The sequence below is a fragment of the Spirosoma fluviale genome (genome assembly GCF_900230225.1).
Lineage (GTDB): Bacteria > Bacteroidota > Bacteroidia > Cytophagales > Spirosomataceae > Spirosoma > Spirosoma fluviale.
Map to the genome: position 1 here is coordinate 461,370 of NZ_OCNH01000003.1, position 115,343 is coordinate 576,712.

92 protein-coding genes and 1 riboswitch (2 of these 93 cut by a window edge) are annotated in these 115,343 nt (G+C 52.6%); of the genes, 50 read left to right on the forward strand and 42 right to left on the reverse strand.

What is annotated here, in order from left to right; all coding sequences use genetic code 11:
- The 7 genes from CRO74_RS18155 to CRO74_RS18185 form a co-directional block, all read left to right on the forward strand.
- On the forward strand, positions 1-1,632 hold the 3' portion of the coding sequence (locus CRO74_RS18155; RefSeq protein ID WP_097127652.1) for a SusC/RagA family TonB-linked outer membrane protein. 1,401 nt of this gene lie to the left of the window's left edge; only the last 1,632 of its 3,033 coding nucleotides appear in the window; its start codon lies beyond the left edge, outside the window; the stop codon is at positions 1,630-1,632.
- Positions 1,633-1,643: 11 nt separating this feature from the next.
- A complete protein-coding gene (locus CRO74_RS18160; RefSeq protein ID WP_097127653.1) occupies positions 1,644-3,017 on the forward strand; it encodes a RagB/SusD family nutrient uptake outer membrane protein in 1,374 nt (457 codons plus the stop codon).
- Between the two features lie 88 nt (positions 3,018-3,105).
- The gene (locus tag CRO74_RS18165; RefSeq protein WP_245877900.1) at positions 3,106-3,954 is read left to right on the forward strand and encodes a hypothetical protein; all 849 of its coding nucleotides are present in this window, start codon (positions 3,106-3,108) and stop codon (positions 3,952-3,954) included.
- A 46-nt stretch (positions 3,955-4,000) separates the two neighbouring features.
- Positions 4,001-4,495, forward strand: coding sequence for a hypothetical protein (locus tag CRO74_RS18170; RefSeq protein WP_097127655.1), 495 nt, complete (start codon positions 4,001-4,003; stop codon positions 4,493-4,495).
- Positions 4,496-4,499: 4 nt separating this feature from the next.
- A complete protein-coding gene (locus CRO74_RS18175) occupies positions 4,500-6,863 on the forward strand; it encodes a M43 family zinc metalloprotease (RefSeq protein ID WP_097127656.1) in 2,364 nt (787 codons plus the stop codon).
- A 260-nt stretch (positions 6,864-7,123) separates the two neighbouring features.
- The gene (locus tag CRO74_RS18180) at positions 7,124-10,207 is read left to right on the forward strand and encodes a SusC/RagA family TonB-linked outer membrane protein (RefSeq protein ID WP_179830239.1); all 3,084 of its coding nucleotides are present in this window, start codon (positions 7,124-7,126) and stop codon (positions 10,205-10,207) included.
- A 17-nt stretch (positions 10,208-10,224) separates the two neighbouring features.
- On the forward strand, positions 10,225-11,595 hold the full coding sequence (locus CRO74_RS18185) for a RagB/SusD family nutrient uptake outer membrane protein (protein WP_097127658.1): 1,371 nt from the start codon (positions 10,225-10,227) through the stop codon (positions 11,593-11,595).
- Positions 11,596-11,700: 105 nt separating this feature from the next.
- On the opposite strand, the gene CRO74_RS18190 is transcribed toward CRO74_RS18185, so the two are convergent.
- Complete coding sequence (locus CRO74_RS18190) at positions 11,701-12,609, reverse strand: manganese catalase family protein (protein WP_097127659.1); 909 nt, start codon at positions 12,607-12,609, stop codon at positions 11,701-11,703.
- 264 nt (positions 12,610-12,873) lie between these two features.
- Between CRO74_RS18190 and CRO74_RS18195 the strand changes: the two genes are divergently transcribed.
- Entirely contained in the window at positions 12,874-13,806 is a 933-nt protein-coding gene (locus CRO74_RS18195; protein ID WP_179830240.1) for a cyanophycinase, read from the forward strand.
- A gap of 52 nt (positions 13,807-13,858) precedes the next feature.
- Positions 13,859-14,773: a TolB family protein gene (locus CRO74_RS18200; RefSeq protein WP_097127662.1), complete on the forward strand. Its 915-nt coding sequence runs from the start codon at positions 13,859-13,861 to the stop codon at positions 14,771-14,773.
- A gap of 108 nt (positions 14,774-14,881) precedes the next feature.
- On the opposite strand, the gene CRO74_RS18205 is transcribed toward CRO74_RS18200, so the two are convergent.
- Together CRO74_RS18205 and CRO74_RS18210 are read right to left on the reverse strand one after the other, a co-directional pair.
- Positions 14,882-16,237: a RagB/SusD family nutrient uptake outer membrane protein gene (locus CRO74_RS18205; RefSeq protein WP_097127664.1), complete on the reverse strand. Its 1,356-nt coding sequence runs from the start codon at positions 16,235-16,237 to the stop codon at positions 14,882-14,884.
- Positions 16,238-16,289: 52 nt separating this feature from the next.
- Positions 16,290-19,361, reverse strand: coding sequence for a SusC/RagA family TonB-linked outer membrane protein (locus tag CRO74_RS18210; protein ID WP_097127665.1), 3,072 nt, complete (start codon positions 19,359-19,361; stop codon positions 16,290-16,292).
- A 540-nt stretch (positions 19,362-19,901) separates the two neighbouring features.
- Here CRO74_RS18210 and CRO74_RS18215 point away from each other — a divergent pair.
- Both CRO74_RS18215 and CRO74_RS18220 read left to right on the forward strand, forming a co-directional pair.
- Positions 19,902-21,185, forward strand: a complete 1,284-nt coding sequence (locus tag CRO74_RS18215) for an OmpA family protein (protein ID WP_097127667.1) — start codon at positions 19,902-19,904, stop codon at positions 21,183-21,185.
- Between the two features lie 98 nt (positions 21,186-21,283).
- Entirely contained in the window at positions 21,284-21,946 is a 663-nt protein-coding gene (locus tag CRO74_RS18220; RefSeq protein WP_097127669.1) for an endonuclease III domain-containing protein, read from the forward strand.
- Between the two features lie 3 nt (positions 21,947-21,949).
- On the opposite strand, the gene CRO74_RS18225 is transcribed toward CRO74_RS18220, so the two are convergent.
- The 4 genes from CRO74_RS18225 to CRO74_RS18240 all read right to left on the reverse strand — a co-directional run bounded on the left by CRO74_RS18225 (position 21,950) and on the right by CRO74_RS18240 (position 25,340).
- Positions 21,950-22,480 (reverse strand): DUF4468 domain-containing protein, encoded by a 531-nt coding sequence (locus CRO74_RS18225; RefSeq protein WP_097127670.1) that lies wholly within the window; start codon positions 22,478-22,480, stop codon positions 21,950-21,952.
- A 137-nt stretch (positions 22,481-22,617) separates the two neighbouring features.
- Positions 22,618-23,652, reverse strand: coding sequence for an SDR family NAD(P)-dependent oxidoreductase (locus CRO74_RS18230; protein ID WP_097127672.1), 1,035 nt, complete (start codon positions 23,650-23,652; stop codon positions 22,618-22,620).
- A 130-nt stretch (positions 23,653-23,782) separates the two neighbouring features.
- Complete coding sequence (locus tag CRO74_RS18235; RefSeq protein ID WP_097127674.1) at positions 23,783-24,139, reverse strand: SPW repeat domain-containing protein; 357 nt, start codon at positions 24,137-24,139, stop codon at positions 23,783-23,785.
- Between the two features lie 43 nt (positions 24,140-24,182).
- Positions 24,183-25,340, reverse strand: coding sequence for a zinc-dependent alcohol dehydrogenase (locus CRO74_RS18240; protein ID WP_097127676.1), 1,158 nt, complete (start codon positions 25,338-25,340; stop codon positions 24,183-24,185).
- 164 nt (positions 25,341-25,504) lie between these two features.
- Here CRO74_RS18240 and CRO74_RS18245 point away from each other — a divergent pair, with 164 nt between their 5' ends.
- The 3 genes from CRO74_RS18245 to CRO74_RS18260 all read left to right on the forward strand — a co-directional run bounded on the left by CRO74_RS18245 (position 25,505) and on the right by CRO74_RS18260 (position 27,972).
- A complete protein-coding gene (locus CRO74_RS18245) occupies positions 25,505-26,182 on the forward strand; it encodes a hypothetical protein (protein WP_097127677.1) in 678 nt (225 codons plus the stop codon).
- 133 nt (positions 26,183-26,315) lie between these two features.
- Positions 26,316-27,077, forward strand: a complete 762-nt coding sequence (gene map, locus CRO74_RS18250) for a type I methionyl aminopeptidase (protein WP_097127679.1) — start codon at positions 26,316-26,318, stop codon at positions 27,075-27,077.
- A 391-nt stretch (positions 27,078-27,468) separates the two neighbouring features.
- A complete protein-coding gene (locus CRO74_RS18260) occupies positions 27,469-27,972 on the forward strand; it encodes a hypothetical protein (protein ID WP_097127682.1) in 504 nt (167 codons plus the stop codon).
- Between the two features lie 59 nt (positions 27,973-28,031).
- On the opposite strand, the gene CRO74_RS18265 is transcribed toward CRO74_RS18260, so the two are convergent.
- Entirely contained in the window at positions 28,032-28,961 is a 930-nt protein-coding gene (locus tag CRO74_RS18265; protein ID WP_097127683.1) for a DUF6607 family protein, read from the reverse strand.
- Positions 28,962-29,134: 173 nt separating this feature from the next.
- Between CRO74_RS18265 and CRO74_RS18270 the strand changes: the two genes are divergently transcribed.
- The 4 genes from CRO74_RS18270 to CRO74_RS18285 are packed head-to-tail and all read left to right on the forward strand — an operon-like array spanning position 29,135 to position 32,531.
- Positions 29,135-31,219 (forward strand): TonB-dependent receptor plug domain-containing protein, encoded by a 2,085-nt coding sequence (locus tag CRO74_RS18270; RefSeq protein ID WP_097127685.1) that lies wholly within the window; start codon positions 29,135-29,137, stop codon positions 31,217-31,219.
- Positions 31,220-31,276: 57 nt separating this feature from the next.
- Positions 31,277-31,651, forward strand: coding sequence for a hypothetical protein (locus CRO74_RS18275; RefSeq protein WP_097127687.1), 375 nt, complete (start codon positions 31,277-31,279; stop codon positions 31,649-31,651).
- A 12-nt stretch (positions 31,652-31,663) separates the two neighbouring features.
- A complete protein-coding gene (locus CRO74_RS18280; RefSeq protein ID WP_097127689.1) occupies positions 31,664-31,870 on the forward strand; it encodes a hypothetical protein in 207 nt (68 codons plus the stop codon).
- A 28-nt stretch (positions 31,871-31,898) separates the two neighbouring features.
- The gene (locus CRO74_RS18285; RefSeq protein ID WP_097127691.1) at positions 31,899-32,531 is read left to right on the forward strand and encodes an HmuY family protein; all 633 of its coding nucleotides are present in this window, start codon (positions 31,899-31,901) and stop codon (positions 32,529-32,531) included.
- A 78-nt stretch (positions 32,532-32,609) separates the two neighbouring features.
- Here CRO74_RS18285 and CRO74_RS18290 read toward each other — a convergent pair whose 3' ends face one another.
- The 10 genes from CRO74_RS18290 to CRO74_RS18330 all read right to left on the reverse strand — a co-directional run bounded on the left by CRO74_RS18290 (position 32,610) and on the right by CRO74_RS18330 (position 39,846).
- Positions 32,610-33,140: a ferritin gene (locus CRO74_RS18290; protein ID WP_097127693.1), complete on the reverse strand. Its 531-nt coding sequence runs from the start codon at positions 33,138-33,140 to the stop codon at positions 32,610-32,612.
- 113 nt (positions 33,141-33,253) lie between these two features.
- Entirely contained in the window at positions 33,254-33,610 is a 357-nt protein-coding gene (locus CRO74_RS18295) for a hypothetical protein (protein ID WP_097128665.1), read from the reverse strand.
- Between the two features lie 89 nt (positions 33,611-33,699).
- The gene (locus CRO74_RS18300; RefSeq protein ID WP_097127695.1) at positions 33,700-34,566 is read right to left on the reverse strand and encodes an aldo/keto reductase; all 867 of its coding nucleotides are present in this window, start codon (positions 34,564-34,566) and stop codon (positions 33,700-33,702) included.
- A gap of 141 nt (positions 34,567-34,707) precedes the next feature.
- Positions 34,708-35,010: a type II toxin-antitoxin system RelE/ParE family toxin gene (locus tag CRO74_RS32415; protein WP_097127696.1), complete on the reverse strand. Its 303-nt coding sequence runs from the start codon at positions 35,008-35,010 to the stop codon at positions 34,708-34,710.
- Complete coding sequence (locus CRO74_RS31660; RefSeq protein ID WP_179830242.1) at positions 35,007-35,177, reverse strand: hypothetical protein; 171 nt, start codon at positions 35,175-35,177, stop codon at positions 35,007-35,009. The genes CRO74_RS32415 and CRO74_RS31660 overlap by 4 nt, the downstream gene beginning before the upstream one ends.
- A 30-nt stretch (positions 35,178-35,207) precedes the next feature.
- Positions 35,208-36,065, reverse strand: coding sequence for a prephenate dehydrogenase (locus CRO74_RS18310; RefSeq protein ID WP_097127698.1), 858 nt, complete (start codon positions 36,063-36,065; stop codon positions 35,208-35,210).
- Between the two features lie 76 nt (positions 36,066-36,141).
- Positions 36,142-36,543, reverse strand: a complete 402-nt coding sequence (locus tag CRO74_RS18315) for a GxxExxY protein (protein ID WP_097127699.1) — start codon at positions 36,541-36,543, stop codon at positions 36,142-36,144.
- Positions 36,544-36,660: 117 nt separating this feature from the next.
- On the reverse strand, positions 36,661-37,833 hold the full coding sequence (locus tag CRO74_RS18320; protein WP_097127701.1) for a pyridoxal phosphate-dependent aminotransferase: 1,173 nt from the start codon (positions 37,831-37,833) through the stop codon (positions 36,661-36,663).
- Between the two features lie 134 nt (positions 37,834-37,967).
- Positions 37,968-38,561, reverse strand: a complete 594-nt coding sequence (locus tag CRO74_RS18325; RefSeq protein WP_097127702.1) for an NUDIX hydrolase — start codon at positions 38,559-38,561, stop codon at positions 37,968-37,970.
- A gap of 19 nt (positions 38,562-38,580) precedes the next feature.
- Complete coding sequence (locus CRO74_RS18330; protein WP_097127704.1) at positions 38,581-39,846, reverse strand: glucuronyl esterase domain-containing protein; 1,266 nt, start codon at positions 39,844-39,846, stop codon at positions 38,581-38,583.
- A gap of 206 nt (positions 39,847-40,052) precedes the next feature.
- On the opposite strand from CRO74_RS18330, the gene CRO74_RS18335 reads away from it, so the two are divergent.
- On the forward strand, positions 40,053-40,712 hold the full coding sequence (locus CRO74_RS18335; protein ID WP_097128668.1) for a hypothetical protein: 660 nt from the start codon (positions 40,053-40,055) through the stop codon (positions 40,710-40,712).
- Between the two features lie 5 nt (positions 40,713-40,717).
- Here CRO74_RS18335 and CRO74_RS18340 read toward each other — a convergent pair whose 3' ends face one another.
- Positions 40,718-41,656 (reverse strand): nucleoside hydrolase, encoded by a 939-nt coding sequence (locus tag CRO74_RS18340; protein ID WP_097127705.1) that lies wholly within the window; start codon positions 41,654-41,656, stop codon positions 40,718-40,720.
- A 191-nt stretch (positions 41,657-41,847) separates the two neighbouring features.
- Here CRO74_RS18340 and CRO74_RS18345 point away from each other — a divergent pair, with 191 nt between their 5' ends.
- From CRO74_RS18345 to CRO74_RS18360, 4 genes are all read left to right on the forward strand, one after another.
- Positions 41,848-43,503 (forward strand): M28 family metallopeptidase, encoded by a 1,656-nt coding sequence (locus CRO74_RS18345; protein WP_097127707.1) that lies wholly within the window; start codon positions 41,848-41,850, stop codon positions 43,501-43,503.
- Between the two features lie 156 nt (positions 43,504-43,659).
- Positions 43,660-44,961, forward strand: a complete 1,302-nt coding sequence (locus CRO74_RS18350; RefSeq protein WP_097127708.1) for a TolC family protein — start codon at positions 43,660-43,662, stop codon at positions 44,959-44,961.
- Between the two features lie 2 nt (positions 44,962-44,963).
- On the forward strand, positions 44,964-45,926 hold the full coding sequence (locus tag CRO74_RS18355) for an efflux RND transporter periplasmic adaptor subunit (RefSeq protein ID WP_097127709.1): 963 nt from the start codon (positions 44,964-44,966) through the stop codon (positions 45,924-45,926).
- Between the two features lie 106 nt (positions 45,927-46,032).
- Complete coding sequence (locus CRO74_RS18360) at positions 46,033-49,215, forward strand: efflux RND transporter permease subunit (RefSeq protein WP_097128669.1); 3,183 nt, start codon at positions 46,033-46,035, stop codon at positions 49,213-49,215.
- A 286-nt stretch (positions 49,216-49,501) separates the two neighbouring features.
- Here CRO74_RS18360 and CRO74_RS18365 read toward each other — a convergent pair whose 3' ends face one another.
- The 4 genes from CRO74_RS18365 to CRO74_RS31665 all read right to left on the reverse strand — a co-directional run bounded on the left by CRO74_RS18365 (position 49,502) and on the right by CRO74_RS31665 (position 52,146).
- Positions 49,502-50,497, reverse strand: a complete 996-nt coding sequence (locus CRO74_RS18365; protein WP_097127711.1) for an NAD(P)H-quinone oxidoreductase — start codon at positions 50,495-50,497, stop codon at positions 49,502-49,504.
- 236 nt (positions 50,498-50,733) lie between these two features.
- On the reverse strand, positions 50,734-51,456 hold the full coding sequence (locus CRO74_RS18370) for an RluA family pseudouridine synthase (protein ID WP_097127713.1): 723 nt from the start codon (positions 51,454-51,456) through the stop codon (positions 50,734-50,736).
- A 219-nt stretch (positions 51,457-51,675) separates the two neighbouring features.
- Entirely contained in the window at positions 51,676-51,915 is a 240-nt protein-coding gene (rpmB, locus tag CRO74_RS18375) for a 50S ribosomal protein L28 (RefSeq protein ID WP_046375705.1), read from the reverse strand.
- A gap of 60 nt (positions 51,916-51,975) precedes the next feature.
- Positions 51,976-52,146 (reverse strand): C1orf53 family protein, encoded by a 171-nt coding sequence (locus CRO74_RS31665; RefSeq protein WP_179830244.1) that lies wholly within the window; start codon positions 52,144-52,146, stop codon positions 51,976-51,978.
- A gap of 116 nt (positions 52,147-52,262) precedes the next feature.
- Between CRO74_RS31665 and rocD the strand changes: the two genes are divergently transcribed.
- Both rocD and CRO74_RS18385 read left to right on the forward strand, forming a co-directional pair.
- Positions 52,263-53,516, forward strand: a complete 1,254-nt coding sequence (gene rocD / locus CRO74_RS18380; RefSeq protein WP_097127715.1) for an ornithine--oxo-acid transaminase — start codon at positions 52,263-52,265, stop codon at positions 53,514-53,516.
- 300 nt (positions 53,517-53,816) lie between these two features.
- Entirely contained in the window at positions 53,817-54,464 is a 648-nt protein-coding gene (locus CRO74_RS18385; RefSeq protein WP_097128671.1) for an NADPH-dependent F420 reductase, read from the forward strand.
- 36 nt (positions 54,465-54,500) lie between these two features.
- On the opposite strand, the gene CRO74_RS18390 is transcribed toward CRO74_RS18385, so the two are convergent.
- Entirely contained in the window at positions 54,501-55,976 is a 1,476-nt protein-coding gene (locus CRO74_RS18390; RefSeq protein WP_097127716.1) for an arabinose isomerase, read from the reverse strand.
- A gap of 312 nt (positions 55,977-56,288) precedes the next feature.
- Between CRO74_RS18390 and CRO74_RS18395 the strand changes: the two genes are divergently transcribed.
- The gene (locus CRO74_RS18395) at positions 56,289-58,883 is read left to right on the forward strand and encodes a response regulator (protein WP_097127718.1); all 2,595 of its coding nucleotides are present in this window, start codon (positions 56,289-56,291) and stop codon (positions 58,881-58,883) included.
- A 31-nt stretch (positions 58,884-58,914) separates the two neighbouring features.
- On the opposite strand, the gene CRO74_RS18400 is transcribed toward CRO74_RS18395, so the two are convergent.
- The 3 genes from CRO74_RS18400 to CRO74_RS18410 all read right to left on the reverse strand — a co-directional run bounded on the left by CRO74_RS18400 (position 58,915) and on the right by CRO74_RS18410 (position 62,522).
- Positions 58,915-59,958 (reverse strand): YihY/virulence factor BrkB family protein, encoded by a 1,044-nt coding sequence (locus CRO74_RS18400; protein ID WP_245877902.1) that lies wholly within the window; start codon positions 59,956-59,958, stop codon positions 58,915-58,917.
- Positions 59,959-60,117: 159 nt separating this feature from the next.
- Positions 60,118-61,827, reverse strand: a complete 1,710-nt coding sequence (locus CRO74_RS18405) for a GMC oxidoreductase (protein ID WP_097127720.1) — start codon at positions 61,825-61,827, stop codon at positions 60,118-60,120.
- 134 nt (positions 61,828-61,961) lie between these two features.
- Positions 61,962-62,522 carry a gluconate 2-dehydrogenase subunit 3 family protein gene (locus CRO74_RS18410; RefSeq protein ID WP_097127722.1) on the reverse strand — a complete coding sequence of 187 codons (561 nt, stop codon included), beginning with the start codon at positions 62,520-62,522 and terminating at the stop codon, positions 61,962-61,964.
- Between the two features lie 373 nt (positions 62,523-62,895).
- Here CRO74_RS18410 and CRO74_RS18415 point away from each other — a divergent pair, with 373 nt between their 5' ends.
- From CRO74_RS18415 to moeB, 12 genes are all read left to right on the forward strand, one after another.
- Positions 62,896-63,486, forward strand: a complete 591-nt coding sequence (locus CRO74_RS18415) for an RNA polymerase sigma factor (RefSeq protein ID WP_097127724.1) — start codon at positions 62,896-62,898, stop codon at positions 63,484-63,486.
- 12 nt (positions 63,487-63,498) lie between these two features.
- The gene (locus CRO74_RS18420) at positions 63,499-64,587 is read left to right on the forward strand and encodes a FecR family protein (protein WP_097127725.1); all 1,089 of its coding nucleotides are present in this window, start codon (positions 63,499-63,501) and stop codon (positions 64,585-64,587) included.
- A 61-nt stretch (positions 64,588-64,648) separates the two neighbouring features.
- On the forward strand, positions 64,649-68,116 hold the full coding sequence (locus CRO74_RS18425; protein ID WP_097128674.1) for a SusC/RagA family TonB-linked outer membrane protein: 3,468 nt from the start codon (positions 64,649-64,651) through the stop codon (positions 68,114-68,116).
- A 25-nt stretch (positions 68,117-68,141) separates the two neighbouring features.
- The gene (locus CRO74_RS18430) at positions 68,142-69,665 is read left to right on the forward strand and encodes a RagB/SusD family nutrient uptake outer membrane protein (protein ID WP_097127727.1); all 1,524 of its coding nucleotides are present in this window, start codon (positions 68,142-68,144) and stop codon (positions 69,663-69,665) included.
- 216 nt (positions 69,666-69,881) lie between these two features.
- Positions 69,882-70,598 carry a 3-keto-disaccharide hydrolase gene (locus CRO74_RS18435; protein ID WP_097127729.1) on the forward strand — a complete coding sequence of 239 codons (717 nt, stop codon included), beginning with the start codon at positions 69,882-69,884 and terminating at the stop codon, positions 70,596-70,598.
- A gap of 5 nt (positions 70,599-70,603) precedes the next feature.
- Positions 70,604-71,950 (forward strand): Gfo/Idh/MocA family protein, encoded by a 1,347-nt coding sequence (locus tag CRO74_RS18440; RefSeq protein ID WP_097127731.1) that lies wholly within the window; start codon positions 70,604-70,606, stop codon positions 71,948-71,950.
- A gap of 386 nt (positions 71,951-72,336) precedes the next feature.
- Positions 72,337-76,365 carry a putative Ig domain-containing protein gene (locus CRO74_RS18445; protein WP_097127733.1) on the forward strand — a complete coding sequence of 1,343 codons (4,029 nt, stop codon included), beginning with the start codon at positions 72,337-72,339 and terminating at the stop codon, positions 76,363-76,365.
- 161 nt (positions 76,366-76,526) lie between these two features.
- A riboswitch (TPP riboswitch) is annotated at positions 76,527-76,619 on the forward strand.
- 126 nt (positions 76,620-76,745) lie between these two features.
- Complete coding sequence (thiS, locus tag CRO74_RS18450) at positions 76,746-76,949, forward strand: sulfur carrier protein ThiS (protein WP_097127735.1); 204 nt, start codon at positions 76,746-76,748, stop codon at positions 76,947-76,949.
- A gap of 2 nt (positions 76,950-76,951) precedes the next feature.
- Positions 76,952-77,590, forward strand: coding sequence for a thiamine phosphate synthase (locus tag CRO74_RS18455; RefSeq protein WP_097127737.1), 639 nt, complete (start codon positions 76,952-76,954; stop codon positions 77,588-77,590).
- On the forward strand, positions 77,587-78,366 hold the full coding sequence (locus CRO74_RS18460; RefSeq protein WP_097127739.1) for a thiazole synthase: 780 nt from the start codon (positions 77,587-77,589) through the stop codon (positions 78,364-78,366). The genes CRO74_RS18455 and CRO74_RS18460 overlap by 4 nt, the downstream gene beginning before the upstream one ends.
- A complete protein-coding gene (gene thiH, locus CRO74_RS18465; RefSeq protein ID WP_097127740.1) occupies positions 78,363-79,499 on the forward strand; it encodes a 2-iminoacetate synthase ThiH in 1,137 nt (378 codons plus the stop codon). The genes CRO74_RS18460 and thiH overlap by 4 nt, the downstream gene beginning before the upstream one ends.
- On the forward strand, positions 79,496-80,542 hold the full coding sequence (gene moeB, locus CRO74_RS18470) for a molybdopterin-synthase adenylyltransferase MoeB (RefSeq protein WP_097127742.1): 1,047 nt from the start codon (positions 79,496-79,498) through the stop codon (positions 80,540-80,542). Before thiH ends, moeB begins: the two co-directional genes overlap by 4 nt.
- Here the strand turns inward: moeB and CRO74_RS18475 are convergent.
- Positions 80,539-81,135, reverse strand: a complete 597-nt coding sequence (locus CRO74_RS18475; RefSeq protein ID WP_097128676.1) for a thiamine phosphate synthase — start codon at positions 81,133-81,135, stop codon at positions 80,539-80,541. The two genes, moeB and CRO74_RS18475, sit on opposite strands and share 4 nt — an antisense overlap.
- 211 nt (positions 81,136-81,346) lie before the next feature.
- On the opposite strand from CRO74_RS18475, the gene CRO74_RS18480 reads away from it, so the two are divergent.
- The 4 genes from CRO74_RS18480 to CRO74_RS18495 all read left to right on the forward strand — a co-directional run bounded on the left by CRO74_RS18480 (position 81,347) and on the right by CRO74_RS18495 (position 87,331).
- Positions 81,347-82,567 (forward strand): DegT/DnrJ/EryC1/StrS family aminotransferase, encoded by a 1,221-nt coding sequence (locus CRO74_RS18480; RefSeq protein WP_097127743.1) that lies wholly within the window; start codon positions 81,347-81,349, stop codon positions 82,565-82,567.
- 25 nt (positions 82,568-82,592) lie between these two features.
- Positions 82,593-84,959, forward strand: a complete 2,367-nt coding sequence (locus CRO74_RS18485; protein WP_097127745.1) for a hypothetical protein — start codon at positions 82,593-82,595, stop codon at positions 84,957-84,959.
- A gap of 360 nt (positions 84,960-85,319) precedes the next feature.
- Positions 85,320-86,564, forward strand: a complete 1,245-nt coding sequence (locus tag CRO74_RS18490) for a hypothetical protein (protein WP_097127747.1) — start codon at positions 85,320-85,322, stop codon at positions 86,562-86,564.
- A gap of 32 nt (positions 86,565-86,596) precedes the next feature.
- Complete coding sequence (locus tag CRO74_RS18495) at positions 86,597-87,331, forward strand: hypothetical protein (RefSeq protein WP_097127748.1); 735 nt, start codon at positions 86,597-86,599, stop codon at positions 87,329-87,331.
- Between the two features lie 18 nt (positions 87,332-87,349).
- On the opposite strand, the gene CRO74_RS18500 is transcribed toward CRO74_RS18495, so the two are convergent.
- The 6 genes from CRO74_RS18500 to CRO74_RS18525 form a co-directional block, all read right to left on the reverse strand.
- Complete coding sequence (locus CRO74_RS18500; RefSeq protein ID WP_097127750.1) at positions 87,350-88,096, reverse strand: hypothetical protein; 747 nt, start codon at positions 88,094-88,096, stop codon at positions 87,350-87,352.
- Between the two features lie 63 nt (positions 88,097-88,159).
- Complete coding sequence (locus CRO74_RS18505; RefSeq protein WP_097127751.1) at positions 88,160-89,209, reverse strand: patatin-like phospholipase family protein; 1,050 nt, start codon at positions 89,207-89,209, stop codon at positions 88,160-88,162.
- Positions 89,210-89,422: 213 nt separating this feature from the next.
- Positions 89,423-90,586 (reverse strand): AraC family transcriptional regulator, encoded by a 1,164-nt coding sequence (locus tag CRO74_RS18510; protein WP_097127753.1) that lies wholly within the window; start codon positions 90,584-90,586, stop codon positions 89,423-89,425.
- Positions 90,587-90,767: 181 nt separating this feature from the next.
- Positions 90,768-92,030, reverse strand: a complete 1,263-nt coding sequence (locus CRO74_RS18515) for an MFS transporter (RefSeq protein WP_097127755.1) — start codon at positions 92,028-92,030, stop codon at positions 90,768-90,770.
- Between the two features lie 27 nt (positions 92,031-92,057).
- Complete coding sequence (locus CRO74_RS18520) at positions 92,058-92,894, reverse strand: ROK family protein (protein WP_097127757.1); 837 nt, start codon at positions 92,892-92,894, stop codon at positions 92,058-92,060.
- 42 nt (positions 92,895-92,936) lie between these two features.
- Positions 92,937-95,528: a family 20 glycosylhydrolase gene (locus tag CRO74_RS18525; protein WP_097127758.1), complete on the reverse strand. Its 2,592-nt coding sequence runs from the start codon at positions 95,526-95,528 to the stop codon at positions 92,937-92,939.
- Positions 95,529-95,612: 84 nt separating this feature from the next.
- Here CRO74_RS18525 and CRO74_RS18530 point away from each other — a divergent pair, with 84 nt between their 5' ends.
- From CRO74_RS18530 to CRO74_RS18540, 3 genes are all read left to right on the forward strand, one after another.
- Positions 95,613-96,710, forward strand: a complete 1,098-nt coding sequence (locus CRO74_RS18530) for an acyltransferase family protein (RefSeq protein ID WP_097127760.1) — start codon at positions 95,613-95,615, stop codon at positions 96,708-96,710.
- 90 nt (positions 96,711-96,800) lie between these two features.
- Positions 96,801-98,390 (forward strand): sodium:solute symporter family protein, encoded by a 1,590-nt coding sequence (locus tag CRO74_RS18535; protein WP_097127761.1) that lies wholly within the window; start codon positions 96,801-96,803, stop codon positions 98,388-98,390.
- Positions 98,387-99,313, forward strand: coding sequence for a dihydrodipicolinate synthase family protein (locus CRO74_RS18540; protein WP_097127764.1), 927 nt, complete (start codon positions 98,387-98,389; stop codon positions 99,311-99,313). The genes CRO74_RS18535 and CRO74_RS18540 overlap by 4 nt, the downstream gene beginning before the upstream one ends.
- Positions 99,314-99,319: 6 nt before the next feature.
- Here CRO74_RS18540 and CRO74_RS18545 read toward each other — a convergent pair whose 3' ends face one another.
- From CRO74_RS18545 to CRO74_RS18555, 3 genes are read right to left on the reverse strand one after another with little or no spacing between them, the layout of a single operon-like run.
- On the reverse strand, positions 99,320-100,774 hold the full coding sequence (locus CRO74_RS18545; RefSeq protein WP_097127765.1) for a TolC family protein: 1,455 nt from the start codon (positions 100,772-100,774) through the stop codon (positions 99,320-99,322).
- Positions 100,752-103,970, reverse strand: coding sequence for an efflux RND transporter permease subunit (locus tag CRO74_RS18550; RefSeq protein ID WP_097127767.1), 3,219 nt, complete (start codon positions 103,968-103,970; stop codon positions 100,752-100,754). The genes CRO74_RS18545 and CRO74_RS18550 overlap by 23 nt, the downstream gene beginning before the upstream one ends.
- Before the next feature lie 54 nt (positions 103,971-104,024).
- A complete protein-coding gene (locus CRO74_RS18555; protein ID WP_097127769.1) occupies positions 104,025-105,161 on the reverse strand; it encodes an efflux RND transporter periplasmic adaptor subunit in 1,137 nt (378 codons plus the stop codon).
- 360 nt (positions 105,162-105,521) lie between these two features.
- Here CRO74_RS18555 and CRO74_RS32420 point away from each other — a divergent pair, with 360 nt between their 5' ends.
- Together CRO74_RS32420 and CRO74_RS18565 are read left to right on the forward strand one after the other, a co-directional pair.
- The gene (locus CRO74_RS32420) at positions 105,522-105,674 is read left to right on the forward strand and encodes a DUF6804 family protein (protein ID WP_394341903.1); all 153 of its coding nucleotides are present in this window, start codon (positions 105,522-105,524) and stop codon (positions 105,672-105,674) included.
- Positions 105,675-105,956: 282 nt separating this feature from the next.
- Positions 105,957-106,343 carry a hypothetical protein gene (locus CRO74_RS18565; RefSeq protein ID WP_144035945.1) on the forward strand — a complete coding sequence of 129 codons (387 nt, stop codon included), beginning with the start codon at positions 105,957-105,959 and terminating at the stop codon, positions 106,341-106,343.
- An 80-nt stretch (positions 106,344-106,423) separates the two neighbouring features.
- Here the strand turns inward: CRO74_RS18565 and CRO74_RS18570 are convergent, their stop codons facing one another.
- Positions 106,424-108,907, reverse strand: a complete 2,484-nt coding sequence (locus CRO74_RS18570) for a PAS domain-containing sensor histidine kinase (RefSeq protein ID WP_317042400.1) — start codon at positions 108,905-108,907, stop codon at positions 106,424-106,426.
- 462 nt (positions 108,908-109,369) lie between these two features.
- On the opposite strand from CRO74_RS18570, the gene CRO74_RS18575 reads away from it, so the two are divergent.
- From CRO74_RS18575 to CRO74_RS31670, 3 genes are all read left to right on the forward strand, one after another.
- Positions 109,370-109,945 carry a helix-turn-helix domain-containing protein gene (locus CRO74_RS18575; RefSeq protein ID WP_097127774.1) on the forward strand — a complete coding sequence of 192 codons (576 nt, stop codon included), beginning with the start codon at positions 109,370-109,372 and terminating at the stop codon, positions 109,943-109,945.
- Between the two features lie 111 nt (positions 109,946-110,056).
- Entirely contained in the window at positions 110,057-111,283 is a 1,227-nt protein-coding gene (locus tag CRO74_RS18580) for an ice-binding family protein (protein ID WP_245877903.1), read from the forward strand.
- A 51-nt stretch (positions 111,284-111,334) separates the two neighbouring features.
- Complete coding sequence (locus tag CRO74_RS31670; RefSeq protein WP_179830246.1) at positions 111,335-111,475, forward strand: hypothetical protein; 141 nt, start codon at positions 111,335-111,337, stop codon at positions 111,473-111,475.
- Between the two features lie 95 nt (positions 111,476-111,570).
- On the opposite strand, the gene CRO74_RS18585 is transcribed toward CRO74_RS31670, so the two are convergent.
- From CRO74_RS18585 to CRO74_RS18600, 4 genes are all read right to left on the reverse strand, one after another.
- Positions 111,571-112,716: an acyltransferase family protein gene (locus tag CRO74_RS18585; RefSeq protein WP_097127776.1), complete on the reverse strand. Its 1,146-nt coding sequence runs from the start codon at positions 112,714-112,716 to the stop codon at positions 111,571-111,573.
- 62 nt (positions 112,717-112,778) lie between these two features.
- Positions 112,779-114,161 (reverse strand): purple acid phosphatase family protein, encoded by a 1,383-nt coding sequence (locus tag CRO74_RS18590; RefSeq protein WP_097127778.1) that lies wholly within the window; start codon positions 114,159-114,161, stop codon positions 112,779-112,781.
- Positions 114,162-114,181: 20 nt separating this feature from the next.
- Entirely contained in the window at positions 114,182-115,081 is a 900-nt protein-coding gene (locus CRO74_RS18595; RefSeq protein WP_097127780.1) for a glycerophosphodiester phosphodiesterase family protein, read from the reverse strand.
- Positions 115,078-115,343, reverse strand: the 3' end of a protein-coding gene (locus CRO74_RS18600) for a hypothetical protein (RefSeq protein WP_097127782.1). It continues 1,840 nt past the right edge of the window; the window shows 266 of its 2,106 coding nt (coding positions 1,841-2,106); the start codon falls outside the window, past its right edge — the gene reads right to left on this strand; the stop codon is at positions 115,078-115,080. The genes CRO74_RS18595 and CRO74_RS18600 overlap by 4 nt, the downstream gene beginning before the upstream one ends.

Genomic DNA, 115,343 nt, shown 5'->3' on the forward strand with positions numbered 1-115,343 from the left:
AATATCGACTACAACAACGTAACCGAAGATCAATTTGAACCCTCTACGACGGCTATTGGTGGGTTTCTGTCCAGTGTAGGCGGACAGGGCTATGGCGTATTCATCAATCAGTCCATATCTACTTTTGTCAATACGAATACGCTGACCTACAATTTCCAGATCGCCGAAAAGCATCAGTTCAATGCGCTGGCGGGGGTGGAAATCCTGCAGGCTACTGCCCGGGACGGGAACGTTCAGGGTCGGTTGTTCCCCAGCGATGACTTTACCTACATAAACTCAGCCGGTGTTGTCGATCAGGGTGGCTCCTCCGTAACGAACAACGGTCTGTTGTCGACCTTCGGCGAAGCCCGCTATAGTTACGATGAAAAATACCTGGCCACTATAACGGCCCGATACGATGGCTCGTCCCGCTTTGGGCAGAGTCGGCGGTTTGGCGTGTTTCCATCGGCTTCATTTGCCTGGCGTATTTCGAGCGAGAAATTCATGGAACGCTTCCGGTTCCTGAGCGATCTGAAATTACGGACGAGTTACGGGTTTACGGGAAATGAGCGCATCGGCGATTTTCAGTTTCTGGGAACCTGGGCATCGGTTACCTACAGTGGAGCAACGGGCGTGGGTCCGGCCGCTCTGGCCAATGCGAACCTGCAATGGGAACGCACCCGGGAAGCGAACATCGGTCTGGATGCTTCGTTCTTCAACGGGCGGCTTAATTTCATCATTGATGCCTACGACAACCTGACGGACAAGCTCCTGTTTGCGCAGCCTATTCCACAAACAACGGGCTTCAGTAGCGTACAGGGGAACATCGGAAAGGTATCGAACAAAGGAATTGAACTGACCATTTCGACGGTGAACATCAACCGGGCTGTCCGCTGGAATACCGACCTGAACCTGTCGCATAACCAAAACAAAGTGGTGGAACTGGCCAGTACAGAGCCTGTATTTCGGGGGTATCAGGGTAGTGGCGTGTCCAACACGAACGTTGTACTGCCGGGCGAGCCGTTGGGAACGTTTTGGGGCTTGAAATTCCTGGGTGTTGACCCCGCTACCGGCGATGCAATTTACGATGACAAAAACGGCGATGGCCGCATTACTCCTGCCGATGGACAGGTTATTGGCAACGCCCAACCCAAATTATATGGTGGATTGACCAATAAGATTTCCTGGAAAGGTATTGATCTGAGTGCGCTGCTCCAGTTTTCGTACGGCAATAGCATCCTGAACTTCTCAAACGAAACGCTGCTTAATTCGGGAGCTGACATTCAGAATAATCAGACGCGGCAGGCACTCAAACGCTGGCGTAAAGAGGGCGATATTACGAGTGTGCCCCGGTACGAATACCAGAATACCTATAATAACTACACCAGCAGCCGATTTGTGGAAGATGGGTCTTACCTGCGCCTGAAAAACGTATCGCTGGGGTACAACATTCCCAAGACCTGGATCAATAAATACAAGGTGGCCAACGCCCGTTTGTACGTTTCGGCTACAAACCTCCTGACCTGGACGCGTTATTCGGGAGCTGATCCGGAGGTGAGCACGCTCGATGGGTCTACCACGGCGCAGGGCATTGACTTTTTTACCTTCCCACAGATCAAAACGGTATTGGTAGGGGCAACCCTTAGCTTTTAATTCGCTTTACGATGATTCGCTTTCTACGATATAGCCTATTGATTACACTGGTCAGCCTGGGAGCCTGTCAGGAAGTGCTGGAACCCAAACCGGTTACCCTGCTCGTCGACGAACTGGTGCTGAACGAACCCAATGACGTGCAGCCGGTACGTATTGGTTTGTACAGCGCATTTCGGGGAATGGCTTCTCCGAACATCATCGCCGGGGACTTTACCGCCGATTACATTCAGACAAACGGTACATTTACCGACAACATTGAGTTTGGCACCAAGCGAATTACGGCCACGAACGGTGCTGTCGATGCGCTTTGGGGTGGTATCTACAACACCGTTTATGTCGCTAATTTTATTCTGGAACGGTTGCCCACCGTACCGAATGTGAGCGAAGCCACCCGGAAGCAGGTTACGGCCGAAGCCCGTTTTCTGCGGGGCTGGGCCAATTTTATCGGTGCGTATACCTTTGGCGATATTCCTAAAGTGACGACCACCAATCAGGTGGCTAACACGACCATTACCCGCTCATCAAAAGCCGATATTCTGGCCTCGGTTCTGGCCGATTACCAGGCTGCCCTGACCGATTTGCCCAATGTGACCTCAGCGTCGACCAACGCAACGACCAATGCCGCTTACCTCAACAAAATAAATTGCCAGGCAGCGATGGCCCGCTTTTACCTGTATCAGAAAAACTGGACCCAGGCCGAGCAGTTAGCTACCGTCGTGATTGGTTCGGGCGTGTATACACTGCAAACCAATTACTCGGACCTTGTCACGAAAGATTATACCAGCGAGTCCATTATTGAGGTTGGCTATAACTTATCCGATGACCCCGGAACCGGTTCCTACAGCCTGAATAACCTGCTGGTTGGTCGGCGGGAAGTTATCCCTTCCAACCAGCTCGTTAGTGCGCTCCTCTCGGTCGAATCCGGTACGCGGAGTGAAACCATTACCTTTAATGCTCAGCAGCAACGGGGAAATGATAATGGCTGGACGGTACGGAAATACGGTACAGCAACAGAAGACAACAACAACATTGTGCTCATGCGATTGGCCGAAATGTACCTTATACGCGCCGAAGCCAGGGCGCAACAGGGTAAACTGACGGGTACATCGGGTGCCATTGCCGACATCAACGTAATTCGTACCCGGGCAAAAGCCCCTGCCATTACTGCAACTGCCCAGGGCGATGTGTTGCTGGCCATTGAGCGGGAGCGGGTATACGAATTCGCGTTTGAAGGCCAGCGCTGGTATGACCTGGTCCGGACGGGTCGGGCACAGGCCGTCATGTCGGCATTCTCGCCAAACTGGAACAGCCGCTTTGAACTCTGGCCGATACCGCAGCGGGAAATTCAGCAAAACACAGCCTTGACGCAAAATCCGGGCTATTGATTGGTTATTCAGGTATTCGTTGTTGCTACCACGCTGACAGACAGTAGATGCGCGTGGGGCAATTATAAAAAATGTCTTGTTCTGGATTATGGAAAAGAAAAAGAAATATTCAATGACCAGTGGCCGCTGGTTGCTTGGTCTGTTGGCCGTTACCCTGATTGGCTGGGCGGTGAGCGCCTGCGAACCGCAGGATCTGGACCGGACGTTTGAAGGGCCGTACTTCGTGCGGTTTACAGATACCACCCTAACGTATAAAGAAAGCTACAGTAAGCCGATATCCCTCAGCGTACACAACGCCGGCCCTATACTCGACCAGCCGATCACGGTCACTTATAGCATCAGTGGTACGGCTCGCGAAGGCAAGGATTATACAATTGCGGGTACGAAGGGAAGCATAATTATTCCGGCTAAGGCCAGCTCAGGGAGTATCAAGCTCCAGTTGATCAACAACGCCAACAACATCCTTGAATCGCAGTCGCTGGTCTTTACCCTGACGGGCGTTCAGCCGAGTACTTTACAGGTCGGCTTTGGTAAAGAAGGCGCTTTAGGCAAGCAGTTGAAATTTACCATTCAGGACGACTGCCTGTTTGGTGGTTCCTATTCCGGTACCGGACGGGTGGGCTCACAAACGTATTCGGTATCGGATGTGGAGATTACCAGCACCGATTGCAAACAGTATATCCTGAAGAACTGGAACATCGGCCTTCTTGACTTCAACGCCACAAAGCCAACCCTTACGTTTGTCGACAATGGTGATAACTCCCTGACGATACCGCCCCAGAGTAACCCCGAACTCAGTTCGACCGACCAGATTTCGGGTAGGGGGGCCTGGAACCCCGTCGATCGGAAGATTTCACTAACATTACAGTTCAGGCTTAGAATGAGTAACGGCAGAGATACCACCGTGTCCTACGCCCAAACCTATACACCGCTGTAGTCTGGTTAAAGGTTAGTAGTTATTAAGTTATTGACAAATTTCGACCATGCGACATCTTATACGTTTAGTACTCATTCCGGTTCTGACAGGGTGGCTCTTTGGAGGCTGCTCCGAGAAGCTGGAGCCCAAACCGGCTACCTATTCGCAAATCCTGACCGGTACCGAAAAAAAATCCTGGCGGATGGTATCCCTTCAGATAATTGATGACGGTACGCCGTCGGGCGTGATACCAGTTTCGCAGTCGGGTATCAACCCCTGTATTTCTGATGATCTGCTAACCTTCTACGCTAACCCCGAACATAAGTTCGAAGCCAGTGAAGGAGCCACCAAGTGTAATTCGTCGGACCCGGATATTTATGTGACGGATACCTGGACACTGGTTAACGCTAATGCAACTCTGGAGTTTTACATTCCCGTACTCGATGGTATATATCCCTGGACGATTAAGAACCTGACGGCCAACTCGCTGACGGTCCAGTACTATTTCCCGGATATTAATGCCAGCTATCAATTTACATTTAACTCGGTTACTACTAAATAGGCGTATGTTCCGACTACTACTCAGCTTATTACTATTTGTCCTGTTGACGTCCGGGGTACGCGCTCAGACTCTCCAACAGTGTGCGACGATGGAGATGGATAGTCTGCTTCGCGCCCGCCATCCTGAACTGGGCACTCTCAACGACTTTGAGCGGGCGTTACAGCTTAAAATGGTTGAGCTTAAAAAGCAGATGGCCAGCGGCCGGGTAGGACTAGCTACGGTCATTACCATTCCGGTGGTGGTTCACGTAATCCATAACGGTGAATCGGCGGGTTCCGGGCGTAACATCAGCCGGGCGCAGGTGCAGGCGCAATTGGCTACACTCAATGAAGACTTCCGGCGGAAAGCAGGTACGCGCGGGTTCAATGAAAATCCAGTAGGTGCCGATATTGAAATCGAGTTCTGTCCCGCTATCGTCAATCCGCAGGGACAGTCGATGGCTGAGCCGGGGATCGACCGCTACAACGGTAACCGGGCCAACTGGAACCGGAATGATATTGAAGGTATCCTGAAACCCAGCACTTACTGGAACCCCGACAAATATTACAACATCTGGGTTGTTGAAATCAATGATCCAACAATAGGAGGTCAATTGCTAGGCTACGCACAGTTTCCGAGCCGGTCCAATCTGCCCGGTATTCCTTCCGATGGCCCGGCCAGTACGGATGGTGTCGTGGTCGACTATCGGTCCTTTGGCAATGCCGAAAAAGGAAATTTCCCTACTATGCGCGCTACGTACAACCTCGGGCGTACGCTATCGCACGAAACAGGCCACTGGCTCGGTCTTCGCCACATCTGGGGAGATGCTAACTGCGGTGACGACTTCTGCGCCGATACGCCCCCGCAGGCGTCGGAGAGTAGTGGCTGCCCGGTGGGTCGGGTGAGTTGTGGGTCGACCAATATGGTGCAGAACTACATGGATTATTCCAATGATGCCTGCATGAATATTTTTACCATCAACCAAAAGGACCGTATACGGGCGGTTATGGCGCTTAGCCCAAGGCGGGTGAGTCTCTTATCGTCCAACGTATGCGGTACACTGGTGGCCATTCGGCCGGTGTCGAACTTCCGGGCCGACAACCTACAGGTGTTGTTAGGTGGTCAGATCAAGTTCAACGACCTCTCGGATGGTTTCCCAACGAGCTGGTCCTGGACATTCGAAGGGGGGACGCCATCTACCTCAACGGAGCAGAATCCTGTCGTTACCTACACCCAGCCGGGTAAGTTTAAAGTAACGCTGGTGACGTCCAATGCCATTGGGCAGTCGGACCCGGTTACGCGTACCGAATACATCGAAGTGCTCAATCAGGGCCTTTGCAACACGGTTACCAACTTTAGCGGAACACAAACGCTGCTGAGGGAAGTAGGCGGAACCGGTTACGTAGCCGGGCAGAACAGCCGCAAAAGTAAAGCTGTGTCGGAGTTCTTTGCCAATAAGCTGGGCTATACAAATCTGGCCGGGGCATCGCTCAAGTTTGGCGTGGCCAAAGCCGCCCGGGGAGCCTCCACCGAATCGGTCGTGACGGTAACCGTTTGGAACGGACGCGGGTTTCAGGGTGGACCCGGTGCGGTGCTGGGCGAGAAAGATGTACCTCTGCGGGTTATTCTGGACGATGTGGCCAACAACCGCCCAACCATCGTTACCTTCGATCGGAACGTACCCGTAAGCGGTCTGGCCTTCCATGTAGGCGTCACGTTCCCGTATGCCACTGGTGATACCGTGGCCGTTTTCACGACGGAAAATGGTAAATCGCTGGATGCCACCTCCTGGAGGCAGAACCAACAGGGCAACTGGCTTCGGTATGCCGATAGCCTGGGCCTGAACGTAGCACACAACATTGTAGCTAATGTGGGCCAGAAACCTTCGGTACAGATTGCGGCCTCGTCGCTTTTCATCAATCCCGGCGAAACCGTTACGCTGAACGCCCGTGGAGCCGGTATTTACAACTGGGTTGGTACGGGTCTGAACACCACCTTAGGACCGCAGGTAGTGGCGCAACCCACGCAGACTACTTCGTACACCGTTACCGGTTCGGGGCTGGATTTATGCAGCACCACGGCGGTGGTTACGGTCAACGTCCGGGCGGGTACCGTTACCGCCAACACGCCATTAGCGGAGCAGGCACTTCAGGTAACGCCTAACCCCAGCGATGGGCAGATGATGGTACTCTTCACCGGGCCACAACGAGGGACCTTGACGCTGGGCGTGCGAAACGTGACGGGTATAGAGCTCTCCCGACAGAATCATCAAAAAACAGCCGATCTCTTCCAGCAAACGCTCGATATAAAAACGGCCCCGCCCGGTGTGTACTTCGTGGAGGTCAGGATAGGGGAGCAGGTATTTAGAAGGCGGGTGGTGAAGCAGTAATCGTCAGGGGGCGGAGTTTCAACTCCGCCCCTTCTTGTTTTAATAGGTTATATCTAAATGAAAAGCAACCGGACATAAGACGGTTTGTATTTTAATAAGATAGGCGTAAGCGTCTGGTTATCCCTTAACCACAAATAAGTAGCTACCTTCCAATCGTTATTATACTATATACATAGATTTTGTGATTTTTATCGTTGTGCTTGATATTGCAATATATTGATTTGTACTTTTGTTGGTTTATAGACCTAATAGATCAACAAATGAAAAACTTTCTACTACTTCTGTTGATAACCTGGTGTAGTCTGCTAGCGACTAACGCCAGTGCTCAACAGGAACGGCAGGTGACCGGTAAGGTCACATCAGCCGAAGATGGTAACCCACTACCGGGGGTATCTATCGTTGCAAAAGGAACAACCCGAGGTACGCAGACCGATGCCGACGGGAACTACACACTTTCGGTGCCCGTCAATATTGGTACGCTGGTATACAGCTTCGTGGGTGTCGTTACGCAGGAGGTGTCGATTGGAAACCGGGCGGCAATTGATGTTGCACTGAGTAACGATACCCGTTCCCTCGATGAGGTAATCGTGACTGGATACGGTGCGCAGTCGAAGCGTAACCTGACGGGTAATATTGCCAAAGTAGGTGCCCGCGATATTGAAAACATCCCCGTTCCGAGCGTTGAGCAGGCCTTGCAGGGTCGGGTAGCTGGGGTGCAGATTACTTCTCTTAACGGGAAAGTAGGGCAGGGGCTACAGATTCGGGTGCGGGGCACATCGTCGCTAACGGCCAGCAGCCAACCCTTGTATGTTATCGACGGGATTCCCCTGACCTCGTCGGATCAGTCGTCGACAACGGCCCCAACCAACCCCATCGCCGATTTGAACCCCAACGACATCGAATCGCTGGAAATCCTGAAGGATGCCTCATCGGCGGCTATTTACGGATCACGGGCGTCAAACGGTGTTGTGCTGATCACCACCAAGAAAGGCCGTGCCGCCAAGACCTCGTTCGAAGCGTCGGCACAAATGGGAGCCAGCAACCCAACGCACCTGCGCGAGTGGCTAAATACCCAGCAGTATGTGGAGCTGTTGCAGGAAGCGCGGGCCAATACGGGGGCTACCTCGGCTACTTCGCTGGCCAACCGCCTTACGCGTTATGCCGCTGGTGATCCCGCAGGCTGGCAGGGTGAGAATCCGAAATACAATACCGATTGGCAGCAGGAAGCCTTTCAAAAAGCCCCGTCGCAGCAGTATGACCTGAGTGCGCGCGGGGGCGATGCCAAAACCCGTTTCTTTATTTCGGGTCAGTATTTCGACCAGACCGGGATTATCATCAAAAACCGCTTCCGTCGCCTGAGTGGCCGGGTCAACCTGGACCATACTGCCACGGATAAGCTGACGCTGGGGGTGAACTTCAACCTGTCGCACTCCATCAACGACCGGGTTTCGAACGATAACGCTTTCTCGACACCGATGCAGATTGTGGCCCTATCACCCATGACGCCCGTTATCGATCCGCGAACCGGTCGGGTGAGTGGTGCTGATCCTGATCTTTTTCCGAGCTACCCACTGTATTATAACCCGCTGATCAACCGGGATTACGCCAACCTACAGGCGCGGGTGTACCGCATGATCGGTAATGTGTATGCCGATTATAAATTGCTGCCCGGTCTGTCGTTCCGCACCGAATTCGGCACCGATCTTTTAAGCCAGCAGGAAGAAGAATACTACGGTCGCGAAACACGGGGCAACACGGGCGCACCTAATGGCTTGGGGTCGAACACCTTCCGGCAGGTGGCCAACTACACGACTAACAATTACTTTTCGTTTGGCCGGACATTTGCCGAGAAACATGACGTAGACGCTACGCTGGGTATGTCGTACCAGGAGTCGCGTAACAACTACAGTTCGGTAACGGGGCAGCAGTTTCCCAGCAGCGCCTACAAACAAATCACATCGGCGGCCCGAATCACGGCGGGCGATGGCCAGGAAACCAGCTTCAGCTTTCTTTCCTACTTTGCCCGGGTCAACTACCGCTTCAACAACCGCTATCTGGTGGGTATATCGGGCCGGATCGATGGGTCGTCCCGTTTCGGAACGAATAACCGGTATGGTTTCTTCCCGGCGGCATCGGCAGGCTGGATTCTTACCGAAGAGTCATTCCTGAAAAATGTCAAAGCCCTGAGTCTGCTCAAACTACGAGCCAGTTATGGTCTGACCGGAAATGCCGAAATCGGTAATTTCAGCTCGCTTGCCCTGTATGCGGCCACGAATAATGCCGGTACATCGGCTGGCTATGCGGGCGTACCGGGACAAGCACCGTCGCAGATACCAAACCCGGACCTGACCTGGGAAAAAACCTTACAGACCGATATTGGCCTGGAATTTGGTTTCCTGAACAACCGTTTCTCCGGCGAAATCGACTACTACCAGAAGAACACGAGCGGCTTGTTACTCAATGTAAACGTGCCGGGCTCGTCGGGCTTCCGGACGCAGCTACGCAACGTGGGTAAACTGGAAAACAAGGGCGTCGAATTCGTCTTCAACTCCAACAACTTCAACGGTCCGTTCAAGTGGACTACCTCGCTGAATCTGTCCTACAACAAAAATGTAATTACCGATTTGGGCGGTACGACCATCACAGGCAGCTTCCTGAACCGGGCGCAGGAAGGACAACCCCTGGGTGTGTTTGTCGGGCCTGAATATGCCGGGGTTGATCCTGCCAATGGTGACGCACTCTATTACCGGAACTCAACCAATGCCGATGGGTCCATCGACCGGTCGACTACGAATAGTTATAACGATGCGGCTTATGTACCGCTGGGCAACCCGGCGCCTAAGTTTATCGGTGGTATTACCAACACCTTCAGCTACGCAGGCTTCGACCTGAGCGTGTTGTTCAACGGGCAGTTTGGTAACTACATCTACAATGGTGGCGGTAAATTTCAGTCGGCTAACGGCGATTTCTTCGATAACCAGTCAACCGATCAGCTAAACCGCTGGCGTAATCCGGGTGATATTACCAATGTACCCCAGGCTCGTCTGCTCGGTGGCAACGGAACCGGCGAATCGTCACGTTACCTGCAAAAAGGGGATTACGTTCGTCTGCGTACCATCACGCTGGGATACACACTTCCGAAAGAGCTGCTGACGCGCATCCACCTGAGCCGGGTTCGGATTTTTGCCACGGGGCAAAACCTGCTCACGTTCACGAAGTACACCGGCTGGGACCCGGAAGTTAACTCGGATGCCTATACCGGCAACCCCGTTAACCTCGGCATTGACTTCTACTCGGCTCCGCAGCCCCGCACAATCATCGGTGGTTTACAAATTGGCTTCTAAGCGACGATACACAACTTATGAAAACGACTAAATCAATTATACTGGCGTCGGCGCTGTCGGTTGGCTTGTGGCTAACCTCCTGCAACAGCCAATTGGATATAAAGCCGGTTAACTCGGTCGCTACCAGTCAGGCACTGACAACGGCCGACGACCTGAAAGCCCTTCTGGTGGGGGCCTACGATGGGCTGGGTGGCGTTAACCTGTATGGCGGCAGTCTGCTCCGGGATGCCGAACTGCTGGGCACTGTACCCGGTACCGGCGATGTACTCTGGACGGGCACTTTCGTAGGTCCACAGCAGATCTATACCAAGAACTTACTGGTCAATAATGATCAGGCCGACGTGACCTGGACCAACGGGTATCGTACGATCAACATCTGCAATACCGTTCTGGCAAATCTGCAACTAGCCTCCACGGCCGATCAGCCCCGGATTGAGGGGGAAGCGAAGTTTATTCGGGGTTCCGTGTACTTTGAACTGGTGCGGCTTTATGGTCGTGACTGGAGCGATGGCGACCCGAATGCCAACCTCGGCGTCCCCATTGTAACGACTCCGACGGTCGATCTGGATGCGAATTCAAATGTGCCGCGCAGTACCGTAGCCGCCGTGTATACGCAGGCACTCGCCGATCTGACCGATGCCGAAGCTAAACTGCCGCTTGCCAATGGCTTCTTCGCCACGAAGGGAGCCGCTGGAGCGCAGCTATCACGTGTCTACCTCCAAAAAGCTGATTATCCGAATGCGGCTAATGCGGCCAGCCGGGTAATTACCAGCGGACGTTATCAGTTGGTCGATAGTGAAAGCGTTTTCGACACGCGGCAGTCCCAGAGCGGCATAAACACCGCTGAAACCATTTTCGCAGTTCAACTGACCGACCAGGACGGTATCAATGACCTGAACACGTTCTATGGCTCCAGCGATGTAGGTGGCCGGGGCGATATTGAGGTCAGCGAAACGTTCATTGACCAGTATGAGCCAAATGACCTTCGGTCGCAGTTGTTTTACGACGATGGGGGGCCAATCCGCACGGTTAAGTACGTGAATCAGTACGGTAATATTCAGGTATTTCGGCTGGCAGAAATGTACCTGACCCGCGCCGAGGCTAATTTCCGGATGGGAACAACGGTAGGAGACACGCCATTGAACGATGTCAATGCAATTCGTAACCGCGCGGGCGCTACGCCGTTAACGGCCGCGCAGCTGACGCTGGCAAACATCCTCCGGGAACGTCGGCTCGAACTGGCCTTCGAAGGGACGTACATCCACGATCTCAGACGGACAAAAACCAATGTTGGTACATTACCGTTTAATTCCCCCAAGCTAATCTTCCCGATTCCATTGCGGGAGATTACAACCAATCCGGCCCTGGTGCAGAATGCCGGTTACTAAGAGGTAGGTATAGGTAATTCAAATGAGCAGTTAACGTAAAAAGGCTCGGTTTAGAACCGAGCCTTTTTACGTTAACTGCTAATCTACGGGGCCATCAAATGCTGCTTAATAATCATACTTGATGCCCATTTTCTTGGCCATATCGGAGAACACCTGCGGATCGAAATCATCGGCTCCGGGCGAGTTGAGCTGTGGTTCTTCCTCCAGATCCGGAACCGGGAAACCCGGGATCGCACCTTCAACTACGACACATTCCTGTCCGTCGTCGGGGTGAGGACCGTTCCAGATCAATCCAGCCTGCTTGTAATCGTCCTGGCTGAAGGTATATAACTGTAAATGAAGCTTTTGCTCCATGAACTTTTTGGCTTCCGGAAATGCATTGTTGCTTAGATCGGGAATGGGCAGCAGCTTGGTTACTTCAACACCCGTAAGTTTTTCGAGCGCTTTGGCATAGGCCACAATGTGCAAACCACCCCGCACCAGGAGATAGCCAACCATAGTGCGGGCCGTAGGGTCCGACACCATTTCGTAGGCACGCATCTTGTTGCCCCGTGCTCCGCATTCCAGAAAGAAATTATGGAGCAGGTCGAGTTTAAGGTTACCGCTGCTAAACACATTCTGGCCGGTCCAGAAGTTACCCATGGAATCGACCGGCAGGCTCCCCTGTCCGCTGGCAATGTAGTGGTATGTATTACGGGCATTCACCGCATCGGCCAGTGGAGCCGGAACCGGATCATGTCCGCGTTTGGTTACACCCGTCAATAACAAATTGATTGCGTACGAAACCACCTCGATATGACCGTATTCTTCGCCGGCAATACTGGCAATGACGTCGTAAAAAGGCCGTATTTTCTTGCGTCCCCGAAAGTTGAACGACTGAAAGGTATAGTTCATCAGCGTAGACATTTCGCCGAACTTTCCTCCTAATAATTCCTGAATGGCCGCAGCATCATTGGCGGAAGGATTTTTGGGAATTGGCAGCTCAATGGGGAGCCGATCCATCTTTAAGATCATAGTGTAAGGATTTAGCTGATTGTCAGGCAAATGAGTATATACCTTTCTATCAACTAACTTACTCCATAGGTATTGGTTATCATCGACAGTGGAAAGTTAGGCAGTGGTCTTCCTGGTATAAGCTAATATTGCTGCTTCGTTTAATTTTTGGTTTCTTCCGCAGGCAGAATAAGAGAAAAATGCTCATATTGATTGGCTATGATCAAACGGATATCCTTTCTTTCCTTATCTCTTTTTCTACTCTGCACGTTAGTCCATCCTACGTTGGCACAGTCGTATACATCCTGGATTGTCGGCGACAGTGCCGATGTGAAACCCCTGCCCTTGGGGGGCGTTGTGCTGGCGGGTGGTAGTACGGACGATGATGCCGCTATGCGCTGGTTTTTGCGCCAGTCGGGTGGGGGCGATGTGCTCATTCTCCGGTCGTCGGGTAAGGATGGGTACAACGACTACCTGTACCAAAAGTTAGGGGTAGTCGTCAACTCGGTCGAGACGATTATGCTCGATAAGCGGGAACTGTCTATCCATCCGGATATTATCAGGAAAGTACGGAATGCGGAGGCTATCTTCTTCGCCGGGGGCGATCAGGGTAATTATGTGAATTTCTGGCAGGGGACCCCCATTGCCGATGCTCTGAACGAGCGTATTCGGGCGGGTGCTGTACTGGGAGGTACCAGCGCGGGATGCGGTATTCTGGGACAGGTCTATTTTACCGCCAGAGAAGGCACCGTGACCTCCGCCGAAGCGCTGGAAAATCCTTACGACAAACGAGTTGATCTGCGCCGGGACGATTTCCTGAAACAACCCCTGCTCGCCAATACCATCACCGATATGCACTATGCCGCTCGTGATCGGCAGGGGCGACACCTGGTATTTATGGCCCGTGCCGTTAGGGATTGGGGCTTGAAAACGCGTGGTATCGGGGTCGATGAGAAGACGGCCGTTTGTATTGCACCCGATGGAAAGGTTATCGTTTTTGGGAAAGGTAATGCCTATTTCCTGAAAGCGGGTAAACGAAAACCCGAAGTCTGTGAGAAAAATCAACCGCTGACCTGGAGCCGAAAAGGAAAAGCCGTGTCTGTGACAACGGTTGCGGGTTCTGGAGAGGGAACGTTCGGGTTTAATTTGACGACCTTTCGATCAGATAATAACGCTGCAACGGCCTACTGGTTTGTTGAGGCTGGAGTGAGGAAATAAACAGCTTAAACAGTCTGAGAAATACGTTCAATTCAAAATGATACAGCCCCCTATGCCATCACTTTCCCTGCCGAACCTGATCCGTCTGCCTGTGTTTGGCGGACTTGCCCTGCTCCTCTTATTGATCCGCCCTTCGCCCGTGCGGGCGCAATCGCCCCCGGAAGCTGATATTTTTCTGGTTGATCTGACTCTGAAAAGCCAGCCCGTTCAGGTAGGGAAGCCGGTGAATATAACGCAGCGCAAAGGGTACGACAACCAACCGTCGTTCACGCCCGACAGTAAGGGCATCCTGTACACATCCATGCGCCAGGACGGCCAGACCGACATTTATCGCTACGATCTGTCTCAAAAATCGACTACGCCATTGACCCGTACGGTCGAAAGTGAATACTCGCCCATCGTTACGCCCGATAAGGAATATTTTTCGGTGATTCGGGTCGAGAAAGATAAAACCCAGCGCCTGTGGAAGTTCCCGATCTCGGGCACGGGTGAGCCAACGCTGGTGCTTCCAACGGTGAAGCCCGTCGGGTATCATTGCTGGCTTACTCCCGACCGGTTGGCCTTATTCATTTTGGGAACACCGAATTCGCTTCAACTTGCGCAGGTAAGCACTGGCGATACCACGCGGATTGAGGGCAATGTTGGACGGTGTATTCTGAAAATCCCTGGTAAAAACGCGATCAGCTTTGTGCATAAGCGCACCGCAACGGAATGGGATATAAAGCAGCTTGATCTGCAAACCCGCCAGATAACAGCCCTTGGCCAGACTCTGCCGGGCAGTGAAGATTACGTCTGGACACCCGATGGCACCCTGCTCATGTGTCAGGGCGCGCTCCTGTATCAACTCAAACCCGCAACGGCTCAAAACTGGACCCAACTTGCCGACTTCAGTGCTACGGGAATTAAGCAGTTGACCCGGATGGCCATTGATACTGACGGCAAAAAACTGGCGCTGGTAGGCCAGTAATACCGACCGTCGAAGCGTCGAACCGTCCCGGTCGGGCGAGAAGCAGCAGTTGCCTCTCGCCCGACCGGGACGGTTCGACGCTTCGACGGTCGGTACTACAGATTATAATCAATACCCCGGGTTCTGAACCAGACTTTTATTCGTATCAATTTCCCGTTGTGGGATGGGCAGCACCAGGTTGTTCGAGTTGAACGGTGCGGTGCCAACGGTACTGGCTGTACGCTTGATGTCGGGAAGTTGCTGCCCTTCAAACGCCAGCTCCAGCCGACGTTCCAGTAAGATAGCGGCCAGATCGACGGTGGTGAGCGGAGCGGCTTTTGCCCGGTTACGAATCCGGTTTACGTCGTTCAGGGGTGTGTCGCCAGTGCTCGTGCCTAACCGGAAGTTGGCTTCGGCACGAATCAGGTACATTTCGGCTAGACGAACCACCGGTACATCGCCATAGCGGTCGTTGAACTTGCTGGTAAAGGTGTTCTGTCCGGCGGTATTGAAAAACGTACCCCGTACATCACCAGCCGCGTACAACTGCCGGAATTTGGTCTGTACCCGCACATCACCACGCCCCTGATTCAGGGCCGATGCGTAAAATGTGTTCATGTCGTTAGACCCATCCTGATCGGTAACAATAACCTTAAAAATAACTTCCGGGCCTTTGGTGGCATCATTGAACGCATCGGCAAAGTTTGGAAGCAGGCTGAACGTGCCGGATGTAATGACCCGGTTGGCGGCATCGCGGGCGGCAGCAAAATTCTGCTGTTGCAGGTAAACACGAGCTAGTGTAGCCGCTGCGGCTCCTTTTGTGGCAGCACCAAAACCAAGAACACCGGTTTGCGTTGCGGGTAGCAGACTTTCGGCTTTCGTCAGGTCATCAATCGCCTGGGCGTATACTTCGGCAACCGTATTGCGGGCTTTATAGTCCGCATCGGTAACGCTGCTTGTCGGGGTCAGAACCAGCGGAACGCCGGGGTTTGCAGTGGGTGTGCCATCGCTCCAGCTTTTACCAAAAGCTTTGACCAGCTCGAAGTAAAGAGCGCCCCGTATGAACCGCGCCTGTCCTTCGAAATTAGGCCGATTGCCCGTGCCTACCTTGTCTAACGCGGCCAGTATGTTGTTGGTCCGGTTGATGGTGTTATACCCATCCAGCCAGAAATCGCGTGTTACGGTGTTAGAAGCCGTAACGGTTTTTCGCCAGATCTCGTCGATGGTGGCAAACGTACCACCAAAAACAACATCGCGGTTATCGCCCATCAAATCGCCGATGTACTGAATAGCACCACCGTATAGATTGACGTCACCAAGACCATCATAAGCACCCGTCAGAGTAATTCTAACATCCTGCTCTGTGCTCAATGCCTGACTAGCTTCGATACTTTGCGTAGGGGTAACGTTTAGTTTGTTATCACAGGCCATAATCGAAAGACTAAGGGTGCCTGCGTATAACCACTGTTTTATAGATGAATTCATAAGAGAAAATGCGTTTAAAATGTCTGTTCACTCACGTTGGCGTACGTATGTATTAGAAACCAATGTTAATGCCGCCCGTAATGGTACGGGCCTGGGGAGCCGTGTAGAAATCGTATCCCTGGGCAATGTTCGACACGATATAGTCGGCGTTGACTTCGGGGTCCCAGCCAGCATACTTCGTAAACGTCAGCAGGTTTTGCCCCGTCACGAACAGACGGACGCTATTCATCTTCACGCGGCTGATGAGCGTTTTGGGCAGCGAGTACGACAGGGTAGCTGTACGTAACCGGACGAATGAACCATCGAGAATGAAGCGGCTGGACGACTGGGCACCGTTGTTGTAGAACAGACGGGCTTCCGGAACGTCGGTATTGGGGTTTTCTTTAGTCCAGGCAACCAACTGGTTGACCGTCTGGTTATCTTCAAAACGACCGTTGGCCGATGAATAGCGACCCACGCCGTAGAAGTTTATCTTGTTGCCAAATACCCCGTTGAAGAGCACATTCAACGTAAACCCTTTGTAGCTGAAGGTATTGGTGATACCACCCGTCCACTTTGGCAACGGGCTGCCCGAAACTACCCGCTGTGCCTGGTTGTAGGTGCTGGTCGTTGTACGGTCGATGCTACCGTCGGTATTGGTTGTATTTTTGTACCAGAGTGCATTGCCATTGGCCGGATCGACACCGGCATATTCCTGCGTAAAGTAAACGCCCAGTGGCTGGCCTTCTACCGCCCGGCTCATGGCGTTGATACCGCCTTCAATGATCTGGCCCTGTAGATTAGTGACCTTGTTCTCATTCATGGCCGCATTGAAGCTCGTTGTCCAGCGGAAAGCACCCGTCAGGTTTTCGGTATTTATAACGATCTCAATCCCTTTGTTTTCCAGGCTGCCCACGTTTCTGAACTGAGTGGCAAAGCCCGTTGTGCCCGGCACGTTGACGTTCAGTAGCAGTCCCGACGTTTGTTTATTATAATAGTCGATTTCGCCGTTGATGCGGTTGTTGAGAATACCGAAGTCAAGACCAATGTCGAACTGGTTGGTGGTTTCCCACTTCAGGTCGGGGTTGGCCAGCTGCGACGGGCGCTGACCGGGCAGAGTGCCGTAGCTGGCATCGCCGATGAAGAGACCCAACTGCGGGAAGTTCTCGATTTCGGCATTACCCGTCTGTCCGTAACTTGCCCGGAGCTTCAGGAAGCTGATCGCTGTTGTGTTTTTCATAAACTCTTCTTCACTCAGCACCCAGCCGGCCGAAACCGATGGGAAAAAGCCGTAGCGGCTATTTTTGCCAAACCGCGATGAGCCATCTATCCGCGCACTCACACCCACCAGATACCGGTCGGCAAACTTGTAATTAGCCCTGGCGAAGTACGACAGAAAGCGGTAATCTGTTTGCGATGAACTTCCGTCTGTTTTACGCGCTGCACTGGCAATCATCCGGTAGGCATCAGACGGGAAATCCTGCCCTTCGATAAAGTTCGTTTTCCGCTGTGATTGCTGATACGACATGCCCACCGTAGCGTCGAGGTTGCTCCGGCCGAAGGCGGTGCCGTAGTTGAAGAAGTTATTCGTCGTGTAATTCTCTACCCGGGCAAAACGGTTTCGGCCCAGGCCCAGCGGAGAACCGAAGTTCCGCTGCGTTTTGCTGTTGTAATAAAGCTCTTCCTGCTGATTCAGTACGTCGAGTCCAAACTCCGTCCGGAACGTAAGGCCTTTCATCACCTGCAACTGCCCGAACACATTGCTGATATTCCGGTAAACGGTGGTGTTGAAATAGGCATTTCCAGCGTTAATGAGCGGGTTGTAGTAAACCGGGATGCTGATGTCGCCGGGAGGAGTACCCACGGGTAGACCCGTCGTGGCATCCGTTGCGGGCGTCATGGGTGGCAGAGCAACCATCTGCATGGGGTTGTCGAACTGATTGTCGCCCGAAAGTCGCTGGTTTAAGGTACGGGTGAGTCCCATGTTGAAGCCCACCTTGACCCGGCTCGATACCTGGTGTTCGATGTTCAGACGACCGGCATAGCGCTGTAAAGCGTTGCCAATCAGTATACCTTTCTGGTCCAGCAATTGTCCCGATAGGTAAAAAGTTGTTTTTTCATTGCCACCGTTCAGGTTCAGATCGTACTGTTGATACGGTGCATCCTGATACGCCAGATCGCCCCAGTTGGTGCTGGCCTGATTGGCAGTGCCGTACGTACCTAATCCCTGCGTTTCATAGAAGCCTTTCATGTAGGACGTGTACGAGTCAGGATCGCTTTGGTCCAGGCCTTCAATGCGGTCGGAGTTAGCGGCTGCCTGATTATAGAACTTTACGTACTGTTCCGTATTCAGAAACTCCAGCTTACGGGTTGGCTTGCTCGACCCGTACTGAGCGCCGAAGTTGACGTTCGTGCGTCCGGCTTTACCGCGTTTGGTGGTGATCAGAACCACGCCATTGGCGGCTCTGGCCCCGTAAATAGCCCCGGCCGATGCATCTTTCAGAATATCGACCGATTCAATATCCTGCGGATTAATGTCGGCCAGTGGGTTGGTTGACGCGCTGCTGATGCTGAGGTTATCTGTCGTTACGGGAATACCGTCAATGATATAAAGCGGCTGGTTGGATGCCGATACCGACGATTGACCCCGCACCCGCACCTGTATTCCCTGACCCAGTTTGCCGGAGCCGGAGTTGATCTGAACACCGGCCGCTTTTCCCTGCAAAGCCTGATCGAAGGTCGTTACGGGCTGATCCTGAATATCGGCGGCTCTAACTTTCGCGATGTTGCCGGTTAAATCCCGCTTGATTTGCTGACCATAACCCGTCACAACGACCTCGCTCAGATTGCGTACATCGGTTTTTAGCTGGATATTGATCTCTGACCGATTAGCCACCTTTTCTTCCTGAGTCGTGAAGCCAATGAAGCTGAAAACGATTACCGAGTTGCTGCTGGCATTGATGCGATAATTACCGGTGGCATCGGTTAATGTTCCCTGGGTTGTTCCTTTGACACTCACCGATACGCCGGGTAAGGGGCTGCCGTCGTCTGATGATGTCACCTTGCCTGAAATAGCCTGACCCTGTGCGTAGGTCGCCCATACGGTTATCAAAATCAGGAAACTAGTTTGTAGCAATTTCCTCATAGTAGTATGTTGAGAATGGTTTATGATGAATGGCAAAATTACAATTAATCACCCAGTATTAAAAAGAAGTTAATTAAGTTGAATTTTGGAGCAACGTTTTGGATCAATATAATAATCTAAATATTGGTATATAATTGACACAATATTCTGATAAAAACGAAGATGTTATATTATAATCAATTAGTATATATATAGGATGATATTATTATTTTTACATTTAGTCTATAAGTTAACTAGATTGTGATTTGGTATTTTTTGAGGAAAGGGCGCCGTTGTTAGTATCGGAATGATCTATGTCTATTGTCGTAACTCGCACGCAATCCTGCCTATTGGTTGAGGGAGCTCATTGCCTTGAATTTTATAAAAGAGCCATTAAACTCTGGAACAGCTGCCATTGTCTAAGTGTTAAGTACTACACGCTTACTGGGACGTTATAGCTATGATAAGCGATTACCAAACTGTGTTTTGCCTTTTGTTGACCAGGTTATTTCCTAACTAGCCACGGATGAATAATGAAGTAGGTCCGTAAACACAAACTCAATGAAATCCAGCCTTTTCACGATCTTTTTTCTACTGTTTGCCTCTGCCTTGCAGGCACAGGTCCAGTTTACAACTGAAGCCCCCCGCGTCGATGATATTAACGATAGGGACGTTAGTATTCAGCGGGTTGAGTTAACGGCGCAGTACACCATCGTTTACATGAAATTTCAGGCCCGAAAAACGGGCTTCAATGGCCGGTCGTTCCCGTTTGATATACCCATGCCAAATAGCCGGGGCGGAGGACAGCTGGAGTCAACTAGTAATATTGGCTTTCAGCCAAGTTCCCGGTTGTACGTGAATCAGGGCGAACGGTCTTACAAACTTATTCGGGCTGAAAATATACCCGCCGAAACTCGTCGGCAGGTTCGACCAGGGGAGCGGGTTGACTTCGTGGCTTATTTTGAACGGATTGATCCGGGTTACACCACGTTTGATCTCTTCGAGTGCAGAGACAGCAAAAACTACGTTTGCTTCAATTTCTGGGGTGTTCACATTATAAACCCACCCAAGAATAGCTATTCCCAGCGTAAGCCGCCCGTTCGGCCCCGGCCGCAACCACCCCGAACCGTTCCCCGTCCACAACCGGAGCCGCCAACCGAACAGCTTCCATCCGATAATACGCCCGTTCCCGTTCAGCCAAAAGAACTACCTGCCCCTGCCGCAGTGGCTATCAATGGCATTACACGCGATGCGAAAACGAAGCAGCCCATTGGCGCAATGGTTACGTACCGCCTTATTTCAGGAGCGGAAGCATCGGGCGACGAACCGGCCGATTCGCTGCAGAGTGGTGGTCTGACGGGCAAATACCGGATAGACATTGACCGACGGGGCGTTTATGCTGTTACAGCTTCGGCAAAAGGCTATTTCAGTCAGAGTGATACGCTGGTAACGAACCGGATCGATATAGCCCGCGATTTCGACCTGGTGCCTATTGAAGCCGGGGCCAAAATCACGCTGAAAAACATCTATTTCAATGTCTCCAAGTATGACCTCAAACCCGAGTCGTATCCGGAACTCGACCGTCTGGTAACGATGATGCGGTCGAACCCGACGATGCAGATTCGGCTTGAAGGGCATACGGATACCGTTGGCGAGTTTGACGCCAATGTGGAGCTATCCCGCAACCGGGTCAACGAAGTAAAACGCTATCTGGTCAATAAAGGAATCAGCACCAGCCGCATTGAAACCGTTGGTTATGGGCCATCAAGGCCAATAAACACCAACAAAAGCCTGAAAGAACGTCCCGAAAACCGGCGTGTCGAACTGGTAATTGTGAAAGTATAAAGTAGCTTAACCGAAAAGGCGCAAAGGTGCCGTGAAGAACGCAACGAAAAAAGTTTGCGTAGTTCACGACATCTTTGCGCCTTTTCGGTTAAGCATAGATGAAACCTGACTTCGATCTCAACGTTGTTTTAGCACATATTGAAACCGCCATTCGGCCCTACCCGAAAGCGGCTATGTTCGATCTGTTCGAGCGGGGGTACAACACCTTGTTCGAGCAACTGATTTCGTGCATCGTATCCATCCGAACGCTCGATGAAACAACCATTCCCGTCTCTCTGCGCCTGTTTGAACGCGCCCGCACCCCCGAACAACTGCTCACCCTCGACGTACCGACGCTGACGGAACTGCTCTACGGGACCACTTACCCCGACCAGAAAGCGTACACGATGCTGGGCATTGCCGAGCGTATTGTCAATGAGTTTAACGGCGAGTTGCCAGCCGATTACACTACCCTAACGTCGCTAAAAGGCGTCGGTCCGAAGTGCGCCAATCTGGCACTGGGCGTCGCCACGGGGCAGGCCGCCATCAGCGTGGATGTGCATGTGCATCGGGTGGTGAACCGCTGGGGGTATGTACACACCAAACAACCCGAACAAACGCTGAAAGTACTGGAAGCGCAGGTGCCGAATGAACAATGGGTAAACATCAACCGGCTGCTGATGCCCTTTGGGAAGCACATTTGCACGGGCACATTGCCGCATTGCTCCACCTGCCCCGTTTTGCCCTGGTGCGAGCAGGTAGGTGTGGACCGGCATCGGTGATAACTATTCCTCCGTCATGGCTTGTTTCAGGCTGGCCAGCGTACTGCGGCAGGACTTATCGATTTGCCGATACAAATCGGTCTGATCGGCAACGATCTGTTCGAGCAGGTCGCGGTTTTTAAGCGATTTGTCAGCTGCTGCGGTCATCTCCTCAACCGTAGAACTGGCCGCCCGAACGGGTTGCGTACGGCCATTATCGTCAATAATCAGATCGGTTAATGTAGCCCGGTAGCGGCCAAATTTTGTTTCTATCGTCAGCGTATAACGCACAGACTGCCTGCCAATGTCATAAAGAGTTCTGACAAATAGAATATTGTGTTCCTGATCGAACTGCTGCTCTGCTTCGCTGGCTTGCGGATAATATTGATCGGCCCACTCCCGAACTTGTTCCATGAGCTGGCGAGCGGGTCGTTTGCTGTCCGGCACCCGTACAAGGTCCTGGTACTGAACCTGACCCAACTCATTGGTTGGTAGCCGGACCTGCGCAATTGAAGAGAAAGATAGGATTAGAAAGAAGAACAGGGTGTATTTCATGCTGAGCTAACGTTGTATTCACGGCACCGAACCAACAGCACCGTTTGTAAGTCAACACGAAGATAAAGTAAAAGCGGTGAAGTAGTAAGTTGACACCTTACTACTTCACCGCTTTTACCACTTTACCAGTCTATCACTTAAGCCAGTACATCTTCCAGTGTTTCCTGGGCTTTGCGAGCTGACTCCTTTATCGAATTGCCAACGTACTTCGATGAGTTTTTAGCCGAATTAAGGGCCTTCCCTGCTTTGTAGCGGTATACGGCCTGTTCAACGGGCGTGCTCCGGCGGTAAGCCAGGTATAGCCCTGCTATAACACCGGCGGCTACCCCAATGCCCAGAGCCAGGCTGGTCAGCTGACTTTTCTCGTCGTCCGACTCATCTTTGGGCATCATGTCTTTGCGGGCATTGGCGGCTACGAATGGGTCTGGTAGCACATGAGCCATCGCTACTTTGGCTTTATTCTTCCAGCCTGCCACCACATGATCTTTACCCTTCATGAGTGCATCGTAGCCTTCTTTAGCTACATCGGCGGGGTTGGCAGTTTTAGATGGGTCGGCCCCTCTGACGTGGGCAGCACCGGCTTTATTGAAAAAGTCGGTGTTGGTCGCGCCCGGCATCAATACCGTAACGGTGATGTTCGTGTCGATCAGTTCGTTGCGAATGGCTTCCGAAAAAGACTTGATAAACGCCTTTGTAGCTCCGTAAACCGCCATCATCGGATTTGGACTGACGGATACTTCCGAGCCAAGCATCAGGATTTTGCCCTCGTTGCGGCCTACCATATCTTTAAGATACAACTTGGTCAGGTGCATCAGCGAGACGGCATTGATCTGTACAATGTCCAGTTCTTTTTGCAGGTTCGTTTCGGTAGCGAATTTGCCGTATTCGCCCATACCTGCATCGTTGACGAGGATGTCGACCGTGATGCCCTGCTGCTGGGTTTGCTCATAAATAGCGTCGGCGGCTTTGGGGTCGGCCAAATCCTGGGTGATGGTTGTGGCCTTAATGCCGAACTGCTGTTCGTATTCATCCGCAATCAGGCGGAGGCTATCGCCCGAACGGGCTACCAGAACCAGGTTGTAGCCGTCTTTGGCGAAAAGATTGGTGAGTTCGCGGCCAATGCCGCTGGTGGCTCCTGTGATCAGGACTGTTTTTCCGGTTGTATTTTCCATCGTTGAGTTATTGGGGTTTGTTGGTTCGTCAGGTAACGCGGCTGGAAAGCCGTGTAGCCGATAGGCTAAGTCGTAACTTAAAATTCAGCCTGTCGGCTACACGGCTTTCCAGCCGTGCTACGTAAAGTCACTACATTTCCTCCGGTTTTGAGAGTAAGCCTACTACCGTACCAAATACACCGATAGCGAGGAAGGTATTGCGGGCGCGTTTGTTCTTCGAAAAACCGAGGAGCCAGGGAGCCGCCAGTGAAAAAGCACTCACGGCGGCATCGGCCGCTAGGTGGGCTTTGAAAGGTATTACCTTCCACAATCCCCATTCGTAGCGGGTTAACAGACTACTGGCTAAGACGCCACCGCTGATGATTCGGGCTAGCCGGGTAGCCGTTGGTTCGTTTTCAAAACCAACTAGTGAAGGTGCCGCAGCGACCAGCGGGATATATCCATAGTCGGCAATACCGTGTTGTTTACGCGAAATTGGCTGTTCCATTGTTTTGTTGAGTTAGGTGATGCATCAATACGAAACGTACCTGTCAAGGCTTCAACACAACTTTGGTGCAATCGTCCTGTTTCTTCTTAAACATATCGTAGGCTTTTGAGGCATCGGCCAGCGGGAGCGTATGCGAGATGATGTCGTCAAGGACGACTTTGCCCTGCACAACCAGATCCAGCAGGTGGCTCATGTTCTTGTGAACGAACGACTGCCCGAAGCGAACTGTAATACCTTTGTCGAACATGCGGCCAATGGAAATATTGTCGAAAGGCGTGCCATACACCCCAACTACCGATACGATACCACCCCGCCGAACGGCCTGAAAACACAGTTCCAGTACTTTGGGCGTTCCTTTCTCGAAGTTGATAACGGCTTTGGCTTTTTCCAGCAGCGACCGGTCGGCTTCCATCCCGACGGCATCCACACAAAGGTCGGCACCGCGCCCGTTGGTCATCTGGCGAATGGCTTCAATAACGTCGACCTCATCGGGGTTGAGCGTTTCTACGTTATTGACGCGCCGGGCTTTTTCCAGCCGATAATTTACCGGGTCGATGGCAATGACGCGGGCGGCACCCTGTATCCATGCCGACTTTTGGGCCATGAGCCCCACCGGCCCCGATCCGAAAATAGCGACCGTTTCACCACCCTTCAGCTCACCCCACTCAATGGAACTCCAGCCGGTCGGGAAAATGTCGGTCAGGAACAGAACCTGCTCATCTTTGAGCGATTCGGGGACCGTGTGCAGACCATAGTCGGCATAAGGCACCCGGACGTATTCGGCCTGACCGCCGTTGTAGCCGCCATAGAGATCGGTGTACCCGAATAATCCGCCCCCTTTTTCGGTAAGGAGCCCCCCATCGGGACCGTAATGCTCGGGGTTTGAGTTTTCGCAGTGCATTTGCAGGTTCTTCTGACAGAAATAGCATTTGCCACAGGCAACCGTAAACGGCACCACGACCCGGTCGCCTTTTTTGAGGTTCGTTACCTCCGAGCCCACGTCTTCCACGATGCCCATGAATTCGTGGCCGAGGACTTCATTTTTGAGTTGGGGAATAAACCCGTCGTATATGTGCAGGTCGGACCCGCAGATGGCCGTCGACGTAACCCGGATGATGGCATCCCGCGACTGTTCAATGCGCGGATCATCGACGGTGTCGACCTGAATGTCGCCAATTTTGTGAAATACGGCTGCTTTCATTCGTATCTGTTGAGTAAGTAGTAGATGCCGGTAAACCGGTTTCGATAAAGAACTAAAGTGTATAGATTTAGTTTTGTTAATTTGTTCAGGAAGAGGTAACCAGAGTGTCGATGGAATCTGTCCGACTAATTTGCAAATCGTTCCGCTCAGGATGGTTTCTGTTTATGCTTTTAGTAAGTGCCACGGCTTACGCTCAAAAAGGTATTTCTGTACAGTTGACTCTGATTAACCAACGAGCGTCGGCCACAGCGGGTCAGGACGTGGGGCTTTTGCTGGATGTTAAAAACCAGACGAATCAGGATGTGGCTCTGTTTACTCCGCTGGGCGACTTAATGAATTATGTGAAGTACTACAAACTGAATAGGCTGACTAACCAATATACAGAGATTTTACACCCTTTTTACGAAGAAATAAAGAGAGAGAATGCATTGAAAGACAGCGTATTCAGTGCAAGTGGCGTAATCATTGATTTCTTTGGCCAGGAGGATTATAACTCAAAATCGGGGATTTACCGGCAGTTCATTCGTGATGATTCATTGTGGTACAATCACCAGTATAATACGGAGCAGTATGCAAAGCGCATCAGCGAGACGGATGTTCAGCACTTCCGGCAAGTGACCGGTTTAAACAAAGAAACCGTCTTGTTTACTATGGTTAAAGCACAGGAGCACTATCAGGATTTTTACAATGCCAGCTTCCTCTATGCGCAGCCGGGAGATTATAAGATTCTTCTGGAGTTATCTCCGCTGACTTTACAGGGGGGCAGTTGTCTGGTTGGGGGCTTTCGGGTAAAGGAGTCGGGCACAGTGAGTAGCAACGAACTGCATCTGCATGTGCCCTGACAGATGACTCGGCGCCAGGTAAGTCTGTTTGTAAAGCACAGGTTACCGTGGTTACTTTACCGGGCTTCGAACCCGATCGTAAGTGGGTTGCAGACTAGAAAAATTACTTACAAAAAGCCAGAATTACAACGTTATGTCATTGAAATCGGAGGAGGACTTGATTGGTATGCAACAGATTAGCCAGGTTGTTGGCTTAACCCTGAAGCGCATGCAGGAATATGCCCGTCCGGGTATGTCGACGCTTGAACTGGACCATTACGGGCGACAACTGCTGGAACTACACGGTGCCCGTTCGGCCCCTAAGCTTACGTACGGCTTTCCGGGCTGGACCTGTATCAGTTTAAATGAAGAAGTCTGTCATGGCATCCCTTCGGCGAAACGGCTGCTCAGGGAAGGAGATCTAATTAACATTGATGTGTCGGCCGAACTGAATGGCTACTGGTCAGACAATGGTGGGTCGTTCATTTTAGGGCAGGACATTCATCAGCACAGTCACCTGGTGGAAACCTCGAAGCGAATTCTGGCCAAAGCCATTAGCCACATCCGCGGAGGGGTTCAACTCGCTGAGATTGGCCGCCTGATTGAAACGGAAGCCCGGCGAAGCGGCTACCGCGTTATCAAGAATCTGGCTGGGCACGGCATCGGCCGGAGCCTGCACGAAGAGCCGCACGAGATTCTGTGTTATTATGACCGATCCAACAAGACGCGTTTCCGAAAGCATTCTGTAGTGGCGATCGAAACGTTTTTATCCACCAAAGCCACGTATGCGCAGGAGAAAGGGGATGGCTGGACGTTGATCGCCAGGGACAGTTTTGCGGTGCAGCATGAACAAACGATCGTCGTTACCGATGGGCAACCGATCATCCTGACTGCGGCCAACCAATTGTGGGGTTAACGTATCAAAGCGCTGACCCTCATTTGAGGTGAATCAAAATCGTTTTTTCCTCGATCACTTCACTCACACAACACCAAAACAACGTGGCAAACTGGTATTTTGTCATTCTTATTCAGATCGTCCTGAATTTACTGTGTAATGGCTATTTAAAGAGGGAAAAGCAACGTCGACAGTGGATGCTTTTCGCCTTGTTTGCTTTTCCTCTCTTACTTCTTTTATGGACCTTTATGCCCTTAATCGGGGAAATTCTTCGAGCCCAAAATATCTCAATAGGCATAGTGTGGAGTAACCTAATGGGCCTGAAGTTTTTGGTCCCTATTGGTATTCAACTAGTTTTTAATCGCTTGTTATTCAGAACGCCTGCTTAATAATTGTTCAGTTATAGTTCGGCATGCAAACAGTAGATACGGAAGAAACACCAGTTCAGACAGGTATCAAGATGGTTGTGAGCTTGCTCCTGGCCGTAGCCATGTTTGTTGGCTTAGCGCTGCTCCTCTTTGGTGCTTACCTGCTCTTTAACCGTGTCCCTGATGCCGATGTGAACTTAAGTAACGTGGCCAGAGACACTACCTTTTATGTAGGAACGGCAGAGAGCACTGGTGGTGGAAGTGACCGGATTTCCATCTTAGCAACGGGGGCTTTGGATGACTCGACTGCTTCGATTCGGATTGAGTATACCAAACCGGCGGGCGTAGCCGGTGAATTTCAGTTGCATAACGGAAACAACGGGCAAGTCTTTAGCAGTGACTTTTACGACAGCAAAGCTAAAGTAACGTATCGTCATCGAGGGGTTAAACAAGGTCATTTACGCTTGCAGATAAAGCTTACTGACCCACCAAAAGAATGGGGGTATAAATGGCACACTGCCAGCGCTACCTGGGTTAAGGTCAGGTAGCTTCCCTATTTGGCCTGACTACAACAACCAGAACGGTTCGACGCATCGACGCATTGATGTTACTTCAAATATTTCTCAATCGTCTGCCGGATAAGCTGCCGACTGGCGGCTGAGTTATAGGTTGCTTTTTGGGTTGTCGCGGCCAGTTCGTCCAGTTCGCGGCCCAATACCTGGCCTTTAACCTGCCCTCTCAAGGCTACAGTATTTCGGTTAGCCAGTACCTCGCCCCAAACGTTTCGGACATCGGCCCAGTAGGCCCGGTTTTTCGCCCACCATACTTTTGCGGCCTGACATTTGGCGGCATCGGTGCGCTGGTAGGTATTCAATCCTTTCTCGGAAGCCAGCAACTGATCACCCGCTTCGGAACGGATAATTTTGTCGTTATCCTGCTCGTGGATGTACCCGTCCGGACGAATTTCGTGGTGATTGGTTCGGCGCATCACGTTGTAATCCGTCCGTTTGGTGTATTCACGGCGGGGGAGGGGCGCATCGACCGTACTTTCCCAATAGGTGCGACCATCGACATGAACCCAGGTGGCCGATCCTTCATAACGCGGACTATCATCGACTTCAAAGACCTTCTGTGTCCATTGGCCTTTAGCCTGTTCGGGCGTAAGCTTCGCCCGTTTCCAGGTGGCACTCTGGTCAAACTTGAGGAGACTGGTGTTTTGAAACTCCCAGTCTTCCCGCCAGTGCTTAATGACCATTGAATCGCCTACCACCAGCAAATGCTGAATAACCAGCTTGGTTGGTCGATTGGCGGGGCCAGCTTCTTCATCGACGAAAACCAGCTCGGTGCCTTTTGCCGTGTACCGGTCCTTAAATGCATAGCCTTTGTCTGAGGCAAAGGTCTCAGCGTATAAAAAGCTGACGTCATGACAACCACACTGGCCCTTGATAGCCGCAATGTCTTCCGCTTTTGGAGCAGTCTGGGCCTGTATGGAGTGAGCTACTATAAAGAATAGGGATATTATAAACGAAGAGCGCATAAGAAGGAAGGTTAACAAGTGTAATGATGGGGCAAAGGTATTCTTATTTAGAATCTTTACAAATTATTTTCAATTTTGTTTGGACAGATTCTAAATAGACTCTACGTTTGTGGCGTAGACTAACACAAAAGGAGCTGTTAGCCTTTGCACCTATCTGGATTTACAACCTTGCTATGTCTTTAAGTTTACTTATATCGCTGTCGCTTATACAGCCAGTGCCTACCGATACGCTGAAAGCGCGGTCTATAGACGAGGTCGTGGTAACCGCAACGCGTACAGAAAGGCCAATGGGGGCTTTGCCGTTACCCGTCTCGGTGATTAGTAGGAAGCAAATTCAGCAGATGGGAAGCCTGCGGCTCAACGATGTGCTGCGTGAGCAGACGGGTTTGGCCGTTGTGACGGACCACGGACAGGGGATTCAGGTGCAGGGCTTCGGACCCGATTATACTCTGATTCTGGTCGATGGTGAACCAATCGTGGGTCGGACAGCGGGTACGCTCGACCTGACCCGGTTGGCAGTGGGTAATATCAAACAGATCGAAGTAGTCAAAGGCCCATCGTCAAGTTTGTATGGCTCCGAAGCGCTGGCGGGTGTGGTGAATATCATCACCCAAACGCCCGGCGAAACAACTACGCAGGCAAAAGGCAGTTTGTCGGCCCGCTACGGAGCAAACAAAACCAGCGATTTCTCCGGCGACATCAATAAACAATGGGCGGTTGGTCAATCCGGTAAGCTGGGCGTGTATGTGTTTGGCAATCGGTACCAGTCGGCGGGGTACTCGCTTACGGAAGGAAGTCAGACAGTAGCCCCGTTTACCAATTATACTGGTAGTGGACGACTGACCTACACGCTATCGCCGAGGGTAAAGCTGTCGGTTTCGGGGCGTTTTTTCAGCGAGAGCCAGTCTAACGAGTTCATCATTAATCCGGCCAGTCAGGTATCCGGCCCTGGAACGGTACGGGATTATTCCCTGAATCCGGTGCTCACCCATCAGCTTTCACCGGGCTGGAAAATGACCTACCGCTATTACCGAACCGGTTATTTTACCGAGACGAATCTGCGCTATACGACCACGCAGGAAGCTTACGATGCCAGCTTTTTTCGGCAGACGTTCAACCGTCCGGAAATTGTAGTCGAACGGATCATCAACCCGAAAAATATATTGACGGCTGGCACTGGCTTCATCGCCGAAACGGTTGAAGCCACCCGTTACACCGAACGCAAGCAGTTCAATACCACCTATGGCTTTGCCCAGTACGAATGGATGCCAACGCTACGCTGGACGGTTATTGCCGGTGGACGTTACGACGCGCACAGCCAGTATGCGAGCCAGTTCAGCCCCAAGTTGTCTGCACGGTATGCCCTGAGTCCGGCTGTAGCGCTGCGCGGCAGTGTAGGCGTTGGCTTCAAGGCACCCGATTTCCGGCAGTTGTACCTCAACTTCGACAATGCCGTAGCTGGATACAGTGTCTTCGGAACGCAAGAGGCCGCAGCGGGTATTGCCCGTCTGACCCAACAGGGCCAGATTGCCGAAGTCGTACTTGACCCGGCCCGCTTATCGGCCATCCGCGCCGAACGGTCGGTGGCGTATAATCTGGGTGCGCAGCTTAAGTCGCCCGTGTTGCCGCTAATGGTGAGTGTGAATCTGTTTCGCAACGACGTTCGGGACCTGATCGAAACACAAGTGATTGCCCGCAAAACGAATGGGCAGAATATATTCAGCTACAACAACCTGAACCGGGTATTTACGCAGGGTGCCGAGCTGGAGAGCAGCTGGCGGTGGAGTCTGGGAACTGGCTACCTGACTATCAGTGGTGGTTATCAATACCTGGTTGCCAAAGACAAAGCGGTTGTAGACGGCATCGATGCCGGAACCGTTTACCGGCGTAACCCCGAAACGCTGGGAAGTGAACGGGTAAAGCCCGCCGACTATGGTGGCCTGTTCAACCGCTCCCGGCACATGGCGAACGGCAAACTTTTTTACGAACACCCTAAAAAGGGACTTTCGGCTTCACTTCGCGGTATCTATCGGGGTCGATATGGATTCGCCGACCGCGATGGCAATCTGATTCTCGATTCCGATCCCGAGTACGTTCGGGGATACATACTCTATAATTTGTCGGCGGCCAAAACCTGGAAGACGATCACGCTGCAAGCCGGTATCGACAACCTGACGGGGTATTCCGATCCTGCCTACATACCAAATCTGGCCGGGCGGCTTTGGTACACAACCCTGCGGTGGGCCTGGAAAGCGTGATTCAGGTATTAAGTGAAGCAGCCAAAAACTAATGTAAACCTTAAACGCTCATTGTGTATGAACTGTCGATGCCATCTTTTATCCGATTCCGCCCACGGGCGCATTACTCTGTATGATCGGCTGATGTCCGGCCATACCGACCCCATTTCTTTACCAGGTCAGGACGAGTACAACATAACGCTGGAGTTTAACAACATCACGCAATGGCTGTGCTATGAGGATTTTCTGGCCCTGGAGTGGAACGTGCGCAGCATTGATACTTCGGCCTATTTTGAAGCCCATCCCTACGAAGAGCGAATCCACTTAAGCACACCATCTCGCTTCCTGACGTTCAGTTTCCGGGTTCACGAACTGCTTGAATTGCGGAAGATGCTGAGCCGGGCGGTGGCACGGCTGCACTGGTTTGAGGTACTGCGTAACGCCCGGAATTAACGCAGGAAGGATATGAACGTCCTCGTTTTTCAAACCAACATAAACACCGACGAACGGGTGCATAGGGCGGCCTGCCGCTTGTGTAAGCTCCGGGCCATCTGTCGCTGGAGTATCGACCTGGAAGACTGCGTGCTCCGGGTCGAATCCGAATCACTCACCGAAACGGATGTCATTCGCCTGCTAACGAAGGCCGGATTGCACTGTGATGTACTGACTTAACACCTGCTTACAATCAACTCAATCAATTATGCGTATTTACCATGTACTACTGGCGGTTTGCCTGAGCACCGCTTTCATTTCCTGCAATAGTGAAGATAACCCGGTCGTTGTGCAACCCCTCACGGCCACAACCGTTCGGGATTTAGCCGCCGATCCAACCAGCATGACATCGACCAGTGGACAGCAGCCCGTTGCGGCAACGGGCAAGTTCACCCTGTTTAGTTTTATAGACAACAAGCAGATTGCAAACACCGATTCTGCAACGAATAAATGGGATGTTGGCTTTCGGGGAACAATGATTATCGTAAACGGTGGCGCGATCCGTAGCGGACAGGGTGGCGCTTATATACATACGGGGACATTTGACGAAACAGCCACGGTGCCCACATCGGCTACGTTTGCTCAGGACCAGAGTGCTACGCAACTGGCTATTACGGCAAGTTCGGGGAAAGGCTGGTACAACTACGAGCCAACGACCAACATCATCTCGTCCATACCCGGGAAAGTACTGATTATCCGTACAGGCGATGGTAAGTACGCCAAGATGGAGATACTCAGTTACTACCAAGGAGCACCGGCAACACCGACATCGGCCAATGTAGCCCGGTATTACACATTCCGATATCTGTATCAGCCGGATGGTAGCCAGACGTTGAAGTAAACGCGTTGGGGTCTGATGAACGCCACATCTTGAAGATATGGCGTTCATCAGACCCCAACGCGTTTACTTTACTCTTATTTACTCGAAGGGGTTGCCATCGTAGGTAACGCTGGCGAGTTTTTTGTCGAGGTAGTAGATCTGATCTGATGGGATCTGGTCGATGAGTTCGAGGCAGCGACGGGCAATGTATTCTTCTTCCATCTGCTCTTTCACGTACCATTTCAGCAACTCTTCGGTTGCATAATCGCCTTCCCGGCGGCAAATGCCAATGATTCGGTTGATCGAATCCGTTACGGCGATTTCCTGATCCAGAGCGCCCTCAAAAACCGAACGAAGGGTGTCGAACTCCTGACTAACGGCCGGTATTTCGGGCGAAAAAGCCGTGCCACCCTGGTCGCAGAGGTAATGAAAGAGCTTCATGCCGTGCTTCCGCTCTTCTTCCGACTGATTGTAGAAGAAGCCCGCGCAATGGTCGAGGCCATTGCGGTCGCACCAGCCTGCCATGGCCAGGTATTTCGACGATGAAATCATCTCCATCTGTATCTGCTGGTTCAGTGCCAGCTCAACGCTTTCCTTTACGGAACTGCGTAATCGTGCCAAGTCTTTCATGACGAGTGACTGTTTGCGGTGAGAAGTTTATGTAACAAAACAACGAAAAAAAACCGACTGTTGTTAGACAGCCGGTTCAATTATAGAAAACCTACGATAAAGTCTATAGAGCATTATGCACCCATTGAACAGCCGCATTCGCGCAACATGGTATTCAAGTCCAGCATTATTCGGGCACCCGCGAGCAGTTCCCGCAGATGAACCACCTCGCAGAGGGTTAGCACGTAACAACGTTCAGAACGGGGAGGTGCCAGAATCTCAACATCATCGGCGGCAGCTGTGCTTAACGCCATTTGCCGAATATCGACCGTTTCGACCATGCGCCGAAACTGCGCAAAATCGCGGGCCGATAGATAGGTATGGGTATCCCAAAACTCCAGTATGAGCCGATTGCTGGCATCACACTGATAAACAGCTCCTTTGTCGGTTCGGAATACTTCCTGTAAGGTTGTCGTTACGTCGTTACTCACCGGTTGTTGTAAATGAATGAACAAAGATACAACGCACGATTTAGTTTAGATAGTTTCTAAACAATATTTTTTAACGAACGGCAACGACCTTATTCAGGCAAGGGCATATCTTGCAAATCTTCGTCCGTCAGCTTGATGGTAGCTGCTTTCACGTTTTCCTCCAGGTGTTTTACCGACGACGTTCCGGCGATGGGCAACATAACCGGCGACGCGGCCAGCAGCCAAGCCAGCGCAATTTGATAATCGGTAGCCTCGTGGCGTTTTGCTACTTTCTTAATTGCGTTTTCAGCTGCTACATTACCCGCGTTTAAGGGATACCAGGGAATAAACGCAATGTTGTTTTTCTCGCAGTATTTCAGCACGTCATTCCAGCGCTGCTGCCCGAAATTGTACATGTTCTGGACCGATACAACCTCGAAGTATTGTTTGGCTTCTTCAATCTGCTCGATACCAACTTCCGACAGGCCGATGTGCCGAATTTTGCCCTGTTGCTGTGCTTCCTTCAAAAAGCCGAGGAATTCTTCCGATGGCACTTTATCGTCGAACCGGTGTAACTGATACAGGTCGATCCGGTCCAGTTTCAGACGTTTGAGGCTGCCGTTCAGCGCTTCTTCGAGGTGTTTGCGGCTCCCATCAACCGGCCACTGGTTCGGTCCGGTGCGGAGTAAAGCGCCTTTTGTGCCGATGACCAGCCCATCGGGGTAGGGGTGAAGGGCTTCGGCAATGAGTTCTTCCGACACATAAGGGCCATAACTGTCGGCGGTGTCAATAAAATTAATACCCAGTTCGAGAGTACGTTTCAGGACCCGAATGGCTTCATCATGGTCTTTGGGGGGTCCCCAAATGCCATCGCCCGTGATACGCATGGCCCCATAGGCCATTCTGTTGACGGTCAGATCTCCGCCGATGGTAATCGTACCGGCCTGTAGGGCAGGTTGTTGGTCTGTTGCTTGCATGAGTGTTTCGTGTTGTTGATCAGGATAGCAGGTCCTGTGTATTGTATACATAAACTAACAGAAACACCTTTTGGATAAGTTGCAGTGTAATGTTTTTATGTCTTACCGTTTCTCAACCCCATCCAGCAGCCTCACAAGGAGTCAACTATCAAAAAAGCGCTCAGACATATTTCGCGAGCTGTGCTGTATTGTAATGACATCGATTTGCCCATCATTTACAATCTTACAAACAATGCGATACTCACTATGAATCAATTCCCGGAGGTAAGAGAGATCAAATTCCGGGACTTTACGACCCATTTCCGGAAACGTTTTTAATTGCTCAACTTTGGCGATAAGTGTATCGATCAGATGATCGGCGTAGGCAGGCGAATAGGTGGAACGGTACTCGTTTATGGCGTCTAAGTCCTCTATGGCTCGGTTTGTAAAGTTTATCCGAATCATTTACGCAGCCGTTGTTTTACGTCTTCCAACGGTACTGTTTCTCCCCTTTCGGATTGTAATAATCCCTCCTGAACATTTTGAATGAACAACAAGCGTTCGATGAAAGCTTCGATAGGAAATTCATCCGGCATTTTCTCCAGCGATTCCTGTATGGCTGCCTTTGTCATAATGATATTAGTTTACCAAATATACAAACTTTACCGTTTCTCAATCCCATCCAGCACCCGCCGTATCACGTTGGCCCGCTGCATAAAATCGAGGGAGTTTTTTACGTCCTGATCGTCGATGATCTGCTTGAACTGCTGCAAAAACTCGATGTAGTCGGCCAGTGCCTGCGACACATTCTGCCGGTTCTGGTCGAAGATGGGTGCCCACATGGCGGGGGAGCTTTTGGCAAGCCGCACCGTGGAACTGAAGCCCGTACTGGCCATGTCGAAAATAGCCTGTTCGTCTTTTTCTTTCTCCAGTACCGTCAGGCCAAGGGCAAACGCGCTGACGTGGCTCAGGTGCGACACGTAGGCCAGATGCAGGTCGTGCTCCTGCGGACTCATATAGAACAGCTTCATGCCTATATCCCGAAACAGGCTTTCGGCCAGGGTGAGGCTGTCGGGGTGGCTCTTCTCACGGTCGCAAATGATGAGGTTTTTGCCGACAAGCAGTTCTTTGAATGCGGCCCCCGGCCCGGAGTTTTCGGTACCGGCCATCGGGTGAGCGGCTACGAACTGCGCCCGTTTGGGGTGCGCATCGGCTACCTCGCAGATGAGTCCTTTGGTGGAGCCTAAATCCAGAACGGTGGCTCCCGATGGCAGGTGATCGAGGACGGTGGGCAGCATGTCGATGATCACATTGACGGGTGTCGCCAGCACGACTAATGTGCTTTGGGCAATGGCTTCTGATAGGGGCAGAACGTCATCCACAATACCTTTCGCTAGGGCCAGTTGCCCATTTACGGGCGATGTATCGACACCAATGAACCGCATTTTGGGGTATTTTTCACGCACGGCCAGGGCAAAAGAACCCCCGAGTAAGCCTATTCCAATTATACTGACAACCATCTGAACCGGGATTTAACAGATTTTGGGATGAAACAGATTTTGCCGTTTCTGTTTAGTCATCCCTAATGCATTATTACTATTTGCGGTGGAAGCGACGAAAATGAGGGTTTAAAACACGCTTAAACTCCAGACTAGATGCCCCAAAATTAATCAGTAAACCAATTTCGAGATTATAGGCTTCCAGATAGTTGATAGCTTGTGCCAGATGCACTTCTTCTAATTTAATGATGGCTTTTAACTCAACCATTACCTTTTCTTCTATCAGGAAATCTGCACGACGTGTGCCCATCAGCATACTTTTGTAAAAAATGGGCATGTCTACTTCTCGTGCAAACCCAATAGTCTGTTGCTCTAGTTCATACGCTAAGGCTCGCTGGTAAATAACCTCTTGAAAACCATTTCCTAACACGCGGTGAACTTCCATTGAGCAACCAATTATACGGTGAGTCAGGTCGCCATACTTATAATCTTGTTGCATAATTACGGTAGTTAAGCAAAACGCATAATTACCAATAATCTATTTAAAAACAACCTGCTGAAATAGAGACTGTATCCAACCTGAAAGGCATCCTGAACGGATAGTTCAAAATCTGTTTTATCCAATAATCCGTTCAATCGCGGTTCGGATACGCTCCTTCGGCATACACAATGACACCCGCACGTACCGGTTTCCTTTGGGCCCGAAGATGAAGCCGGGGGCAATGAACACGTGTTTCGATATAAGCAAATCGTTTACCAGATCTTCGGCCGATGCTACCGAGTCGGGGAGTTTGGCCCAGATGAACAGTCCCTCCTGATCGGTCGAATACGTACAGCCCAGCGCATCCAGAAAGGCATGAATAGCATCCAGCCGACCCTGATACACGGCGTTGCGTTCCCGATGCCATTCGTCGGAGTTGGTGAGCGCTTCGGCAGCCGCGTCCATCAGGGGCTTGAACTGCCCTGAATCGACATTGCTTTTTATGGCCAGCACAGCATCCACGTAAGCTTTAGCACCCGCCATCCAGCCAATGCGCCAGCCCGCCATGTTATGCGACTTACTCAAGGAGTTCAACTCAATGGCTACCTCTTTGGCACCATCAATAGAGAGCAGGCTGATGGGTGCTTTCTTGTTGAGGATCAGGCTATATGGGTTGTCGTGGCCGAGCAGGATTTTATGGTCGTGGGCAAAGCGGACCGCCCGCTCAAACAGAGAACGGGTGGCTGGTGCGCCAGTTGGCATGTGCGGGTAGTTCATCCAAAGGATTTTCGTTGGATTGGCGGATGTGTTGTCCGCTACCAGCTCGGTCAGCACATCCCAGTCGGGTTGCCAGCCGCCATGTTCGAGCAGCGGGTATTCGCGGACGTTGGCGCCCACCATGGCGCTCACCGCCCGATAGGCCGGGTAGCCCAGTTCGGGGACCAGTACGCCGTCGCCTTCATTCAGAAAGGTTAATGAAATGTGGGTAATACCTTCTTTGGAGCCGATCAGCGGCAGAATTTCGGTATCTGCATCAAGGGTAACGCCGTAGGTATGCTGGTAGAAATTGGCGATGCCCTGGCGTAAACCCGGCGTGCCTTTATACGGTTGATAGCCGTGCGAGGTCGGCTGCTGCACCGACTTGATGAGGGCTTCAATTGTGTTTTCTGACGGCATCAGGTCGGGGTTGCCGATGCCTAAATTGATCACATCATGACCAGCCGCCTGTAGACGACGTACTTCGGCCAGCTTAACGGAAAAATAATACTCCTGCGTTTGGTCAGCGCGTTGGGCTAGGGGGATAATCACTTCTGAACCGGGATTTGTGGGATTTTTTTGATTTCCCTGATTTTGTACAAAATGAATGAGTGAGCGGTATAACAGCGTGCAAAGATACTAGCCGCTACAATGCTATGAATCATCACCTACTCACATTATAAAAATCAAGCCTGTTCAGATAAATCAGAAAAACCCGCGGGGCCGCCCATGCGGTTAAGGAGGTATTTCAACAACGGAGCCAGGTGCAGCGATTGCATCATTTCGCCCGTATTGATGATTTCCCGCGCCCGCTCATGGGAAACGATGTGCACCGTGATCTCTTCCGTCGATTCGAGGTGTTGCGCCTGTTTCAGCTCGACACCCGTGGCCAGATAAGCGTAGGTTACGTTAGAATGTGTGCCCGGATTGGCCGAAAGTGTCATGAGCAACTCCCACTGACCGCCCCCAAAACCCGTTTCTTCCAGTAATTCGCGCTGGGCGGCTACCAGCGGTTCTTCATTCGGGTCGACCACGCCCGCGCAGAGTTCGTAGTGAATCCCCGCAATCGCATGACGGTACTGCCGAATCAGCACTAGTTGATTATCAGTTGTTACCGCAACGACATTAATCCAGCTGGGGTATTCAAAGACAAAATAGTTAGGGATCGTGCCACCATTTTCCATGCGGATGGCGTCTTTCCGAACGGTGAACCATGGTAGGTTGTGGATGTATTCCGATTGCTCGACCTGCCAGGGTCGTGGGTCATTTTCATGAATCATGCCGCAAAGGTAGGCACAGCTAGCGGACTAATTCATCGGCAAAGCGCAGGTATTGCTCCCAATCATAATCCGTTACGTCATGTATGCCGGTTCGGTTGTGGTAGCGAACGGTTTTACCAATGGGCTGATCAACGGCCGGGAACGTCGTTGTACCCAGACCCGTTTTGCCGTAAAGCCGGTAAATGGGTTCGGTGTGGAGCGCACCCAGAAACTCCCCTTTCGGGTCTGACCACTGGTCACCGTCGGCACTGGCCACGTACAGCGGGCGCGGGGCGATGAGGGCCATCAACTCGTGCTGATCGACGGGTAAATCGGCTACGCGTTTGTTGAACGTCTTGTATCGGTCAGCAAACCAATGTGGAAAACTGGTATTTATTCGCTCAACGGTTTCGCCGTACCAGCGCCGGGCGAGGGCCGCCCCGCCTTCGCCGGATTCGTTGGCAATAACGGCGGCAAATCGTTCGTCCTGTGCCCCGGCCCATATAGCGGCTTTGCCGATCCGCGAGTGGCCGATGGAAATAACGCGTTTGGCATCAATGGCCGGGTCGGTTTGCAGGTAGTCAAGAATTCGGCTCATGCCCCAGGCCCAGGCACCTACCGCCCCCCAGTTCGTCGCTTTCGTCGTGTCGCCCAGCACCGACCGGATTCCGGACTGCCATCCCTGCGGAAAATCGGGTTCGATATCGCCGTAGTAGGCGGTAGCCAGCGCGTAGCCGCGTTTTACAATCATCTCGATGGGCCAGCGTCGGGCTTGCATCCCGCGTGCTTTTTCCGTTGCCTTGTTTTTATTCACAGCGTCATTATTTCCGCCCATCATCCAGCGGGCCGACAGCGGAATGTCCGCTTCGGTCGTGACGCAGTGGTTGCCGCAAAAATTCAGGCCCAGAAATACCGGAGCGGGCTTTGAACTGGCTTTGGGTAGGTAAATCAGGATGTCGATGGGCGGTAACTGCGGGTAGTCGACAAAGAAAATAGACACCTGTTTGCGAATAGCCAGCCCATTTAGGGCCGATTTGTCGACAGACGTTGTCTGGAAACGAAGCTTAACGGAGTTGGCGGGTGTTTCACCATATACGTTTTCGGCAAATAGCTTCAGCAGTTCGGCTCGTCGGTTGCGCCAGTCGACTTTGGTCTTAACCGCTTTGCCCTTTGTATTCACTAGCAGATCGGGCAAGGTATAGATGCCTACTTTAGCTTCGTCATAATTGTAGCCTTCGGGGCCTTGTCCGTTGGCAAATTGCCCGGAGAACAGGATAAGCGTTGCCCAAAACAGAAATCGAGTCATAAGCGGGTGTGTAAAAAGGTCTTGTTTGCAAAGGCAAATGAGCTGTGTTTCATACTTATAGTGCCGTTTTGTGTAGTTCCGGTCGCCGGGCCGACGCTCGGTACTACATGAAAGATTTCGGGCAAATCATATTAACCGTCTAGTCCAGTTCGTTGTAGAGAGAACTTTTGTGTTTTGCCGATTTCGTTCGTACAACCTTTAACCTGATGAGGAACACCATTGCCCTGTTTGCTGCTGCATCCTGTCTTTTCTTTTCGTCCTGCCAGCGTCCCGTGGCGTATTTTCAACCAACAGCGCACCCGGCAGCTACCCGACTTCCAGTTAAAAAAGTTGCTGAGCAGGAACGTGCCCCAACGGATGTTGCCCCAACGGATGTTGCCCCAACGGACGTTGCCGCACTGGACATTGAAAGCGAAAATGAACAGGCTATTATCGAAGTACTGACTCCCGAATCCGGGCAAACGGCGAGCCAGTCTGTTGCCAGTTCATCCGTACTTGCCAGCCGGACGGCGCAGTCTCACCAGACGACAGCCAGCCGGATCGAACACCACATGCAGCGGGTCAATACACTCCTGTCAACGCCGGAAACTCAACCGACCGACCAGCAGCCGGGGCCGAAGCCCAAGAAGAAATTGAAGCTGGGTAATCAGATCCGGCAGGGTCTGGGCATGAAACTACGCCCGGAGTTGAACTGGTGGCAGCGCATCAGCTGGAAGTTGAAAGCATCGGTATTTGTGATTTTGGTGGCCGTTGTCTTTGCTATTTTAGGCATTACAATACTGGCCATCATCTTCGGCGTTTTAGGCGCGTTCCTTATGATCAGCGGCCTGAAAAAGTCGTTTAAAGTGCGTAGGCCCTGGTTTTGATTCCCTCAGGGCAATACCTTCACGGCATCGTAAATCATCTGGATATACTTCTCCCGGTCGATGTCGTACACAAAATCGACGTTTGGCGTTTGCTTCAGCACATCGAAAAAATCAACAATCGTCGTACCCGCTGTCAACGTACCGGCTACTTCCACATCGACATAACAGGGTTTTGAGGTAAACATCGACGGGTCGATCAGCCAGGCGATGGCACAGGGGTCGTGCAGGGCAGCACCACCTTCCAGTTCGGGGCGTTCCCGCCGGTAATAAATGGAGAAGAAATCCATTAGTTCGGCTACCACCTTGCCCGATCTATTGCCGATGGCCCTGAACCGCTCAATATCCTCCTGAAAGACCAAGGCTTTGTGCGTCACATCCAGCCCACACATCGTGATCGGAACCCCCGACTTGAACACGATGGCTGCCGCTTCGGGGTCGACATAGATATTGAACTCAGCCGTAGGCGTAATATTTCCCCGAAAAGCCCCGCCACCCATCAGCGAAATGCGTTCAATCTTCGGTTTTAAGTGCGGGTAAGCCAGCAGAAACGTGGCGACATTCGTCAATGGGCCGGTTGGTACAATCGTGATTTTCTCGTCGCTTTCGGCCAGGATCTGCGCCATCGCTTCCAGCGCCGACAGCGGATGGTGCTGTAAGGTGGGTTCGGGCAATACCGGGCCATCCATACCCATTTCGCCATGAACGTTATCCGCGATGATCAGCTTGCGAAACAGGGGTTTGTCGCTGCCTCTGTAAACGGGCACATCGGCACCAATCAACTCCATGATGCGCATCGTATTCTTGAGCGTCTTTTCCTGTGTCTGGTTACCTGCCGAACTGGTAATTGCTTTGATATCGAACAAGCCACTACCGAAGGCCAGTAATAACATGACGGCATCATCGTGGCCGGGGTCGCAGTCGATAAGTACGGGTATTTTCTTCATGATCTGGTGGTCAAGATACAGAATTGACGTTACGCTGACAGGTGGTACGTCGTTTCTACCCGCGAAGGTACAATTTGCTGACGCCCTGAGATAGAAAACCCGGAAATGAGGCAGAAGTTGAGTTTAAATTTGATCTGGAGAAACCGTAACTTATTTTTAGCTAATCGTTTTGTTCTCTTCACCTCGTCTACATGCGTTTTTCTCTTTCTGTCTTGTTCGGCCTATTCGCTACTAATCTGGCATTGGCTCAATCAAATAATATACCAGCCGATGCTCAGCGCGTGGTTCAAACTGTACGGCCCGACGCCATTCGGAACCACATGCGCATTCTGGCAAATGATTCGCTGAAAGGCCGCAAGCCCGGCACACCTGGCTTTGCGATGGCGGCAGAGTACGTCATGGCGCAATTCAAAGCCCTTGGCCTGAAACCCGCCGGAGAGAACAATACCTATAAGCAGAATGTGCCGCTTCGACGGTGGGCAGTGCAGGAAGACAATAGCGCATTGGCGCTGATTCTAAACGGAAAGGAGCAACCGCTTGCTTATGGGAAACAATTCATTTACAGCCCGACGCCCGATCATGCCATTAGTGATATTACGGCCCCCGTCGTTTTTGTTGGCTTCGGCGTTACCGCACCCGAGCTGGGCTACGACGATTATACCGGCATTGACGTAAAAGGAAAAATCGTAGCCTTCCTGAACGGGGCACCGTCTACTTTCCCATCCAACCAGCGGGCGTATTACTCATCGGCGAAAGCTGAGAATGCCGTAGCGCACGGAGCCATCGGTACGCTGGCGTTCAACTTGCCCACCGATCTGCGTAATCGAATCGAAACGGCGGCACCTCGTGCCCGCCAGGGTGTGTATCGCTGGGTAGACAAACAGGGGCATCCGCAACGAACCTATCCGGGTATACAGGCCGCTGCCTCGCTAAGTGATTCGACCGCCCGGCTGCTCTTTACCAACGCGGGTACACCCATTAGGGAGATGTTTACCAAAGCGCAGAAGAACATTCCGCAAGCCTTCCCGCTGAACGTATCGGTACACATAAAAGCGCAAACCGATGTAGTAGAAGATGTGGCCGGACTGAATCTGGTGGCCATACTGCCCGGCTCTGACCCGGTACTGAAAAATGAATACGTCGTGTTTGTCGCTCACCTCGACCATTTGGGTATTGGCCGGGTAGTGAAGGGCGATTCGATCAACAATGGGGCGCACGACAACGCATCGGGTGTCGCGATCAACCTCGAAACCGCCCGTTTATTCGCGTCCCTGCCGAAAGCACCCCGTCGCTCGATCCTCTTTGTGGGTGTTACCGGGGAAGAAATGGGGTTGCTCGGTTCAGATTATTTCGCCAGTAACCCAACGGTGCCGAAGGCCAATATCGTCGCCAATTCGACGCTGGATATGCCGTTTTTCTTCCATCCGTTGCTCGATATTGTGCCCTATGGCGCGGAGCATTCGAGTCTGAATGCCCCGGTTAAACAAGCCGCTGGGTTCCTGGGCGTTGGCATTAGTCCCGACCCAATTCCCGAACAGACCGTATTCATGCGGAGTGACCATTTCAGTTTTGTTCGGCAGGGTATTCCGGCGCTGTTCATCAAAAGTGGCTCGCAGACGGGTAATCCCGACCTCAACGGAACCAAGCTAAACCTCGACTGGCGGGCCACTATTTACCATACCCCACAGGATGATATGAACCAGCCGTTTGACTTTAATGCGGCTGGTAAACACGCGCAACTGCAATTTCTGGTGGGTTATTTAACCGCTCAGGCCGACCAGCGACCTGTCTGGAACAAAGGTGATTTCTTCGGGACAAAGTTCGGGAAAGACAGTGCCGCGAAATGAAATAGTATATAAAAACATATTAATGTGTTAATTTACCTCATAGGCGACTGAGTATATTTAACTATCTTTTAATTATCGTCAATACCCTTTAAACGCAACTTTACGGTTAACAAACTAAGAGGTAATCAAGTGTTGAGACCCTACTTAGGCTAACCAATGATTTTGCGAAAACTGATCGAATACCTTCTGTGCATGAGCGTCGTTTTCACGGCCTCTGCACAGACAACGCTAACCCTGCGGCAGACGCTCCAGCAGGTACGCGAAAACAGTCCGGCCCTGCGTGTTGAACGGTTAAATATCAACGCAACTCAGGCCGACCAGATAACGGCCAACCTCCGGCCGAACCCGGTGCTTAATAATCAGACTCTTTTTCAACTGGCACAACCGACGGGTGCTTCGGCACCACTGCCCGGTGCCGAAGGAGTGGGTGTGCTGAACCGCCAGCGACGACAGTTCTGGCTTCAGGCAACCAAAGAGTTCGACATTCATAATAAACGTACGTATCGAAACCGTTTTGCCGAAGCCAACACAAATTTGGCGGTGCAGAGCGTAGCCGAAACCGAACGGGGAATCCTGTTCGATGCGGCCAACCGCTACCTCGATGCGTGGTATGCCCGTGTGCAACTGGCTCTTCTCCAGCGAGCCAAAGCCAACGTCGATACGCTGGTGCAGTTAAACAAAGTACGGCTTAAGAATCTGGTCATCACAGAGACCGACCTCACCCGGACGCAGCTAATATCTGACCAGTACGACATCCAGACTCGCACGGCCCAGCAGGATGTGCGTAACCGCCTGAACGAACTGCGGTTGGTTGTGGGAGTTGCCGACAGCATCAATGTGGCGCTGAACGACTCGATCATTAATCCTGCTTTTACCAACCCATTAAGCTTGTACCCGACGGTAAGTGCCAGTGCTGACAGCTTGTTACAACTGGCAATTACGTCCCGTACCGACGTGCGCGTAGCCGAAGCCAATCTGGAAACCGCCCGCCGTAATGTCGACCTCCAGCAGGTGCTTGCCAAACCCCGCAACGAAGCCGGGTTGATCTGGAATCCACAAAATTCCGTCCCTTACGCAGGTGTTTTCCTAACCCTCGAACTACCGGTTTACAGCCGCAATCAGGGTGAAATTCAGAAATCGCGGGTATTGCAGGAACAGGCGGGCCAGGCCGCTGCGCTGGTACAGACACGGATACGGTCGGAGGTGGAAACGGCCTATCAGTCGTTTGCCACCAGTCGGCAGAACATCGACCGCTATGTGGATATACGGCGCGATGCCGACCGCGTGCTGGCATCTGTTCGCTATGCCTATTTGCGCGGGGCCACCACCTTAATTGATTTGCTCCAGGCCCAAACGTCGTGGTTCGATACCCAGACCGCCTATTATCAGGCCCTCTATACACACCGCCAAAACTACGTCCGACTGCTGTACGCAACCGGGCAAATCAACACGTACTGAGCATGAAATTTCATCCTATAATCTTGCTGGCTCTCCTGACGGTTGCGGCCTGCAAAGACAAGCCAAAGCCGGTTGTTACGTCTCCGCCCCGCCCAACCACCAGTACCGATGGGAGCCGCATCAGTTTTCCGGATTCGGTGATGATGCGGGCATTTACGACGCAGCCTGCCCGTTCGGGAGCTATCCATACCGATTTTTCGGCACCCGGCCACGTGGCGGCTATGGTCGTGCGTTCCAGCGAAAACCCGGCCGAGCGACTCGTTCTGTTCGATGATCCTGGTTTGTCAGACAACTATACGGCCATTTTGCAGCACCGGATCAACATTCAGACGGAGCGCGGCAACCTGGAACGGGTAAAGGATTTACAGGCGCATGGCGCGGCTTCGGGCAAAGAAGTGATCGAAGCACAAACCCAGCTAGCCAACGAAGAAGCTGCAATAATTTCGGATGAAGCGACGCTCAAGCTGGCCGGTTTCGACCCCGAAGCCCTACGCACAGCCCGACCCAATACCATTCTGGTCGTTTGTGAAATTCCGGAAAATCAGTTTGGTAGTATTCGGCGGGGGCTAAACTGTACGCTAAACTTTACGGCTTTCCCGAACGAGCGGTTTGCCGGTCGGATCGACAATGTGAATGATTACGTGGATAACACCACTCGCCAGATAAAACTGCGCATTTCGGTGGCCAACCCCGACGGGCGGCTCAAAGCGGGCATGTTTGCCACGGCTGAGTTTGGCATCAAAGAGGCTGGGCAGTTTATAACCGTCTCGCGCGATGCCATTGTAACGGTGCAGGGACGCGATTACGTCTTTGTCCGAACCGCCCCGCAAGTCATTGAACGACGACCTGTCGAACTTGGCCAGCAGCGGGAAGATCGGGTGGTGGTGCAAAACGGCTTGAAAGAAAGCGACCAGGTCGTTACGGCCAATGTTTTGCAATTGAAAGGATTGAGTTTTGGGTACTAGGTAGGGTACAGCATCCTGCTGTACCAGCCGTGGTAACGGCTAATATGTATGTAGATAGTAAAGTTAGCCTGGCGGCTGGTACAGCAGGATGCTGTACCCTACAATTATGATTCAGAAACTAATAGTATTCTCCCTCAAAAACCGCTGGGTCGTTGTTGGCCTTGCGGTGGCGATTATGGGGCTGGGGTTGTGGTGCTTCAAACTGCTGAAGATTGAGGCCTACCCCGATATTGCCGATACCAACGTTATCGTAATTGCTAAATACGATGGGCGGGCGGCTGAGGAAGTCGAACAACAGGTCACAATTCCCATCGAGCGGGTGCTGAACAGCGTACCCCACGTAACGGACCGCCGGTCGCGGACGATCTTTGGGTTGTCTGTCGTGCAGTTGAACTTTGACGAGACGGTTACCGATTACTTTGCCCGTCAGCAGGTCATGGAACGGCTCGCGGGCGCGCAGTTGCCGGATGGTGTCTCGCCCGAACTGGCCCCGTTGACGACGGCGGTCGGTGAAATTTACCGCTATGTCATTGAGGCTCCGGCCAGCATGACGCCCATGCAACTGCGCGATTTGCAGGACTGGGTGATCATTCCGCAATTACTTCAGGTGCCCGGTCTGGCTGATGTGACGACTTTTGGCGGGCCTATCAAACAGTATCAGGTGATACCGGACCCGGCCAAGCTCCGTAAGTTCGACCTGACGTTACAGGATGTGATCGAAGCGGTTCAAAAGAACAACCAGAACACGGGCGGTAATGTCATTTCGCGCGGTGGACAGGGCTTTGCCGTGCGGGGGTTGGGTGCGCTCAAATCGCCCGACGATGTGCAGAATATCGTGCTGAAAGCCAACGAAGGCGTGCCCGTTCTGGTACGCGACGTTGCCAGTGTCGAAATTAATCCACCCTCGCCATCGGGTATTCTGGGCTACCGTATTCCAGACGAAAAGCTGGACGTCGTTGGGGCTACCGAAGGTATCGTCCTGCTGCGCCGGGGCGAGAACCCGAGCGAGGTGCTGGAATTACTCAAAGAGAAAATTGCCGACCTCGAAGCACGCGAACTGCCCAAAGGGGTTCATTTGCGGATATTATACGATCGGGGTTTCCTGATCGACCACTCGCTGGAAACGGTGGCGCATACGCTTATCGAAGGGATTTCAATTGTGGCTATTCTGCTCGTGCTGTTTCTGGGAAGCCTGCGGGCGGCTCTGGTCGTTACAGTCACCATTCCGTTTTCACTGCTGTTCGCGTTCATCCTGATGAAACTGGTGGGTATTCCGGCCAACTTGCTGTCGTTGGGCGCTATCGACTTCGGGATCATTGTGGACGGCGCCAGCGTCATGGCCGAACATCTTATCAGGCGATACCGATCGTCCGGTCCCGCTGACCGCAATCAGGGCATCGTGAACGTAACGGCTCGTTCGGCGGGGGAAGTGGCGCGGGAGATTTTTTTCTCCGTAACCATCATCATTCTGGCCTACCTGCCCATTTTGCTGATGCAGCGGGTGGAAGGGAAACTGTTCAGTCCGATGGCCCTGACGCTGTCGTTTGCGGTGATTGGGTCGCTGATCTGTGCGCTTACGGTCATTCCGGTGTTGATCTCGTTTGCCTTCCGCAAAGTGCTCGCGCCTAATGGCAAGCCGCTGAAAGAACATAAAAACTTCCTGCTGTCGCCACTGGAGCGGGGGTACCAATGGCTGCTCAAATCGACCTTGTTCAAAGCGCCGGGCGTGGTGGTGGGTGTCGGCATGACCCTTGTGCTGGTTATGATCGGCTTTGGGCTCAAATTGGGTACGGAGTTTCTGCCCGAACTGGACGAAGGGTCTATTTTCATGCGGGCCTTCATGCCGTCGGGCATTACGATTCAGGAAAATGCCAAGATCGCGCCCAAAATCCGGGAGATCATCAGCAGTTATAAACCGGTCAGTTTTGTGATCACCCAAACGGGCCGCAACGACGACGGTACCGACCCGTTCCCCACCGACCGAACCGAAATTCTGGTGGGTCTGAAAGATTACAGCACCTGGTCGGATACGATTTCGAAGAAGGAAATTGTCCGCTCCATGCAGACCAAGTTGCAGGAAACCTTTCCGGGCGCTTTCTTCTCGTCGGGTCAGCCCATCATCGACCAGGTTATGGAAATCGTGACGGGCAGTGCCGCCGACCTGGCCATCTCCGTCGTCGGGAATGACCTGACCCTGATGCGGGCTAAAGCGGATAGCATTGCCGCCCTGGTGAAGGGCATGAACGGAGCCGTATCGGTGAATATCGAGCAGGAGGGGCCGCAAGACCAATTGGCGATTAATATTAACCGTCCGGCGGCTGCCCGCTATGGGATCAACGTGGCCGAAATCGAAAACATGATCGAAGCGGCCATTGGCGGTAAAGCCATCGGAACGATTTACGACGAAGCCAAGCGGTATGATATTGTGGTGCGCTTCACGCCCGAAAGCCGGGGCAGTATCGACGCCATCCGGTTGTTGCAGGTGCCGTCGGCGACGGGGGCGCTGATTCCGATGAGCGAACTCGCCGACATTCATTATGTGCAGGGCCAGACGAACATTTACCGGATCAACGGCAAACGGATGGTGACGGTGCGCACCAACATTCGGGGTCGCGATCAGGGCGGGTTTGTGAAAGAGATTAGTGAGAAGGTACGCCAGCACGTGAAAATTCCGGAAGGCTACAGCGTCATCTACGGCGGGCAATACGAAAACCTGGAGCGGGCGGGCGGGCAACTGTCCATTTCGATTCCGCTAACGATTGTGGTGGTGTTCCTGTTTCTGTTCATGCTCTACGGCAATGTCCGCGACACCTTGCTGACGCTCACCTGTTTGCTGTTTGCGCTGGCGGGTGGTATCGGTGCCCTGTTATTGCGGGGGTATAACTTCAACGTTTCGGCGGGCGTGGGCTTCGTGTCGATCTTCGGTATTTCGGTGATGGCGGGCGTATTACTCGTGTCGGCCCTCAACCGAAACCTGATGAGCAGTACAAAATCCTTAAAGGAAGTTACCATCGAAACGGCGCAGGAGCAGTTCCGGGCCATCATGGCGATCATGGTCGTGGCGATCATCGGTCTGGTGCCAGCCGCTATCTCAAGCGGCATCGGCTCCGACGTGCAGCGCCCTCTGGCTACGGTCATCATCGGTGGCCTGACGACGACGCTGTTTTTCGCCCCGCTCATCATCCCGCCCCTGTTCTACCTCGTTAACCGCAAACGTCCCCGTCCAACCCCGCTGGATTCATCAGGTCACCATGTGCCAGAAGCGATAGAAGAAGGGACGGAGATGTAGTGGTATTTACCGACAACCCTGAAAGGGTTGACTATGGATAACCCCGGGCGTTAGTCCGGGGTTATTCGCTATCGGGACAGCACGCAACCCCGACGGGGTTGACTGTGTAGGGCGTCGTATATAATCAAGATACTACCTACTACCTACTACCTACTACCTACTACCTGTGCCTGCTATCTGTCACCTGCTACCCGAGCTACCTGCCCCTGCCCCCTGCCCCCTGTCTCTGCCTCCTGCTACCTGTCTCTGCCCCCTGCCACCGGATTGCATCCGGGGTTATCCAGAGTCAACCCCTTCGGGGTTGGGGGGTTGTTTTGGTTGGTACTTCCAGGATAATCTTGCCGATGTGCTCACTACTCGCCATCAGGTCCTGGGCTTTTCCGGCTTCGGCTAGCGGGAGGCTGCGGTATACGATGGGTTTTATCTGACCGGTCGTGAGGAGGGGCCAGACCTGCTTTTCAATGTCGGCGGTGAGGGCGGCTTTAAAATTGGCGTCTCTTGGTTTTAACATGCTGCCGCTGATGGTAATGCGCTTTTGCATCAGCGTTGGGATGTGAATCTGGCTGTCGGCTCCCTGCATGGCGTTGATGAACATCAGTCGGCCGTCGGTGGCGAGCAGACGCAGGTTTTTGGGCGTGTAGTCGCCCCCAACCATGTCCAGAATGACGTTTATTTCGACTCCATCGAGGGCTTTCTCAAAGTCTTCGTTCCGGTAGTTAATGCAGTTTATGGCCCCCAATTGTTCGCAGAAAGCACATTTGTCGTCGGTCCCCGCCGTGGCGTAGGCGTTGGCTCCGAACGCTTTAGCCAGTTGAATGGCGGTTACCCCAATACCGCTACTGCCGCCGTGTACCAAAAAATTTTCACCTTTCGCCAGATGCCCCCACCGGAAAACCGTTGACCAGACCGTCAGTATTGTTTCGGGCAACGAGGCCGCTTCAATAAAGCTTAGATTGGCCGGTACGGGCAGGCAATGGCGTTCGTCGACGGCTACGTATTCGGCATAACCACCCCCGCTGATGAGGGCGCAAACGGCATCGCCAACCTGCCAGCGATTTGCATCGGGGCCACAGGCCTCCACAATGCCAGCAACTTCCAGACCCGGAATCTGGCCGGATGGGTCGGCACCGTACCCGCCCGTCCGCTGGTGAATATCGCTTCGGTTGACACCCACAGCCCGTACCCGGATAAGAACCTGTCCTGATGCTGGTTTTGGCGTGGCTTGCTCCTGTAAAGTAAGTACCGAGCTATCGCCGGGATGGGTGATGGTGATTGCTTTCATAAAGTCGAGTTAGTCTAAATATGTTGAGCACAGTACCAACCCTGAAAGGGTTGACGCTGGATAACCCCGGATGCAATCCGGGGGGTAGGGCAGTGGTAGGGTGTGGCACATCCTATAGGTATCGACCTCTACTGCTACCACCGTGTCTGTGTGGCTACACCTGCCTCTCTATGCTCTCTCCCTGCCCCGGATTGCATCCGGGGTTATCCGTAGTCAACCCCGAAGGGGTTGTGAGCTTATGCAAATTTCTCCAACTGCTTTACGAGCACGTTGAAATCCTTGGGGTAGGGGGCCACGAAAGTTTGTTCTTCCCCGTCCAGCATCGCGAAGCTGAGCGAGTGAGCGTGCAGGGCAACGCGGTGAATGAGGGGTAACTCTTCCGTACCTTCTTTTAAATTGAATTTGCGCTTCACGTCAGACAGGAAAACGGGTTTCCCGCCATAGGTCGGGTCGTTGACAATCGGGGCTTTAAGACACATCAAATGCACGCGAATCTGGTGCATCCGGCCCGTAACGGGCATACACTCGACCAGCGTTGTAGTTCGATAAGCCTGTAGCGTGTTGAAAATTGTTTCGGCCACTTTTCCTTTCTCGCGGTCGATTCGAACGGCCGTACCGTCCTTAATGGGCGAGATGGGTAAGTAGACCGAAATACCTTCAAAATTGTGCACCCCGTTCGTTACGGCATGGTAGCGTTTCGTTACCTCGCGGTGTTCGAACTGCATAGCCAGGTGCCGGTAAGCCTCCGGATTTTTGGCAATCGCCAGAATACCCGACGTTTCCTTATCCAGCCGATGCCCCAGTTGTGCATCCGCATGGTAGGCTTTTGCCAGCCGCAGAATGCTCTGACCACCCCGGTCCGTTGTGCGTTCGTCGAGCGAGGCCACGTGAGGGGGTTTGTTGATTAGTATATAATCCTCATTCTCAAAAACAATGAGGTCTTCAAAATTCAGCTTCATAGATGAATTGTTAGATCAAAAAGTTGGAACACAGACCGGGCCACCGGAGCGGACGCACGAAGAATAGCAGAGATACACGGAGAAAAGAACTAAAAAAACTCTGTTTATCTCTGTTATCCCCTGTGCATCCGCTCCGGCGGCCCGGTCTGTGTTCCAAGATATAACACAAAAAGCCTCCTCCCAGTCGGAAGAGGCTCAGAGGAATATTATTTTGAAAGACTATACCGTCAGCGTACCGCGCTCGTAAGCTTTCTGTAGCGTCGCTTCCAAACCATTTTTGTTGATGGTTTTGATAGCTGACGTAGCTACTCGTAGTGTTATCCATTCGCCGGTTGATTCGACGAAGAACCGCTTCTTCTGCAGGTTCGGGAAAAATTTACGCTTGGTTTTATTGTTAGCGTGAGAAACGTTGTTTCCCGTGCGTGTGCGCTTTCCTGTGATTTGACAAACTCTGGCCATTACCGTACTCGTTATCCGTTTGAGGGCGCAAAATTGGCTAAATAATTCATAATCTGCAAGTCATTCTTCCTTTTTTTTGAATCCATAGGGGCAATGAAGGCACCCGCTCTTGCAGCAATACCCTCGTCTGAGGTGGTAAGCGGCCGTAAAAACCACAAATCCCTCGGGCGTATAGTAATAGTCGTCGTTGGCCAAACCGGGTATTTTTTTCTTTGGGGGGCGAAGTGGCATCGTTTTGGGCGTCTGTCGAAGAAGCCGTATTTTTGAAAGCCAACGGACTGTTACATCAGTTAGTTGCAAAAAAGTAAAATGGCTCTGCCAATCACTCAATCTAATCGTTTTTCGCTATGATACTCGAACCAACAACGCCCATCTCATCTGCCGATAAGGCCATGCAACTGGAATGGAAGTACGGCGCGCACAATTATCACCCCATACCGGCGGTGTTGACTCGGGGTGAAGGCATCTTCGTGTGGGATGTCGACGATAAACGGTATTTTGATTTTTTGTCGGCTTATAGCGCCGTGAGCCAGGGGCATTGCCATCCGCGCATCATCAACGCCATGATGCAGCAAGCCCAGCGCCTGACGTTAACGTCGCGGGCTTTTTACAATGATAAAACGGGTCTTTGCGAGAAATATCTCTGCGAATACTTCGGCTTCGATAAGGCGCTGATTATGAACTCAGGGGCCGAAGGGGGCGAAACGGCCCTCAAACTAACCCGAAAATGGGCCTATAAAATCAAAGGGATTCCGCAGAACGAAGCAAAAGTGGTCTTTGCTGCCGGAAACTTCTGGGGGCGTACGCTGGCCGCGATCTCGTCGTCGACGGACCCCAGCAGTACCAATGATTTTGGTCCGCTACTGCCGGGTTACATCATTATTCCTTATGATGACCTGACGGCACTGGAAGAAACGTTCAAAAGCGATCCCAATATTGCCGGGTTCATGGTCGAGCCCATTCAGGGCGAAGCGGGCGTGGTTGTTCCGCATGAAGGCTACCTGCGCGGTGTGCGCGACCTATGCACAAAATACAACGTGCTGTTCATTGCCGACGAAGTACAAACGGGCATCGGACGAACGGGCAAACGCGTTGCCTGCGATCACGAAGGTATAAAGCCCGATCTGCTCGTGTTAGGAAAAGCCCTTTCGGGAGGAACCATGCCCGTTTCGGCGGTGCTCACCTCCGATGAAGTGATGCTGACCATCAAGCCCGGCGAACACGGGTCGACCTACGGCGGAAATCCGCTGGCCTGTGTCGTTACAATGGAAGCCCTTCAGGTCGTTGAGGATGAAGGTTTAACCGCAAATGCCGAAGCTATGGGCGAAGTTTTCCGCGCCCGTATGACCGCCCTGAGTGAGAAAACGGAGCTGGTTAAGTCGGTGCGGGGCAAAGGACTGCTCAACGCCATTGTCATTACCGAGCGCCCTGATCTCGGCGAAGAAACAGCCTGGGAAATTTGCATGAAGCTGAAAGATAACGGGTTACTCACCAAGCCAACCCACGGCGACAAGATCCGCTTTGCGCCCCCGCTCGTCATCAACGAAGAACAGATGCACGAAGCCTGCGACATTATTGAGAAAACGATTCTGGCATTTTAAATAGTTATGTTTATTTATTGAACACATTGGACCGCCGAAGCGGAGACGCGGAGAACACAGAGATTAAATAGAAGCTGTTTTTAAGCTTTCATAAATAGTTGGTAATAAGTGTTTTTTGTCATCCCGAGGAACAAGGGATCTTCACGTGAGTCTGAAAATCTCCGGTGCTCGAAGATCCCTCGTTCCTCGGGATGACAAAAACGCCTAATTCACCTTACAAAATCAAAGTTTAAACAGGTTCATACTTAAAAGCCTATAGTATAACCTATGTGTTCTCCGCGTCTCCGCTTCGGCGGTCCGATGTGTTCAATCAAACCTCACTACTTAACGCTAAACAGCATGGACGCAAAAACAATTGGCATTATAGGAGCCGGGAATATCGGGCAGGCGTTTGCCGGGCACGTAGCCAGGGCCGGTTATCCGGTTATTATCAGCAACAGTCGGGGGCCGGAGTCACTGGCCGAACTGGTAGCAACGCTGGGCAATGGAGCCAAAGCGGGTACCGTGGCCGAAGCCGCACAGGCATCCATCGTTCTGCTGGCATTGCCCTGGACACACCTGGCCGAAGGGCTCGCCAACTTACCGGACTGGGAAGGACGCATTGTGATCGATGCGACCAATTTTATCGTTTTTCCGGAGTTTAAACCGGCTGATTTGGGTGATAAAACATCCAGCGAAGTCGTTGCCGGATATGTGCCGGGGGCTCGCGTCGTGAAAGCGTTCAACACGCTCGATGCGGCCATACTGGCGGCCGATCCACATGTGGCCGGTGGGCAACGGGTCATTTTTATGTCGGGCGATGATGCCGATGCGAAAGCAGATGTAAAGCAACTTGTTAAAGCCATTGGCTTTGCTCCGATTGACCTGGGCGGGCTGGTAGCAGGCGGAAGATTTCAACAGTTTGGCGGCCCGCTACCGACCCACAACCTCATCAAATTGCCAAAGTAACTGGGAGCCAGTTGTGCAAATCACCTGCTTTGGGCCTCAGCAGACCTGAATAACGGCTACACCGAGCAATTCACCTAACTTTTTAAGCTTGCCGGATATATGCCCTATACCAACGGCGCAGTGGTGGGCGGGTCCGTGGCTGTTCCAGTCGTTGACAAACTGGCGGGCACCGATCGAAAACCGATAACGGCTGTTGGTATTGCCGATTTCGAGAATTGGCCCCGCTACTGACTCGCCCTCGGCCAGCAGCAGTTGGATCTTGCCGTCTACAGTTTCGACAACCGAAAGCAGGGTTACCGGCCCCTGCTTCACCGACATTTCTACCGACAGACCGTTTCCTACTTTACCGTGATAAACCTGAAGCGGACGCACCTTCGTTTTGCCTTCGGCAATGGCGATATGCCCCGGCCCGTCGTGCCCCATCAGCATTACATCATCGGCGAAGTCCATGGCGTAATACTCCGTAAAGGAGCCGCCTACCCCAAAGGAATCCATGATTTTCATGGCCTGCGCGTTCTTCACTTCGTACTCACCCGCAACGGGTATACCCCTGGCGGTTAGTAGTGAATTGCCCAGAATGACCGAAGTCATGGTGTCTTCGTTGAGCCGGTTGCCGGTGCCTTTGTAATAATACGCCATCGACCCCAGGTCAAGCTCAGCCACCAGCCGGTCCAGCGCAATTGATGTGCGGGCAGCCCGTTCCAGTTCGGCCGGGGTGCAGTCGGGTTGTACGGCAAAGGTTTCGGTGAAAAGAGCCACCCGTTGTTGAATATCCTCGTCGGAAACCGTCTGCCGCAGAGCCGATAACTGGTCGACTTCAATCATTTCGATATGTCCGCCGAAGGTGGCGCTGTGCAGCGTCAGGTTGGAGTAAATGTCCAGCATACCCCCATAGTAGTTGCCCATTAGGCCCAGGCGGTTGTGCGCCATAATGTTGGCCACGCGGGCGGCTTCGATCCACTCGTCGATCTCGGTCCAGGCCAGCGGGTCGTTTTGGAGCATACCCGTAACCTGATAGAACGGAATGTTCGACCGTTTGAAGACCGACGCGATTTCGGGCACCGGGCAGGCCGAGCAGTACGCCAGCCATTCGCCGGTCATGCGTGTGCGGTCGCCGAGTGCATTGAACCAGGTATAGTCGATGGCTGGTTCGGGAGCCAGGTTCAGCACAATAACGGGTACTTTGGCCCGTCGCACCACCGGCAATACCGTAGAGGACAGGGCATAAGTGGTTACGTAGAGAAGGATGATGTCCACATCGGCCTGCCGAAACTGGTGTCCGGCCAGCATTGCCTTTTCGGGTGTGTCGACCAGGCCGAGATTAACGATGTCAACACCCGGTCGCTGCATTTTTGTTGCGAGTTGGCTCAGGTAACCTTGCAACCGAGCCTGCAAACCGTCGAACTGCTGCCAGTAGGCGTCGAGCCCAATACCAAACAAACCAACTTTTAAGGCGTACGTAGTCGTTGCCTCAAAACGGGCCGCTGGCTGCGTTGCGGATGTAGAGTGCATAATGAAACTGGATGGTAAACGACAGTGCTGTAAAAGTAAGCTTACCAACACAGACTATCCAGTCTATTTTGTCCTTAATGGTTAGTTGGATGAAGTTCGAGTGTATATATTTACAGAATAATATTTTTAATAACTTATCTAACTTAGTTAAGGTTTTGATATAACTGTTTATCGTCATATATCTTGTAGTAGTAACTTTACCGGCCTGATTTAACAGATACGCAGTATAGGTGCAAAATTTACAAGGCATTTCTCAAGCTGATTCTTTTAGCTATAAAAGAAATTAGCTGACGTTAGAAATCTTTTCTCAACATGAATCAAAACCAGCGGATCTCTTTAATCGTCGTGATGGGGCTACTCATTACAGTCGTTATTGGCATAAATGCCCGTCAAACTATTCATCGCTTAGTTGAAACGAATAATTGGGTGCTGCATACCTATAAAGTCCTTAGTAAGGCCCAGCGCATAGAATCGCTGCTGACCAATATGGACAATGATATGCGAGGCTACCTGCTTAGTAACAACTCGTATTTTCGATCTGATTTTGAGCGTACCAGCCGCAAATTGAGTGCAGAACTTAAGGGCATTCAGGATTTGACGAGCGATAACCCGATTCAGCAGAAAAAGGTACAGTTATTGACCCGGCTTTTTGAGAAGAAGGTTGCCCGGAGCCGATCTTTACTTAATACTGGCCAAGTTCAACCAGGTGTGCCCCGGCTGGATTCGCTTGATCTTTACCTGACGCTGAGCGGAAATTTTCAGCAGGTAGTAAACTCGACTGTAGACCATGAAGATCAACTACTCGAAGCGCGCATCGCTCAGAGTCACCGGTCCGCTTCCTACGCGTTAGTCAGTAACCTGGTTGGAGCGAGTGCTACTTTAATAATGATCCTTTGGGCCATTTATGTGCTCTATCGATCCTTAAACAAAAGCAACCTACTCAACCAGAAACTAGCCGATAGCGAACAGCAGACCAAGAAATTACTGGAGGCTGTTCCTGTACCGGTTGTTGTAGTCAATCACGAGGGCAAGTTCTATTATGCGAATCAAGCCGCCAGTCAACTGGTTGAAAATATAGAGGAGTACGATCCTCACGATGACACAGCCAACTCAAATCGGTTCTTCCGCTATCCGGATGGTGTGCCCTATCCCCGCGAGCAACGGCCCACGTACCGGGCCTTACAGGGCGAAGCAACTCAGGTAAATGACATCGAATTACGGATGAACGGAAAGCGATTTCAACTGCTCAGCTCATCATCGCCGGTTTACGATGCCAGTGGAAAATTGCAGTATGTCATTACATCGAGCATCGACATTAGCGAACGCGTGCAATCACAACAGCGGTTACAGGAAGCCAGAACAATAGCGGAGAAAGCTGCCAAGCTTAAAGAGGACTTCCTGGCCAATATGAGCCATGAAATTCGAACGCCCCTGAATGCCATGCTCGGCTTTTCCGAACTGCTGGAGACAACCAATCTGGATAACGATCAGAAAGAATTCATTCGGCTGATTCGAACGGCGGGTAAGAACCTGCTCACCATTGTCAATGACATTCTGGATATATCCAAGATCGAAGCGGGCATGATCCGGCTGGAATCTATTCCGTTCAGTATCCAGATGCTTACGGGCTCCATAAAGGCTATGTGTCAGGGGGCTGCCACCGATAAGGGGTTACAACTCGCTGTGGAGGTCGACCCGGACCTGCCTACCGTTTTCATGGGCGACCCAACCCGGCTGACGCAGATTTTGCTTAATTTGATCAATAATGCCATCAAGTTTACAAAGCAGGGCAGCGTAAGCCTTCGTATTGAACAGGGCGAAGGCAAAATACCCACCTGTGTACCGGTACGCTTCATTGTGCAGGATACCGGTATTGGGATGGCTATGGATGTGCTGCCTACAATTTTTGAGCGATTCCAGCAGGCAGATAAATTCACGACCCGGTACTACGGCGGAACGGGTCTGGGACTAAATATTGTGAAATCCCTGACCGAACTGCAAAATGGTTCCGTCACGGTAACAAGTGCCCCGGGGAAAGGATCCCGCTTTACGGTTGAGATTCCGTATATACTAGCCAAGGAACAGATCAATTTTAATCAACCGCACATCTTAACCCCAAAAGGCAACCAAAAGCCGGTACGTGTTCTGGTCGTAGAGGATAACCTGATGAATCAGAAGCTGGTCCTCCAGGTACTCAAACATTTAGGCTATCAGGGGCATGTGGCCGAAAACGGGCGAAAGGCAATTGATGTACTACAGGAAGCCACGTTCGATATTATTTTGATGGACCTTCAGATGCCGGTCATGGATGGATACGAAACGACTCGCTACATCCGGTCAGACATTAATTCGACCGTGCCGATTATTGCCATGACCGCTCATGCCCTGCCCAGCGAAAAAGAAGAGTGTCTGAAAGCGGGCATGAATGATTTTCTTTCCAAGCCCTTTCAGATCGAAGAACTCCAGCAGCTTATCCGGCCGTATTTGCCAAAAGAAAATGTAACCAACAACGTTGTGCCGACGCCTGATGCACTACCCCCTACAGGCTCCGCACGTTTCTCGGCTGAACCGATACTGAAAATGCTGGGAAATAATCTGGAGGCAGTCGTTGAGATATTGGGAACCTACTTAAATGACACGCCGGAAGATATTGAGAAGCTGGAGCAAGCGCTGAACCAGCAGGATATAAAAGAAGTAAAGCGGCTGATTCATATCCAGAAAGTACACACGAAAATGCTGGGTATGAACGAAGCAACACGCTTGATTCTGGAGACCGAAGCCCTGATCATTGCCGGCAAAGGCATGGAGGCTATTACCCCGCTGATGGAGCCGTATATCCGGGAAGTGAAAGCAACCCTACCCCTTATCGGCGATTATATACGGTCCCAAAGCCATACCATTGCCTAACCGAAAACGTAGGGAGTAAACAGCGTTGGGCTCAGCGCTGTTTACTTTGTTCCACCTTTTTTTCGGTCGGTATAACGCCCGTCTCCTGTTCCCGCTCCGTTTGTTCAATGTACACAGCGTTATCAGCCGGTTCAATCTTTATCCCGAAATGATTGGCATAGGCCTGGGTGAATTCAGCCCCGAAATACAGAATAGCGGCTGTATAGTAAATCCAGGTCAGGATGACGATGAGCGATCCGGCGGCTCCGTAGGCCGAACTGGTAGCGGTGGTATCAATGTACAACCCGATCAGGTACCGTCCCAGCATAAATAGCAGGGCCGTGAAAAGGGCTCCCCAACGTACATCTTTCCAGGCAATTTTGGCATCGGGCAGCACTTTGAAAATGACCCCGAACAAGATGGTAACTACAGCCGCACTAATCAGAAAATTAAGCGCACTGATCACGTAAACGCCAAGGCCGGGCATAAAACGGGTGAGCTGATCACTTAGTGCCAGAACAATACCGTTGACGATCAGCGAAACCAGCAACAGGAATCCTAAACTGACAATCAACGAAGACGATAGCAGTCGATCTTTGATAAGTTTTAACCAGCCTTGTTTCGGTTTCGCCTTGACCCGCCAGATCAGATTGACGGAATCCTGAATCTCTACGAACAGGCTGGTCGCGCCAAGAAGCAGGGTACCAATACCGATAATGAGTGCGGTGCTGGTTTTGCCCGAAAGCCCTACATTTTTGATCATCTCCTGAATCTGCTTCGCGGCTTCATTGCCAACCAGCCCGTTGATCTGCCCAAAAATCTGACCACGAATGGCCTCTTCGCCCAGAAACACACCCGCCAGCGATATGACCAGTACCAGCAGGGGAGCCAGTGAAAAGACGGTATAATAAGCCAGTGCTGCGCTCAGTTTGAGGCAGCGGTCATCCAGAAAACCGTTAAACGAATCGCGTAAAACGATCCATGCATTGGCGAAAAAGCCCTTTGGCGCCTTGGTAGCCGCAGTGGCAGGCGCATCGGGCAAAGGGATTGAGTTTGCAAAAAGCCGCTTGTAGAGCCTCGTCAACAGATTTGTCATAAGAGTAACCATTTTGGTGGCAGAGGCCCCACGCTACAGCATACGGTAGCGGTGCGGGGGCTTCTGCTCACCAGAGAGGTTAACACAAACGCAGACGAGTTGTTAATGAATTGAGCCTTTTGAGAGGGAGTGGGTCTGGCAGGCCGTTATATCATTCGGTTAAAGTCGCTGGGCCTTTAACTCCCGAACGGCAAAGTCGGCAGCGCGGGCCGACAGCGCCATGTACGTCAGCGATGGGTTGACGCAGCCCGACGAGGTCATACAGGCACCATCGGGCACGAATACGTTTTTTACAGTATGAATCTGATTATGAGCGTTGAGGACCGAGGTCTTCGGGTCGAGGCCCATCCGGGCGGTGCCCATCTCGTGAACGGCCCCGCCCACAACTGACCCCTGATCGTAGCCCTTTACGTTGCTGATCCCGGCTGATTCGAGCATTTCCTGAGCATCGTTGAGCATGTCTTTGCGCATCTTTCGCTCGTTTTCGCCAATCTCTGCGTCGAAGGCCACGGTCGGCATTCCCCATTTATCCAACTGGGTTTTATCCAGATACATGTGGTTCCGGTATTCGGGCAGTTGCTCGCCAAACCCGATCAGGCCCATGGTCCACTGGCCGGGGTGGGTGAGTTCTTCTTTCAGTGAAGCTCCGAAAGACAGTTCGGCAACACTACGCTGCCAGCCCTGCCGACCGCCCCCGCCCTGATACCCGAAGCCGCGCAGGTAGTCGCGCTTGTCGGTTCCGATGTTGCGGTAGCGGGGAATGTAAATGCCGTTGGCCCGGCGGCCGTAAAAATACCGGTCTTCGCCACCTTCCCACAGGCCGGAAGCCCCAATCCGGAAATGGTGATCCATTAAATTATGCCCCAACTGCCCCGAATCGTTCCCCATGCCATTGGGATAACGGTCCGACACCGAGTTCATGAGCAGGGCCGTGGACGCCATGGCACTGGCACAAACGAAGATGACTTTGGCGAAATACTCCCGCTGTTCCAGCGTTTCGGAATCGACGACCCGCACACCCGACGCCCGCTGTTTCTGCGCGTCGTGCATGATCTCCGTCACGACCGAATGCGGACGCAGCGTTAGTCGGCCGGTTTTTACCGCCGGAGGAAGTGTACACGACTGAGTGCTGAAATAACCGCCATACGGACACCCCCGAATGCACTGATTGCGGTATTGACAGGGAGCCCGGCCACTGTCCATCTGTATTTTCCGGGCTTCGGATAAATTAGCGGTTCGGCCAATGGTCATGATTCGCCCCGGAAAATTCTTTTCGATCCGTTTTCGCACTTCTTTTTCCACCAGAAACATGTCCATGGGTGGCAGAAACTCACTGTCGGGAAGCTGTGGTAATCCTAATTTTTCGCCCGAAATACCCGCTATTTTCTCAACGTACGAATACCAGGGTGCAATGTCTTTGTAGCGGATGGGCCAGTCGACCCCAACACCTTCGCGGGCATTGGCTTCAAAATCAATATCGCTGAACCGGTACGACTGCCGCCCCCACATGATGGACTTTCCGCCTACAATACCCGGCCGGAGCCAGCGGAAGGGTTTATCCTGCCGGTACGACGTATCGGCACCGGGCATCCAGTAGCTCGGGGCACTTTTGGCCAGGGTCGAATCCTGCGGTGCCTGTGGGTATTTGGGTGCCAAGTCGCCTAAACGGCTCGTTGCGGGCATTTGCCAGGGGCCTTTCAGCGCATCTTCGTAACCCGTTACGTGTTCCAGCGGGCGGCCACGTTCCAGCATAAGTACCCGTAACCCTTTCTCGGTTAATTCTTTAGCGGCCCAGCCTCCGCTAACCCCCGACCCAATCACGATGGCGTCGTAAGTCATTTCTTTTTTGGCGTCGATTGTAAGGAGCATGTTTTTTTTAAGGAGTTAGGAGTGAGGAGCGAGGAGTTAGGAGTTGGAGGGTTGACCACACCGGCGGACCGGCACGTTTTTATGCCGCCGGATGGCTCCTCACTCCTCGCTTCTAACTCCTCACTCCTAAAAATTCATACCGCCCACGCTTTCTGACCCGCCTTCATTGGGATGTCGCCCTGGAAGCGGCCTGGGATGGATACGTAGTCGAGGGCTTTGGTGGCACCTGTTTCGGAGGTGAAGTACCCAACGATGGTCAGCTCACGCAGGCTCAGAAAAAATGGCTTTTGTTGCCGGGTTAGTTGGGTCACAATCTCAGTTTGCTGAGGACGGGTGAGGGCGGAAAAAGACTTCCCAAACGCTGACTGACTCAGTTGTTCGGTTTGGTTTAATCCCAGCTGAAACGCTTCCTGCTGGCTGGCCGCACTGCAATGTCCAAGTACATATTCGATGAACTCACCAACCCCGGCGGCTTTGGCACCGGGCGTATCGGTAGTGGGAATAATCACATCGGCCAAATCGGTAATGAGCATTTGCTGATCCGCCGAAAACCGGACAGCCGTGGTATTTATAGGTTCGCCCCGTAAGGCCGCCTGCACTGGCAGAGAAAGTGTCGCCCCGACCAATAGAGCCAGTCGCTGCAAAGCTTCCCGGCGGGGAATAAATGAGTTGGTTCGTGACGGGGTAGCGCTCATAACTCGTAGCAGACAGAATAAAAAGAGACTACGTACTAAAGCGCCAACGGGCCTTTACTTACCCAAATTAAATCATAGTTTAACTACTTATTGTTCTATGTCACCTATCGATAACCTACGAGTCGACCCTGCTGAAAAGTTAGTCTGAAAGGCCGTCGAAGTACCCGTTAGAACCCATTATTGGTGAAGGAGTAAGTCTGAAATTTAATCGAATTCTATTTTAACAGGCCTTTATAGCAACGTTTGAAAATATTTTCAGAAAAAATGGGATTAAAAACGCCCGGTACAGGCATTAGTATATAGCGGCCTTTGTTTAAGCCAGCTAAATCCACGGATTGTTTTATTGATACTCAACTAACCGTTCCTGATTCCTGTGTTATCCGCCCGTCCTCATACCGATCTGTGGCACGCCTTTCGACAGGGGGACCAGGCGGCCTTTCAGCAGATTTATGGCCTGTACGCCCGCGATCTGCTCAATTACGGTAACAAGGTAACCCGCGACGTGCCTCTGATCGAGGATAGTATCCATGATCTGTTCATCGAACTTTGGCAAAGCCGGGCCAATCTGAGCGATACGGATTCCATCCGGTTTTACCTGTTTCGCTCCCTGCGCAATAAAATCACCAAAACGCGCAATCGGGATTTGTTCTTTCAGGCGTCCGATATCAACGACGCCCCTTTGGCGGCCGACGACTTTATCATTGAAAATACCCTCATTGAAGGCGAAGAAGTACACCGTATCAACCAGCAGCTTCTCAAAAGTTTCGCGTTGCTCACACCCCGCCAGCAGGAGGCTTTGAACCTGCGCTTTTACCAGCACTTCAGCAACGAGGAAATCGCCCAGATTATGGGCGTCAATTACCAGTCGGCCTGCCGGTTCATTTACGCAGCCCTCAAAACGCTTCGCGAAGTTGTCCGAATTCTGAGTGTGGGCTTGCTGTGGGTAGGGTTGGAGGGATTTTAAGAAGACAACACCATGAACTACTATCAATTCAACGCGGAAGACCTGGCAGCCGACGACTATTTTAAAGAATGGGTCTGTTCGCCCACACCCGATACGGACGCGTTCTGGAAGTCGTTCCTGAACGAATATCCCGAACGATATTACCAGCTTGAAGAAGCCAGAGCATTAGTAACGGGGCTGTGGGCTATTCAGCACTTACCCGATCAAACAGCCAGCGTCGAACGCATCTGGAGCCGAGTTGAACAGACGCTGGAGCCAGCGCAGCCCGTATTCCTGCTTCGCTGGATGATCGGACAGCGGGGTTGGCAGGTAGCAGCTCTAATCCTCCTGACACTGGGGGCCGGTTGGCTGGGGATGAATCAGTGGAAGACCGGCAAGACGTTAAAAAATGGACTGGCTCAAACCAATAATGACTGGACCGAAACGCTCAATGAAGCCAGCCAGAGCATGGATATTCAACTCGCCGATGGCAGTCTGGTAAAGCTCCGGCAGGGGGGGCGGCTGCGGTATCGAAAGGAACTGGCCGGTTCTCTGCGCGAAGTCTACCTGACGGGAGAGGCCTTCTTTCAGGTTCGGAAGAATCCCGCCAAACCATTCGTTGTGTATGCCAATGGTCTGGTGACCAAAGTGCTGGGAACCAGCTTTCGGATCAATGCCCCCGCCGATGCACCTACGGTGACGGTTGATGTAAAGACAGGCCGGGTGTCGGTCTACGCCAATCAAACGAGCCGCGTACAGGACCCCGAATCGAACGGGATGGTGCTGACGCCGAACCAGAAAGTGGTCTTTCACCGGGAAGCGGCCACACTCGACAAAAAATTGGTGGATAGCCCCAGCCTGCTCATTTCGCAAAACGAACTACAGCAATTTGTCTTTGACGACGCGCCCGTGGCCCGAATCTTCGGGGCTATCGAACAGGCGTATGGGGTCGACATCATTTTTGACGAGGAGGTGATGCAGCACTGTACCCTGACCTTAAGCCTGGATGACGAAGACCTTTTTCAAAAACTGGACGTCATCTGTAAAGTGCTGGATGCCCAGTACAAACTCATAGATGCCAAAGTTGTCATTTATAGTAAAGGATGCCCGAACGTCAACTAATTCCATGCTGAGGTCTTGAATGGCCTCTGTTCTCAACGATAAACGAAAACCAGTTAAGCCAATGAAAAAACCAATACCAGTTCAAACCCTGCTTTATTTTATGAAACTCTCGGTGTTACAGGTCTGTCTGGCCATGACGTTCTCGGGTGTTTCGCTGGCACTCGATGTTACAGCTCAGGAGATATTGACGAAACGGGTAAGCTTCCGGCTCGAAAACCAGGGCTTACGCAAGGTGTTCAAGGAAATTGAACAGCAAACGAATATTCGATTTGCCTTTCGGTCGCAGGTGATTCCCTTTGATCAGAAAACGACCATCGTTGCGTCGAACGAACCGCTGGGCGATGTACTCAACAAGGTAGTTAAACCGCTCCGGCTCCGGTATGAAGTCGTGGGTCGTCAGATCATTATCAGCCCTGTTCCTCAACCGGTCCAACCGGAAGCTTTGCTGCAACGCATCAATGGCCGTACGGGCTTGCTGGCTGCGGCTGAGCAAACGGTTACGGGCACCGTATCGGACGAAGCGGGCGTAACGCTGCCGGGTGTGAGCGTGGTCATAAAAGGCACCACCCGCGGCACCTCGACGGATGCCGATGGGGCGTTTCGGCTCGTTGTGCCCGATGCGCAGGCCGTGCTGGTGTTTTCCTACGTTGGCTACGAGCCGCAGGAGGTGGGCGTTAACAACCAGACCTCCTTCAAAATTACCCTGAAGGCCGATAGCAAATCCCTCAATGAAGTAGTGGTTGTCGGGTACGGTACGCAGAGAAAAGCCGACCTCACCGGGGCCATTGCGACCATATCGGCGGAGAAGTTAAAGAGTCGGCCGGCGGTTTCCTATGGCGAAGCGCTGGTCGGGCAAATGGCCGGGGTACAGGTGCAGCAAACCAACGGCGCTCCCGGTGGCGAAGGGCTGACGATCCGGGTGCGGGGCACGGGCTCTATTTCGGCTACCAGTTCGCCCCTGTACGTGATCGACGGCTATCCCATTGACGGGAATGCCTTTTCGCTGGTGAATCCGTCGGATGTTGAGAGTATACAGGTACTGAAAGATGCTTCGTCGACGGCCATTTACGGCTCGCGCGGGGCCAATGGCGTTGTGATCGTAACCACCAAAAAAGGCAGCGTTGGCGCACCGACCATTTCTTATAATGCCTTTTATGGTATCCAGCAGGTGGCGAAGAAAATGAACGTCATGAACACCCGCGAATACCTCCAGTTCTTCAAGGATGGGCATAACCAAGCGTGGCTGGATCGGGCTCCAATGCCCGGCGATGCACCTCATACCATCAATGACCCCAACTCGATTCGGGAAAAATATACCAACTCCAGCTTTTACGTCATTCCTGAAAGCTTCAACGACCCGAACAATTTTGCGGATATCAACTGGCAGGACCAGATTTTCCGAATAGCCCCAACCCAGCGGCATGAGTTATCCGTAACGGGCGGTGTCGAAAAAACCCGTTACGCAGTGTCGGGCGGGTACACCAACCAGCAGGGTATCCAGATCAACAGCGACTACAAGCGGTATAACCTGCGCACGAACCTCACCTCTAACCTGAGCAAAAAGCTGGAAGTGGGCGTGTCGATAAGCGGCTATTACTCGGAAAACAACAATGTCGACAACGGCAAAGACAGCCCCTTGTCCTACTCGGTTTATTTACCCCCAATCTACCCCCTCCGCAACGCCGATGGCACCTACGGCTCGCAGGTTCGCAACCCGGAAATCTGGGCGGGCGACGTCGCCAACCCGGTTGGTATTGCCACGGCCATTACGAACTACACCAGCCGCAACGGCTTCATTGCCTCGGCCTACGGTCAGTATGAAATCATCGAGGGCCTGAGGTACCGGATCAGTCTGAACGGCACCATGGAGAACCGGCGGCTGAAATACTACCGCCCTTCGTATGTGGATCTCGACGGTTCCCGGGCACCCCGAACGGCCGACGCCCGCAACGAAACCTGGCTCGACCGGAACTGGCTGATCGAACACACGCTGAATTACAGCAAAACGCTGTTTACCAAACACAGCATCAATCTGTTGGCGGGCTACACGGCCCAAAAGTCGTATGGCGAGTATGCACGGGTCAATGCGCAGAATTTTCCTAATGATGTGGTGCGCACGCTGAGTGCCGGTCAGATCGTGGGCGGAACCAATACAGAATATCAGAACTCACTGATTTCTTACCTGGGCCGCTTCAACTATGCCTACGACGATAAGTACCTGCTGACAGCCAGTATCCGAACGGATGGCTCGTCGCGGTTCGGGTCCAATAACAAATGGGGAACGTTCCCTTCGGTTTCGGCAGGCTGGCGGGTGAGTGGGGAGTCGTTCATGCGCGACGTTCGCCCCATCAGCGACCTGAAAATCCGCGCAAGCTGGGGTCTGGTGGGCAACAATCGCATTGGCGATTACGACGCCATTGCCCGTACCGGCAACAGTTATAATGTCCTGAACAACGCGCTGGTTAATTCGGTCGATCCGATCAACTACCCCAACCCCGACCTCGGTTGGGAAAAAACCCGCCAGTGGAACATCGGCTTCGACCTGGGGCTGCTCAACGAACGAATCCGGCTCGAAGCCGATTTCTACAACAGCCGTTCCGTCGATCTGCTGCTCAGCGTACCGGTACCCACACTGACCGGTTACGCCACCCAGTTACAGAACATTGGTCAACTGGAGAACAAGGGTATGGAATACATGGTCCGGTCACGGAACCTGGTTGGCGCGTTCAAATGGTCGACGGATGCTAATATTTCCTTCAACAAGAATAAAGTACTGGCGCTGGGTCCCGACAGACGGCCTATTTATGCCGGAGCGGCCAACGCGGGGAATACCTTTATTACAACCATTGGTCAGCCCATTGCCACGTTCTTCGGGTATAAGTACGACGGCATTTTCAGGAATCAGGCCGAGCTTGATGCGGCTCCGCACCTGGCAAACGACCACCCCGGCGACCCACGGTATATCGACACGAACAAAGACGGGGTGATCAACGCCGACGATAAAACCTTTCTGGGAAACAATCAGCCCAATTTCATCTTTGGCTTCAGTAATGATTTTTCCTACAAAGGCTTCGATCTCAACCTTCAGCTGACCGGTTCGCAGGGGGCTAAACTGTTCAGCTTCTTTAACCGGATGGTGGGTATCTATCATGGCGACCGGAACGGGCTTGTGAAGTTGAATGACCGCTGGCGTTCCGAATCGGAGCCCGGCTCGGGCGATATTCTCCGGGCCAACCGCGACCCGAAAGGGCTACAGAAAGAACCATCCAGCTATTGGGTGGAAGATGGCTCGTTTGTGCGCATCCGAAACGTATCTCTCGGGTATAACTTTAACAGCGTCCTGCTCAAGCAGCTACGGCTCAAAGGACTACGGGTTTATGTAACGGGACAGAACCTGTACACCTTCACGAAGTATCCCGGTTTCGACCCGGAAACAAGCAGTGAAGGCGGCAGTCTGTCGCGCGGTGGCGATTATCTGGGGTATCCCTCGGCCCGCACCCTCATTGCCGGACTTAACGTAACGTTTTAATCACCCTCTGCTTAACGAGCTACCCATGAAGCGATTTATCCTATTGGCCCTGCTGACCACGGCCTCTCTTTCCTGCCGGAAGGAATTTATTGATCTCCAGCCTATTTCGGAAATGAACGCGGGGATCTTTTACAAGACCGAACAGGACATGAACCAGGCGGTGATGTCGCCCTATGCCTCCCTGCGGTCTCTCTACAATCAGCCGTTTATCTACGTGAGTGAAATCCGTTCCGACAATACGACCTTCTCGTGGGTGCCGGGCAACTCCAAAGACATGACCTCCATCGACAATTTCGGGGATGTGCTGCTGTCGGATAACGGATATGTGCTGACCGTTTGGAACAACGCCTACAATACCATCCTGCGCGCTAATCTCGTGCTGGACAAGATCGACGCCGTTCCCTTCAAAGACCCCAAGCTGAAAGAACAGTACAAAGCCGAGGCAAAATTCATTCGGTCACTCATGTATTTCTGGCTGGTTCGCGTGTATGGCGATGTGCCGAGAGTCGAAAAGCAATTGTCCGTAAACGAGGCTTACACGCTGGGCCGTGCGCCAAGCCAGGAGATTTACGACCTGATTGTGGCCGATCTGAAATTTGCTGAAGCCAACCTGCCCGCTTCCTACGCAGCCGTCGATAAAGGGCGCGTAACCCTTGGCGGAGCCAAAGGACTGCTGGCCAAAGTGTACATGACGATGGCCGGGTATCCCCTCAAAAAAGGTGCGGCCTACTATGCTCTGGCAGAAACGAAAGCGCTGGAGGTTATCAATAATTCGCAGTATTCGCTGGTTCCTGATTATAAAACGCTATTCGACGTAACCAAGAAAAACAGCAGCGAATCGTTGTTTGAAGTGCAGTATAAAAAAGGCGGAACAAACACGGGCAGTCCCTGGAACAACGATTTTGCGCCCCGGTTCTCGAACCGGGAAGTCGTTCTGGTGGGCGACAAAAGCGGATTCAACGCCCCAACGCCGAGCATCTCCAGCGCCTACGAAGCCGGCGACCCGCGAAAAGCAATTTCCATGAGCGACGGCTACGTGTCTACGGCAACGGGAAAACCCGTCAACGAGAAGTACGTGAAGAAGTATTACGATGTGTCATTCAGTGCTTCGGACAATGACAACAACTGGATTGAACTGCGCCTGGCCGATGTGTATCTGCTATACGCCGAAGCGCTGGTGCGGCAGGGCAAACAACAGGATGTGGCCCTTACGTATCTCAACAAAATCCGGCAGCGGGCCAGAAACAGCACCGGTGCAACACCATCCGGTGGGCCCCCGGGTATATTGCCCGATTATACCCCTTTTACGTCCGATGCCGAATTTTTGCTGGCTATCGAAAAAGAACGGCGGGTTGAGCTGGCCTTTGAAAACCATCGGTGGTTCGATCTGGTCAGAACCGAACGGGCCAAAGCGGTGATGACGCAGGAGCAAAAGGAACAGACGGGATTCAACCCAACGGCCTGGAACGACAACATGCTGCTGTTTCCCGTTCCGCTTCAGGCCATTCAGGCCAACCCCGAGAAAATCAAGCAGAACCCCGGTTATTAAGCTGAAGAGGTTTGTTGAACACAGAGGTTATTGTGCTGTCAGCCGGGTCGCCGGTGCGATTCTTAAAACTGACACGTTAGGTTTCTTAAAACCTAACGGATAGCCAATCTGCCTAACGAGGTTTTGAGAAACCTCGCTGGTCAGTTTTAAGAAACTGACCACACGGAAACGATTCTTAAAAGCAAGTTTAGCCTACAAGGCTAGACAACAGTCAAAATGAAACTAACTAGCAAACACATACTGATCAGCAGTGCCTTTATCTGGGTAATGGCATCAGCACCCGTACTGGCACAGCAGGCCAATGCATTAACGCGTCAGGAGAAGAAAGAAGGCTGGGTTCTTCTGTTCGATGGCGTCAGCACGGCTGGCTGGACAACCCCCGGCGGTAAGCCGGTTCCGGCGGGCTGGGTAACAGAAAATGGAACCCTTACCGCGAAGAAAGGCGCCAAAGGGGGCGACATTATCACCCCCGGTGAATACGCCGATTTTGAGCTGAAATTCGACTACAACATCGAACCGGAAGGCAACAGCGGAGTCAAATACTTTTACACCAAGTACGAAACGGGCGGCAACCTGGGTATGGAATACCAGCTACTGGACGACAAACTGGCGGAAGATAACAAGAAGGAGAATCACCTGACGGGCTCCTTTTACGATGCGATACCGCCCGATGCGTCACGCAAAAAGGTAAACGAACCGGGGCAGTGGAACACCGTACGTATTGTGGCTAAAGGCCGACAGGTCGAACACTGGCTCAACGGGATCAAAATTCTGGAATTTACGCGGGGGAGCGTACCCTTTACGGAAGCCGTGGCGCTGAGTAAATTCAATAAGACAGTGCCCGCCTTCGGAACAGTTGAGAAAGGCCATATTCTCCTACAGGAACATGGGAGTGAAATTTCATTCAGGAACATTAAAATCAAGGCATTATAAATTTCATGCAGAACAGACGTGAGTTTATCAAGACAGTAGCCGCCGGTTCGGCGGGTGTGGCCGTGGGCGGAACTGCCTATGGCTTTAGTGCCAAAAGCTACAACCGAATTATTGGGGCCAACGAGTTGGTGCGTGTCGCCACGATTGGTGTCAACAGCCGGGGCAATAGCATGGGGGCTACCATTGCGGGCCAGAAATTCGCCGAGGTAGGTACCGTCTGCGACGTAGACGAACGAGCCATCCCGAAGGCGATTCAGACTATTCTGAAAACCAAACAGACCCTGAAGCCCAAGTCCGAAAAAGACTGCCGACGGGTAATGGAAGACAAATCCATCGACGCTATTTACATCGCCACCCCCGATCACTGGCACGCTCCGCTCACGATCATGGGCTGTCAGGCCGGTAAGCACGTGTACGTCGAAAAGCCGTTGAGTCACAACCCCAAAGAAGGGGAGATGGCCATTGCGGCAGCCCGCAAATATAACCGGGTCGTTCAGATGGGCGCCCAACGGCGTTCGGCACCTACTCTGACGCAGGGTATCGAAGAACTCCACAAGGGCATCATTGGCCGGGTCTATCTCGCCAAAACGTGGTACACCAACAAACGGAAAGCGACCAACCTGAAACCGGGAACGGTGCCGTCGTGGCTCGATTATGACTTATGGCAGGGTCCCGCGCCACGAGTTCCGTATCAGGAAGGGCTGATCCACTACGACTGGCACTGGTTCTGGCACTGGGGCACCGGCGAAGCCCTCAACAACGGTACCCACGAGGTCGATGTGGCCCGCTGGGGACTTGGCGTCGACTTCCCGACGCGGGTCAGCTCCGTTGGCGGCCGGTATGAGTTCAAAGACGACTGGCAAACCCCCGATACGCAGATCGTGATCATGGATTACCCGAACCGGGTATCGCTGATGTGGGAATCGAGAAGCTCGAACGGGCGGAAGATTGAGGGGCTCGACCGGGGTATCATCTTCTACGGAGAAAACGGAAGCCTCGACACCGGTGGCGATAGCTACAAAGTTTACGATCTGGATGGCAAGCTGGTAAAGGACGTCAAACCCGCCGTAGCCGAAAGCGACATGCAGGGACGTAACACAGCCAGTCCCAGCCTGGGCATGGATAGCCTACACGTAGCCGACTTCCTGGACGCGATCAAAAATAACCGTCGCCCAAACTGCGATGTGGAATTGGGCTATAAGAGTGTCGTGGCCATGCAGTTGGGCAACATTGCCTGGCGAGTTGGCCGGGATCTGAAGATCGACCCGAAAAACGGCCATATTCTGGACGACAAAGAGGCTCAGAAACTCTGGGGTCGTGAGTACGAGAAAGGGTGGGAGCCCAAAGTCTAAACGCATAGGGTCCGTAGACGGAGAGACTAACGCTTAGCGTAAGCGACAGTCTCTCTATCTACATTCAGTTACAGGGTGCTCGGTGAATGATACTCTAAACGCTACATTATAGTGTTTAAAGTATCATTCACCGAGCACCCTTTTTGTTTATTTATTAATCGGTCAGTAGTGTCTATGCCGTTTAATAAACAAATATCAACAAATTGTCATTGACGGGTTTCCAGAAAATAATAAAACAATTTAGAATTGTACTTATCCACTGATCATTAGCACCTTAATAATAACTCTAATAAATATACGTAGTCTATAACGTCCATCTATTAAAAAATATTTATTTTTCGGTCATTAAACCGTAACTGTATACTAATTTTTAATTTAAGTAAATAATGGTTTGTAGAATCCTCTTCCTCTTTTTCTCACTTTCGGTTGCCCTTTGCCCGCTCAAGCCCGCTCAGGCCCAATCCAAACGTCTTGTCTCGTTTTCGTTCACTCTCTCGGGTGATAAGCGCACCAGTGCAGGTGTGTTTACCAAAGATGGTGTTCTCCTTCGCACGCTCTGGAGCGGTGTCAATATGACATCTGGCTCATATACCAAATACTGGGATGGTCTTAACGATGAGGGACAGCCGGTCCCGTTAGCGGCTTACGACATCAAACTGGTTTCGAACAACGTGACCTATACCTGGGAGGGTGTTATTGGCAACTCCTCCTTCGGTAAAAGTCAGGGCAATGCGCTTCAGCGGGGTTTTCTGCGTATTCAGTCCATGGCCACTGCGGGTAATGCCGTCTACTATGGAGTGGGGTATGCGGAGGGCCACCCGTCTCAGGCTAAATTTAACGTAAATACCCCTCAGCAGCGGATCGAGTTTTCCCGCAAAGGCAGTACAGACCAGGCTACTTTGTTTGTTGCTACCGATGGCACTACGGTTTACTGGGCAGGCTATGATGGCTATAACAACGGCAACAACTGGTTCATTTATGGCACAAATACCAGTGATAACGCCCAGCGGCAGTTTTCCTATGGACAGCCCCAAAAGATGGTCATGGGCGATACATACAGTTCCTGTATCGATGTGATCAACAACTCCAATGGCACCATAACGGGGCTGGCCGTGCAGAAACGGGGGCGCTTTCTGTTTGTGTCGCACAAGGCCCGCCACCTGGTTCGGGTAATTGATAAAAACAGCGGGGCGCAGATACAAAACCTGTTCTTTAACGATGCCGCCGGTTTGGCGGTAGATCGGGACGATAATTTGTGGGTTATCAATGGGAAAACAGTTGGCAAGTTCGGCGTACGGTCAGATGGCACCCTGACCGATCCGCAACTGATGCTGTCTGGTATAGAAGCGCCCATGGCACTGGCGGTTTCACCCGATAACAATACCCTACTGGTGGCCGATGGCGGAGGAAGCCAGCAGGTGAAGGCTTTCAATAACCAGACGGGCGAAGCCCTTTGGCAGTTAGGTCAGGCAGGAGGTTACAGCGTAGACCCCAACGTGACAGATGATAAATTCTACTTTTCGGATGTGAGCGGCAGCATTAACAGTACGTTTCTGTCGTATAACGAAGATGGTTCGTTCTGGGTGGGTGACTCGGGTAACTACCGCGCCCAGCATTATTCCGGCAACCGTTCGTTCATTGACCGGATTCAGTACATGCAGAATAACTACAGCTGTTATGTAGACCAGAATAACCCGCGTCGTGTGTTTGGCCAGTACCTGGAGTTTGCCATCGACTACAGTCAGCCGGTAGGCACGGGATGGACACTGGTCAAGAACTGGCGGGCTACAATTCCGGCCAGCTATTTCGAGAACCTGACCATCAACCACATCTATATTACCCATATTTTTCGCGATGTAGCGACCCTCTCCAACGGGCGAACGTACGGTTTCCTGCGTCGTTTTACCGACAATAAATGGGTACTGGTGGAGTTGCCCGCCACGGGACCCGTTCGCATGACCGGTGTCGTTTTCGATACAGACAACCGGTACACCTATCACCTCTGTGCCGATGGCTCCCTGAAGCAATCCGTTGCCAACCTCAGCGGTACGGTAGGTACGGTCGACTGGCAGAATCGGCCTCTAACGGGTTTCAATGCTAACAATGATCCCGTATGGGGACCGGCCGCTCCCTATGCTACGGCACCCATTGCCAGTGGGGGCGAACCCATCACCTGGCAGGGCGGGCAGTCACGAACGGGCGCAACGACCACCTCAAATGTGATGGTTTCCTTCGATGACGGTAAAATTGACGGAGAAAAAGGCGGTGGATATCATTTGGGTGGTATTCGGGTTAATGACAACAAGTGGTTATGGAAAACCGCCCATGCTACATCGGTCGACTATCAGGGAGCGTATCCTATTGACGGAGCCTATGATGTGGGCAACGACGTCGAGTACGGCGGTGGGGGCGTCAGTATTTTTGAGCGCAGTATTTTCTGGAATTACCACGGTGAGTTCTGGAAGAATACCCAGGTCAACAAATGGCAGCACGTCTACGATAACGGCCTACTGGTCGGTATTTTCGGAAAAACAGGCCTGGATGCCCGGGTTGAAGCACCCGATGGAGGACCCGTACCCGGCATGGCCGGTAATGTGTATTACGGTACGGTCATTAAGGGGCCGGATGGTAATGTTTACCTTTACCACGGCGAAGAAGCAGGCTGGTCGGGTATACACCGGTGGCGGATAGACGGGCTTAACACCATTCAGGAGCAAACCATCAACTTACAGGATCTGGGCAGCTACGGCTACGGTGATGACCCGTCTCAGTCAGGGGGCGTCGATTTGCTGAGTGGCCTGCCAGTGCGGGGGACGCTTGCCGATAATACCGCCGGATGGAGACGAAACCCGGCTAATGAATTCAATAATGCGTATAATGATAAATGGACAGCCAAAACAAGTATCATGAGTTACGACCGGTTCAGCAGTCCCGATTTGTACGTGAACTTTTCCAAAGAAGGCGCAACGTATACGGTAACCCGTGATCTGGGCACTTCCTCCAGTCTGTCGAGCTGGAGTCTGAAAGGCGTCATCACTTTCAACGGGACCAATCCCAATAATGGCACGCCAGAACAGGCCGACTCCGGGGGTAGTTATTTCGAGGTGCTGGACAGCAATGGGAAAGTACTGGCTCGAATTTTCAACCAGGTATTTTTTGGTGAGACCAATACGCCGGTACGATTGATGGCCAATCGGCAGGTTATGGGACAGTCGGAGTTTTTTAATCCGGCTACTTCCACCGGCACGACGTCCGATCCCATTGATATAAGCATGTCCGGCGGAATGCTAACCGTGAAATATGGTAATTATGCGCCCGTAACGGTACCTTCTTTCGAGAACGGCGGAAACCTGATGAGTCCTAAAACCGTTCGACTATACTTCTGGAGCAAGGGCCGAAACTACGAGCGAACCATCGACATCCAGCGCCTGCGTTTTTACACCGGTGCAACAACCAGTGTTACCTCGTCGGCCCCCGTGGTGTCGAACCCCCTGGCCGATCAGGTTGGTGCGGTTGGGCAGAGTATGACGTACACCTTCCCGGCTGGCAGCTTCACCGATGCTGATGGCGACAATTTGACTTACTCCGCCAGTTTGTCGAGTGGGGCGGCACTGCCCGGCTGGTTAGCCTTTAATGCAACCGGCCGTACCTTTAGTGGTGTAGCCAATGCCAGTGGTTCCCTAACGATCAGAGTAACCGCCAGCGATGGGCGGGGCGGGCAGGTTTCCGATGAGTTCGGCCTCACCGTCAATCCGGCAGCCGCTGCTCAACAGGCCGTGGTGAGTATGAGTTTGATGAATGCTGATAATCTGGAGGAGATTAAAGTACTTACTTCCGGTGAGCAAATTAACCTGGCCACACTGCCTACGCGTAACATCAGCATTCGGGCCAATACCAATCCCGGCACAGTTGGCAGTGTAAAGTTCAACCTCACCGGTGCCCGGAACCACAGCATCACCGAGTCGATAATACCTTATGCTTTGTTTGGTGATAACAGCGGAAGATACAATCCCTGGACACCCGGAACAGGCCAGTATACGCTAACGGCTACGCCTTACAAGAATAGCGGAGGGGGCGGTACGGCGGGTACGGCATTGACTCTTAACTTTTCGGTAATCAATCAGGCTCCCGGCAGCCGCTTGGGCGCAACCGAGCCGCAGGATTTTGATGGCTTGCAGGTTAAGTATTATCCAAACCCATTTACTGAATCGTTTACGGTACAGGTGCAGGGTCAACCGTCGGCCAAACTGCCTTTGCTGATGTACGATAGCTACGGCCGGGTGGTGTTGCAACGGGACGATCTGGCACCGGAACAGATCATTAGCGTAAGCAGCGGATTTGCGCCGGGTGTGTATATGATTCAGATAGGAACAGGAATAGAATCCAAACGCTACAAGATCATTAAAGCGCAGTAAACTATACGGTTTTCCGTTACAGTAGTCTCAATACCCGCAACCCCGGACCCAATTATAGCAGATCGCTGTAATCGGGTCCGGGGTTGTGGTTTTAGGTCGATAAAGTTTGTCGATATATGAAGATTTGTTCAAAAACCAGATTACATTTGCCTTGCTGAAAAGCAAAGCTTTAGGGGTGCCCATGCCGGGCTGAGAGATCACCCTTTGAACCTGAACAGGATAATACCTGCGGAGGGAAAAGCGAGAATACAGGCCTTTGTTCAATCGGTTCGTGCCAACAAACCGCACGGGCTGCAAAAGGTCATTCTACGTATTTCCCCGTTCGTTTAGTCCCCAGGTTGCCCCGATAGCTGTTTTTTCTGCATAACCCATGCACGATTATGACGCTAACGGTCAACAATCAATCCGTCGAAATCGCAGCCTCCGCATCGCTGGGAGCCCTGCTGACTCAACTGGCCATCGCTAACCAAAAAGGTATTGCGGTGGCCGTCAATAATGCCATTGTGCCCCGCGCTGCCTGGGAGCAGTTTGCCTTATCGGGCAACGAGAAAGTCACCATTTTACAAGCCACTCAGGGAGGATAACGATGAGCCACGCTACGATTAGTCCCCTACAGTACATAACAACCCGCCCCGAAGAGGCCGAGGTTACCTGCCGGGCCGGAGCCGACTGGATTCAGCTCCGACTGAAAAACAGGTCGTACGCCGACTGGAAAGCCATTGCCCTAGAAACGCTGGCCGTTTGCCGACAGTACAGGGCTAAACTGATCCTCAATGACAACCCGCTGCTGGCCGCCGACATTGGTGCCGATGGCGTGCATCTGGGTCAGGAGGATATGCCAATCCCGGAAGCACGTGCCCTGCTGGGCGATAAATTTATCATCGGAGGAACGGCCAACACCCTCGAAACCATACTGGCGCATCAGCGCGATGGTGTCAATTACGTGGGGCTGGGGCCTTTTCGGTTTACGACGACCAAAGCGGAACTAAGCCCCATTCTGGGTCTGGAAGGGTATCGGCGGATTCTAACGGCTTTGCTGCATCAGCAAATTTCGTTGCCCATTATTGCTATTGGCGGGATTACTTTGGCGGATGTGCCCGCCCTGCTGGAAACGGGCGTGTATGGTGTCGCGGTGTCGTCGGCCATTACGGGGGCGGCCGACCCGGTGGCTCAAACGCGGCTGTTTCTCAGTCAACTAACGACTTCAACTTCTTTTTTCGAATGAACACACAATCGGTCATGATTGCCGGTAAATCGTTTGGCTCGCGCCTGTTTACCGGAACGGGCAAGTTCGGCTCGGCACAGCTCATGGAAGACGCCCTGCTGGCCTCGGGTACCGAACTGGTAACGGTGGCCCTCAAACGGGTCGACACCACGAATCGCCAGGACGATATGCTGTCTTACTTGGCTCACCCACAGTTCAATCTGTTGCCCAATACATCCGGTGTGCGCACGGCCAAGGAAGCCGTTTTTGCCGCCCAAATGGCCCGTGAAGCACTGGAAACGAACTGGCTCAAACTGGAAATTCACCCCGACCCCAAATACTTGCTCCCCGACCCCATCGAAACGCTGAAAGCCGCTGAAGAACTGGTTAAACTGGGTTTTGTGGTCTTGCCTTACATCCATGCCGATCCGGTGTTGTGCAAGCGACTGGAAGAAGTCGGGGTGGCGGCCGTAATGCCACTGGGCGCGCCCATCGGTACGAACAAAGGATTACGAACAATTGATTTTCTGGAGATCATCATTGAGCAGAGCCGTGTGCCGGTGGTCGTGGATGCCGGTTTGGGAGCACCCTCTCACGCTGCCGCTGCCATGGAACTGGGGGCCGATGCCGTACTCGTCAATACGGCCATCGCCGTTTCGGACGACCCGGTACGTATGGCCGTAGCCTTTAAGCTGGCCGTCGAAGCAGGTCGGTTAGCCTACGAAGCGCGACTGGCCCAACCTTCCGTAGCCGCCCACGCCAGTAGTCCGCTCACCGCTTTTCTCGATGAATTATGAGTACAACAACCTGGTTTGACGCCCACGACTGGAACACCGTTCAGCGGGATATTCAGGCCGTTACCCCCCGTCAGGTAGAACGGGCGCTGGGCAATACCCGCCGGACACTCGATGATTTTAAAGCCCTGATCTCACCGGCGGCTCAGGCGTATCTGGAACCCATGGCTCAGCTTAGTCACCAGCTAACGCAGAAACGGTTCGGCAAAACGATCCAGTTGTACGCTCCCCTGTATCTGTCCAACGAATGCCAGAATATCTGCACCTATTGTGCTTTCAGTCTCGACAATAAAATTGTCCGCAAAACCCTCACCGATGCAGAGATAGGGCGCGAGGCCGATGCTCTGAAGCAACTGGGTTACGATCATGTTCTGCTGGTGACGGGTGAGGCAAATCAGACCGTTGGGGTGCCTTACCTGCGGAACGCTATCCGGCTGCTACAGCCGCACTTCGCCCATATTTCCATGGAAGTGCAGCCGCTCGACCAGCCCGAGTATGAAGAACTAATTGCTGAAGGGCTTAATACGGTGCTGGTGTATCAGGAAACGTATCATCAAGAAACGTATAAAAACCATCACCCGAAGGGCAAAAAATCAAATTTCGCTTACCGACTCGATACCCCCGACCGGCTGGGTCGAGCGGGCGTGCATAAGATGGGCCTGGGCGCGTTGCTGGGCCTGGAGGATTGGCGTACGGACAGCTTTTTCACGGCGGCTCACCTGCACCACCTCGAACGAGCATACTGGCAGACCAAGTACAGCATCTCCTTCCCGCGTTTGCGGCCCATCGACTTACTCCAAAATGATACCATCACGTCCAAATCCTTCGAACGCTGCATGACCGATCGGGATTTGGTCCAGTTGATCTGCGCCTATCGGCTGTTCAACGAGGAGGTCGAACTCTCACTGTCGACCCGCGAAACGCCCCGCTTCCGCGACCACGTTCTCAAATTGGGGGTCACCAGCCTGAGTGCCGGGTCGAAAACCAACCCCGGTGGCTATGCCGTAGAGCCGCAGTCGCTGGAGCAGTTTGCCATTTCGGATGAACGAAGCCCCGCCGAGATGGTCGACGTTATTCGCAAACAGGGATACCAGCCGGTTTGGAAAGACTGGGATAAAACGCTCGCTGCCTTATGACCGATGGTGAATTGAATCGCTACAGCCGCCATATTAGCCTGCCCGAGATTGGGCTGGCCGGGCAGCAACGATTGAAACAGGCACGCGTGGCCCTTATCGGGGCGGGTGGATTAGGGTGCCCGGTGGGGCAATACCTCACGGCTGCGGGCATCGGTACGCTGGGGATCATCGACGGCGACGTAGTGGAAGAAAGCAATTTGCAGCGGCAGATTCTCTTTTCGCCCGAGCACATTGGCCAGTCAAAAGCAACGGTAGCCGCCAATCTGCTGGCCCGGCAGAATCCATATTGTCAGGTGATTGCGCATCCGGTCTTTTTAACCCGCGACAATGCGTTGTCCTTATTAATGGATTACGACATCGTGGTGGATGGCTCCGATAATTTTGCGACGCGCTATCTGGTCAATGATGCCTGCGTTTTGCTTGGGAAACCGCTGGTGTTCGGCTCTATTTACAAATTCGACGGGCAAGTGAGTGTGTTCAACCACGCGGACGGTCCCACATACCGATGCCTGTACCCCGAACCCAGCGACCTTGCTGTCTGCGCCGAAGTGGGGGTGCTGGGCGTGTTGCCGGGCTTGACGGGATGCCTGATGGCCAGCGAAGTGATTAAGCTGGTAACGGGCGTTGGCGACTTGCTGAGTGGTACGCTATTAGTTTTCAATGCGCTTACGCTCTCCTTCAACACCTTTTCGTTTACGGCTAATCCGGCCAATAAATTGATCACAGCGCTCCCCCGGTCAGAAGCCGACTGCGCCCTGCCCGTTCCGGAAATAACGGCATCAGCCTGGTTAGTCCAGACCAACCGCCCTGTATTGATCGACGTGCGGGAGCCGCATGAGTACGAGCGGGAGAATTTGGGTGGGCAGTTATTGCCGCTGGCCGAGCTGTACCAAAATCCCGAGCGGGTGCCGAGCGATCGGCCGGTTATTATCCACTGCCAGTCGGGGGCGCGAAGCCGGAAAGCCGTAGCCTTTTTGCGGGAAAAAGGGTATCGGAACGTGCTCAACTTGCAGGGCGGCTTGAACGCTCTCAAGCGCCTTTAGCGGGAAAGTACTTCCTGTATTTGCCGGAGTGCATCGACCGCATCTGCGACTTGCCAGAGTGCGCCCATCAGCGCGGCCCCATCAAAACCGGCCCCACGAACGAGGGCTACATTCTCCGCCTGTATGCCACCCAGCCCAATCAACAGGGGTAAGGCTCTGTGCTGTTGCCGAATTGCCGACACTTCCTGTGCGGTAACCACCAGACTGCTCGACGGCCCATAGCCCGGTTTACTGATGCTCGGAAAAAGTGGACTGTAAAGCACCAGCTCAACCTGTCCGGCTAGCCGTGGCCACTCGCTGAGGGAATGAATGCTGGTCGAAAAAGGGAGACCGTCGGCGAAGGTCGCAGACCAGCGATCGGCGTCTTTCAGATGCCAGCGAAACGATGCCGGTACAGCGCTCCCTTGTGAAGCCGGGAGCAGTATTGATGGCTGAAAGACGGTTGGAAGTTGGGTCAGTCCGGCGCTATCGGCGGGGGCTCGCCAGTATAGAAAATCAAGACCGCCGGTCAGTAGTAACTGAGTCGTTGCGATGTCCTGACTTTGCGGGCTGCCATCGGTTATGCCCAATAGTAGAAACGGATTTTTATTCACTTGATAAACTGCACTGGGGTTTTCGACTAGAAATAAAGCGAATTGATTGGCCAATAGCCTGAATCGGGCCTGTTGGCGTATTAGTTATTGGTTATAAAGTTATTGGTTTGGGACGTTGGCTATACCATTCAAAATCAATCAGTAACTCAATAACTAATAACTCACTAGCTAATAACCATTAACCAGTCACTACTAACCACTAACCAATAACGTGACTAAAACAGCATTAGCCATACAGGGTGGCGAGAAAGCCGTCAAGACCACCTTCCCATGGCCCATTTACGATGAGCAGGATGTACAGGCCGTCGCCGAACTGGTGCGGAGCGGGCAATGGGGCAATCCGGACTGCGCCGGGGCCGTTGCGGAATTCGAACAGCAGTTTGCCCGGTATTGCGGCAGTAAATACGCCATAAGCTGCGTCAATGGGTCGGTGTCCCTGCGTTTGGCGCTGATTGCCTGTGGCGTACGACCCGGCGATGAAGTCATTGTTCCGCCCTATACATTCATTGCCACGGCTTCTGTGGTGCTGGAGGTCAACTGCGTTCCCGTTTTCGTCGATATTCAGCCCGATACCTATAACCTGGACCCTGTTGCCATTGAGGCCGCCATTACGGAACGGACCAAAGTGATCATTCCGGTTCATTTTGCTGGTTTGCCCTGCCACATGGACGCTATCCTGGATATTGCCCGCCGACACAATTTGCGGGTCATTGAAGATGCGGCCCACGCGCATGGTGGGGAGTTCCAGGGCCGAAAACTCGGGTCTATTGGCGATGCGGGCAGTTTCAGCTTTCAGTCGTCCAAAAACCTGACCTCGGGCGAAGGCGGCATGGTCATTACCAGCGACGACGACCTGTACCGAACCATGAACTCTATGCGGAACGTGGGGCGACTGCCGGGCGGACAATGGTACGACCATTTCAATCCGGGTTGTAACTACCGAATTACGCAGCTACAGGCCGTTTTGCTCAGTAAACAGCTGGAGCGGCTGGAGGAACAGACACACATCCGCAACGAAAACGGGCTTTATTTGGATAGCCTACTGGCCGATGTAGAGGGAGTTACCCCGCTGAGCCGGGGAGGAGAGGAGCTGATTCACCCGTATCATCTCTATATTTTCCGGTACGATAAGACCAAATTCGGTCAGGTGTCCAAGCAGGAGTTTGTGGCGATGCTGGCGGCAGAAGGCGTTCCCTGTTCGGCGGGGTATCCGCATCCGTTGTACAAGCAGCCCGTTTTTCAGCAAAAAAACTGGCTCTGCTACGCCCTGCCCGACACCGTCGATTATACGAATGTGACCTGCCCGGTTGCCGAACGCGCCTGCACCGACGAAGCCGTGTGGATTTTTCAGCAGGCCATGCTGGGGTCACGCACCGACATGGAGTCCTTTGCCGAAGCCATTCGCAAGGTTCAACACGCCGTTAGTAATTAGCCTGTCCCGTTTCCCCGCCCACCGTATGTACCTAACCCGTCTTGTTTCCCGACTCTTTTTCCTTACACTTCTGACTGTTGCCGGATCGGGCTTACTGTTGGCGCAGCCTATTAATCTACAACGGGCGGTTGTGCTCGTATCGCCCTCAATTCCGGCACCCATGCGCGTAACGGCTCCCCAAATGCTGACGGAGGAGATTGCCAAACGAACCGGCACAACCCTGAAAAGCGTAACCGTCTGGCCAAAAACGAACCCCGTTTGTGTAGCGTTTGCGCTGGCGAGCGATACCGATTTACAAGGTGTTTCGGTGCCAGTAAATTCAGAAAAACAGCGCCCGGAGGCACTGCCGGAAGGGTTTCGCGTTGTCAGCGATGTAACACCCAAAGGCACCACGCTCTGGATCATTGGCGCCGACGCCCGTGGTATTTTATACGGTACGGGATGGCTCCTGCGAAACCTTACCATGGATCGAAAGCGGCTCGAACTGGCCGCACCCGCCAACATCGCTACTGCACCCGCTTACCCCATCCGGGGGCATCAACTGGGGTATCGGTCAACGGCTAATTCCTACGATGCGTGGTCGGTGGCGCAGTTCGACCAGTACATTCGGGAACTGGCTATTTTTGGTACCAACGCCATCGAGGGCATTCCGTTTCACGAAGACGAAAAGCCAAGCCCTCATTTTAAGCTGCCTGCACCGGAAATGCGGGTCAAAATGAGCGAGATATGCCAGAAATACGACCTCGATTACTGGGTGTGGACACCCGCCACGTTTGCGCTGACCGACGCGGCCAAACGAACCGCCGAACTCGCACTGCACGAGGCTTTTTACAAAGCCTGTCCCCGGCTCGACCACATCTTTGTGCCGGGGGGCGATCCGGGCGATAATCACCCCCGGGAGGTGATGCCTTTCCTGAAAGACCTGCACACGCGCCTGACAAAATACCACCCGAAGGCCAAAATATGGCTCTCGTTACAGGGGTTCAGCGTTGAGCAGGTCGATTATTTCTACGGGTACCTCGTGCAGCAAAAACCCGACTGGCTGGCGGGTCTGGTTCACGGACCGGGGAGCCCGTCGCTCGCCGAAACCCGCTTCCGGCTCCCGAAGAAATACCAGCTTCGGCAGTACCCCGACATTACCCATAACGTCCGTTGCGAATACCCGGTCGAGCGCTGGGATCAGGCCTATGCGCTGACGCTGGGCCGGGAAGCGGCCAACCCGCGCCCGTATTTCTTCGCCAAAGCGCAGACAGCGGCAGCCCCCTTTACCGACGGCTTCGTGTCGTATTCCGATGGCTGTCATGACGATGTGAATAAGGTCGTGTGGAGTATGCGTGGCTGGAATCCGGAGGCCGATGTCAACGAAATACTAGCCGATTATGGCCGTTTTTTCTTTGGCCCGACACTGGATGCCGCAACCGCCAATGGCATTGCGGCTCTTGAACAAAACTGGCAGGGGCCACTGGCCGAAAACGGTGGGGTAGAAGCTACCTTCGCCTTCTGGAAAAAGCTGGAAGCCGATCAACCAGCACTCGCAAGTAACTGGCGGTGGCAACTGTTCCTGCTTCGGGCAACTTACGATGCGTATACCCGCAGACGTTTGCTGTATGAGCAGAGCCTTGAAAAGCAGGCTAATCAGTTGCTCGCCAGCGCCGACATCACCGCACCCGAAATGGCTATGAGTCAGGCGCTGGATGTGGTGAATCAGGCGGATAAAAATCCCGTCTTGCCCGAGTTGCGCAACCGGATCGAAACCCTGTGCGCCGATTTGTTTACCTCCGTTGGCTTGCAAACCAGCGTGCCCAAGTACAAAGCAAAAGGTTACGAACGCGGCTGTTTGTTGGATTTTGTCGATTATCCACTCAACAACCGCTGGTGGCTGGCCGATGAGTTTGTTAAGGTCAAATCCCTGCAAACGAAGGCCGGACAGCTAAATCGTTTGCGGGAAATCAGCGTCTGGGAAAACCCCGGCAAGGGCAGTTTTTACGACGATGTGTCGAGCGTGAGTAAAGGGCCGCGCGTAAAAACCATCTCCGACGATGCCACCGATATTGCCTGGTGGCAGGATGGCCGCAGTCGTGCCCGACTATCGTCGCAAACCTACCAGCGGAGCCCGTCGCTCACCTACGAAAATCTCGATCCCGGTGCCCGGTATGTTGTTCGGGTGGTGGGGTTTGGCGAAGCCCTGTTGCGCGTTGATGGTCAGCGACTCGAACCAACGGTCTACAACCGGGAGGCCGATACCGTGAAAGAATGGATTGTGCCGCTGTCGGCCACGCAGGACGGTCGCATCAGTGTCACGTTCGATCAGCCGGAAGAGTCGCACCTGAACTGGCGGCAAAATTCCCGCATTTCCGACATCTGGCTGCTGAAGGAAAAAGGAGGTGAGTAAATGGAGCCGCCTGGTTCTTTGGACGTAGTTTGCGCACTGGTGCAATGTAGTCGCGTAGCGACGAGATGTTTATAGTCAAGGTTCTCCCCTGAGCCAACGGACGTGCCGTAGGTAAGCGACTTATAGCGATTGTTGCGTACCTACGGCACGCCAATTAAGGCTATGACGATTTATTGCTACAAACATTTCATCGCTATGCGACTAAAAATTTTATAGGATTGATCGCCGTATAGTACTGATTATTAAGTTTATATGTTGCCGTAAAACTCGACCCCCGAACTATTTATGCCTGTATCTATTGAGTGCTAAAAAAGATTGTTAGCTTTGTAATACAAAGTACTTTTAATCCACTCTCTTTTTATGCGCGACGAGATTCTGTCCAACCTGAACAATCCCCGGCAACTGGAAAAGTTGTACTGGACCAACAAAACAACCTTCAAAGCGGCTTTTAACGCCCTTTACCCAAACCTACAGGACAACCCGCTGGCGGAGGGATGGTACCAGCGACTCAACTACAGCCCCGATGATCTGCTCTGGGGCACGCCCACTGAACGGCTTTTTGTCGTAACAGCGTCCGGGTTGGCCGCGCTGCTAGCCCAACTCCCCAAACTGTTATCGCTGGATCAGGAGTTGTTTTATTCCCGCAATGTGGGCTTCATCGTGTTCCCGCTGTTGATCGCCTACTTTGCCTGGAAAAACAAAATTTCCTGGAAAACGGGCGCGTGGCTAGGGGGACTTACCCTGTTCGCCATTGTGTTCATCAACTTTCTTCCTAAAAATCCAACGAGCAACACGCTGATCCTGTCCTGTCTTCACTTGCCCCTGTGGCTGTGGTCTCTGCTGGGCTTTACGTTTGGCGGAGGAAAGCTGAAAGGTGAGGTGAACTGGCTGGGCTTTCTGCGGTATAACGGCGAGCTGGCAGTTGTAACGGCCCTTCTGCTGATAGCGGGCGGACTAACGACGGCACTTACCATCAACTTGTTCGCCCTGAGTGGCTGGAAGATCGAAACGTTCTACTTCAACTACATCGTAATTTGCGGACTGGCTGCGGTGCCTATGGTAGCCACTTTTCTTACCCAGGCCCAACCCGCGCTGGTCAACAAAGTCGCTCCGGTCATCGCGAACCTGTTCAGCCCGGTGGCGCTGGTGATGCTGGTCGTTTATCTGACCGCTACGGTTTTCTCGGGGAAAGACCCGTACCATGACCGCGATTTTCTGTTGCTGTACAATGCGCTGCTGATCGGCGTGATGGCCCTTATTTTCTTTTCGGTAGCCGAGGCTACGTCAGCCAGTAAAAAGCCCGCCCAGATTCTCATTCTCTTCCTGTTATCGGTAGTAACGGTCGTGGTGAATGGCATTGCTTTGTCGGCGGTGCTGTTCCGGATTGCCGAATGGGGCCTAACACCCAACCGGGCTGCCGTACTGGGGGCGAACGTCCTGATGCTCAGTCATCTGTTGTATGTAAGCGTACGACTCTTTGGGGCTATGACCCGCAAAACAAATCTCTCGCTGGTGGGCCGGTCAATGGCTTTCTTTCTGCCTATTTACAGTGCGTGGAGTGCCATTGTCGTCTTCCTGTTCCCGCTGCTTTTTAGCTTTAAATAAAAGTTGGAAACAGGGTTAGCACGGCAAAGATCATGAATATAGCGACTACGCTCGACCGGCTTCATGCTCGGGTAAAGCAAAATCGGTGGATGCGGTATTTTGCGGTTTTCAACCGCGTGGCACTGGCGATGGGGTTTTTACCGGCGGGCTACGTGAAAATTGCGGGGGAGCGGTTTACCAATTTATCCAATAATCACCCGATGGGCCATTATCTGGAAGCGCTTTACCATACCGGGTATTATTATACCGTTATAGGTGTTGCCCAGATGATGGCGGCTGTTCTGTTGCTGATACCACGCACGGCAACGCTGGGTGCGCTCCTCTATTTTCCCATCATTCTGAACATTACGATCCTGTCGTTTTCGGTGCGATTTGACGGGTCGTTGCTATCGTCGCCCTTAATGGTACTGGCAAATTTGTACCTGCTTTGCTGGGATTATGACAAATTGAAATTCATTTTTCCGTTCAATCACTCAACACCTCCGGAGGCTCTGCCCGCGCCCGCACTGAAAAGTCTAATGAGTACGTTTCCCAAACGGTTCTTCGCCGGGGTGGCTACAACGGTTTTTCTGGTAGGGTTGTTCGTAACAAACGTTTATGACATCAAACCCCGCAACACGTTTCCGGATTGCGTAAGGCAACGTGCGAATAGCCGTAACCCAAAGGCATGCCACGAGTTCTGCGACTGTATTCACACCAGGGGGAAGCCCCTCAATACCTGTTTGGAGCAGTACAAGAGCGCGCTGGGAGGCAAACGGGTGAATTAAGAGAAGAGTTTAAGGACACTACATTGATTTTGGTTGCAGAATATTCTGGGGAGATCTGTCAGTGTTGGCAACAAGGTGGGTGTCAGTAACCTTGATACTATGGACATCGGCTTGAATAACAGTCGGTTCGCTCTCTTTCTTTGTCAGATTGAAGCTCTTGAGTAAACTTTGTATGCGGGACGGGTCATAGCCAGCCATATAAGCAAGCAGCGATACCGTTACGGCAAATCGGGTGTACGAAGACGCCGTCAACCCTGTAAACTCACCCGCGTTATTGGTATCGATTGAGCTCGTAAAGTTCGTCAGGTACGACCCGGCAATAAAGATCATGAAGGTGATAAAGCCACGGAGAAGCGAAACCAAAGGGCTTTCGGTCATGTACAGATAGCTCTGAAAATCGGTCGAGTTAGGACTAAGCGAAGCCGGGTTAATGATAGAAAACTTATTACTGGCGGCTAAATTACTGGCGATTCCGCCCAACGCTCCTGCCAATGACGCCAATAAAGCAACGTTTGTTGGCGTTAGGCTGACGGCGTAAAGGGTGAGATAATACCAGTCTATCCTGTCGGCAGGAATGATGCAAGCCCTAAACGTTGTCGAGTCCAGACTTAAACCGAGGACAAATAAGGTAAGCCATCCCACAAAAAGAAAAGTACCGATAATATTCCGCGTTGCCTTCCCGGCTTTAGTGAGCAAACGAGGGTTTATCTCTTGTGCTTCAGGTATAGCTTTATCCACGGGTGTCTCATGTTTGGCAGGCATCATGGTATCTGAGAAGTAGAGTGTATACAGGGTAAAGCCAGATAATGTAACGTGTTGTCAGTTGACTTAAGGAGCAGACAAATCATTCTGTTTATTGCTAATCAGCATGTCTGCCAGCTGGTCCAGTTCTTTATTACAGGTAGTAGCTGTCGTTTTGCCAACTTCCAGAAGAGCCCTCAGATTTTTTGGCTGTGCATTATCCATGGCCATATCGGCATCTCTGAGATCAGCGGGTTGGAAACGCATGTACTGCTCTTCTCTTTTTATGGCTGAATACATCTTGGAGAGGTGGTAATCAGTAACTTCAGCGGCTCCCGACATCATAATGTCAATAACGGGCCGTACCCAGCCAATGGAGCCCCAGTTGCGTGCTACGTTGTATGAGTACGGTTCGTTTTCGCTGCCCGTACCCAGCGATACGATGAGCATGTCTTTTGCCGTTAGTTCGGGCTTCATGTTGCGTACCTCCGAGTAGGCGCACAAGGCCGGATTGTTGGCAAATACGCCACCGTCAATGAGCGGGTAACTAACATCATCAAGCGAATGAATAAGGGCTGTTTCAAAGTAAGTAGGAGCCGCAGAAGTTGCCCGGCATACATCCCGAACCAGGAAGTCATGTGATTTTCCCAGCGCACCTGCGTCATTCTTATTGAAGAAGTGCGTTCTGCGTTTACGGATATCGTAGGACGTAATCAAACATGGCCTGAGTAGCTCACTGAGTTTTGTGTTGCCGAAATAGCGTTTTAGTATTCGTTCCAGTTGTGTAGCATCATGCTTCTCATCCAGCACACCGTCGCCGGAAGCAACCTTTTTCCAGACGGATATCTCAAAGATGTCATCACCATATTCCAGGTAAAGATCCACTGCATTCTGAGCCGTAAAACGCGGTCGTTGCTTATTGTCCGGGCATAAGTAAAGACTGGTAAGAATGCCTCCCGTTGACGTTCCGGCAAAAAAGTCAAAAAAATCCGCCAGCCTAACCCCATCCGGATAGGCCAACTTTAACGAGGGTATTTGGTTAACTCGGGCAGCTAATTTGGCTTCGAGTGTTACAATGATTTGTCCGGGAATAATGCCTCGGATACCCCCGCCGTCAATTGATAAAATTGTGTACATTACTTTTGGTATGCTTACAGAAACTTAAGACTATCAGGGGGTTAGGTGTATTCTTAGTAAGAAATAGTCTGCTTTTTTGTGATAAACCTATAAATTTTATATGTATTTAAGAATGGGAAAAATACCCTTTTTTGACGGTTACTCAGAAGCTGAAAAGAGGAGTTTGATGATTTTTTTTATTGTTGACAGACGGTAATGAATGCCCCGCGCCCGCTACTTCCCGGCCAGGTACCGATGCCGGTATTTGAGGGGCGTACAGCCTTTGATCTGCTTGAACTGACGGGCAATGTTCTTGGTGTCGTTGAGCCCTAAATCCATGGCAATCTCGAACACCGCCTGATCGGTTTCGAGCAGTTTTTTGGCGAATTTCTCGATGCGTAAATTCTGGATGTACTTGTAGATTGGATAGCCGATCACCTGCTGGAAACGCATTTCGAGCGACCGTCTCGATAGGGGCACCTGCTTCACGACATCGTCGACCTGTAGGTTCTTGTCGATGTTCTGGTGGATGTATTTCAGCGACACGGCAATGTACTCGTCGGGAGTGGCGTAGATGTCGGTCGATTGGCGGGTGATGACCTGCGTTGGTTCAACCACGATGTCGTAGCCCTGGGTTATTTCTTTGCGGATCAGCCGGTCGAGGAGGTGGGCGGCATCATAGCCCCCTTTCTCGGCATCGAGGGTAATGCTGGACAGGGGCGGGTCGGAGAGTTCGCAGAACATCTCATCATTGTCGACACCCAGCACGGCCACCTCTTCGGGGATACGGATACCCGAATGCCGACAGGCCTCCGTAATGTGCTGCCCAAGCCGGTCGTCGCAGGTCATGATGGCAATGGGTTTGGGTAATGAAGCCAGCCATTCGCTCAGTGAGCTGGGTTTGTAGTACCACAGTTCGCTGGAACGGGCTTTTTCGTGTTCAAAATACGTGACCTGATACCCCGCTCGCGTCACCCGTTCCTCAAACCCTTCGGCCCGCTCCCGCGACCAGACGATGTTGCTGAAGCCATAAAAGGCAAAGTGCTGGAACCCCTTTTTTAGAAAGTAATCGGCACCCATCGCCCCCGTTTCGCGGTAGGCCCCGGTGATGTTGGGAATATCGGTAAAACGCTCTTTAAAGTCCTGCGCAATGACGGGAATCCCCGCCTGCACGATCTTTTCCACACTGACGTCATTGTACAACTGTCCTACAATACCGTCGGCCTCCCACTCCCGCGCCCAGTCGAGGATGCCGTCGATACCCATCGTTTCCCGGTGAAAAAGCGGCATCCGGCAAAATACCCAGGGGCCGTGTTCCCGCGAATATTTGGTGATGCCTTTCAGCAGACTCTTGCTGTACTCTTCCGAAAAGTCGATTAGCAGAATTATCTTGTGCATGGGGGAGGGGAGTGTGGAGTTAAGTCCTTACTAAACTGATTGATGTATCGGACCGCATCTTGCTGTCCAGCCGTCAGGCTAATTTTTTAAACAGCAGTATATACAAATTAGCCTGACGGCTGGACAGCAAGATGCGGTCCGATACATCAATCAAAATACAACATGACTTAGCGTGCTCTATTCAACTTCCTGCGGTTTCCTTTACCGATTCAGCCTTTCGCTTAATCGTCGCATTACTGACCAGCGGTTTGGCCCAGAATCCGATACTGACAATGTAACCCAGCGTGATGAGCATGAGCAGCATAGACCAGCGCAAGCCCACCAGTTCGGCCACTCCACCGATGAGGAGCGGGGTCAGCGCACCCCCGACGATGCCGGTACACAAGATACCGGAAAAGGTGCCATGGTGATGAGGTACCGAATTCAGGGCCAGCGAAAAAATGATCGACCACATCACCGACGCAAAGAAACCGGTAGCCGGTAAGGCAAAAAGCGCCCACGCTTTGGGGCCAAACAGACCAACGACCAGCATCAGCATGGCTCCCAGGGTGAAGATGATCAGTACTTTTCGGCTATCGGTAAATTTAAGCAGCACTAACCCCAGCACACAGCCAACGGTCATCAGCCCCCAGAAATAAGCCACGGCCGTAGCGCCCGCAGTGGCCGGATCGACGCCATGATACAGTTGCAGAAACTTCGACATCCAGTTGGCAATACCCTGCTCCGTGCCGACATACGCAAAAATACCAGCGAAAAAGAGGAGAACTGTTCGGTTACGCAGCAGCTCCCGAAGCGTACCGCCCACCTCAATCCGTTCGTCGTCGCGCAGAACCACCGCCGGGAATTTGATCAGGCCCACCACCACGATCATGAGTAGGGTAATGACGGCGAAGACCCAGTACAACGATACCCACTCCAAATGCAGCGGCACCAGCCGGTTGAGTAACTGAATGAGGAAAGAGGGATCATTGGTATGTACGGTGCGGACAAAGTAACTGTACAGCAGGGGGCTTAAGAAAGAAGCCGCACCGGTAAAAAGCTGCGCCAGTACCGAATTGAACGCGAAGTGTTCTTCGCCCCCGGCCACCCGGAGCAAGGGGTTGATGGCTACCTGCAACATCGCCATGCCCATGCCAATGGAAAATAGCGAAACCAGCGCCACCGAAAAATGGGGAATCAGCGCAAAGAACAGCGCCCCCAGCAACGCCAGAAAAAAAGCCCCGATCAACACCGGTTTCTCATGGTATTTCTCCACCAGAATACCCGACGGCATGGACACGCCATAAGCGACAAAAAAAGCGAACGGCAGAAAACCCGCCAACCCGATACTTAGCTGGAAACTGTCGACCAGATCGGGGATGATTGGCCCGAGAATATTGGTCAGAAAGGAAATGACAAAGAAGATCAACAGAATCAGGACAACCAGCAGCGAGTTTCGTTTCATAGTTTTTTGGAAGAGGAATCGCGGATTTTATACCAGTTGGCGCACCAGCGCAGCCGCGCCCAACAGGGCAATATTCTCGTTCTGGGACTGAAAAATCTGTAGCCGACGGAGCGTTACCGGATACGCAAAGTCGGCCATGCTTTCGTACATCGTTTCCCGGAAAAATGAGTACGCTTTGGCAATGGAGCCGCCCAGCACAATCACGTCGGGATCATAGGTATAAAGCACCGCTTTTACGGCCACACCGAAATGTTTGCCGAAATCAGCCCAGAGTTTCAGCGCGGTTTTATCCCCAAGGGTAGCCGCCAGACTGGTCTCCAGCGCCGTTGTGCCGTGAACGGACTCGAAAAACTGCGTAGCCGCATACGACTCGATATTTTTGTCGAGGTACGGCAGCAGCCCGATTTCGCCCGCCCCGCAGTTGCTGCCCGCATACAACTGATTGTCGATGATAATGCCTGACCCCAGCCCCGTTCCGATGGACATACCTACCGCCGATCGGTAGCCTTTGGCCAGCCCGAACTGATGCTCGCCGAGGATAAAACAGTTTACATCGTTATTCACGAAAACGGGAAGATCGAACTCTTTTTCCAGAATATCGCGCAGGGCCACTTCCTCCCACGAGGGAATGTTGGCAACATTATAGACAATCCCCCGGTCGATATCCACCACCGATGGCACCCCAATGCCGATACTATTTACCGAATCATCCGCGAAGGGCTGGATAAGCGCGATAAGCTGCGCCAGAGTAGCCGAAAGGGAGTCTTTTTGTTCCAGCGCCATGCTTCGCTGGCGAATAAGTATACCATTATCGACCAGACCAACGCGCACATTGGTTCCGCCTAAGTCAACTCCGATAGTCATAGAAAGCAGTTTTTGGTTTTAATCTATACGGTCACTGTGACTTTATAGACTTGTACTGGTAACGGCCACCGCCCGGCTCGACCGCCCGGCGCTGTCAAAACTTTTCAATTTCACGCTACCCGTCACCGGCACTGGACTTTTGTACAAAGGCGATTGACTGGTAGGTTCGGAGCCGTCGGTGGTGTAGCGGATTAGCAAACCCGGTAGCTCGACATTGGCGCGGAGCATTCCCTTTTCGACGAGTGCTCCCGGTGGTGGAAGCCGGTAGGCATACCCTCCGTTGATGCGGGCCAGCCGGGGCAGGTCTTTCTGCGCGATGGTATTGGCGAACACGTTCCAGCCAGTGCTGATGGCTTTTTCGCGCGCCTGTCGGTTCTCGATGGTCTCCCAAGGGCGTTCCGGTGCCCAGGCACTTTCGGCAAAACCCATTAGTTTGGGCAGCATGTAATATTCGGCCATGTCGCGGCCTTTGACGGTTTCGCTCCAGAGCTGAGCCTCAACGCCCCGTATGTTTTTGCGAGCTTCGGGCTTCATCCGTTCTAGGCCGGTAAAGTCAAGGGGTTTGCCCATGGACGTTTTGTAGGTGGTCTTAAACATATCGAACGGGGCAAATACCCAGCTATTGCGGGTATCAACGTAACCCGCCCAGTAAAGTCCCGGCTCGCGGGGGTCGTTGGTATAGGCGAGGTCGAAGTAAAAGTTCGACACGTTGCACAGCACGACCGGATAACCGGCATTGGCCAGGCGGTTGCCCAAATCGGGGTCGAAAAGGTTATTCCAGATGTACGGAACGACCTTCTGACCGACAAAGGCCGGGTTGGGTACATAAGCTCCCGCTGCCGATTTAGTGAGGGCGACCTCTTCCCAGCCGTGAACTTCCAGATTGCGCTTTTTGAGCCGCTTCAGCAGGTTTTGGAAGAAATACGCCTGTAAATTTTTAGGATCGCCAATGGTCGGGTTTTCTTTCAGCAACTTAGCCGCAATGGGTGATTTTGTCCAGGCGCCCTCCGGTACTTCGTCGCCACCGGCGTGCATAACATCCATCGGCACCCCGGCTTCTTTGTACAGTTTGGCGATTTCGTCCACCACTTTTTCGTAGAAACGATAGGTGGATTCCTGCCCAACGCTCACCACGTTGTCGGTGTATCCCTGCGCGGACAGGTAGACGGATTTGTCGTTGGGGTCGATGAGCCGGTATTCGTTCGCTTCGCGCTCTTTGCCTTCCTTCATCAGCCGTTCGTAACGGGCTTCCATGGCTTTGATGGCGGCCCGCGCGTGACCCGGAAAGTTCAGTTCGGGAATCACCTTGATGTGCCGCTCCTTCGCGTATTTCAGGATTTCGACAAAATCGGCTTTGGTGTAATAGCCGCTGCCGTATCTCCCTTCGGCATAGGCGTTCGGGCCGGAGCCATAGGCTGGGTGCAGTACCGGCGTTTCCTTGCCGGACGTGTGTTGCCGCTGGGCACCCACTTTGGTCAGCTCAGGGAGCCCGTCGATTTCGAGTCGCCAGCCTTCGTCTTCGGTGGTGTAGAACAGAAAGTGGTTGACTTTGTAAAAGGCCAGCAGGTCGAGAATACGCAGGATGGTTTCTTTGGTCTGAAAATTCCGGCTCACATCCAGGTGCAATCCCCGAAACGGGAAACGGGGCGCATCCTCGATCTGGGTGTAGCGGAGCGAAATAGCAGCGGTGGGAGCCAGGTATGCTTCCGTGGGCAGGAGGGCCAGCAGGCTTTGTATGCCGTAAAACACCCCGGCTGCATCACTTCCAGTAATGGAAATGCCGGTTCCGTCAACACCGAGCCGATAGGCTTCCTTAGCCGTACCATTGACGCTGACGCTGCCGGTTTTTAGGAAAATACCCGTTGCCGGTGGTGTTCCGGTCGCTACCGAAATGTCTTTTCCGGTTAAGGCTTTCAGTTTCTGTTTGAGAAAATTCGCTTCGCCTTCGAGCCCTTTTTCGGTGTAAATCGACATGGACGATGTTAAGGCCAGGGTTTCCGTACCGGTAGTCAGTTTGACGGGTGAGGGAATGATTTTCTGGAGCTGTTCGGCGGGGAGCAGCGAAACCGACAGGTTGTTTCGATAGGTGTTTTCGGCGGAGTAGGGTGGTTCCAGGTCGTTCCTGCCCCGCTGCATCTGTTCTTTCCGGGTAAACGGCCGGACGGTGTAGTTGGCAATCTCGGCCACGCTTTCTTCCTTACCCGCTTTGTCGTACAATACAACGTACAGGCCCAAAGGTGCATCGGTCAGTTTGGTAACGGCTTCGGTGCCTTCGTACCGGATTTGAGTCGATGCACCGGGTTTGAGCGTAAATCCTTTGTTCGGTTTAAGGGTATACCAGTCGCCGTTGATGTGCCGAACCGTGGCCAGTTGGGGCGTTTTCGGCGTAATGATCGGGCGGGGTGCCATGTTGAAGAACAACGCCCAGTTGGCATCCGTCAGCGTCTGGTCGCTGTTGTTTTTGATCGTAAAACGAGCTTCGAACCCATCTTTGACGTCGGTGAAATTACTGACCAGCTCCCAGGAAACCACCAGTTGCCGCCCCGCTGCGCCGTCTGCTGTGGGTGACTGCCGACAGCCGAAAATGCCAGCGACCGTCAGAAAAAGGAGAGCGGCAAAAAAACCAATACGCATAAATAGTCAGGTTAAGTAGCCTATATAGTACTCAATTCAGTACTAAAGGTACTATTGCCGTACGTGTGCTTTTTTATGTTTTAAATGATACCCCAACCCCATCGCCTGATTTCGCTGGATGCCATGCGTGGATTTACCATTGCCGCCATGATCGTTGCCAATTTTCCGGGCAGTGAGGAGTTCGTTTACTTCACGCTGCGGCACTCGGTCTGGAATGGTCTGTCGTTTACCGACCTCATTGCGCCGTTCTTCCTCTTTATCGTGGGCATTTCCATTGTGCTGGCCTATGCCCGGAAGCAGGCCGACGGGAGTCCGAAAGGGCCGCTGATTCAGAAAATCGTGTTTCGGTCGCTAAAGATCTTCGCCGTGGGTATGTTCCTGAACCTGCTGCCCGATTTCGATTTTGCTAACCTGCGCTGGACGGGCACCCTTCACCGAATCGCCATTGTCTTTCTGGTCTGTGCCCTGCTTTTTCTGACGACGAACTGGAAGCAGCAAGCATGGATTGCCGCCCTTACGCTGGTAGCCTACTGGCTGGCTATGACCCAAATTTCCACGCCAGACGAGGGCCGCGTGGTGCTGGAACCGGGCCGGAATCTGGCAGCCTGGCTCGACCGGCAGTACCTGCCCGGACGCATGTGGCAGGGCACCTGGGACCCCGAGGGCATTCTCAGCACGTTTCCGTCCATCGTAACGGGCATTCTGGGGATGCTGGCCGGGCGTCTGATGATAAGTTCTGCCAGCCCGACCGAAAAGGTATCGTACCTCATGACGGCGGGTTTGTTTACGGCGGCTCTGGGGTATTTCTGGGGGCTGACGTTCCCGGTCAATGAAAACCTCTGGACGAGTTCCTTCGTGCTGGTGACTGCCGGTTTCGCAGCTCTTGTACTCGGGGCAGTTTATTTTCTGGTCGATGTGCTGGGGTACACGTCCGGCACGAAACCGGGGGTTGTTTTCGGGGCCAACGCCATTGCCGTCTACGTACTGGCCGACCTGCTTGCACTCATTTTCTACCGGCTCAAGGTCGGGGGGGGACCCCTGAATGAGCAGGTGGTAGCGGGTCTGACGGCCGTGGGTGTGCTGCCCGAACTCGCCAGTCTGCTGTACGCCCTGCTGTTCGTCGGCATCAATTTTATCCCGGCTTATGCGCTGTACCGGCGACAGATTTTTATAAAACTTTGAGCCTGTGTAGGGTAGGGGCTAACCCCAATTTTCCTTACCCCTCAAAACGACCCTGATCCGAACCCTTGCCTGACACCTTCGTAGTATTCCATGAAAAATCTGCCCATTTTTGATCTTGCCGTTATTGCCGCCTACCTCGTTGCGATGGTGCTGGTTGGCGTTTACTTCTCCCGGAAAAACAAAAACGCCGACCAGTTTACTAAAGCGTCGGGACTCATTCCGGGCTGGGCGACCGGCTTGTCCATCTACGCGACGTTTCTGAGCAGTAACACCTTTCTGGGTGTGCCGGGGAAAGCCTTCGGCGGTAACTGGAATTCCTTCGTTTTTAGTCTATCCATGCCCCTGGCGGCTTACATGGCGTCCCGCTTTTTTGTGCCGTTCTACCGGCAAACGGGCGAAATATCGGCCTACACCCACCTCGAACACCGTTTCGGGCCGTGGGCCAGAACCTACGCCGTGGTCTGTTTTCTGCTCACGCAACTGGCCCGGATGGGCTCGATCTTTCTCGGTATTGCTCTGAGCTTGCAGGCGCTGACGGGCTTTTCCATGCAGATGATCATGGTCGTGATGGGCGTTTGCATCATCATTTATACCGTGCTGGGCGGCATGGAGGCCGTTATCTGGACGGAGGTGGTGCAGGCTGTCGTTAAAACCTTTGGCGCGTTGCTGATTCTGTACCTGATCGTGCAGGCCATGCCGGGGGGCGTTACCAGTATTGTCGACATTGGGGCCACGCACGACAAATTCAGCCTGGGTACGTTCTCGCCCGATTTCTCCCAATCCTCGTTCTGGGTGGTGCTGCTCTATGGGTTCTTTATCAACCTCAATAATTTCGGGATGGACCAGAATTACATCCAGCGCTACCACACTACGGCATCGGCCAAAGAAGCGTCCAAGTCGCTCTGGCTTTGCGTATGGCTGTATGTTCCGGCCTCGCTGCTCTTTTTCGTGATCGGCTCCTGCCTGTTCGCTTACTACCAGGTTCACCCCGAATTCATCGACGCCATCAAGCAAAAAGTAGCGCTGGACCGGTTACCCGCTACGGCATCGGCGGCTGAGGTAGCGCGGTTGGTAACTTCCCTGCAACCCGCCGACTATGGCGATAAAGTGATGCCGCATTTCATGGTGACCAACGTGCCGCCGGGCCTGATGGGCCTGATCATTTCGGCCATTCTGTCGGCGGCCATGAGTACCATCAGCTCGGGCATGAACGCATCGGCAACGGTCTTCACCGAAGACATTTACAAGCGGTACTTCAACCCCAATCCCAGCCCGAAGAAACTACTGGCGCTACTGCATCTGTCTACGGTTGTGGTGGGGGTAATGGGGCTGGCTGCGGGGCTGGCTATGATCGGGGTGAAGAGTATTCTGGATGCCTGGTGGACGCTTTCAGGTATCTTTGCGGCCGGTATGCTGGGGTTGTTTCTGCTGGGTCTGATCAGTCGGCGAACGACCAGCCACGAAGCGCTGACAGCCACGGCTATCGGTGTGCTGGTCATTCTCTGGATGACTTTCTCCGGCAACCTCCCCGACGAGTATGGTTACCTCCGGAATCCGCTGCACAGCAACATGATTATCGTGGTGGGCACGCTCACCATTTTCCTGATCGGGGTACTCCTGACAAAACTAAAAAATGGCCGTTCGACGCCCAGCGAACAGACGGCCGCTATGGCTAAATGATTGACATGAAAACAGCGACTAAAGGCTTTATTCCCGTAATGCTCACGCCCTTCACCGATTCGGGGGCCATTGATTTCGACGCCCTGACGCGGCTTACTGAATTTTACCTGGAAGCCGGAGCGGCCGGTATGTTTGCCAACTGCCTGTCGAGTGAGATGTTCGAACTGAGCGAATCCGAGCGGCTTCAGCTCATCCGTCACGTCATTAAAGTGGTGAACGGGGCAGTGCCGGTCGTGGCCACAGGCACCTTTGGCGGGCCGATTGACCAACAGGCCGATTTTGTGAAACAGGTACACGACACCGGCACCGATGCCGTCATTCTGATAACGGGTTTACTGGCCGACGAAACGGATTCGGAAGCGGTGTTCAACGAGCACGTTTTTCAGTTGCTGGACCGTACGGAAACTATTCCGGTCGGGTTTTACGAATGCCCGGTTCCCTACAAACGCCTGATTTCTCCCGAGAATCTCAAGCTGTTTGTGGACACCAGCCGGGTCATTTACCACAAGGATACCTGCCTCGATATTCACCAGATCGAAGAGAAACTACGGCTGGCTTCCCGCCCTGGCTTTGGCCTGTACGATGCTTACATGGCCCATGCCGTCGCGTCGCTGAAGGCCGGTTCGGCGGGGCTATCGTGCATTCAGGGCAACTACTTCCCTGAGCTGATCGTCTGGCTTTGTGAGCATTACGACGACGCCGATCAGCCCGAAAAAGTAGCCCGCGTGCAGCAGTTTCTGATCGACAAGATGGATGTGATACACCATGTGTACCCCATCACATCGAAGTATTTTTTGCAGCAGCGCGGGCTCAACCTTACCACGTTTACCCGCCGGGAAGTAGGCACGTTTACCCCGGAAATTGCCCGGCAGATCGACGGCCTGCTGGCCGACTATACCCGGTTACAGGAGGAGTTGGCCTAAGCCGACCTACTCCCAGCCACCACCCAGCGCCCGGTACAGATCGGTGAGCGACAGGAACTGCGACTGCTTCGTGTTGATGAGGGCCAGTTCCGCTTCCAGCACCGAGCGCTGGGCCGTGATGACTTCCAGATACGAGGCATAGCCGCTGGAAAAAAGGTCGTTCGACGTGGCAACGGCATTTTCGAGCACATCGACTTCCTGCTCCTGTAGGTCAACCACGGAGCGGAAGTTTTCGACGCCCCGCAGGCTGGTAATGACTTCGCCGAAGCCGGTTACGATGGTTTGCTGGTAGCGGTAAAAGGCCTCCCGGCTCTGGGCTTCGGATTGCCGGAAGTTGGCTTTCACGAAACGGCGGTTAATGACCGGACCAGCCAGACCACCCAGTATACCCGTCGCAATGGACGCCGGATCGAACAGCGATGCGGCCCGGAAAGAGTTCAGTCCCACATAGGCCGACAGGTTCAGGCTGGGCAGAAATTCCGCCCGCACGGCTTCAACGTCGATATTGGCGGCTGCCAGTTCGAGTTCAGCCTGCCGGATATCGGGTCGTCGGGTAAGCATCCGGGCGGGCAGGCCCGTGAGCATCTGGCCGGGGAGTTCCCGTTCCTGAAGCGACTTGCCCCGAACGACGGGTTGCGGATACCGGCCCAGCAATCGGTTCAACTGGTTTTCGGCGTCGACAATCTGCTGCTGAATCTGTTTTTGCCGACTGCGGGTGTTTAGAAGCTGGGCCGCAAACTGCTGAACGGCCAACTCCGTAACCCGACCGGCCTGTTTCTGAATCCGGACCAGATCGAGAGCCCGTTGCTGAAGGGAAATGTTCTTTTGAAGAATCTCCTGTTCGCCGTCCAGCGCCAGCAACGAATAATAGTAGCGGGCCACTTCGGCAACGAGGGACGTTATAACCGCGTGACGCCCTTTTTCGGACGCCAGAAGCCGGACGTACGCGGCCTTTTTGCGATTACGGAGCTTGCCCCAGATGTCAATTTCCCAGGTAGAGCGGGCACCCAGAAAATAGTCGGGAGTGGGGTTGGGGATTACCAGATTGCCCCGGATGTTTTCCGATAGGTTCGTGTCGAAGTTACCCACACCATTTAGGGTGGTTTGCCCGTACCGGTCCAGCCCCGCCGACCCCACCGCGTTTACCTGCGGAGCCAGGAACCCCCGGCTGTAGTCGAAGGAGGCTCTTGCCATCTCGATCCGCTGGGTGGCAATGCGTAAATCCAGATTACCGGCCAGTGCTGTGTCGATGAGCTGCACCAGATTCGGGTCGTCGAAGAACTGCCGCCAGTTCTGGCTGGCAATCCCGACGGAATCCGTACTGCCCACGAACGAAACGGGTGTTTGCCGGGCCTTGGGCGGTTGCATGAGTCGGGGCACCTGACAGCCGCTTAACAGTAGCAGGCCCGCAATTAAATAAACACTGATTCGGGTTAAGTTAGGGATGAATGGCTGTTCCATTAACGTGAGATTGGGTGGATACGGGAATGACATCCGCATGGGTTTGCTTGGGGTGATGGGTAGTCGGCTTATTGTCTTCCGTAGGTTTGGACGCGAACCGTTCGGCGAGTTTGGCGAAGATGACGTACAGCCCCGGTATGATTATCAGTCCGAAAATAGTGCCGGTAAACATACCGCCAGCCGCTGCCGTACCGATGGAGCGGTTACCCAGGGCACCGGCACCGGACGCCATACAGAGCGGAATCAGACCGGCGATGAAGGCGAACGACGTCATCAGAATAGGGCGCAGACGCGATACGGCCCCCTCCAGCGCGGCCTCTATAATTGGCAGCCCTTCTTTCTGACGCTGGTTGGCGAACTCCACGATCAGAATGGCGTTTTTGCCCAGCAGGCCAATGAGCATGACCAGCGATACCTGCGCGTAGATGTTGTTTTGCAGACCGGCCAGTTGCAGAAAGGCAAACGAGCCAAATATGCCCGTGGGTAAGGATAACAGTACCGGCAGGGGCAGGAGCAGGCTCTCGTACTGGGCCACCAGCAGCAGGTAGACGAACACCAGACAGATGGCGAAAATATACAGCGCCTGATCCCCCGACATCACTTCCTCCCGCGACATCCCCGACCATTCGTAGGCGAATCCTTTGGGAAGTTCTTTGGCGGCTACTTCCTCGATGGCCTTGATCACGTCGCCACTGCTGTAGCCGGGGGCGGCATCCCCGTTGATCATTGCCGACGTGTACATGTTGTAGCGGGTAAGCTGCTCCGGCCCGTACACCCGCTCCAGACTAACAAAGTTGGAGTAGGGCACCATTTCGCCCTGGTCGTTCTTGACGCGCATGTTCAGCACATCTTCAGGCTTGGTCCGGTAGCTGGGTGCCGCCTGTACCATCACTTTGTACATCTGCCCGAACCGGATGAAGTTCGACGCGTAGTAACTTCCCATCAGCGTTTGCAGGGTGCTCATGGCGTTGTCGATGGACACCCCTTTCTGGGATGCTTTCTCCTGATCGACGTGCAGCATGTACTGCGGAAAGCTGGGGTCGAAACTGGTAAAGGCGTTCCCGATTTCGGGGCGTCGTTTCAGGGCGTCGATAAAGTCCTGCGCTACTTTCGCCGTTTTTATAAGGTCGTCGCTCCGGCCCTTGTCAAGCATCCGCAGTTCAAAGCCGCTTGAGTTACCGAAGCCCGGCACCGTAGGGGGAGGGAAAAACTGAATACTGGCGTCAGTCACGCCTTTTGTTTTTTCTTCCAGGGTAGCAATCAGCTCCTGCATCGACTCGTTTCGCTCTTCCCAGGGTTTGAGGTTGATCATGGCCATGCCGTAGGAAGACCCGGCCCCGTCGGTGAGCAGACTGAATCCGGCCAGTGTCGAGACGTTTTCAACCGATTCCTCCTGAGAGGCAATCACTTCGATCGCGTCCAGCACTTTCTCGGTCCGGCTAACAGTGGCCCCTACGGGTGTGGTTACGTTTACGTACAGCATACCCTGGTCTTCGGTGGGGATGAAGCCCCCCGGCAGCACGGTGCTGATACCCCAGGTAGCTACCACGAACAGCAGCAGCAGCCCCCACGTAATGATTCCCCGACTCACCACCCGGCGGAGCAGGCCCTGATACCAGTTCGCCAGCGACTCATACCCCCGGTTGAATTTAACGAAGAACCGCCCCAGCAGCCCCGTCTTCTCGCCGTGCATGGGTCGGAGCAGAATAGCGCAAAGAGCGGGGGTGAGTGTGAGGGCGTTGACACCCGAAATGACAATGGCAATCGCCAGTGTGAGCGAGAACTGCCGGTAGAAAATTCCCACCGGCCCCGACATAAACGCGACCGGCACAAATACCGCCGACATCACCAGTGTAATAGCCACAATGGCCCCGGCAATGTCGCCCATGGCGGCAAAGGTGGCGGCTCGCGGTGCCAGGCCCTCTTCTTCCATTTTGGCGTGAACGGCCTCCACCACCACAATGGCATTATCGACCACAATACCGATGGCCAGCACCAGCGCGAACAGGGTAAGCAGGTTGATGGAAAAGTCAATGGCACTCATGAAGGCAAACGTACCGATCAGGGCCACCGGTACCGCCAGGGCACAAATGAGCGTTGAGCGCCAGTCCTGCAAAAAGAGAAAGACAATGATGAACACCAGTATGAAGGCTTCGATCAGGGTGCGGATTACCTCGTGGATGGACGCATCCAGAAAACGGGATACGTCATAGGCGTAATTGTAGGTCATACCGGTTGGAAACGACGTTTCCTTCAACTCGGCCATGCGCGTTTTCACGTTGGCAATCACGTCGCTGGCGTTGGAGCCGGGCCGTTGCTTGAGCATGATAGCCGCCGAGGGACGCCCGTCGTTTTTGGATAAAACACCGTAACTGAGGGAGCCGAATTCGACATCGGCCACGTCTTTCAGGCGAAGCAGTGAGCCGTCGGCGTTGGCCCGCAGCACAATATTTTCGTACTGGGCCGGTTCGAAGAACTTACCCGTATAGCGGAGTACGTACTGTAATTCCTGCTGTGCCTGGTCGGCACTTTCGCCCGCTTTGCCGGGGGCGGCTTCCACGTTCTGCTTCCGGATACCGGCAATGACCTCGTCGGCCGAAATGTCGTAGGCCGTCATGCGGTCGGGTTTGAGCCACACCCGCATGGAGTAATCCCGGTTGCCCATGATAGCGGCAAAGCCCACGCCGTCGATGCGTTTGAGTTCGGCCAGCACGTTGATATCGGCGAAGTTGTAGATGAATTTCTCATCTACCTTCGGGTCGTCGCTCACAATATTGAGGTACAGCAGCATACTGTTCACCTCTTTTTCGGTCACGACCCCGGCCTTTATCACCTCTTCGGGTAGTTCGTCCATGACGGTTGTTACGCGGTTCTGCACGTTGACGGCCGCCAGGTCGGGGTCCGTCCCGACCTTGAAAAATACCTGAATCAGGGTGGAACCGTCATTCCCCGAAATAGAGGTCATGTACGTCATGTTGGGCACTCCGTTGATGGCGCGTTCGAGGGGCGTGGCTACCGCCTTGACGCACACGTCGGCGCTGGCTCCGGTGTATTTGGTCGTTACCGTTACGGACGGGGGAACGATGTCGGGAAACTGCGTTACGGGCAGACCAGTGAGGGCCAGTACGCCCAGCAGCACGATCAGTACCGAAATGACCGTTGAGAGTAAAGGCCGTTTAATGAAGGTATTAAACATAGTTGAGGCTATCTATAAAGCGAAAAAACGGGTAAAGACTGGCGCAGTCCTTCGTTAGCGGGCAGTGGCATAGAGTGCTTGTAAGCTACTGGTAGCCAAAGGTTTGGGTGTAATGGTCATCCCGTCTTTCAAACTCTGAATACCTTCGTAGACAATGCGGTCGCCTGCTTTCAGCCCCGATTGAACGATGTAGAACTGATCGACCCGGCTGCTGGGCACAAAACTTCTGCTTCTGACTTTATTGCTGGCATCGACTACGTAAACGAAGTTCTTGTCCTGCACTTCAAAAACGGCTTTCTGTGGTACCAGAATGGCATCGTCTACGTCGTTGCTCATCCGGATCTTGCCCGTAGCGCCATGCCGCAGCAATTGTTTGGGGTTGGGGAACGTAGCCCGGAAGGCGATGGTGCCGGAGTTACCTTCGAAGACCGTCTCGGTCGTTTCAATCTTGCCTTTCTGGGGATAAACAGAGTCGTCGGCCAGGAGCAGTTCCACTTCGCGGGTGGTCGTTTTGTTGGGGTCCTGCCGTTTTTTGACGAAGGCCAGGTACTCTTTTTCCGACACGTTGAAGTACGCGTACATCTGGCGGAGGTCGGAAATGCTGGTGAGCAGCGCCCCCTGTTCGATCAAACTGCCGCGTTTGAACGGTATCCGGTTGATCACCCCATCGAACGGTGCCCGGATGCTGGTTAGGGACAGGTGGAAGCGGGCCTTATCCAACGCGGCTTTGGCCCCGTCGATGGACGCTTTGGCCGTTTCCATCTTGGCGCGGGCGAGTTTGGATTCGGAAGGAGAGATGATCTTTTTTTCCACCAGCAGCTTCACCCGCTCCATTTCTACCTCCGCCGATTGTGCTTCCGCGCTGGCACTTTCGAGGTTAGCCACTGCCCTGGCCACTTCAACCTGGTATTCGGTTCCGTTGAGTTGAAAGAGGAGTTGACCTTTATGGACGGGCTGGCCTTCGTCCACCAGAATATTATCCAGATAACCGGCCACTCGTGCCCGAACTTCCACATTCTGAACGGCTTCCAGTTCACTGGCGTAGTCGCGGTCGAGGGTGGCTTCCTGTTTGCTGAGCTGAATAGTGGGGAGCGCCGGGGCTGATTCTTCCTGTTTTTGTTCACTTTTTGCTGAACAGCCGGTTAGCAGAACGCCGGTCAATAGGGCTAGTATGCCTGAATAATGACGCATAAAGAAAAGTTGATCTAAGAAGGGGTGTATTCGAGGTCAGCGACGGTCCACTTGCGGACGGGTACGCTGAATCCGTCGGTAAGTAGGCACACCCAACTAAGGATCAGATTAGAAAAATATTAGAATTTCATTAGAGCGGTCTCGGGAGGTTGATTTTTGACTTGAAAAAGCACGGGTTCAGGATTGACCTTGCTGGATCTGGCGGGGAAATGAATCATGGCGTAAATCAACGACCTGTTTTGTAAAACCGGAAGTAGGCTTAACTTTTCCCGGTCTTTACGGCTTTTTCACCTTTTTGCGAATCGTAGTTTGTAGCGTAGCTATATCGCTATACAGGTAAGGGACTCCCTTGCAACGCTGATTGGTTTACTGGTGATAGCTATTCTCTTTAACCCACTGTTTCCTGTTCATTTGCCTCAACAAACGTGGCGTATTACTGATTTGGTGACAGCTACCGCCTTTATTCGACTGGCATTCAAGCCTTCAAAAACGCGAAATCAGCGACAGTTTTAAGCGTCTACTTTACATGATTGCACTTTTACAACAGGTTAGCGCTTGTTAATAGGGTACGCTAGTTAATCATTTTAGATATCTGCTCAAGCGTTAAATCGCTACCTAAAATAACTCCTTCGGGCGATAATAAGAAGGTTTTAGGCAAGCCACCGATGTTATAGACTTGGGCTGCCAGGCTCTTGAAGCCTTTAAAGTCACACACGTTCAACCAGGTAATTCCATCCTTTAAGTAAAGTGTCAATGAGAAACATATACACAGTTTTTGCATGGTTACTAATTAACATGAGTTGTGAATCGACTAGTAAGAATCAGTCTCCGTCAGATAGTAGGTATCGTACTTTAACCAGTGCTGATTTAAGAGGTAAAACTTTTGAAGGCAAACTTCATCCAAAAACCTCAGTTCATCAGGAAAATAAAACTCTGGAAAAAATTGGAGATCAGGCCAGGATAAAGTATCAGTTTAAAGGAAATAATGAGGTGTCCTACCGTATTGACTTAGAAAGTATGGCTAATGAGTTGGTTTTTTCGTGGCATTTAGATGGAGATTCTCTCACGTTCGAACAGTCAAAAAATGGTCAAGCCCAAAGAATTCAGTATCTAATTAGACGATCTATCAATGGGTTTACTTTGGAGAATGATGAGTACTTCATTTATCTAATGGAAAATTGATTTTCCTGTTGTACAACTACACGTATTCACGCTAGTTACTAACGATGTCACCCGCGCACCCGCTCTCTCAGGATGGAGGATCAGACGGGTAAGTAGACGCTGAAGGTGGCTCCGTTTCCGGGCTGGCTGGTGGCGGTGATCGCTCCCCCGTGATTGGCGGCCACTTTCTCGCAGATGGCCAAACCAATGCCCGTCCCTTCATACTGTCCTTTGCCCTGTAGGCGCTGAAACACCTGAAAAATACGATCTATGTACTTCTCCTCGAAACCAATGCCGTTATCGATTACGTCGATGCGGTGGTAAGCGGTAGCCGTCCGTGTGGGTCTGACCAAGAGAGGAAGATCGGTAGCGGGTACTGTGTTGACCCTGATTTGAATGTGGGGCGTTGTATCGGGCCGGCGGAACTTCAGGGCATTGCTTAGGAGATTCAGAAAGAGCTGGCCCAGTTGCGACGCGTCGCCCAGCACCATAGGTAAGGGGGCCACCTCAATTAAGGCCCCGGTCTCTGTTATCCGAAGCTCTAAATCGGTAAGCGCCCACTGGACGGCCTCACTCAAAGCGATTGCCCGCGTGGCTTCCTGGCGTGTGGAAATGCGGGAATACGTCAGCAAATCCCGGATGAGCACTGACATCCGGTAAGCGGACGACTGCATTCGGTTCAGGTGGTCGAGACCTTCGCCTAACGTTTCGGCATACTGGTCTTTCAACAGATCACCAAACTGCTGAATCTTGCGCAGGGGTTCCTGTAAGTCATGCGAAGCTACATAGGCGAACTGCCCAAGGTTCTCGTTCGAGCGTTGCAGATCCTGGATCGACGCCTGCAACTGCTGGGTTCGTTGCTGGACTTGCAGGTCCAGCTCTGTAGACAGCTTCCGTAAACGAGCTTCACTCTCTGCCAGCTCCTGGCGGGCAATTGCCTGATCATGAACGTCCACTACGGTGCCAATCATACCGACATAGGTTCCGTCTGCCGCAAAGCGGGGCCTTCCCAGGTCAACAGACCAGCGGTATTGCCCGTCGTGTTGGCGTAATCGGTAGAGCGCCCTGAAGGCAGTATGGTGCTGGTTGGCCTCGATAAATAGCCGCCCCGTTTCGGCCTTGTCGTCGGGGTGGGTAGCGTCGAGCCAGCCAAACCCTTGGGCTTCCGTGGTCGTTTGACCGGTAACTTCGTACCACTGTCCATTGAGATAGGTACAGTAGCCATCGGGCTGAGTCTCCCAAATAATGGCGGGTACGGCATCGGTTAGCTGCCGTAAGTAAGCCTCGCTTTCTTTCCTCTGTTGTTGGGCTAATACCTCCTGTGTTACCTCTACGGCCATTTCCAGGATGGCGTATACGTTACCAGCCGCATTGACAAGGGGCTTCAGGCTAATATCGAAGTAATAGGTTCCTGGTACGCCATTAATCACCAGATCGGCCGGAGCGCCTTTGGCGTCAAAGGGTTTTCCCGTGGTAAATACGTTATCTAAGAGCTGGATGGCGGGTCCGTCGACGGATCGGATTAAGACCTCCCGGATCGGTTTGCCTACAATGGATGGCCCCTGGCCAAAAAAAGTAATCATGGCCTCATTGGCGAGATCAATTCGCATCTCGGAACCTACAAAGAGACAGGTAGCAACGGGTGCCTGCTCAATAAGGGTGCGAAATTTGGCTTCACTGGCCTCCAGGGCCTGCCGGGATACTACCTGCCCGGTTACATCCTGGCAAAGCAGAATGACGCCGGTGGTGGTACCATCCAACTCGTTATAAGGCTGTGCTACCAGGTTAAAATAGCCTTCTTTTTTATTCCCTTCTACCAATACAGCGTAGGGATGATCGTACAGGTAAAGTGGGTTTCCCGTTAATCTGACCTGTTCAATAAGCGGATACAAGTCCGCTTTGGCTTCGGAAAGAACGTCGAATAAGCATTTCCCCTGCAAGTCGTCCAGACGTCGATTAATGAGTTGAGCATAAGACTCGTTAACAATCTCAATCCTCAAATCCTGTCCACTCACAACAACGATGCCCACAGATGCTTTAGCTACCAACTGCTGAAAGCGTTGCTCGGAGGCTCGGAGCCGGTTGAAACTTTGTACTTTCTGGGTCGTTTCGAAGCAGGTGACCAGCACACCCGCCACTCGGCCAGACTCGTCTTTTACAGGACTGTGACTGAATGTCCAGTAAACATCGTCAAGCTGGCCATTGCGGTAAATGGGAATGAGCTGGTCTTCGCTCCAGGTAGCCGGGCCTCCATCCATTACCTGCTTAATTAAAGGGTAAACCGTTGGCCATACTTCCGGCCAGCATTCTTCCCCTTTCTGGCCCAGGGCGGTTGGGTGTTTGCCGGTATTGCCCAGGCTGGGTCGGTAAGCATCGTTATAAAACTGAATCAGTTCCGGCCCCCACCACAAAAACATCGGAAATCGGGCATTGAGGACAATGCTCAGTGTAACGCACAGGCTCTGGGGCCATTGGTCGGGGGTACCCAGCGACGTATTCGACCAGTTGTACTGTCGGGTAAGCGCCCCCATTTCGCCACCGTCGGCCAGAAAGGGGTATATATGGGCGGTAGCAGCTGTTTTCAAGCGATTACAGTCTATAAGTATAGGCAAGTTAACCAATCGAAAACAATTAATTGAGCAACCCGGAGCAGAACGAACGAGTTTGGCGGTTACTGATGCTTCAGTAATCTGTAAAGTTGACCGCTGTAGCTACCGGGCACGGTTTAGTAGACGGTATACCCTTAGTTATGAGTGTAATCACTCGATTTAAGAGTTACAAACTAATTCATTAAGGTACGTACCCTTATTATAATGCGTAGTAGAAAATGGGCACTTAATGTAAGTTAGTAAGGTAAATATATCATTTTCAGTTGTCTATATCTGAAGTCAATAAACTATCTTCATTTTTTGATGTTCGATAACAACAGGGGGCATATACGTTGATCGGATATATACTTTTTACAAGCCTCAGTGGTCGTTATAAGCCGGATACGACACTACTACCGCAATCGGCCTATTCATTCGTTAAGTTTATCGAAGCATGCTATGAAACTCTACATCAAATATATGGTCAGTATGCGTTGTAAATTGGTAGTACAGGCAACGCTGGATAAACTCGGTCTGGATCACGAACGGATCGAGTTAGGGGAGGTGGAACTTAAAGAGGCCATCACGAAGGAGCAATGGAACGAGTTGAACAGTGCTTTATTGACAGTAGGTCTAGAATTAACGGATAACCGGAAAGCGATACTGATTGAACGAGTAAAAACGGTCATTATTGATCTGGTGCATTATGCCAGCGATATACCTAAAATCAATAACTCTAACTATATCAGTGAAAAACTTCACTACGATTATACGTATCTGGCTAATCTGTTCTCGGAAGTAACGGGCTTCACCATTGAGAAATACATCATCAACCACAAAATAGAGAGGGTAAAAGAACTGTTGCTCTACGATGAACTTACGCTTACACAGATAGCTAATAAATTGAATTACAGCAGTGTAGCGCATCTGTCTGCCCAGTTCAAGAAAGTAACGGGTCTTACTCCCAGCCTGTATAAACAGCTCTCATTCAATAAACGCACAGCCCTCGAAGATGTAGGCGTTTTAACATCATGAAGTCAATAATGTGACAATAATGTAACAATAAGATTGTAAAGTATAAGAAAGGTTGGCATTAAGAGGTTTAAGTTTGTTTTGAGGAAACTTTAATGTTTTAATGACAACGAAATGGCACAAAGAATTTTACTTTATCTAATCCTGGTAACTCTGCTAATCCTCCCGAAAGTAGGGTTCGGGCAGACGCTGAACTTGGGGACCACCTCCGGATTTGCGCTCTTCACGGCAAACGGAGCACTTACCAATACGGGGGCATCGGCAGTTGTAGGTGATATTGGTACGAATGTGGGGGCCATTAGTGGCTTCGAAACCGCATCCGTAACGGGCAGTACCCGTCTTGCCGGAAGTGCCCAGTCTACGCAGGCAGCCCTTGACGTTGTAGCGGCCTATAACTCGATAGGTTTATTCACCTGCGGTACGCAGATAGCCGCTGAGTTAGGCGGTCAGACGCTGTCGCCGGGAGTCTCCTGTCAGAGTACGGCTTCGCCTACCACATTAAACGGAACGCTGACATTAAGCGGGTCAGGTACTTTCATTATCAAGCTGAGCAGTGCTCTGGTTACCGGAACCAACTCCAGTATCGTGCTGACAAATGGAGCTACCGCCAACAACGTATTTTTCCGGATAGAAGGAGCGGCAACGCTGAATACTGGTTCTTCGTTCAAGGGAACTATACTGGCCCTGGGTGCTATCGTTCTGAGCACCTCAACCCTCGAAGGTAGAGCCCTGTCGACAACCGGAGCCATTACCCTGAATGCCAGCAATGTTACGACTGTGGCAGCCCCAGCCCCGCTACCGGTTTCGCTGGCGTCCTTCACGGCTAAGGCCCAGCCCGATCATACGGTGAGAATAGACTGGACAACTTCGCTGGAAACCAACAACAAAAGCTTCCTGATCGAACGCAGCAAAGATCTCCGGCTCTTTGAGACCGTAGGTGTCGTGAGCGAACTGGCCCCTATGAGTAACGCCCTGAAGACCTACAATCTGGTTGACGCGATGCCTTATGCGGGTACCAGTTACTATCGTTTGACCCAGACCGATCTGAACGGTAAAACCAGTGTTTACCCGGCTGTTTCGGTGGTGTTGCGGGACGATGCCTATGGTGTATTTCCTAACCCGGTAGTGGGTGAGGGGCGTTTTGACCTCCGGCTGGATGAGCCCGAAACGGCAACGGTACGTTTTTATAGTGCAGACGGCCGTGTACTACCGCTTCAGAAAACGGGCGTTGAGTCGGGCAAGCTACTCCTGAAAATGAGCAGCAAACTGGCAACCGGCGTATACGTATTAACCGTAGAAGAGCGGGGGCAGGCTCGCCAGCACCGTATCGTTATCGAGTAAGGGTTTACGTATCAACTTTAGGGATTTTACCCCACTAACTTTTCAAGACTCATGAGCAAAAAAGCTGTACATATATCGGCTTCGGCCCCTAAAAAGGCGTATAAAACCCCTAAGATCAAATCGCTGGGTAATGTGAAGCAACTGACGCTAAAAACTGGTTCGGCCGTTGATGGTTTCGGTACGTTTACCTAAACGGTTTAGCTGACGGTATAAAAAGAGCCTGGTTAGTCATCGCGATGACTAACCAGGCTCTTTTCATATATCACCAATCTGCTTCAGCGCGGAGCTTACACCCGCAGGAACACTTTTTTCTTGTACAGGATGTACAGGAAGACCCATTTAACAGCTAGAAAGGCCAGTACCGCACCAACAGCCGTTACCACTTCGGACGTAGACTGTTTGAGCAGACCGCCGAAGAAAAAACGAGCCGCGTACTCGAAGTCAATGAATTCGCCCGCCAGATAAATCAGGATGGAGTTCATACCGATGACGGTGAAGAAGAATGTCCAGCCCTTAATGCCTTTTACGTCGATGACCCAGTAAAATAGGGCCAGCAACATTAAGCTCAGACCACCCGTAACCAGTACAAACGAGCTGGTCCAGAGGTTTTTATTGATAGGGAAGATGAAATCCCAAAGGCAGCCGAGCAGCACGAAAACTGCCCCTGCGCCGAGCAGCAGCACCGCTTTTTGATTGCCCGTTCGGCCATGTGTCCGCAGAAATGTACCAGCAAAAATGCCCAGCAGCGTGTTGCCGATGGCAGGGATCGTGGAGAATAACCCTTCCGGATCATGGATCGTTTTGTACAGATGGCCCGGCACCACCAGTCGGTCAATATAACTGGCCAGATTGCACTCCATCGTGAGCACACCCGCTCCACAGCCGGGTACGGGTACCAGCATCATCAGGGCCCAGTAACCCAGCAGCAGCCCAACGAACCAGATGTACTGGGTGCGCGGGCGAGCATACAGGTAGATCAATTGCCCAAACATTCCCGCCAGACCAATACGCCCCAGTACACTCGAAAAGCGCATATCTTCGAAGACCCGGTTAAACAGCCCATTGTTATAAACGATGCCCAGCAGAACCAGAATAAGCCCCCGGCCAATGATCTTGCGGGCAATTTGCGCTTTGTCCGTTCCCTTGTCCAGCCGCGACCCGATTGAAAACGGCGTCGATACGCCCGCCATGAACATGAACAGCGGAAAAATGAGGTCATAGGCCCTGAAACCATTCCAGGCCGGGTGCGAAAACTGGTCGGCCAGCAGAATAGCGCCCGCCCAGCCGGTCGTCTTGGCCAGCACGTGGAAAATTTCCTCACCGCCCATGATCCAGAACATATCGAAACCGCGCAGTGTATCGAGGGAGAGAAGCCGTTTAACGGGAGTTGGCTGAGCAATAGCCGGTTCAATGGGCGTATGTAATGTACTCATTCGAAAAGAAGTCAGGGATAAGAGAGGGGTTTGGTAAGCGAGATGTATAGCACCAGCCCAAATTAGTCTTTTTTTGCCTGTTTTCGGGCTTTATACGCCTTAAAACGATTATTGTATTCCTGCATCTGGTCGGGTGTGTATCGTTTCTGGTACTCCGCCGGTAGGTCGAGCCGTTCGGGAGCCAGTGCCGGAGCCTGATCGACAAGTGTATTTTGTCCTTTGCTGTTCTTGATCAGCTCGAACGAATCGTATTTATCGCCCGTCACTGTGTAGGACTGATACGACAGTTTATCGCCGTCGATCGAAATCGTCTGGTACAACTGGGTATTGGAGGCCGCCCGGTCCATCCAGTTCTGCAAACCAATGTCGTACATTTTAGGGCCGCTGACCGACACTACATAAATGGGTCCGTCGGGGTGTTTACGGCTTTTCCCCAGGGGCATGTTCAGGCCCCGGCCGTAGGTGTGGTCGTGCCCCTGCAAAACCAGATCGACCCCCATTTTTTTGTAAATGGGCTCTATCCGCTCGCGCCATTCATCGTTGTCGCGCCCCTGTTTCGTGGAATAGATGGGGTGATGGTGCACGACAACCGTCCAGCGGCTGGGGTTGTTGGTCAATACCTGCCTGAGCCAGTCTGCCTGTGCCCTCAGCACGGTCGAATCCAGCAGGGCGGCCTGCGAGTTCAGGGAAATAAAACGGGTGCCCTGATAATCCATAAAGTACGTGGTTTCTTCCAGACCTTTTGGTCCGTTTTCGGGTAGTACGAAGGAGGGACGCCAGTGTTTCGATACCTGCGTCTTACCCTTTTCGTCCTTAAAATACTCGTGGTTGCCGGGCGTGGCCAGCGTGGGCACCATGCCGTTGATCCAGCCCCCCGCTTCGAACCACTCCGCCCACTGCCAGTCGGCGTTGGAGGTCGTGATGAGGTCGCCCGCATGGATCATCAGATTCGCTTTCGGCAGGGTCGAGTATGCGCCCCGAATGGCCCGTGACCAAAGCGACCGGATATCATTCTGGGCATCGCCGAAGTACAAAAATGAAAACGGCGCTGGCCGGTCCTGCGCCGTTCTGAAGTGAAACCACTCGCTCCAGTGAGTACCGTCGCCTACGCGATACGCATATTGGGTGCCCGGCTTGAGATTTTTGAAATGGACTGAATGATACCGAACCGATTTGCCGTCGAGGACAACGCGTTCGGTGGTGGCCGTCACAACCTGGGCTTTGTCCACAAAATCGGGCGAGGGGTCGGCTTCGGCAATGGCCCCGACCGCGGTGGTAATGGTGGAGTCGGTTCGCCAGTTGACCGATTGGGAGGTGGCCGGATTGCCCTGCCAGCCCAGAACGAGCCGGTCGGGATAAGCCGTTGGGGAATAGTCTTTGTGGAGCTGTGCCCAAACCGGCGACAGGCTCAGGGCGAGCAAACAGGCAAGAAAATGTCGTTTCATGACGTGAAGGTAGTGTATGCTTAGTGAGTTGGTTTGGCGGCCAGAGTTTTATACATCTGAAGTGCCTGATCCGTTTGAATGACGTCTACACCCATGCGAGACGCTTTTTCGTACGCAGCGGGGGTGTCTAATTCGTCCAGCAGATCGGAAAATACCTTTATGTTTTGCTGATGAATTTGTCTGACCAGCGCTTCGGTCAGGGCGGGCCAGCTTACATCAAAGGCATACGGATGCAGACTGGCGATTTTAGCGGCCATTTGGTCGGCCCGTTTCAGAGCAGGCATGAGCTTCGCTCCTGCTGCTACGCTTTTCAAGGCCAGTAGTTTTTCGTCGGAGCCATAAAAAACGGCATCGGCGAGAAGTCCATAGCGCGTCAGAACGGCCACCAGCGGCTCGGGGGCCACGTCCTTACAGTCGACGTACAGGTTTGTTTTTGCCGAATGCCGGGCATTCCAGTCGGCCAGCAACTGGCAAACTTCGGCCAGCGTTGGAATTTGTTCAGATTTAAACGCATCAGACATACCCTTTGCCGCCGATAGTTTTTTCAGGTCAGCCAATGTCTGGTCGCTGACCGGGCCGGTTCCATTGGTGGTGCGGTTCAGCGTACCGTCGTGCAAGATCACCAGGCTGCCGTCTTTCGTCGTTCGGACATCAACCTCGATGTAATCGACCTGCATCTGGAGCGCCAGCCGAAACGTAGCCAGCGTATTTTCGGGTGCCGCACTGTATGGTGCCGCACTATCCAGTGCGGCACTGGATGCGCCCCGATGAGCCGAAACGCCTATTTTGTAGTGGGCCTTGAGTTGGGTTCGGTAGTAAGAGATTGAGTCTGCTACCGGCAGCTGGCCAAAAACGGAATTTATTTCAATAAACCACCCAAGCAGTAATCCCGGCATCAGGCGTTTTAGCGCTCGTTTCATTTATGCTTTGCGTTTTTGAGATTGGGTTTAGCTCTCCAGTCGGCTTCCGGACCAAACCGGAGGTGCATCGACTTGTTGGGCTTTTCGTTGGCTGGATATTGATAGATCAGCCGGTTTGTCAGCAGGAAACATACGCTCGAAATCGTTACCGTTAATGCCACACGCAGCCAGAGTTGGCGATAGACCGGTGCAAAAGAGGGGATAGGCTGGATACTGACCGTTGTCCGTTCGCGTGGTACCGTCAGCACCAGCATCGTCGCCA

Coding starts and splice junctions, on each gene's coding strand:
- CRO74_RS18345 (WP_097127707.1), top strand. CDS start 41,848: ATGCGTTTTTCTCTTTCTGTCTTGTTCGGCCTATTCGCTACTAATCTG.
- CRO74_RS18260 (WP_097127682.1), top strand. CDS start 27,469: ATGCAAACAGTAGATACGGAAGAAACACCAGTTCAGACAGGTATCAAG.
- CRO74_RS18595 (WP_097127780.1), bottom strand. CDS start 115,081: ATGAAACGAGCGCTAAAACGCCTGATGCCGGGATTACTGCTTGGGTGG.
- CRO74_RS18490 (WP_097127747.1), top strand. CDS start 85,320: ATGCGCGACGAGATTCTGTCCAACCTGAACAATCCCCGGCAACTGGAA.
- CRO74_RS18310 (WP_097127698.1), bottom strand. CDS start 36,065: ATGGTTGTCAGTATAATTGGAATAGGCTTACTCGGGGGTTCTTTTGCC.
- CRO74_RS18430 (WP_097127727.1), top strand. CDS start 68,142: ATGAAGCGATTTATCCTATTGGCCCTGCTGACCACGGCCTCTCTTTCC.
- CRO74_RS18360 (WP_097128669.1), top strand. CDS start 46,033: ATGATTCAGAAACTAATAGTATTCTCCCTCAAAAACCGCTGGGTCGTT.
- CRO74_RS18550 (WP_097127767.1), bottom strand. CDS start 103,970: ATGTTTAATACCTTCATTAAACGGCCTTTACTCTCAACGGTCATTTCG.
- CRO74_RS18510 (WP_097127753.1), bottom strand. CDS start 90,586: ATGCACAAGATAATTCTGCTAATCGACTTTTCGGAAGAGTACAGCAAG.
- CRO74_RS18460 (WP_097127739.1), top strand. CDS start 77,587: ATGAACACACAATCGGTCATGATTGCCGGTAAATCGTTTGGCTCGCGC.
- rocD (WP_097127715.1), top strand. CDS start 52,263: ATGATACTCGAACCAACAACGCCCATCTCATCTGCCGATAAGGCCATG.
- CRO74_RS18590 (WP_097127778.1), bottom strand. CDS start 114,161: ATGAAACGACATTTTCTTGCCTGTTTGCTCGCCCTGAGCCTGTCGCCG.
- CRO74_RS18445 (WP_097127733.1), top strand. CDS start 72,337: ATGGTTTGTAGAATCCTCTTCCTCTTTTTCTCACTTTCGGTTGCCCTT.
- CRO74_RS18280 (WP_097127689.1), top strand. CDS start 31,664: ATGAACGTCCTCGTTTTTCAAACCAACATAAACACCGACGAACGGGTG.
- CRO74_RS18190 (WP_097127659.1), bottom strand. CDS start 12,609: ATGATCTTAAAGATGGATCGGCTCCCCATTGAGCTGCCAATTCCCAAA.
- CRO74_RS18210 (WP_097127665.1), bottom strand. CDS start 19,361: ATGAGGAAATTGCTACAAACTAGTTTCCTGATTTTGATAACCGTATGG.
- CRO74_RS31665 (WP_179830244.1), bottom strand. CDS start 52,146: ATGCCACTTCGCCCCCCAAAGAAAAAAATACCCGGTTTGGCCAACGAC.
- CRO74_RS18500 (WP_097127750.1), bottom strand. CDS start 88,096: ATGATGCCTGCCAAACATGAGACACCCGTGGATAAAGCTATACCTGAA.
- CRO74_RS18485 (WP_097127745.1), top strand. CDS start 82,593: ATGTACCTAACCCGTCTTGTTTCCCGACTCTTTTTCCTTACACTTCTG.
- CRO74_RS18205 (WP_097127664.1), bottom strand. CDS start 16,237: ATGAATTCATCTATAAAACAGTGGTTATACGCAGGCACCCTTAGTCTT.
- CRO74_RS18405 (WP_097127720.1), bottom strand. CDS start 61,827: ATGCTCCTTACAATCGACGCCAAAAAAGAAATGACTTACGACGCCATC.
- CRO74_RS18285 (WP_097127691.1), top strand. CDS start 31,899: ATGCGTATTTACCATGTACTACTGGCGGTTTGCCTGAGCACCGCTTTC.
- CRO74_RS18230 (WP_097127672.1), bottom strand. CDS start 23,652: ATGGAAAATACAACCGGAAAAACAGTCCTGATCACAGGAGCCACCAGC.
- CRO74_RS18520 (WP_097127757.1), bottom strand. CDS start 92,894: ATGACTATCGGAGTTGACTTAGGCGGAACCAATGTGCGCGTTGGTCTG.
- rpmB (WP_046375705.1), bottom strand. CDS start 51,915: ATGGCCAGAGTTTGTCAAATCACAGGAAAGCGCACACGCACGGGAAAC.
- CRO74_RS18545 (WP_097127765.1), bottom strand. CDS start 100,774: ATGGAACAGCCATTCATCCCTAACTTAACCCGAATCAGTGTTTATTTA.
- thiS (WP_097127735.1), top strand. CDS start 76,746: ATGACGCTAACGGTCAACAATCAATCCGTCGAAATCGCAGCCTCCGCA.
- CRO74_RS18565 (WP_144035945.1), top strand. CDS start 105,957: ATGAGTTGTGAATCGACTAGTAAGAATCAGTCTCCGTCAGATAGTAGG.
- CRO74_RS18390 (WP_097127716.1), bottom strand. CDS start 55,976: ATGCACTCTACATCCGCAACGCAGCCAGCGGCCCGTTTTGAGGCAACG.
- CRO74_RS18340 (WP_097127705.1), bottom strand. CDS start 41,656: ATGAAGAAAATACCCGTACTTATCGACTGCGACCCCGGCCACGATGAT.
- CRO74_RS18165 (WP_245877900.1), top strand. CDS start 3,106: ATGGAAAAGAAAAAGAAATATTCAATGACCAGTGGCCGCTGGTTGCTT.
- CRO74_RS18400 (WP_245877902.1), bottom strand. CDS start 59,958: ATGACAAATCTGTTGACGAGGCTCTACAAGCGGCTTTTTGCAAACTCA.
- CRO74_RS31670 (WP_179830246.1), top strand. CDS start 111,335: ATGAGCAAAAAAGCTGTACATATATCGGCTTCGGCCCCTAAAAAGGCG.
- CRO74_RS18225 (WP_097127670.1), bottom strand. CDS start 22,480: ATGAAATACACCCTGTTCTTCTTTCTAATCCTATCTTTCTCTTCAATT.
- CRO74_RS18555 (WP_097127769.1), bottom strand. CDS start 105,161: ATGCGTCATTATTCAGGCATACTAGCCCTATTGACCGGCGTTCTGCTA.
- CRO74_RS18200 (WP_097127662.1), top strand. CDS start 13,859: ATGCCATCACTTTCCCTGCCGAACCTGATCCGTCTGCCTGTGTTTGGC.
- CRO74_RS18315 (WP_097127699.1), bottom strand. CDS start 36,543: ATGCAACAAGATTATAAGTATGGCGACCTGACTCACCGTATAATTGGT.
- CRO74_RS18220 (WP_097127669.1), top strand. CDS start 21,284: ATGAAACCTGACTTCGATCTCAACGTTGTTTTAGCACATATTGAAACC.
- CRO74_RS18350 (WP_097127708.1), top strand. CDS start 43,660: ATGATTTTGCGAAAACTGATCGAATACCTTCTGTGCATGAGCGTCGTT.
- CRO74_RS18580 (WP_245877903.1), top strand. CDS start 110,057: ATGGCACAAAGAATTTTACTTTATCTAATCCTGGTAACTCTGCTAATC.
- CRO74_RS18585 (WP_097127776.1), bottom strand. CDS start 112,716: ATGAGTACATTACATACGCCCATTGAACCGGCTATTGCTCAGCCAACT.
- CRO74_RS18530 (WP_097127760.1), top strand. CDS start 95,613: ATGATACCCCAACCCCATCGCCTGATTTCGCTGGATGCCATGCGTGGA.
- CRO74_RS18455 (WP_097127737.1), top strand. CDS start 76,952: ATGAGCCACGCTACGATTAGTCCCCTACAGTACATAACAACCCGCCCC.
- CRO74_RS18370 (WP_097127713.1), bottom strand. CDS start 51,456: ATGAAGCTGAATTTTGAAGACCTCATTGTTTTTGAGAATGAGGATTAT.
- CRO74_RS18215 (WP_097127667.1), top strand. CDS start 19,902: ATGAAATCCAGCCTTTTCACGATCTTTTTTCTACTGTTTGCCTCTGCC.
- CRO74_RS18535 (WP_097127761.1), top strand. CDS start 96,801: ATGAAAAATCTGCCCATTTTTGATCTTGCCGTTATTGCCGCCTACCTC.
- CRO74_RS18525 (WP_097127758.1), bottom strand. CDS start 95,528: ATGCGTATTGGTTTTTTTGCCGCTCTCCTTTTTCTGACGGTCGCTGGC.
- CRO74_RS18290 (WP_097127693.1), bottom strand. CDS start 33,140: ATGAAAGACTTGGCACGATTACGCAGTTCCGTAAAGGAAAGCGTTGAG.
- CRO74_RS18575 (WP_097127774.1), top strand. CDS start 109,370: ATGAAACTCTACATCAAATATATGGTCAGTATGCGTTGTAAATTGGTA.
- CRO74_RS18170 (WP_097127655.1), top strand. CDS start 4,001: ATGCGACATCTTATACGTTTAGTACTCATTCCGGTTCTGACAGGGTGG.
- CRO74_RS18395 (WP_097127718.1), top strand. CDS start 56,289: ATGAATCAAAACCAGCGGATCTCTTTAATCGTCGTGATGGGGCTACTC.
- CRO74_RS18325 (WP_097127702.1), bottom strand. CDS start 38,561: ATGATTCATGAAAATGACCCACGACCCTGGCAGGTCGAGCAATCGGAA.
- CRO74_RS18185 (WP_097127658.1), top strand. CDS start 10,225: ATGAAAACGACTAAATCAATTATACTGGCGTCGGCGCTGTCGGTTGGC.
- CRO74_RS18330 (WP_097127704.1), bottom strand. CDS start 39,846: ATGACTCGATTTCTGTTTTGGGCAACGCTTATCCTGTTCTCCGGGCAA.
- moeB (WP_097127742.1), top strand. CDS start 79,496: ATGACCGATGGTGAATTGAATCGCTACAGCCGCCATATTAGCCTGCCC.
- CRO74_RS18275 (WP_097127687.1), top strand. CDS start 31,277: ATGAACTGTCGATGCCATCTTTTATCCGATTCCGCCCACGGGCGCATT.
- thiH (WP_097127740.1), top strand. CDS start 78,363: ATGAGTACAACAACCTGGTTTGACGCCCACGACTGGAACACCGTTCAG.
- CRO74_RS18160 (WP_097127653.1), top strand. CDS start 1,644: ATGATTCGCTTTCTACGATATAGCCTATTGATTACACTGGTCAGCCTG.
- CRO74_RS18265 (WP_097127683.1), bottom strand. CDS start 28,961: ATGCGCTCTTCGTTTATAATATCCCTATTCTTTATAGTAGCTCACTCC.
- CRO74_RS18365 (WP_097127711.1), bottom strand. CDS start 50,497: ATGAAAGCAATCACCATCACCCATCCCGGCGATAGCTCGGTACTTACT.
- CRO74_RS18440 (WP_097127731.1), top strand. CDS start 70,604: ATGCAGAACAGACGTGAGTTTATCAAGACAGTAGCCGCCGGTTCGGCG.
- CRO74_RS18335 (WP_097128668.1), top strand. CDS start 40,053: ATGAGGAACACCATTGCCCTGTTTGCTGCTGCATCCTGTCTTTTCTTT.
- CRO74_RS18270 (WP_097127685.1), top strand. CDS start 29,135: ATGTCTTTAAGTTTACTTATATCGCTGTCGCTTATACAGCCAGTGCCT.
- CRO74_RS18180 (WP_179830239.1), top strand. CDS start 7,124: ATGAAAAACTTTCTACTACTTCTGTTGATAACCTGGTGTAGTCTGCTA.
- CRO74_RS18410 (WP_097127722.1), bottom strand. CDS start 62,522: ATGAGCGCTACCCCGTCACGAACCAACTCATTTATTCCCCGCCGGGAA.
- CRO74_RS18515 (WP_097127755.1), bottom strand. CDS start 92,030: ATGAAACGAAACTCGCTGCTGGTTGTCCTGATTCTGTTGATCTTCTTT.
- CRO74_RS32415 (WP_097127696.1), bottom strand. CDS start 35,010: ATGATTCGGATAAACTTTACAAACCGAGCCATAGAGGACTTAGACGCC.
- CRO74_RS18385 (WP_097128671.1), top strand. CDS start 53,817: ATGTGTTCAATCAAACCTCACTACTTAACGCTAAACAGCATGGACGCA.
- CRO74_RS18355 (WP_097127709.1), top strand. CDS start 44,964: ATGAAATTTCATCCTATAATCTTGCTGGCTCTCCTGACGGTTGCGGCC.
- CRO74_RS18175 (WP_097127656.1), top strand. CDS start 4,500: ATGTTCCGACTACTACTCAGCTTATTACTATTTGTCCTGTTGACGTCC.
- CRO74_RS18240 (WP_097127676.1), bottom strand. CDS start 25,340: ATGAAAGCAGCCGTATTTCACAAAATTGGCGACATTCAGGTCGACACC.
- CRO74_RS18540 (WP_097127764.1), top strand. CDS start 98,387: ATGATTGACATGAAAACAGCGACTAAAGGCTTTATTCCCGTAATGCTC.
- CRO74_RS18505 (WP_097127751.1), bottom strand. CDS start 89,209: ATGTACACAATTTTATCAATTGACGGCGGGGGTATCCGAGGCATTATT.
- CRO74_RS18245 (WP_097127677.1), top strand. CDS start 25,505: ATGCTTTTAGTAAGTGCCACGGCTTACGCTCAAAAAGGTATTTCTGTA.
- map (WP_097127679.1), top strand. CDS start 26,316: ATGTCATTGAAATCGGAGGAGGACTTGATTGGTATGCAACAGATTAGC.
- CRO74_RS18435 (WP_097127729.1), top strand. CDS start 69,882: ATGAAACTAACTAGCAAACACATACTGATCAGCAGTGCCTTTATCTGG.
- CRO74_RS31660 (WP_179830242.1), bottom strand. CDS start 35,177: ATGACAAAGGCAGCCATACAGGAATCGCTGGAGAAAATGCCGGATGAA.
- CRO74_RS18420 (WP_097127725.1), top strand. CDS start 63,499: ATGAACTACTATCAATTCAACGCGGAAGACCTGGCAGCCGACGACTAT.
- CRO74_RS18235 (WP_097127674.1), bottom strand. CDS start 24,139: ATGGAACAGCCAATTTCGCGTAAACAACACGGTATTGCCGACTATGGA.
- CRO74_RS18425 (WP_097128674.1), top strand. CDS start 64,649: ATGAAAAAACCAATACCAGTTCAAACCCTGCTTTATTTTATGAAACTC.
- CRO74_RS18495 (WP_097127748.1), top strand. CDS start 86,597: ATGAATATAGCGACTACGCTCGACCGGCTTCATGCTCGGGTAAAGCAA.
- CRO74_RS18300 (WP_097127695.1), bottom strand. CDS start 34,566: ATGCAAGCAACAGACCAACAACCTGCCCTACAGGCCGGTACGATTACC.